This is a genomic window from Burkholderia stagnalis (assembly GCF_902830275.1).
Lineage (GTDB): Bacteria > Pseudomonadota > Gammaproteobacteria > Burkholderiales > Burkholderiaceae > Burkholderia > Burkholderia stagnalis.
In genome coordinates this window covers 1-115,343 of record NZ_CADESW010000010.1, presented here as the reverse complement: position 1 = coordinate 115,343, position 115,343 = coordinate 1, and the positions used below count along the sequence as shown (strand labels likewise).

The window sequence follows — 115,343 nt, the reverse complement described above, 5'->3', positions numbered from 1 at the left end:
CAAAGAGTCTAAGAGGTGGATTTCCGAGCCGTGCTACGAGACCGGTCGTAATGTTTGGCACCGGATCGGCCTGGCCGACTGGCAGCCGTACTGCGTCGCGGGAATCTGGCGACGCTACGAGGGCGATGACGGGCGCACGCTCATCGGGATGAGCATGCTCACCGTGAATGCCGACGGGCATGGCGTGATGGGGCGCATGCGCAAGCCGGGCGATGAGAAGCGGTCCGTGGTGATCTTGCGGCCGGCCGACTATGACGAATGGCTGCGCACGAAGGATCTCGAGGCCGCGCGTGCGATCCTGCAATTGTTTCCAGCGGGTGAAATGTCCGCGCGCCCGACATAGTGCCACGGGGCTCGAAAATTATCGTTTCGCAGTGCACCTCGCGTGCATGAAATCTTTGACGAGACCAATAAAAGGACCTATGATTTGGTCATTCAGTCGGTCTCGTCGGGATGGCCGCTGCCGACCACTTGAGGTCAAACCCTATTTATCTTGGAGGAGCGTGAATCGATGACCTAAGACAGGTCATATTGGTGACCGGGCTGGATGACTGTATCCCAGCTCTTAATACGGCGCAGTACTTTATAAGGAGGGCCGTAGTTAGACGACCGACGCTACTGGTTTGGACGGGTGATCGCTGGCCCGACCGACCTAGGTCAAAGTTACTTTGTCATTGGATAGGAGGCTTGAATTTTAGCGACCTACGTTGCTGGTCTGGACGGGATCTCGCTGCCCCGGCCCACCAAGGTCAAAATTATTTTTTATAGTATTGGAGGTACATCAACAATTAAGCGAATCGGATCGTTACCCTGTCCCTTGGCGGCATGACCATTTTTTACGAGGTCTCCGAACACACATGTTGTATATCTCCGCGCCCGGCGCGGAAGGTGATTTGATGGAAAGCATTCTTGCCCGCGCTTCGATCGGAATTAGCGAACTCAAGATCAACCCGACCGCTGCAATTGAGCGAGCTGATGGTCCGGTCGCGGTGCTTAATAGAAACAAGCCCGTGGCGTATCTGATTCCTGCGGAAGAGTGGGAGGCGATTTGCGACAGACTTGAAGACATCGAGCTGGCAAAAATCGTGATGGAGCGACGCGGGGAAAAATCCGTGAGCGTAAACCTTGAAGATTTATGAGCTTAAGTTTAACGAAAGTGCGTTAAAAGAGTGGAAAAAGTTGGACGCGCCAATCCGCGAACAACTGAAGAAGAAGCTTGCGGAGAGGCTGAACAATCCGCACGTCGAATCTGCGCAATTGTCCGATTTGCCCGGCTGTTATAAAATAAAGCTGCGATCGTCGGGATATCGGCTGGTATATGAAGTGAACGACCACTCTATCACGGTGACGGTCGTTTCCGTTGGAAAGCGTGAAGGTAATCGCGCGTATGCGAAAGCCAAAAAGCGATTGAGCGATCGTTGAGTTGCTCATAATTCTACTGAAAGCAAAAGCCCTTTCGCGATATTTCGAAGGGGCTTTTTGTTTTGGTGACTGTATTAACTGTTCGTAGTGTCCGCGAAGGTTGCGTTGATTTCTTCGGCAGCGTGCCATCCTCCCGTCTTGCGATCGATGTTCAGCAGCCGAGTTGTGCCGCGTTTCGCGATGAGAAGCAGGCCGATAGATTCGTCGTCAACATCCGGACGGAATCCGGACTGATAAACGACAATACGCGAAAACGTGTCGACGACAAGCTGGCGCGCCATCATGCGCGCGTCATAGTCGAGCTGCTCGACGCCGTTCACCAGATCTCGCCATGCGTCGGCGGCGGCCGGTGCAACTGCCGAGGCGGACGCGGCGAGGTGATGCTCGAAAGAGTCGACTTCGCGGCGTTCGCCGGCGAGCTGGCTTTCCAGTTCTCGCAGGCGTTTCAACACGGCGGCCGGCGCTTCGCCATCGTCGAACAGCAACGCGTCCGTGACGCGGCGAACCTGCGCTTCGAGCTCGGCGACGCGTTGGCGCGCGCTCGCCAGTTGAGCGCTCACCGACGCCGTGCCCGCGTCGCCCTCAAGCAGCCGCGTCAAATTCATCTGGTCTGAGCAATACAGCATCAGGGCGCGCTCGACCGGCACGACGCTGCAGCTTCCGCTGATCTTGCAGCCGGCGCCCTGGCTGTAGGTGACGCAGTGCAGTCGTCGGTGGCCGGGGTAAGGGCGACCGTCCGGCAGGCGCTTTCTGCCCATCAGGTTCTGCGCGACGATCGCGGCGCCGCAGTATCCGCAGTAGGTGATCCCGAGGCCAGTCACGACGCCGGGAATCTCGCCCTTGCCCTTACGCCGTCCGCGCTGCTCGGCCAGGTATCGCAAATCCGCGAACTCGGCGGGCGTCAGCAGGGCAGGATAGTAGCCTTCGAGACGGAACGTCTCGCCTTCGACGTCCACCGTCTTTTCGCCGATCAACATCCGATTGGCGAGGATCTTGTAAATGTTCGAGGAGTGGGTGCGCCCGGTTTCGCTGATCTTCAGCCCGCGCTCGGCAAGCTCTCGCACGACCTGAACCGCGCCGTGCCCCTGTTTGAACATCTGAACGACGAGCTGGACGGCCGAAGCTCGATCGGAGATCGGCTCGAATCCTCCGCCCTCGATTTCGCGAACCCAATGCGGATCTCTGCCGACACGGATGGGCGCGCGCCAGGTGTCTGCGATCCAGCCCTGGCACTGCAGGCGTATCGCCGCCTTGACGCGCTTGCTCTTCGTGTCCGATTCCTCGTGAGCTCGGATCATCACCAGCAGGCTGTATACGAGATCCATCGGTTGAGCCTTGAGGCGCTCGCGGTTGTACTCGCGGCCGTCGCTGGCCGTGACAACCGTGATGCCGGCGTTTACGATCTGCGCGAGCTGCGCCTGGGCCTGCAGCGGCTCGGCGCGGCTTAGGCGGTCCAGACCTTCGACGATCAGAACGGAGCCGGTTGGCACCTGGCCGTCCTCGATGGCACGTAGGAAAACGCCGAGCGCACCTTGCCGGACATGGCGCTGGTGGTAGGCCGACAGCCCCTCGTCCCGCAGTGATAGGGACGCATCAAGCTCCATCTCTTGGTCCGCCGCCCATCCGGCGGTATATCCGAGCCGCCACCCCCTCGCCACTGCCCCCTCGCCGCCGCCCGCTAGTTTTGCCTCGCCGAACCCTAAATGGCTGTAAACTCTCGTTTTTGCCGCCACGCCCCAACATTCCAGATGTCCCAATCCCCCAAAGTAGGGTTCGTATCCCTCGGGTGCCCGAAAGCCCTCGTCGACTCCGAACAAATCATCACCCAGCTGCGCGCCGAAGGCTATGAAATCTCCGGCACCTACGACGGCGCCGACCTCGTCGTCGTCAACACCTGCGGCTTCATCGACGAAGCCGTGCAGGAGAGCCTCGACGCGATCGGCGAGGCGCTGACCGAGAACGGCAAGGTGATCGTCACCGGCTGCCTCGGCGCGAAGAAAAGCGCAAGCGGCTCCGGCCTGATCGAGGAAGTGCATCCGAAGGTGCTCGCCGTCACCGGCCCGCACGCGGTCGGCGAGGTGATGCAGGCCGTCCATTCGCACCTGCCGAAGCCGCACGATCCGTTCGTCGATCTCGTGCCCGCGGCCGGCATCAAGCTCACGCCGCGCCACTACGCATACCTGAAGATTTCCGAAGGCTGCAACCACCGCTGCACGTTCTGCATCATCCCGTCGATGCGCGGCGACCTCGTGTCGCGCCCGGTCGCCGAGGTGATGCTCGAGGCGGAAAACCTGTTCAAGTCCGGTGTGAAGGAACTGCTCGTGATCTCGCAGGACACGAGCGCGTACGGCGTCGACGTCAAGTACCGCACGGGCTTCTGGAACGGCAAGCCGATCAAGACGCGCATGACCGACCTGGTCGCCGCGCTCGGCGAGCTCGCGGCGCAGTACGGCGCATGGGTGCGCCTGCACTACGTGTATCCGTATCCGAGCGTCGACGAAGTCATTCCGCTGATGGCAGAAGGCCCGTTCAAGGGCCACGTGCTGCCGTATCTCGACGTGCCGTTCCAGCACGCGCACCCCGAAGTGCTGAAGCGCATGAAGCGCCCGGCGAATGCCGAGAAGGTGCTCGAGCGCGTGCAGAAGTGGCGCGAGATCTGCCCGGACCTGACGATCCGCAGCACGTTCATCGCGGGCTTCCCCGGCGAGACGGAAGAACAGTTCGAGACGCTGCTCGACTTCATCCGCGAAGCGGAACTCGACCGCGTCGGCTGCTTCGCGTATTCGCCGGTCGAAGGCGCAACCGCGAACGAGCTCGACGGCGCGCTGCCCGACGAAGTCCGCGAGGCGCGCCGCGCGCGCTTCATGGAAGTCGCCGAGGAAGTGTCGGCGAAGCGCATCGAGCGCAAGGTCGGCAAGACGCTCAAGGTGCTGATCGACGAAGTGAGCGACGAAGGCGGCATCGGCCGCACGGCCGCCGATGCGCCCGAAATCGACGGCGTCGTCTACGTCGAGCCCGCGCAGAAGGCGTCGAAGCGCTACAAGGTCGGCGATTTCGTCTCCGTGAAGATCACGGGCGCGGACGGTCACGACCTGTGGGGCGAGGTGTAAGCGATGGCCGCGCCGTTTCCCGACATCCTCGCGCTCGGCGAGGCGATGATCGAATTCAACCAGTCCCTGCCGGCGCGCCCCGAATTCCTGCAGGGCTTCGGCGGCGACACGTCGAACTTCTGCATCGCGGCCGCGCGCCAGGGCGCGTCGGCCGGCTTCGTGTCGGCGGTCGGCGACGATCATTTCGGCCGGCTGCTGAACGGCCTGTGGCGCACCGAAGGCGTCGACACGACGTATGTGCGCGTCGACCGTTCGGCGCCGACCGGCGTCTACTTCGTCACGCACGGCCCGAGCGGCCACCAGTTCGACTACCTGCGCGCGGGGTCGGCGGCGAGCCGCTACGCGCCCGGCGACCTGCCGCTCGACGCGCTGGCCGCCGCGAAGGCGGTGCACCTGTCGGGCATCAGCCTCGCGATCGGCACGGCCGCGTGCGACGCCGCGTTCGCGGCGATCGAGCACGCGCGCCAGCACGGCGCGAAGGTCAGCTTCGATACGAACCTGCGCCTGAAGCTGTGGCCGCTGCCGCGCGCCCGCGCGGTGATGCGCGAAGCGCTGCGCCAGACGGACATCTGCCTGCCGAGCTGGGACGACGTCACCGCGCTCACGGGCGCGGATGATCGCGATGCGATCGTCGACGCGATGCTCGAGCTCGGCCCGCAGGTCGTCGCGCTGAAGCTCGGCAAGGAAGGCGCGTACGTCGCGACGCCGCACGAGCGGCGCGTGGTGCCGGGTTTCGTGGTCGAGGCGATCGATGCGACGGGCGCGGGCGACTGCTTCGGCGGCGCGTTCGTCGCGCGGATCGTCGCCGGCGACGATCCGTTCGCGGCGGCGCGCTACGCGAACGCGGCGGCGGCGCTGTCGACGGCGGGCTACGGCGCGGTCGCGCCGATCCCGCACCGCGATGCCGTGGAGCGATTCATGCAGGGCTGACCCGCGGATGCCGCACGTCGGCCAGGCCACACCATGTGTCCATTCCGAACGAGGATGAGGAGGCAACATGCAGCGCGAAGTGGTGGTGGTGAGCGGGGTGCGGACCGCGATCGGCGATTTCGGCGGCAGCCTGAAGGACTTTCCGCCGACCGAGCTCGGCGCGAAGGTCGTGCGGGAAGTGTTGCAGCGCGCGCAGGTATCGGGCGACGAGGTCGGCCACGTGGTGTTCGGCAACGTCGTGCACACCGAGCCGAAGGACATGTACCTTGCGCGCGTCGCGGCGATCGACGGCGGCGTCGCGCAGCATGCGCCCGCGCTCACCGTCAACCGGCTGTGCGGGTCGGGCCTGCAGGCGATCGTGTCGGCCGCGCAGGGCGTGCTGCTCGGCGACGCGGACGTCGCGATCGCCGGCGGCGCGGAAAACATGAGCCGCGCGCCGTACTCGATGCCGGCCGCGCGGTTCGGCCAGCGGATGGGCGACATGCGGGCGGTCGACATGATGGTCGGCGCGCTGAACGATCCGTTCCAGTCGATCCACATGGGCGTGACGGCCGAGAACGTCGCGGCGAAGTACGGCATCTCGCGCGACGCGCAGGACGCGCTGGCGCTCGAATCGCATCGCCGCGCGTCGCATGCGGCGCAGGCCGGCTACTTCAAGGATCAGATCCTGCCGGTCGAGCTGATCGGCTCGAAGAAGGGCACGCCGGTGCTGTTCGCTCGCGACGAGCACGTGCGCGACGACGCGAGCGCCGACGATTTCACGAAGCTGCGCCCGGTGTTCGTCAAGGAAAACGGCACGGTGACGGCCGGCAACGCGTCGGGCATCAACGACGCGGCGGCGGCGGTGCTGCTGATGGAGCGCCGCACGGCCGAGCAGCGCGGCGCGAAGCCGCTCGCGCGCCTCGTCGCGTATGCGCACGCGGGCGTCGATCCGGCCTACATGGGGATCGGCCCGGTGCCGGCCACGCGCAAGGCGCTCGAGCGCGCGGGGCTGACGGTGGCCGATCTCGACGTGATCGAGGCGAACGAGGCATTCGCCGCGCAGGCCTGCGCGGTGACGAAGGAGCTGGGTCTCGACCCGGCGAAGGTGAATCCGAACGGGTCGGGCATTTCGCTCGGCCACCCGATCGGCGCGACGGGCGCGCTGATCACGGTCAAGGCGCTGTACGAGCTGCAGCGCATCGGCGGCCGTTACGCGCTCGTGACGATGTGCATCGGCGGCGGGCAGGGCATCGCCGCGATTTTCGAGCGAATCTGAAACAGGGAGTACACGTTGGTGGGTCGATATTCTGGATGGCAACGGGCGTTGGTCGTTGCATGGGCGCTGGCGGCGGGGGCGGCGACGCAAGGCGCGTATGCGGCGCAGGTCGTCGCGCCGGACGCGCAGCAGGACGACAGCGCGCCCGCGCGGCCGCTCAGGCCGAACCCCGAATTCGCCCGCCTGCCGCGCTATGAAGGCACGCTCGGCGGCCGGCCGATCGTCGTGCATCTCGGTCCGAAGGAGGACGAAGCGGGTATGCACGGCGAGTACCAGTTCGCGGACACCGGCGAGGTGATCCTGCTGGCCGGCGACCGCGACGGCGACACGCTCGAGGTCGAGGAATCGAACGACGGCACCAACATCACGGGCGTGTGGATCGGCCGCTTCGACGCGTCGGGCGGCCTCAAGGCCGACCGGATGAACTCGGACGAATCGGATCCGCAGCCGATCGTGCTGCGGCCCGCTCGCGGCGCGCGCACCGCGCTGCAGGTGCGCGACGGCCGCGTTCAGGAAATCGAGACGGTGGGCGGCGTCGTCAACCTGCGCGCCGGCGACTGAGCGGCCGCGCTGGCTCGGTGCGCGCGGCGCGCATTGTACCGTGCCAAGCGTGCCGGTTTTGGCTAAGCTAGGCGCTTCATCCTGCAACCGTTCAGCTGTTTTTCCTGCCTTTTGTCATGACTGCATCCACTCACAAGCGCGGCCTGCAAACCCGCATCGTTCAACCCGACGACGTCATTCCGGAAGGCTTCCGCTCGTTCGTGCCGCCGGTCTCGCGCGCCTCGACGGTCGTGTTTCCCGATCTCGCGACGATGCGCAGTATCGACTGGCGTCAGGACGGCCAGTGGCGCTACGGGCTGCATGCGACGCCGACGTCGCTCGCGCTTGCGCAGCGGCTTGCCGAGATCGAGGGCGGCGCGCACGCGCTGCTGCAGCCGTCGGGCCTCGCGTCGATCATGAACGTCTACTTCGGCTTCGTGAAGGCGGGCGACGACGTGCTGATCCCGCACAACGTCTACGGCCCGAACGCCGATTTCGGCAACTGGCTCGCGAAGGATTTCGGCATCACCGCGCGCTTCTACGATCCGCTCGTCGGCGCCGGCATCGCCGACCTGATCCAGCCGAACACGCGCCTGATCTGGATCGAGGCGCCCGGCTCGGTGACGATGGAAGTGCCCGACGTGCAGGCGATCACGGCGGTCGCGAAGCAGCGCGGCGTCGTCACCGCGATCGACAACACCTATTCGGCCGGGCTCGCGTTCAAGCCGTTCGAGCATGGCGTCGACATCTCGGTGCAGGCGCTCACGAAGTATCAGTCGGGGGGCAGCGACCTGCTGATGGGCGCGACGATCACGGCCGATCCGGCTCTGCATGCGCACCTGAAGCTCGCGCGGATGCGCTGCGGGATCGGCGTGTCGGTCGACGACTGCTCGCTGGTGCTGCGCAGCCTGCCGAGCATGCAGGCGCGTTTCGACGTGCACAGCAGGAGCGCGCTCGCGCTCGCGCACTGGCTGAAGGCGCGGCCGGAAATCGCGGCCGTGCTGCATCCGCAACTGCCCGATTGCCCGGGCCACGCGTCGTTCGTGCGCGATTTCACGGGGGCGGGCGGCCTGTTCTCGGTGATCTTCGACGAACGCTACAGCGCGGAGCAGGTCGACCGCTTCGTCGAGGCGCTGGAATTGTTTGCAATCGGCTGGAGCTGGGGCGGCGCGTGCAGTCTCGCAATGCCGTACGACGTTGCGTCGATGCGCCCGGAATGGCCGCATCGCGGCACGCTGGTGCGGTTCTACGTCGGCCTCGAGGATGAAGCCGACCTGCGCGCGGACATCGAGCGCGCGCTGCACGCAACGCTCGGCTGAGCGGCGCCCGGGCAAGCAATACGCCTGCGAAACGCCTGCGCGACCTTGGGGCGCGCAGGCGTTGTCGTTTCAGAACAGGCGCAGCAGGCCGTCGAGGCCGACGTGATCGAACGCGACCGTCGCGGCTTCGCGCACCACCGGCTTCGCGTGGAACGCCACCGACAGGCCGGCCTCCGCCATCATCTTCAGGTCGTTGGAGCCGTCGCCCATCGCGATCGCGCGGCTCGGCGCGATGCCGAGCGCCGCGCACGTATCGCGCAGCAGGCGCGCCTTCACGTCGGCGTTGACGATCTCGCCGAGCACTTTCCCGGTCAGCTTGCCGTCGACGATCTCGAGCGTGTTCGCGTGCGCGAAATCGAGGCCGAGGCGCGCCTTCAGGCGCTCGGTGAAGAACGTGAAGCCGCCCGACACGAGCAGCGTCTTCAGGCCGGCCGCCTTCGCGCCGGCGAGCATCGATTCCGCGCCCGGCGACAGCCGCAGCCGTTCCTCGTACACGCGTTCGAGCGCCTGCGCGTCGAGGCCGGCGAGCAGCGCGACGCGGCGCGTCAGGCTTTCGTTGAAATCGCGAATCTCGCCGCGCATCGACGCCTCGGTGATCGCCGCGACTTCGGCCTTCAGCCCGCAGAAATCGGCGATCTCGTCGATGCACTCGATCGTGATCAGCGTCGAATCCATGTCCATCACGACGAGCCCGAAATCGCCGAGCGTGCGGCCCGCGTCGACGAACGCGAAGTCGAGCGCATGCGTGCCGCAGTACGCGTCGATGTCGGGCCGCTGCGCCGGGTTGGCATCCTCGATGCGCAGCGCGTGCGCATCGATCGGCACGACGCGGGCGCCGCGCGCGAGTGCGAGCAGCGGTTTGTAATGCGCGTCCGACAGCGGCGCGAGGCTCTGGATGACGAGATTCTGGGTCATGGCGGATTGGTTGGAATGCAAACGGAATGCGTGGGCGGCCGGCAGCGGCGCGAACGCGACATTGTAGCCGGTTGGTATCCGGCGGAGACCGGATCGGCATCCGCCGGGCGACGCCGGCCCGCGTGCTATGCCGCGCCGCGCTGATCCCCGCGCTGGTCCCAATACGGCGGGTCGCCGAAATGCTCGGCGAGGAACGCGATGAACGCGAGCGTCTTCAGCGGCACATGCGCGCGGCTCGGATAGACGGCCCAGATCGCGACTTCGTCGGCGAGCGGGTAATCGTCGAGCACGCTGACGAGCGCGCCGCTCGCCAGATGGGGCGCGACATCCCAGGTCGACTTGATCGCGATTCCGAAGCCGTCGACGAGCGCCTCGCGGATCGCCTCGCCGTTGCTCGCGACGAGGCGGCCGCCGACGCGCACGGTCAGCGGCCCCTGCGGCGTCACGAACGACCAGTCGCGCTGGTCGCCGAGGATCACGCATTCGTGCCGAGAGAGGTCCGCCGGATGGCGCGGCGCGCCATGTTCGGCGAGATAGGCGGGCGAGCAGCACACGACGCGGCGGTTCGCGGCGAGCTTGCGCGCGACCAGCGTCGAATCCTTCAGCGCGCCGAGACGGATCGCGACGTCGAAGCCCTCGTCGACCAGATCGACGATTTCGTCCGACAGCCGCAGGTCGAGCGACACCGACGGATAGCGGCGCAGGAAGGCCGGAATCACCGGCGCGACGTGCTGGCGGCCGAACGACGACGACATCGACACCTTGAGCCGTCCGTACGGCTCGGTGCGGCCATGGCCGACCGACGCGCGCGCGGCGTCGGCGGCCGTCAGCAGCGCCTCGGCGCGCGCCATGAAGATCTCGCCGTCCTGCGTGAGGCTGATGCGGCGCGTGGTGCGGTGCAGCAGGCGCGCGCCGAGCTGGCGCTCGAGCTGCGCGATGCGGGCGCTTGCGACCGCCGCGGACACGCCGAATTCGCGGCCGGCGGCCGTCACGTTGGCCAGCAGCGCGGCGCGCACGAACAGGCCGACGTCGAGCAGGTCGAGCGGTTTGTCGGGGCCGGGAACCGGAGCGACGGGGACGGAAGGCATTCTTCGGAAAATCAGGAAAATGTTTCAGGAAATATAGCGGTTTTCTCGAAAGATCGGGCGGCCTACGATGCGGTGTCCCAGGGCTGCCGCCGCGGCCCGCCCGAACCCTGCAAGGAGCCGAACGATGAAAGCCGTTGGATTGACCCGTTACCTGCCGATCGACGATCCGCACGCATTGCTCGACGTCGAGCTGCCGCAGCCCGTGCCGGGCCCGCGCGACCTGCTGGTCAAGGTCGAGGCGATTTCCGTGAACCCGGTCGATACCAAGGTGCGCGCGCCGAAGCCGCAGGTCGAGGACGCGCCGCGCGTGCTCGGCTGGGACGCGGCCGGCACGGTCGTCGCGGTGGGCGCCGACGTCACGCTGTTCCGGCCCGGCGACGAGGTGTTCTACGCGGGCAGCATCACGCGGCCGGGCGCGAACAGCGAGTATCACGCGGTCGACGAGCGCATCGTCGCGCTGAAGCCGCGCACGCTTGATTTCGCGGCCGCCGCCGCGCTGCCGCTCACCGCGCTCACCGCGTGGGAAGCGCTGTTCGACCGGCTGCGCGTGTCGCCGCAGGGCGCGGATGCCGGCAAGTCGGTGCTGATCGTCGGCGGCGCGGGCGGCGTCGGCTCGATCGCGATCCAGCTCGCGAAGACGCTCGGCAAGCTGCACGTGATCGCGACCGCGTCGCGGCCGGCATCGGCGCAGTGGGTGCGCACGCTCGGCGCCGACCAGGTGGTCGACCACTTCGGCGATCTGCCGGCGCAGCTGCGCGACGCGGGCCATGCGCAGGTCGACTACGTGCTGATCTTCAACGACACCGACCGCCATTTCCCGGCGGCGGCGGAAGTGATCCGGCCGCAGGGCGGCATCTGCACGATCGTCGAGAACGAGAAGCCCGTGCCCGTCGAGCTGCTGAAGGCGAAGAGCGCCGCGTTTCACTGGGAGTTCATGTTCACGCGCGCGATGTTCGAGACGCCGGACATGATCGAGCAGCACAAGCTGCTGACCGAAGTCGCGCGGCTCGTCGACGGCGGCGTGCTGCGCACGACGCTCGGCGAGCACGTCGGCGCGATCAACGCGGCCAACGTGCGGCACGCGCACCGGCTGCTCGAAGCGGGGCGGGCGATCGGCAAGCTGGTGCTGGGCGGTTTCTGAACGCGCACGGCATGCGCCGCGCGTCGAGCGCAAGCGGGGTAACACCCGATGCGATCGCGGCGCATGGCGGCCCGCTTGGCGGTAGACTGGCAACGCGTCATGCATCGAAAAAACTGCGCGGGGCGCGCGAGCGCCGCCGCATGACAAGGAGGTCAGCATGAGCCAACGCAGCTTGTCGGTCGCCGCATCGTGGTCGGCCGTGTTCGTCGCGGCAGCGTGCGTCAGCGCGAGCGTGCACGCGGCGCCGCCGGTCAAGGGCAGCCTGAAGGGCGGCGGCACGGGGCAGCTCGAATACACCGTCAAGGTCGATTCGAAAACCTTCGGCAGTGCGCAGGAGACGCGCAAGATCCGCTCCGGCGAGACGGACGACTTCAACTGGAAGTCGGTGCCGCCCGACGGCGCGGTGGCGATGCCGGACGGCTGTCCGAACGCCGACAACCTGCCGCGCGACGCGAACGGCGCGATGGTCCGGCAGACGCAGGTCCGGCTCGCGCCGTCGATCGACGCGAAGGGGATGGCGAACGTGCAGATGAGCTTCCAGGCGGCCGCGCCGAAAGGCACGCGCAGCGTGACGGCAGGCGGCAAGCCGCTGCAATGCCCGAACGTCGTGTCGGTGAGCCAGGTGAAGTGGCTGACGATCTCGTCCAACGGCGGCTCGAAAACCGTCACGATGAGCGACGGCACGAAGGTGTCGGTGTCGATCAAGCGCTAGCGGCGCTTGCCTCGCCCTCATGATGCCGGCCGTCGGCGTGCGCCGGCGGCGGCGTCGCAGCCGTTGCTCGTCCACATCCGGCGGTGTGCAGCCGCTTGCGTGACGTCATGCCGACGTCACGCTATCCTTTCCGGCACCTTTCCCAAGTCCCCAACGGAATCCTGATGAAAAACCGCATGCGCGCGTTGTTGTCCGCCGCAGCGCTCGTTGCCGCGCACGCGCAGGCGGCCGACGATTGCAGCTTCGTGAAGAAGGTCGACCTGCCGTCGCGGCAGCAGACGGCCGTCGTGTCGAGCGGCGCGCTCGAACCGTGCTCGACCGGCAGCTATGCGGTGCGCGTGTATTCGACCGCGCACGCGGCACCCGGCTTCGATACGGACGACTACGTGACGGGCGTGCTGCATGCGCGCGACGGCACCGTTGCCGATGTGTTCACGGCCGATCTCGGCGCGCGGGCGCCGCAGGCGCTCGTCGTGACGACGCGCTCGGCCGGCAGCGGCGGCTATGTCGGCGCGCAGGCGTATGTGACGACGGCACGCGCGGTGCGGCTCGTCGCGTCGGTCGACGGGCTTGCGCCCGACGCGAACGTGACGGCTGCGCTGCGGCAGGCGATCGGCAAGCGCCGCGCCGCGCGTTGACCGCGGCGCGCCGGGCGGCCGCGCCGGGCGTCAATGCGCGCGCTCTTCGAGCCGCGCGGCCAGGAAGCGGTGATCGGCGGAGAACAGCCTGCGGTAGGTGAGCAGCACGGCGCCGACCGTGCCGAGCGCCGACGCCGCGGCGATCAGGAACATGATCACGATCTGGTAGCGCACCGCCTGCAGCGGCGACTGGCCGGCCAGCACCTGGCCGGTCATCATGCCCGGCAGGCTGACGACGCCGACCACGGCCATCTGGTTGAGCGTCGGCAGCATGCCGGCGCGCACGGCCTGGCGCGCCGCGTCCTGCGCCGCTTCCCAGCGCGTCGCGCCGAGCGCGAGCGCGGTCTCGACGCGGTCGCGCCGCGCGGTGAGTTCCTCGGTCATCCGCTCGACGCCGAGCGACACGCCGGTCAGCGTGTTGCCGAGGATCATGCCGAGGATCGGGATCGCATACTGCGGCGCGTACCACGGATGGATGCGGATCACGACGAACAGGCCGATCGCCGCGACGAACCAGCTGCTGAACCAGATCGACACGATGCTGTCGGCGCGCTGCCCGCGATAGGTGCGCTTGCCGCGCCCGGCGCCCGCGAAGCCGGCGATCAGCGTCATCAGCGCGGTGAGCGGCAGCACGACGTACCAGTGCGCGTGGCCGAACACCCAGCCGAGCACGTAGCCGATCGCGAGCAACTGCACGACGGTGCGCACCGCCGCGAGCGCGAGCGTGCGGCCGAGCCCGAGCGACAGCGCGGCCGAGATCGCGCCGTTGACCGCGACGAGCGCCGCCGCGATGCCGACGTCGACGAGGCTGAGATCCTGCAGCACCCCGTTCATCGTGTGACCTCCACGGCGGGCGCGGTGCTCAGCACGCCGGCCTGCATCGTCATCCGCGACGTGCCGATCCGCGCCGCCTGCGCCGGATCGTGCGAGATCCACATCGATGCGCGCGCATCGGGCGCCGCGTCGAACCATGCGCCGACGAGCGCTTCGATCGCGCGCGTCGAATCGGGGTCGAGCGCGGAGGTCGGTTCGTCGAGCAGCAGCACGTCGGGATCGAGCTGCAACACGCGCAGCAGCGCCGCGATCTGCGCTTCGCCGCCCGACAGCTCGCTCGCGCGCTTGTCGAGGAAGTCGGCGCCACGGCCCGCGCGCGCGGCCAGTTGCTCGGCGCGCGCGCGATCGAACCGCAAGTCGCGGTAGACCGCGAGCGAATACGGATAGCGCAGTTGCGATTCGACCGTGCCGTCCGTCTGCGCGGGACGCTGGCGCAGATACGCGACGCTGCGCCGGTAGCGCGGAATCGCGCTGCGGCGGATCGGCTTGCCGCGCCACAGCACGCGGCCGCCGTCGAGCGGGTCGAGCAGCGCGAGCGCGCGCAGCAGCACGCTTTTTCCCGACCCCGAAGGCCCGGTGATCGCAACGCGCGCACCCGCGGGCAGGCTGAAATCGGTGGGGGCGAGCAGAACCTTGCCGCTTCTGGCGTCCCGCCGGGTCACACCCCGCGCGTCGATGAGGCCGGTGGTAGCTGTCATGTCACAAATGAAAAAAAGCGTTAATGGCGCCGAAGCGGCGCGCAAGCGTGCGTCATAATACCCAGCGAAAAGCTCGCGCGGGTGTCGTGCGCCGTTCGTCCACGCAACACGCAAGCGGCCCGGCATGGCGCGACATGCATCGAGAACAACAACGGAACCGCCATGACGCTTACTCGAGCCATCGGCAAATCGGCTGCATGGATCGTCGGCTTCGTCGCGGTCGTGATCGCGGCGGCCGGTATCTTTCTCTTCACGTTCGACTGGAACCATGTGAAACCGCGGGTCAACGAACAGGTGAGCGCGGCGCTCGGCCGCCCGTTCGCGATCAACGGCGACCTCAAGGTCGGCTGGCGCCGCCCCGACGGCGAAACCGGCTGGCGCGCATGGGTGCCGTGGCCGAGCCTCTCCGCCACGCAGATCGAAATCGGCAACCCCGACTGGGCAAAGGCGCCGAAGTTCGTCACGCTCGACGCCGCGCACTTCGATCTCGCGATCCTGCCGCTGCTCGCGCATGAAATCGTCATTCCGTCGATCGACGTTGTCAATCCCGCGGTGGATCTCGAACGGCTCGCCGACGGCCGCAATACGTGGACGTTCCAGTTCAGGCAGTCGAACCAGCCGTCGCCGTGGAAGGTGCGGCTCGACAGCTTCGGCTTCGCGAAGGGCACGGTCACGTATCGCGACGCCATCACGAAGGCCGACCTGACGATCGCGATCGATACGCTCGGCCAGCCGATCCCGCTCGGCGACGTAATGAAGCAGCAGGAGGAAACGTCGCGGGCCGCGTCGGCGCAGCGCGTCGGCAAGCATGGGGCTGCGCAGCTCAGCGCGAAGGCGAATGCCGAGGCGGCGTCGGGCGCGTCCGCTTCGTCTGCATCGCAGGCCGCTTCCGCCGCGACGGCGTCGCCGTCCGGCGCGAGCGCCGCCGTGGCAGCCGCCGCAACATCCGCCGCGAAGCCGGCCGGCCCCGCGTACGCATTCGGCGTGAAGGTCGACGGCCGCTACAAGAACGTGCCGATCACCGGCACCGGCAAGCTCGGCGGCGTGCTCGCGCTCGCGGACGCCGCGCGGCCGTTCCCGCTGCAGGCCGACGTGAAGGCGGGCGATACGCGGCTCGCGATCGTCGGCACGCTGACCGACCCGCGCGCGCTCGCCGCGCTCGACCTGCGGCTGTGGCTGCAGGGCACGACGATGTCGCACCTGTACGCGCTGACCGGCATCACGCTGCCCGACACGCCGCCGTATGCGACCGAAGGGCGGCTGATCGGCAACTTCAAGCCGCACGCGAGCACGTTCCGCTACGAGAATTTCGACGGCCGGGTCGGCGGCAGCGACCTGAGCGGCACGCTCGCGTATGCGCAGCGCGCGCCGCGTCCGCTGCTGTCGGGCGAACTGGTGTCGAACCTGCTGCGCTTCGCCGATCTCGCGCCGGTGATCGGCGCGGATACCGCCGCGAGCAAGGCCCAGCGCGGCGACACGACGCGCCAGCCGCCGGGCCGCGTGCTGCCGGTCGAGACTTTCCGCACCGACCGCTGGCGCGCGCTCGACGCGGACGTCAAGTTCACCGGCCGCAAGCTGGTCAAGAGCGCGGACCTGCCGATCACCGACCTGTACACGCACATCGTGCTGCAGGACGGCGTGCTGTCGCTCGAGCCGCTGAAGTTCGGCGTCGCGGGCGGCTCGCTCGCGACCACCGCGCGCCTCGACGGCAGCGCCGCGCCGCTCAGGGGCCGCTTCACGGTCGCCGCGCGGCACCTGAAGCTCAGGCAGTTGTTCGCGACGCAGCAGGTGATGCAGTCCGCGCTCGGCGAGATCAACGGCGACGCGTCGCTGTCGGCGACCGGCAACTCGCCGGCCGCGCTCGCCGCGACCGCGAACGGCGAAGTGAAGGCGCTCGTGACGGACGGGCGGATCAGCCGCCTGCTGATGGAAGCGGCGGGCCTGAATGTCGCGAACGTCGTCTACGAGAAGATGTTCGGCAACCGCGACGTGAAGATCAACTGCGCGGCGGTCGATTTCCAGGCGACCAACGGCGTGCTCGACACGAAGGTGTTCGCGCTCGACACCGACGACGCGCTGATCAACGTCGACGGGCCGATCAGCCTGCGCGACGAATCGATGAACCTGAGGGTCCATCCGCATACGAAGGGCTTCCGGGTGTTCTCGCTGCGCTCGCCGCTGTACGTGAAGGGTACCTTCAAGAATCCGGACGTCGGCGTCGATGCGGGCGCGCTCGCGCTGCGCGCCGGCGCGATGGTCGGGCTCGGCCTGATCAATCCGCTGGCCGCGCTGATCCCGCTGATCGCGCCGAGCAACAACAAGGACGTGCCGTGCGCGGCGCTGTTCGCGCAGCTGAAGGCGCCGGCGAAGGGCTCGGCCAAGGTATCGGCGAACGCCGGCAAGTGAGGTGCGAGGCGCGCGCGTGACGGCGCGATGTGCCCCCGTTTACAGGGCGGCCGAATGCCGCGTGCCCCAGCGATTCACCGACACCTGTTAAAATAGCCGGTTTTCCGTCGATCTATCTCCTAACGGGATCTGCCGTGCTTTCTACTGCCAACATCACGATGCAATTCGGGCCGAAGCCCCTGTTCGAGAACATCTCGGTCAAATTCGGCGAGGGCAACCGCTATGGTCTGATTGGCGCGAACGGCTGCGGCAAGTCGACGTTCATGAAGATCCTGGGCGGCGACCTCGAGCCGAGCGGCGGCAACGTCGCGCTCGAGCCGAACATCCGCCTCGGCAAGCTGCGCCAGGACCAGTTCGCGTACGAAGACGTGCGCGTGCTCGACGTCGTCATGATGGGCCACACCGAGATGTGGGCCGCGATGACCGAGCGCGACGCGATCTACGCGAACCCCGAAGCGACCGATGACGACTACATGCACGCCGCCGAGCTCGAGGCGAAGTTCGCCGAGTACGGCGGCTACGACGCCGAGGCGCGCGCGGGCGCGCTGCTGCTCGGCATCGGCATCGACGAGAAATTCCACACCGGCCCCATGAGCGACGTCGCGCCGGGCTGGAAGCTGCGCGTGCTGCTCGCTCAGGCGCTGTTCTCGAAGCCGGACGTGCTGCTGCTCGACGAGCCGACCAACAACCTCGACATCAACTCGATCCGTTGGCTCGAAGAAACGCTGAACGGCTACAACTCGACGATGATCATCATCTCGCACGATCGTCACTTCCTGAACTCCGTGTGCACGCACATGGCCGACATGGACTACGGCACGCTGAAGGTCTGGCCGGGCAACTACGACGACTACATGCTCGCGTCCGCGCAGGCGCGCGAGCGCCAGGCCGCCGCGAACGCGCGCGCGAAGGAGCGCGTGGCCGAGCTGCAGGACTTCGTGCGCCGCTTCTCGGCGAACAAGTCGAAGGCCCGCCAGGCGACCAGCCGCGCGAAGCAGATCGACAAGATCAAGATCGAGGAATTCAAGCCGTCGTCGCGGCAGAACCCGTTTATCCGCTTCGAGTTCGAGAAGAAGCTGCACAACATCGCCGTGGTCGCCGACACGATCACGAAGAAGTACGAGCGCACGATCTTCCAGAACTTCAACCTGTCGGTGCAGCCGGGCGAGCGCATCGCGATCATCGGCGAGAACGGCGCGGGCAAGACGACGCTGCTGCGTGCGCTGCTGGGCAACCTGACGCTCGATCACGGCACGGTGAAGTGGTCGGAGAACGCGAACGTCGGCTACATGCCGCAGGACACCTACGAGGAGTTCCCGAACGACATCGCGCTGATGGACTGGATCGACCAGTACCGCAAGGACGGCGACGACGAGACGATGGTGCGCGGCACGCTCGGCCGCCTGCTGTTCTCGGCTGACGACATCAAGAAGTCGGTGAAGGTGCTGTCGGGCGGCGAGAAGGGCCGCATGATCTGGGGCAAGCTGATGCTTGGCCGCCACAACGTGCTGCTGATGGACGAGCCGACCAACCACATGGACATGGAGTCGATCGAGTCGCTGCAGATCGCGCTCGAGAAGTTCGAAGGCACGCTGATCTTCGTGTCGCACGACCGTGAATTCGTCAGCGGGCTGGCCAACCGGATCATCGAAGTGACCACGCATGGCACGCTGACCGACTTCGGCGGGAATTACGAGGACTTCCTCGCGAGCCAGGGGCAGGCGTAAGGTCTGCGGGCCGCCGTTCCGGGCCCGCGTATCGAAAAAAGCCCATCCGGGGTGTCCTCGGATGGGCTTTTTGTCGTATTGGGCCGCGAGGGCGGCCGCAGAATCACGCCTTGACCGCTTGTTCCACCGGCTTCCGATACGCGTCGAGCAGGCGCGCCCGCTTGCTCGCGACCACCGCGACATTCCTTTCCTTCACGTGGCCGAACCCGCGGATCTCGTCAGGCAGACCTGCCAACTGCACAGCCGCAGGCAGGCGTTCGGCATCGAGCGTCGCGCAGAACTCGTCAACCAGCGCGACATAATCGGCGATCATCTGCCGCTCGCCGCGCCGTTCCGCCGTCTTGCCGAACAGGTCCAGCGACGTGCCGCGCAGCCCCTTCAGGCGGGCGAGCATCCGGAACGCCGGCAGCACCCACGGGCCGAAGCGTGCCTTGCGCAGATGGCCGTGTTCGTCGCGCTTCGCGAACATCGGCGGCGCGAGATGGAAGCTCAGCGTGTAGTCGCGCCCCGGTTCGCCTTCGAACTGCTGCCGCAGCTTGTCGAGATAGGCCGGATCCGCATACAGGCGGGCGACTTCGTATTCGTCCTTGTACGCCATCAGCTTCGCGAGGTTCGCGGCGACCGCGCGCGTCAGCGGCAGCGCCGGATCTCCGGCGAGCTGCGCCTCCTTCGCGCGAATCCGGTCAACGGTGCGTCGATAGGCCTGCGCGTAGCCCGCGTTCTGATAGGCAGTCAGCAGCGCTTCCCGCGTGGCGATCAGCGTGTCGAGCGATTCGGCAACCGGCGCGGCTGCTGCCTGCGGTGCGGCAGCGGGCCGGGCGAATGCCTGAACCGACGCGGCGCCGTGATGCGCGACATGGCGGCCCCAATGGAACGCGAGCCGGTTCTTGTCGACGGATACGCCATTGAGCTCGATCGCGCGCAGCAGCGCCGGCAGCCCGAGCGGCAGCCAGCCTTTCTGCCACGCGAAGCCGAGCAGCAGCGGGTTGCTGTAGATCGTGTCGCCGAGCAGCGCGAGCGCCAGCGCATTGGCGTCGATGAACGCACAGCCGTCACCGATGCTGTCGAGCAGCGCGGCTTCCGTCTGCACGCCCGGGAACGTCCATTTCGGATTCTTGACGAACTCCGCGGTGGGCGTCTCGCCGCTGTTGATCGCGGCCACCGTCACGCCGTGCTGCGTGCGCGACAGCACGTCGGCGGACGCCGACACGATCGCGTCGCAGCCGATCACGAGCCGCGCTTCGCCGGTCGCGATGCGGGTCGCATGCAGCGCGTCGGGCGCGGCGGCGATCTGCACGTGGCTCAGCACGGCGCCGCCTTTCTGCGCGAGGCCCGCCATGTCGAGCACGGTCACGCCCTTGCGCTCGAGGTGCGCGGCCATCCCGATCAGGCCGCCGATCGTCACGACGCCCGTGCCGCCGACGCCCGTGACGAGCACGCCATACGGCTTCGCGATATCGGGCAGCGCCGGCATCGGCAGCCCGTCGACATCCGGCCCGCTCGAGCCGGCGGCGTGCGCGGCTTGCGGCTTGCGAAGCTGCGCGCCTTCAGCGATCACGAAACTCGGGCAGAAGCCGTTCACGCACGAGAAGTCCTTGTTGCAGGACGACTGGTTGATCTTGCGCTTGGTGCCGAGCGGCGTCGGCAGCGGCTCCACGGACAGGCAGTTCGACTGCACCGAGCAATCGCCGCAGCCTTCGCACACCGCGTCGTTTATGAACGCGCGCCGCGCCGGGTCGGGATAGGTGCCGCGCTTGCGGCGGCGGCGCTTCTCGGTCGCGCAGGTCTGGTCGTAGATCAGGATGGTCGTGCCCGGCGTGTCGCGCAGCTTGCGCTGGATCGCATCCAGCTCGTCGCGATGATGAACCTCGACGCCTGCCGGCAGCACGACGCCCGCCGCGTATTTCTGCGGCTCGTCCGTCACGATGACGATCTGCTTCGCGCCTTCCGCGTGGACCTGGTGGGCGATCTGCGGGACGGTCAGCACGCCGTCGACGGGCTGGCCGCCCGTCATCGCGACGGCGTCGTTATAGAGGATCTTGTACGTGATGGTCGCGTTCGCGGCGATCGCCGCGCGGATCGCGAGCAGCCCGGAGTGAAAGTAGGTGCCGTCGCCGAGATTGACGAAGATGTGCCGGTCGCCGGAGAAGCGCATCTGGCCGATCCACGCGACGCCTTCGCCGCCCATCTGGCTGAAAGTCTCGGTGTTGCGGTCCATCCACATCGACATGTAGTGGCAGCCGATGCCGGCCAGCGCCCGCGAGCCTTCCGGCACGCGGGTGGACGTGTTGTGCGGGCAGCCCGAGCAGAACCACGGCTTGCGCTCGACCGACACGCGCGGCTTCGCCGCTTCCCGTTCCTTCGCCTCGATCACGGCGACCCGCGCGAGCATGCGCGCCCGCACGTCCGCGGGCAGGTCGGCGCGCATCAGGCGCCGCGCGATCGCTTTCGCGATCAGCGCGGGCGACAGCTCGTAATGCGCGGGCAGCAGCCAGTTGCCGCGCGGCACCGACCATTCGCCGCCTTCGCCGCCTTCGTTCTCGCGCTCGTCGAACTTGCCGTAGATCTTCGGGCGCACGTCCTCGCGCCAGTTGTACAGCTCTTCCTTCAGCGCATATTCGAGAATCTGCCGCTTTTCCTCGACGACCAGGATCTCCTCGAGGCCGGTCGCGAACGCGCGCGCATCCTGTGCGTCCAGCGGCCATACACAGCCCACTTTGAGCACGCGCACGCCGATTTGCGCGCAGACCTCGTCGTCGAGGCCCAGGTCGCTGAGCGCCTGGCGCACGTCGAGGTAGGCCTTGCCCGCCGTCATGATGCCGAAGCGCGGCGTCGGCGAATCGACGACGACGCGGTTCAGCTTGTTGGCACGCACGTAGGCGAGCGCCGCATACCATTTCTCGTCGAGCAGCCGCGCTTCCTGCGCGAGCGGCGAGTCGGGCCAGCGGATGTTGAGGCCGCCCGGCGGCAGCGCATGGTCGGCGGGCGTGACGATCTGCACCCGGTCCGGATCGAGGTCGACCGACGCGGTCGATTCGATCACGTCGGTCACGCACTTCATCGCGACCCACAGGCCCGAGTAGCGGCTCATCGCCCAGCCGTGCAGCCCGTAGTCGAGGTATTCCTGCACGTTCGCCGGATACAGCACGGGCATGCCGGCCGCGATGAACGCATGCTCGGACTGGTGCGCGACCGACGACGATTTGGCCGCGTGGTCGTCGCCGGCGAGGACGAGCACGCCGCCGCGCGCGTCGCTGCCCGCGGAGTTCGCGTGCTTGAACACGTCGCCGGTGCGGTCGACGCCCGGCCCCTTGCCGTACCACATGCCGAACACGCCGTCGCGCGTGGCGCCCGGCCACAGGTTGATCTGCTGCGTGCCCCAGACGGCCGTCGCGGCCAGATCCTCGTTGACGCCGGGCTGGAACACGATGTCGTTCGACTCGAGGTGCTGCTTCGCCTTCCATAGCGACTGGTCGAGCGCGCCCAGCGGGGAGCCGCGGTAGCCGGAAATGAACCCGGCGGTGTTGAGCCCGGCGTTGCGGTCGCGCGCCTTCTGCAGCATCGGCAGCCGCACGAGGGCCTGCGTGCCGCTGATGTAGACGCGGCCTTTTTCCAGCGTGTACTTGTCGTCGAGGGTGACGGCGGCGTCGTGCGGCTCGGCAGCGACGCTCGGGGCGGGGGCGTTCATGGCGATCTGTCTCCGGTGTACTGTCTTTTTTGCCGAGTATAGGAAGCCGATTTGCTATCGTAAAATCACAAATAGCAAACTCTGGTATGCGAAAAACAGATGGCATTCGATCTCACGCTCCGGCAGTTGCGGTACTTCGTGGCCGCTGCTCAAACCGGGCAATTCTCGATGGCGGCTGCCAACGAGCATGTATCGCAGTCGGCGATCACGAACGCGGTGTTGGCGCTGGAAAACGGGCTCGGCATGCGGTTGTTCGAGCGTTTGCCGCAAGGCGTCGCGCTGACGCCGGACGGCCAGGATTTCTACAACCACGCGCGGCGCGTGCTGGATGCCGCGCGCGATGCCGTGCACAAGCCGCCGTTCCGCTCGCACGACCTGCGCGGCACGGTGCGGATCGCGGCGTCGTACACGGTGCTCGGCTATTTCCTGCCGGAGCTGCTCGCGCGCTTTCGGACGACCTATCCGTACATCGAGTTCGACCTGCGCGACATGGAACGGGCGGACATCGAGGCGGCGGTGCTCGACGGCGAGATCGACATGGGGGTCGTGCTGCTGTCGAACGTGGCGCGGCCGGCCCGGTTCGACAGCCAGGTGCTGATCCGGTCGCGGCGGCAGTTGTGGGTCGCGCCGTCGCATCCGCTCGCGCAGCTGCGCGCGCCGTCGCTCGCGGATATCGCCGGCTATCCGTACATCCTGATCACCGTCGACGAAGGCGAGCAGTCGACGCTACGGTACTGGCGCGAGGTGGGCGTCACGCCGAACATCGCGTTTCGCACGTCGTCGATGGAGGCGCTGCGCGGGCTCGTCGCGCACGGCTTCGGCGTGACGATCCTGTCAGACATGGTGTTTCGCCCGTGGTCGCTCGAAGGCAAGCGCATCGAGGCGCGGCCGGTGCACGACGCGATCCCGCAAATGGACGCGGGCATGATCTGGCGGAAGAAGGGCACGCTAGCCGGGCCGGCGCTGGCGCTGCAGCAGTTCCTGATCCACGCGTGCGGCACCTGACGCGCGGCGGCCCGTGGCGTCAGTCAATCGGCGAGCCGCTGGTCCGCGAGCGCCTTGCAGCAGTCTTCGTACACCCATTGCACGAGCCGCGCCTGATAGTTCAGGTCGTCGGTGTCGACGATCTCCTCGACCGCGTCGCGCGCCCAGGCCGCGTCGACGAAGCCGGCATGGCGCTTCGCGATGTCCTGCGCGAGCGCGGACAGCTTCGCGATCGACAGCCAGTCGGCCGCGCGGTGGTGGCGATCGAGCCAGCGATGCGCGGCCTGCACCTGGAACGCGGCGTCCGGCCAGGTCTCGTTCAGGTAGTACGCGCCGAGATTGCCGCAGGTGAGCCAGCAGAGCAGCTCCAGGCGGTCGTGGGAGCCGAGGGTGGGGCAGGCGTCGGTCATGGCAGCGCTCGCGAAATGCATCGATTCCGGATGGCGGCCGGGCGCAAGGACCCGGTGCCGATAGTAAAAACATAGCACGATGCAGGCCCGGTCGCGCACCCGGGCCGATGCGGGGATGAAAGGAGCGGCAGGCCGCACCGGGGCTTTCGGCGTGTCGTGCGCGTCGTGGCGCTCAAGACGTTCCTTTTTGTATGATCAATGCGGTGCCCGAGGCTGGTTTGCTTTCGAATGGCTGTCAATCGCCGCGCCGGCGAAGCTTGCGCGGCGCGTCACTTCGCGTGCGGCCCGGCGCCATGCCGGGCGGGCACGACACTCGCTAGAATGTTCGCTTCCATGGAGACGGAACACGACGATGAAAACCTACGACAAGTTCTATATCGACGGCGCCTGGCGCGAGCCGACGGGCGACGGCATGATCGACGTGATCGACTCGGGCACCGAGGCCGTGATCGGCCGGATTCCGGAGGGCCAGCCGGCCGATGCGCAAGCGGCCGTGCGCGCCGCGCGCGCCGCGTTCGACGGCTGGGCGGCCACCCCGCCCGCGACGCGCGCCGCCTACCTGCGCAAGATTGCCGAGCGCCTGCAGGCACGCGGCGAGGAACTCGCTCAATCGATCACGGGCGAGGTCGGCATGCCGATCAAGCTGTCGCGCGCGATTCAGGTGGGCGGCCCGATCTACAACTGGAACGCGTACGCGAAGCTCGCCGCGTCGTTCGAATTCGAGGCGCGGGTCGACAACTCGCTCGTCGTGCGCGAACCGGTCGGCGTCGTCGCGGCGATCACGCCGTGGAACTACCCGCTCAACCAGGTCACGCTGAAAGTCGCGCCGGCGCTGGCCGCCGGCTGCACGGTAGTCCTCAAGCCGTCGGAGATCGCGCCGCTCAACGCGTTCATGCTCGCCGAGGCGATTCATGAAGCGGGGCTGCCGGCCGGCGTGTTCAACCTCGTGTGCGGCTACGGGCCGGTGGTCGGGGAAGTGCTCGCGACCGATCCCGACATCGACATGGTGTCGTTCACCGGCTCGACCCGCGCCGGCAAGCGCGTGGCCGAGCTGGCCGCCGCGAGCGTCAAGCGCGTCGCGCTCGAGCTGGGCGGCAAGTCGGCGTCGGTGATCCTCGACGATGCCGATTTCACGGCGGCGGTGAAGGGCACGGTCAACGCGTGCTACCTGAACGCCGGCCAGACCTGTTCCGCGCACACCCGGATGCTCGTGCCGGAAGCCCGCTACGACGAAGCGCGCGCGCTCGCGAAGACCGCGGCCGAAGCGTACGTCGCGGGCGACCCGCGGCAGGATGCGACGCGTCTCGGCGCGCTCGCGTCGGCGGCGCAGCAGCAGCGCGTGCAGTCGTACATCCAGCGCGGCATCGACGAAGGCGCGGAGCTCGTGACGGGCGGCGTCGGCCTGCCGGACGGCATCGACAAGGGCTTCTTCGTGAAGCCGACCGTGTTCGGGCGCGTCGACCCGAAATCGACGATCGCGCAGGAGGAGATCTTCGGGCCGGTGCTGTCGATCATCACCTATCGCGACGAGGACGAAGCGGTGCGCATCGCGAACGACTCGCCGTACGGCCTCGGCGGCGCGGTGTGGGCCGGCAGCGACGAGCACGCGATGCGCGTCGCGCGGCGCATTCGCACCGGGCAGGTCGACATCAACGGCGGCACGTGGAACATGGCCGCGCCGTTCGGCGGCTTCAAGCAGTCGGGCCACGGCCGCGAGAACGGCGTGTACGGGCTCGAGGAATACCTCGAATACAAGTCGATGCAGCTCAAGCCGCAGAAGACGGCCTGAGCGGCGGCAACGCGCGCTACACGAAACGGCACGCCTTGCGCGTGCCGTTTTTCTTGATGCCGCGCAAGGCGCGCGCCGGCCAATCGTCGATCATCGCAGCTTCCGATGGTTCGACGAGGTCCCCGATGTCTGCCCGCACTTCCTTCCCGCCGCTCGTGATTCGCGGCCGTTCATTGCTGCCGGTCGTGCAGGGCGGCATGGGCGTCGGGGTCTCTGCGCACCGGCTGGCCGGCAGCGTCGCGCGCGAAGGCGCGCTCGGCACGATCGCGAGCATCGACCTGCGCCATCACCATGCGGACCTGCTCGAACGCTGCCGTGCGCAGCCGGTGCGCGCCACGCTCGAGGCCGCGAATCTCGACGCGCTCGCGCGCGAGATCCGTCTTGCGAAGACCTACAGCGACGGGCGCGGAATGATCGCCGTCAACGTGATGAAGGCGGTCAGCGCGCACGCGGACTACGTGCGTGTCGCATGCGAGCACGGCGCGGACGCGATCGTGATGGGCGCGGGCCTGCCGCTCGACCTGCCGGACCTGACGCACGGCCATGACATCGCATTGATCCCGATCCTGTCGGACAGCCGCGGCATCGCGCTCGTGCTGAAGAAATGGATGAAGAAGGGCCGGCTGCCGGACGCGATCGTGATCGAGCATCCCGCGCATGCGGGCGGCCATCTCGGCGTCACGCAGCTCGACGACATGCACGACCCACGCTTCGACTTCGCGCGCGTGCTCGACGAGAGTGCGCAGGTGATCGCGTCGCTCGGCCTCGCGCGCGAGCGAATACCGCTGATCGTCGCGGGCGGCATCAACAGTCACGCGGCGGTGCGCGACGCGCTCGCCGCCGGCGCGAACGCCGTGCAGGTCGGCACGCCGTTCGCGGTCACCGAGGAGGGCGACGCGCATCCGAACTTCAAGCGCGTGCTCGCCGATGCGGGCCCCGACGACATCGTCGAGTTCGTCAGCGTGACGGGCCTGCCGGCGCGCGCGGTGAAGACGCCGTGGCTCGATCGTTACCTGCGCAACGAGACGCGCATCCGCAACAAGCTCGGCGCGCTGAAGCAGCGCTGTCCGACCGCGCTCGAATGCCTGAGCGTATGCGGCTTGCGCGACGGCATCGAGAAGTTCGGCCACTTCTGCATCGATACGCGCCTCGCCGCCGCGTTGCGCGGCGACGTCGCGAACGGCCTGTTCTTCCGCGGCCGCGAGGCGCTGCCGTTCGGCCGCGCGATCCGCAGCGTGCGGGATTTGCTCGACCTGCTGCTCACGGGCCGTGCGACCGACGCTGCGACAAACCGCCCCACGTTTACGCTGGCTTGACGAATATCAAGATGAGGGAAAGACCCTGCCGACAGAATGGAGGCCGTTCCTAGGGGGTTCGTAAGATGATGCACAAGACGATTCGAAACTGTATGACTGCCGCGGCATGTGCCGCGAGCCTCGCCGCGATGCCGACACTGTCGCACGCCGCTTCGCAGGGCGATGGCATTTACCAGGGCGACTTTCTGGCCCGGCTGCGCGCGATCAGCATCCAGCCGAACGAGCGCGGCAGCGACACGCTGGGCGCGATCAACGTCGGCGTGAAGAACGCGATCGTGCCCGAGCTCGATTTCACGTACATGATTCGCGACTATCTCGGCGTCGAGCTGATCCTCGGCACGTCGCGGCACCAGGCGACGTCGAGCCTCGGCGACCTCGGCGGCGTGAACGTGCTGCCGCCGACGCTGCTGCTGCAGTACCACTTCAACCATGCCGGCAAGGTGCGTCCGTACGTGGGCGCGGGCCTGAACTACACGTACTTCTACAACAACGGGCTCAACGTCGGCGGGCAGGGCGTGTCGATCGAGAAGAGCAGCTTCGGGCCCGCGCTGCAGTTCGGCGTCGACGTGCAGGTGACGAAGAAGGTGTTCGTCAACGTCGACGTGAAGAAGATCTGGATGAGTACCGATGCGACGCTCGGCGACAAGTCGATCGGCACGCTGCACATCGATCCGCTGATCGTCGGCGTGGGCGTCGGGATGAAGTTCTGAACGCGTAAAAGAACAGAGTTGGGGTTGGCGGCACGGCGGTATGCGTGCCGCTTTTTTTATGTGCTGCCCGTGGCGGGATCGGGCGATGACGCGCAGCGCGCGTCGGCCCGTTCGTAGTAGCGCGTCGCGACGGGCGGCACGTCCGGCAGCGCGAACGTCAGGCGGCAGCGCTTCCCGTTCGGTAATGCGATTCGCAGCGGCTTGGTCAGTTGGGCGCCCGTGAGCAGCAGCTTGCCTTCGCCGCCGCTGACGGTCACGAACCGGTCGCCGTCGTCGATGACGGTCGACAGCGTCGGCAGCAACGCGCCGTTCGCTTGCGTCACGGTCAGCAGCACGCGTCGCGTTTGCTCGACGGCAAATTCGACGCGGCTGACCGAGCCGCGTCCGGCTTCGACGGTCTGCAGCCCATTCTTCAGGTCGAGGTTGCGCGGCAGGCTTTTCGTGTTGACCCGAATGAACGTCTGCGCGTATGCGGGCAGCGATGCGATGACGGCTCGGCCGCGCCGATCGGTCCAGACCGGGCCGGACGGCGTCGCGAGTTCGATGCCGGCGCGATCGCCGACGCTGGCGAGCGCAAACGTGTCGCGAATCTCGTACGGCGACAGCATGCCGACGCCATCGAGCAGGGCGACCGCGCCGCGCAGATTGACACCGATTGTCGAACGGCCGGCGCCGTAGAGGCTGGCGTTCACGGTCGCACGCGTATGGCCTGGCGTGGCGCTGACAGTCGCGCGTATCGACGGCGAACGGTTCGCGGTGTCGTAGTCGGCCGCGACGCTGTAGCTGCCGGTGCGGCCGAACGTGTCGGAATAGCGGGCGCCGGAGCGCAGCGAGTCGCCCGTGACGTTCGCGTATGCGCCGACGCTGCGCTGGCCGATCGGCACGGCCACGCTGACGTAGACCTGGGTGCCGCCCGCGCCGCGGGTGCCGAGCGTACGGCTTACGTTCAGCGAAAGCGATCCGCGCCCGAACGGACGGGTCCACATGCCGGCGATGCGTTGCATGTCGGGGCCGTCGAATACCCCGACACACGTGTAGTCGAGCGACAGCATGCCGAGCGCGCGATCGTGCCAGCCGAGCGCGGCGGCGAATTGCGTGTGCGAGGGCGGCGTGAATGCGTCCGTCGAGAGGACGGCATCGGTCAACTCCCGGTATCCGGACGTGCGCCGTGCATACGACGCGCTGGCGCTCAGCGCCGTGTCGCGGTTGCTCGCCACGGTGACACGGGCCTGGGTGCCGCGTCGACCGGCGGTACGGCTGATGTCGATGCCGACGGCCGCATCGACGCCGGCAAGCGGGACGAATTCGACGCTCGCAGCGCCCGACTGCAACGGCGACGACACCAGGATGCCGGCGTTCAGCCGGGCGCGTTGCCGGATCTGCCAGCCGTGGGTGGCGGTCGCGAGCCACGGGGCCTGCGCGTATCCGTCGTTCTGCAGGCGGCCGACCGCGATCGCCAGCCCTTGCGCGGCGGCGAGCCCGGCGCCGGACAGGGACGATCCCGGCACGACGAAATGCTGCGCGTCGCCCGTGGCCTCGACGATCGTCACGTCAATATCCGCAGTGCCGCTGACGAGCGGCAGATCGCCCAGCGCAAAAGGGCCGGGCGGCAACTGCGACGTGTGAATCAGCACGCCGAGCTGGCGCACCTCGACGCGCGCCTGCGTGCGCGCGATCCCGGTCACCCGCGCAGCCGTCCCGGGCGCGACGGCAAGCGCTTCGTCGGGAAACGCCTGCAGGCCGAACATCCGGCCGGTCGCGAACAGCGTCGAGCGCGGGACGATCTGCCCCGCCTGCAACGTCGTGCCGAGCGACGCGAACGTGCGCTGCGCGTAGGCCGCCTGATGGTTGACGTCGACGTGCCCGTCCACGGCCGTGACGATCTGGCTGCTGCGGACGATCCAGTCCGACGCGTTGAACCCGGCTTCGGTCGTGGCCTGCCAGTATTGCGATGTGCCGGCGGGGGTGCGCGTCGTCGTCGCGAGCAGGTCGTAGTTGACGAGCCCGGCGAAGCCGCCGCGCTCGAACGCGCCGGGCGTGCGCCGGGTCGCAGCGAGCGCGTCGGCTGGCACGACGAGGTCGATGGCGCCGTCGGCCGGGCGCAGCGTGACGATCGTCTGCGGATAGAAGCGCCGGTAGTCGTGGCATGGGGCCGCGTCGGGACGCGCGGCCGGCGCGACCGCAGCGCGGAACGCATCGGGGACGACGAGGCCGGCCGCATGCAGCAGGGCGGGCGTGGCACACAGGTTTCCGTTGTCGTCGAACCGCGCATCGGCGCGACCGGCGCGCCTGCCGTTGACCGTCAGCCTGACGGGCGCGGTGCCGGGCGCGAAGCGTGGCGCGTGCTCGAAGTAGCGGGCGGCCGCGGCGTCGATGCCTTGCTCACGCAGCGCGCCCGTGTCGAATTCGAGCGCATCGGGCGGGGCGCCGCCGGCGCCGGAGGTGGCGGCGCATGGTGTGCTGCCTGCGGCGATGGACAGCCCGAACGCGAGCAGTACGTCCCGGTTACGGGCGGCACCCGCCGTTGCAGGTCCGGAAACGGCCGCACGGCGCTTACCGGCGCGTGACCGCACCGGCCGTGCCGAGGTCGAGCGGCGCGTCGTAGTGATCGACCGAGTAGCCATAGACCGTGGCGGGAAACAGGCGGACGCGCTCGGGCATGGCGGCAGCGCCGCTGGACAACGCGATCCGGCGCGCCTGTCCGGCCAGCACGTAAGGCGCCGGCAGCGACACGATCTGCTGCGTCGGCAGCAACTGCACTTTCTGTTCGAGGCGCACCACGTAGCGGCTGTCGTTGCGCACGACCAGTTCGCCGCCGTCGATCGACCACTTCAGCAGCGCCCACGGCGCATCGTTGCGCTCGAGGTCGCGCGGCTGGACCAGGACGGGCAGGTTCTGGCGAAGGATCGTCCGGATCTCGTTCCGGCCCTGGCGCTTCGGTGGAATGCCGGAGAACGTCACGCGGGCGAGGCGCTGCGTTGCGAGCGGTTCGTTTCCGGCGAGTACGAACCGGACGAGTTGCGCAGCGCCGCCTTCGACCCGCGCGACCGGGGGCGTCGCGATGACGAGCTCGGCCGGGTCTTCGGGAATGGGCTCGATCGTCGTATGAAGGAGCGTCGGCTGGTCGTCGGTGTTTCTGACCGAGATCGTTCCTTCGCCATCGGCCTCGTCGACGATCACCACGGACGTATCGGGCACGACGCCCATTGCATGTACGGCGTTCGCGCCGATCAGGCCACCGAGGAGAGGGACGAACAACGACAACCGCAGGGAATGGATCGCAGGGAATTTCATGGAATCGGCTACCTGTTGGCGCAAGCGTGCGTTGTGCCGCCGCTTCGCCGAAGCGGCGGCACAGTCGACGCCTGTCAGGCGATAAAGACAATCGACGGAAAGGGGCGTACCGGAATTACAGGTACACGAGCGAGACGGTCGCGAGGCCGTCGAGATTGATTTCCTGGCTCACGTCGAGATTCGACGTCTTGTCGATGGCGGCCTGCACGTCGAGCGTGCCGGTGAAAACCTTCGCCGCGACCGGCACCAACTTGCCTTTCGCTGCCCAGGACTCGTAGCCTCCGGTCCTTTCGGCGATTCCGTCGGACGTGATCCAGGTGGCGCCGCTGGTTTTCGAATAAATCGAATCGACAGCCACGCCATCTGCCTGGAACGAGTTTTTTCTGAACCGAAATGCAAAGGCGCCGATATTCTTGCCGCCGGCCGTGCCGAGACCGAATTGCGTGATGGTTGAGTTGGGCATGCCGAAGAAATTGATATTGCCGGAGAATGCGCCAGTGCCGGCACGATTGTCCTGCGCCGTCAGTGCGACGCGGGCGGCGGCGTCGCAGGTGATCGTGATCGAATCCGAATGGATCGTGAGCAGCGTGGGCTCGGTGGGGCTGAGTTCAGCCGTGCCGATGAGTCCGTAATCGAACGTGCCGCCGCCGGCGAGCGTCGGCGTGCAGGCGCCGGGCTTGATCTTGCCGGTGACCTTGACTTCGAACGACTCGGCGAACGCGGATGCGCTGCACATCGCGAGCAGGCCCGCAGTCACGAGGCCGGACATCTTGTTCGTCATCTTAATGAATTTCATTTGAAGGGGTTCCAGGTAATAAGCCGGAATTCCGAATTTGATTCGGGGGATCCGGATTTTTGACTAATGGAGAGAAATTCACCCGCCGATATTTCCGGTGAGCGAGGTGGAATTTATCAATTGGATTCTGAAATTGAAATCGGACATGTACAAATTTTCACGATTGTTTTTATGGAATCTGAAATTTCTATTCGTGAAAATAATCGGGTTTGTCTCGGAGTAACTGGTGTTTTGATCGTTACGAATGTCAAATGAAATACTTTTCAGCTTCAATAAAGATGAAGCGGTATCGATTCGATCTCGGCGGATGATTTCGAAGATCGGGCATGACGCGGCCTTGACACGTCAGTCGGCAATCGCCGGTCGGGATTGCCGGCGCACGGCGTCATGCCGGCCATGGCGCTTGCCGGCGGCGGGAAGGATGAAGGGAAACGAATGTCGCGGTGTTTGTCGCGTTGGGGCGCGGGGGGCGACGCAGGCAGGGAACCAGGCGGGGCGCGCGGCCAACGCCGCGGCTGCGCGCGATACGCAGCGTTCGTTCGGCCGACGAGCGGCTCGCACGCGCGCAGGCGGGAGCCCGGCCGTGTGCATCGCGTCGGCATGCGCCGGCGCGAGAGGAATAATTACAGCTTGTCGTACTGGAAGCGCATCGCCGTGCCTTCGCGCGTGATGCGTTCCCACACCGCGTGTTTTTCGTCGTCGCTCAGGAACACCCAGTTCGAGACTTCGGCGGCTGTGCGGCCGCAGCCCTTGCAGACGTCGTCGAAGAGGGTCGAACACACGCCGATGCAGGGGCTGTCGGGCAGGTCGTGGAGATTGGAGGCCATCGGAGGGGGCGCAGTGGAATCGTCGGGTCGTCATTTTAGTGCATCGGAGCCGGGTGGCCTGGCGGGTGCGGCCGGCATGCTGTCCCGGTACGTCGTCGTGACAGTACGGCCAAGCGGCCGATGATGGCCGCGGCCAACAGCGGGCCGGCCCTGGCGGCTGGGGCCGGGCGCGCGAGGCGCGTCGCGATTTCACCGGTGAAACGGCAGCATGCGCCGCGCTGCCGGGCAAGCCGCTCGTCCGGCGCTCGACGGCGGTTTCGCCACCGCCTGTTTTTCCAGGTGGACAGCCGCCGATTACCCGATAGAATTTCCCCCGGAATGCTCCGCCGCACGGGCGGCCGGATCGGCCGGCGGCGGGAATCTGTTCCGTTTGCGCGACACCGGCATGATTTTTTTGTGACGGAGCGCGAATGATGGTAGTTTTCGGGGTTTTCGAGGGGCGGAGCGCCAGAATGCGCCGCCATGACGAGGCAGCCGGGCGAACGGTCCGGCCGGAGGGAGAACGGGATGAAAGCAAAGGTAGTGGGCCGGTTCGCGGCGCTCGCGCTGTGCGTGGGCGCATCGGCGGCGGCGGCGAAGGATACGCAGCTCAATGTCTACAACTGGTCGGACTACATTGCGAAGGACACGATCCCGAACTTCGAGAAGCAGAGCGGCGTCAAGGTCCGCTATGACAACTACGACAGCGACGACACGCTGCAGGCGAAGCTCCTGACGGGCAGCTCGGGCTACGACATCGTCGTGCCGACCAGCAACTACGCGGGCAAGCAGATCGCCGCCGGCATCTTCGCGCCGCTCGACAAGTCGAAGCTGCCGAACCTCAAGTATCTCGATCCGCAACTGATGGCGCTCGTCGCCGGCGCCGATCCGGGCAACAAATATGCGGTGCCCTGGGCGTACGGCACGACCGGCCTTGCGTACAACGTGAACAAGGCCCAGCAGATCCTCGGCAAGGTGCCGCTCGACAACTGGGACATCCTGTTCAAGCCGGAGAACATCTCGAAGCTGAAGGCGTGCGGCGTGTCGGTGCTCGACGCGCCGGACCAGATGTTCGCGGCGACGCTGCACTACATCGGCAAGGACCCGATGAGCACGAACCCGGCCGACTACAAGGCCGCGATGGACGTGCTGAAGAAGATCCGTCCGTACATCACGCAGTTCAACTCGTCGGGCTACATCAACGACCTGGTCGGCGGCGACCTGTGCTTCGCGTTCGGCTGGTCGGGCGACGTCGTGATCGCGAAGCATCGCGCGATGGAAGCGAAGAAGCCGTACAAGGTCGAGTACTACATCCCGAAGGGCGGCGCACCGGTCTGGTTCGACGTGATGGCGATCCCGAAGGACGCGAAGAACAAGGACGCCGCGCTGCAGTGGATCAACTACATCGAGGATCCGAAGGTTCACGCGGCGATCACGAACGCGGTCTACTACCCGAGCGCGAACGCCGAGGCACGCAAGTACGTGCGGCCTGACGTCGCGAACGACCCGGCCGTCTACCCGCCGGCCGACGTCGTGAAGACGCTGTTCCTGCTCAAGCCGCTGCCGCCGGAGATCCAGCGCCTGCAGACGCGTCTGTGGACCGAGCTGAAGTCGGGACGCTGACGCGAGCCGGAGCATCGCATGCAGTCATGAAGCCCCTGGTACCCCCGGGGGCTTTGTTCGTCAAAACGCAGGAGAGAAGCAGCACATCATGAATAGCCAGTCGAGTGCGCCGGTTGCGGGCGCGCCGTCCTTCATTCCTTCGTCCGGCGCCGACACGCGCGCCGAGAATTTTGTCCAGATCATCGACGTCGTCAAGAAATTCGGCGAGACCGAAGCGGTGCGCAGCGTCAACCTGACGGTGCGCAAGGGCGAACTGTTCGCGCTGCTCGGCAGCTCGGGCTGCGGCAAGTCGACGCTGTTGCGGATGCTCGCGGGCCTCGAGACGGTCACGTCGGGCAAGATCCTGATCGACGGCGAGGATCTCGCGCAGATGCCGCCGTACAAGCGGCCCGTGAACATGATGTTCCAGTCGTATGCGCTGTTCCCGCACATGTCGGTCGAATCGAACGTCGCGTTCGGCCTCAAGCAGGAAGGCGTGCCGAAGGCCGAGCTGAAGGAGCGCGTGCATGCGGCGCTCGAGCTCGTGCAGATGGGCAAGTACGCGAAGCGCAAGCCGCACCAGCTGTCGGGCGGCCAGCAGCAGCGCGTCGCGCTCGCGCGCTCGCTCGTCAAGCGCCCGAAGCTGCTGCTGCTCGACGAGCCGATGTCCGCGCTCGACAAGCAGATCCGCCAGCGCACGCAGATCGAGCTCGTCAACATCCTGAACAAGGTCGGCGTCACCTGCATCATGGTCACGCACGACCAGGAAGAGGCGATGACGATGGCGAACCGGCTCGCGGTGATGAGCGAAGGGCAGATCGTGCAGATCGGCTCGCCGAACGAGGTCTACGAGTATCCGAACACCCGCTTCTCGGCCGAGTTCATCGGCTCGACCAACCTGTTCGACGGCGTCACCGTCGAGGACGAGCCCGATCACGTGTTCATCGAGTCGCCGGACCTGTCGAGCCGGCTGTACGTGAACCACGGCATCACCGGGCCGCTCGGCATGCCGGTCACGGTGTCGGTGCGCCCCGAGCGCATCGCGCTCACGCGCAAGCCGCCCGAGGGCGCGTTCAACTGGGCGCACGGCCGGATCACCAACGTCGCGTACATGGGCGGCTATTCGCTGTACCACGTGAAGCTCGACGCGGGCAAGACGGTGATCGCGAACGTGTCGAGCCTCGCGATCTCCGAGCTGGAGACGCCCGCGCTCGGCGACGAGATCTACGTGCGCTGGAGCGCGTCGGCGGGGGTGGTGCTGACGTCATGACCGCGTTCAAGTCCCTGCTCAACTGGCCGGTGCGGCGCTTCAACCTGACCGGCCGCACCGCGGTCGTCGCCGGGCCGTTCACGTGGCTCGTGCTGTTCTTCCTCGTGCCGTTCGTGCTGGTCGTCAAGATCAGCTTCGCCGAGCTGCAGCTCGGCATCCCGCCGTATTCGGAACTCGCGACCTATGCGGACGGCGTCGTGCACGTCGCGCTGAACCTGTCGCACTACGCGTTCCTGCTGACCGACAGCCTGTACTTCGCGACCTACGTGAACTCGGTGCTGGTCGCGGCCGTCACGACGGTGCTGTGCCTGCTGATCGGCTATCCGATGGCGTACTACATCGCGCGCTCGAACCCGGCGACCCGCAACATCCTGATGATGGGCGTGATGCTGCCGTTCTGGACGTCGTTCCTGATCCGCGTGTACGCGTGGATCGGCATCCTGAAGAACAACGGCCTGCTGAACGACTTCCTGATGTGGATCGGCCTGATCCATACGCCGATCGAGCTGTACCGCACGAACTACGCGGTCTACATCGGGATGGTCTATTCGTACCTGCCGTTCCTCGTGATGCCGCTGTACGCGCACCTCGTGAAGATGGACCTGCGCCTGCTCGAAGCCGCGTACGACCTCGGCGCGAAGCCGTGGAAGGCGTTCGTGCAGATCACGCTGCCGCTGTCGAAGAACGGCATCATCGCGGGCTGCCTGCTGGTGTTCATCCCGGCGGTGGGCGAGTACGTGATTCCGGAACTGCTCGGCGGCGCGAACACGCTGATGATCGGCCGCGTGATGTGGAATGAATTCTTCAACAACGCCGACTGGCCGATGGCGTCCGCCGTGACCTGCGCGATGGTGCTGCTGCTGCTCGTGCCGATGGCGATGTTCCAGCACTTCCAGGCGAAGGAGCAGGAGGGCCGCCGTTCATGAAGCCGAATCGTTACCTGCAGTTCGCGGCGCTCGCCGCCGGCTTCGCGTTCCTGTACATCCCGATCCTGAGCCTGATCGTCTACTCGTTCAACGAGTCGAAGCTCGTGACGGTGTGGTCGGGCTTCTCGTTCCGCTGGTACTCGGCGCTCGTCGACGACGACGAGCTGCTGACCGCCGCATGGCTGTCGCTGAAGATCGGCCTGATGACCGCCACCGCGTCGGTCGCGATCGGCACGTGGGCCGGTTTCGTGCTCGCGCGGATGGGGCGTTTTCGCGGTTTCGCGCTGTTCAGCGGGATGATCAACGCGCCGCTCGTGATTCCCGAGGTGATCCAGGGCATCTCGCTGCTGCTGCTGTTCATCGAGCTCGGCAAGTGGATCGGCTGGCCGGCCGAGCGCGGCATCTTCACGATCTGGCTCGGCCACGTGATGCTGTGCATCTCGTACGTCGCGATCATCGTGCAGTCGCGCGTGCGCGAGCTGGACCCGTCGCTCGAGGAGGCCGCGCTCGACCTCGGCGCGACGCCGCTCAAGGTGTTCTTCGCGGTCACGCTGCCGTTGATCTCGCAGGCGCTGATCGCGGGCTGGCTGCTGTCGTTCACGCTGTCGATCGACGACCTGGTGCTGTCGGCGTTCCTGTCGGGCCCCGGCTCGACGACGCTGCCGCTCGTGGTGTTCTCGCGCGTGCGGCTCGGCCTGAATCCGGAGATGAACGCGCTCGCGACGCTGCTCATCTTCGCGGTGACGGCCGGCGTCGTGATCGCGAACGTCGTGATGCTGCGGCAGGAGCGGCGCAGGATGGCGGCGCTGGCCTGACGCGCGGCTGCGCTGAATACGACCGTGAGAACGGGCGGCCTCTCCGACGGGGCCGCCCGTTTTGTTTTTGTTTTTGACAGTGACGTGCCGGCGCGCAATTTCTTTTGGTGTGGGTCCGGCGGCAGCACGGCGGCGTATTTTTGCCGCCTATGTACCAGGGAAGCGGGGACGGGGCTGGCGGACAGGCGGCCTGGATTGCCGGCTGCGGCGGCGCAAGACTACGTCGGCGCAGTGGCGCGAAGGGATTGATCGACGATGTGCCCGGCGCCGATAGCGGGTCGCCGGGCGTCATGCCGTTCACACCCCGAACACCGCCTTCACCATCAACCCGATCGCGACACACACGAGCGCGCCCGCGAACCCGATCTGCACATGCCGCGCAGACAGCCGCCGCGACACGCCACGCCCGGCCGCCATCCCCAGCGCGGTGGTCGCGGTAAACCACAGCGTCACGTCGAGCGGCGCATGCGTGCCCGCCATGAGCGTCGCGAACACGCCGCCCGTGCCGACCAGCGCGATCACCATCAGCGACGTCGCGACGATCCCGTGCATCGACACGTCGGTGAACTTGCGCAGCATCGGCACGATCACGAAGCCGCCGCCGACGCCGAGCAGGCCCGTCATCAGGCCCGTCACCGCGCCGGTCGACGCGAGCGCGAGGCCGGCGGGCCACGACCAGACGAGCCGGCCGGTATCGGGATTCACACGGCCGACGCACAGCGGCGACGCCTGCGCGGCCCCGTGCGGCGTGCGCAGCGCCTGCCGCAGCAGGCGGCCGGCGACGACCAGCATCGTCGTCGCGAACAGCGCGAGCAGCACGCGCTGCGGCAGCATGTGGGCGAGCCGCACGCCGAGCGTGGTGAGCGGCACGCCGGCCGCGGCCATCAGCAGCGCCGCGCGGTAGCGCACGAGCCCCCGGCGAAAGCCTTCGAGCGCGCCGAGCGCGGCGCTGCCGGCCACCGCGACGAGCGCGACGGGCGTGGCCTGCTGCATCGGCCAGCCCATCCCGACGACGAGCGCCGGCACCGCGAGAATTCCGCCGCCTGCGCCGGTCAGCCCGAGCACCGCGCCGACGATGCCGCCGAGCACGAGAGAAATCAGCATGGTGTGCTCCGGTCGGGCGGGGTCAACGGGCGATCGGCGGCTTGGCGAGCCATTCGCGGCCCTTCAGCATCGCCTTCCAGTACAGCGGCGGCAGCAGCCGCTCCTTCAGCAGCCATGCAAGCCGCGACGGCCGCCGGCCGTCGATCAGCCAGGCGGGGAAGGTCGGCGCGACCTTGCCGCCGTACAGGAATTCGGCGAGCACGATCCGGCCGCGTTCGACGGTCAGCGGGCACGAGCCGTAGCCGTCGTAGGCGGCCTCTCCTTGAACCTTGCCGAGCGCCGCGAGCACGTTGTGCGCGACGACCGGCGCCTGCTTGCGCGCGGCGGCGGCGGTTTTCGCGTTGGTCGTGTTGGTGGCGTCGCCAAGCGCGAACACGTTCGCGAAGCGCTTGTGCCGCAGCGTCGCGGGGTCGACGTCGATCCAGCCGGCCGCGTCGGCGAGCGGGCTCGCGCGCACGAAGTCGGGCGCGCGCTGCGGCGGCACCACGTGGATCATGTCGAAGTCGCGCACGACGGTTTCCGCGTTGCCATCCGGCAGCGCGCGCCGGAACGTCGCGCGGCGCGCGGGGCCGTCGATCGCGACGAGGTTGTGGCCGAACTGCAGCGCGATGTCGTAGCGCTTCACGTATTCCATCAGCGCGGGCACGTAGTCGGCCACGCCGAACAGCGCGGCGCCCGCGTTCAGGAACTCGACGTTCGCGGCGTCGAGGCGGCCCGAGCGCCGCCAGTGGTCGCAGGCCAGATACATGGCCTTCTGCGGCGCGCCCGCGCACTTGATCGGCATCGGCGGCTGCGTGAACAGCGCGCGGCCGCCGCTGAAATCGCGCACGAGCTGCCACGTGTACGGCGCGAGATCGTAGCGGTAGTTCGACGTGACGCCGTTGCGGCCGAGCGTGTCGGCGAGCCCGTCGATCGCGTGCCAGTCGAGCTTGAGCCCCGGGCAGACGATCAGTTGCCGGTAGCGGATCCGGCGGCAGCCGTCGAGCACCACCGCATGCGCGTCCGGCTCGAAGCCGGCGACCGCGGCCTGGATCCAGCGCACGCCGCGCGGCAGCACGGCGGACATCCGGCGCGCGGTGGTTTCCGGCCGGAACACGCCCGCGCCGACCATCGTCCAGCCCGGCTGATAGTAATGCACGTCGGCCGGGTCGATCACCGCGATGTCGAGCGAGCGGTCGCGCGCGAGCAGGCTCGACGCGACCGCGAGGCCGGCCGCGCCCGCGCCGACGATCACGATGTCGTGCTGCGCATCCACCGGCGGCGCCGCGCGTTCGCCGCGCGGGGCGAGGCGCGGCGCGAGCGCGGACAGGTCATAGCCGGCGGCGGCGGCCGTCGCGACGATGTCGCCCGGCGGCTGCAGGCCGGCCTGCGACAGCGCCCACAGCGTCGCCGAGCGCGTGCCGGTGCGGCAGTACGCGAGCACCGGCGCGTGGCGCGCATTCAGCGACGCGATGAGCGCGCCGAACCGCGCGGCCTGCTCGTCGGTGACCTTGCCGGAATCGACCGGCAGGTCGTGCACGTCGAGGCCGAGCGGCGCGGCGGCCGCGCGCAGCTCGGCGACGGTCGGCTGGTCCGGGCCTTCGCCGTCCGGGCGGTTGCAGACGATCGCGCGAAAGCCCGCGTCGCGCAGCGCGGGCAGGTCGGCGGCCGTGATCTGGGGCGAGACCGACAGCGTGTCGGTCAGCGTGCGGATGGTCATGTTCTGGAATTCTCCGGTCGGGGCGGGATGGCGGGGGAGGCTCAGATCGCGTCGAGCGGGATCTTCAGGTAGCGCACGCCGTTGTCTTCGGCCGCCGGCAGATGGCCGGCGCGCATGTTGACCTGCACCGACGGCAGCATCAGCACCGGCATGTCGAGCGTCGCGTCGCGCGCGGTGCGCATCGCGGCGAAGTCGTCCTCGGTCACGCCGTCGCGCACGTGCACGTTCGCGCGCCGCTGGTCGGCGACGGTGCTCACGTACTGCAGGTCGCGGCCGCCGGGCTGGTAGTCGTGGCACATGTAGAGGCGCGTGTCGGGCGGCAGGCTCAGCACGCGCGCGATCGACCGGTACAGCGCACGCGCGTCGCCGCCCGGGAAATCGCAGCGCGCGGTGCCGTAGTCGGGCATGAACAGCGTGTCGCCGACGAATGCGGCGCGCTGCGCGCCGTCGTCGACGCAATAGGTCAGGCAGGCCGGCGTGTGGCCGGGCGTGTGCAGCGCGCGGATCGACAGCGCGCCGAGCGGCAGCACGTCGCCGTCGTCGAGCAGCCGGTCGAACTGGCTGCCGTCGGCCGCGAAGCCGGGGCCCGCGTTGAACAGCTGGCCGAACACGTGCTGCACGCGGCGCACCTGCGCGCCGATCGCGATCTCGCCGCCGACGCGCGCTTTCAGGTACGGCGCCGCGGACAGGTGGTCGGCGTGCACGTGCGTTTCCAGCAGCCAGTGCACCGTCGCGCCGAGTTCGGCCACGCGCGCGATCAGCCGGTCGGCGCTGGCGGTGCGCGTGCGGCCCGATTTCGGGTCGTAGTCGAGCACGCTGTCGATCAGCGCGCACGCGCGGCTCGCGGGTTCGAGCAGCAGGTAACTGATGGTGCTGGTCGCCGGGTCGAAGAAGCCTTCGACCGACATGGCGGGGGCGTTGCTCACGGGGATGTCCTCGATCAGGTTCGGCAATCGGCCTTCATGTGTACAAAATCCGTGCCAGCCGGCTCCGTCGCGCCGGCGCACACGCCAGTGGCTTGATTCGTCTCGTGTTTTTGCCCGCGGATGTGCGCCGGGCGGGGCCGCGCCGGGACGTGCGGCGCAGTGGCACTGCCAGTTTCGGCAGCGGGATGGCAGAATTGGCAGTCTCCGTGGCAGCCATCCCGAATTCGCCCCATGCACCCGCACGACATCATCCCGATCGTTCCCGCGCCGACGCGCGGCGCCGCGCCCGACGTGGACGCGCTCGTCTCCTATCTCGAGCAGGATCCGCAGCCGATGATCGTCGTCGATCCGGAGTACCGGATCCTCGCGGCCAACGGCGCGTACCGGCGCCAGTTCGGCGTGGCGGGCGTCGAGCACGTGGGCCGGCATTGCTACCGCGTGTCGCATCACTACGACGTGCCGTGCGACCAGGCCGGCGAGCATTGCCCGATGAAGCAGGCGCTCGAGTCGCGCGGCGTCAATCGCGTGCTGCACATCCATCACACGCCGCGCGGCCCCGAGCACGTCGACGTCGAGCTACGCCCGATCTTCGATGCGGCGGGTGGCGTTATCGCGTACGTCGAGCGGCTGACGACGGTCCGCAGCGCGTCCGCGCAGCCGAGCGCGGACGGGCTCGTCGGCGGCTCGGATGCGTTCAACACGGCGCTCGGCTCGCTGCAGCGGGTCGCGCCGTCGATGCTGCCGGTGCTGCTGCTCGGCGAATCGGGCACCGGCAAGGAACTGTTCGCGCGGGCGCTGCACGAGGCGAGCGCGCGGGCGCAGGGGCCGTTCGTCGTCGTCGATTGCTCGGGGATCGCCGAGACGCTGTTCGAAAGCGAGCTGTTCGGCTACGAGAAGGGGGCGTTCACGGGGGCGGCGGCGCGCAAGCCGGGCCTCGTCGAAACCGCGCAGGGCGGCACGCTGTTCCTCGACGAGATCGGCGACGTGCCGCTGCCGATGCAGGTGAAGCTGCTGCGGCTGATCGAGTCGGGCACGTTCCGGCGGGTCGGCGGCGTCGAGGCGCTGCGCGCGGATTTCCGGCTGGTCGCCGCGACGCACAAGCCGCTGCGCGCGATGGTCGACGACGGCCGGTTCCGCCAGGATCTCTACTACCGGATCAGCGCGTTTCCGATTCCGCTGCCCGCGCTGCGCGAGCGGCACGGCGATATCGCGCTGCTGGCCGCGTCGATCCTGCGGCGCATCGCGAACGCGCGCGCCGGGGCGCGCGACACGTCGTTCACGCTGACCGACGCGGCGCGCGCGTGCCTCGAAGCGTACGCATGGCCCGGCAACATCCGCGAGCTGCGCAACGTGCTGGAGCGCGCGTGCCTGTTCGCGGACGACGGTGCGATCCGCGTCGAGCACCTGCCCGACGAGGTCGCGCAGGCGGGCGACCCCGCGCGGCAGCCGGACGCGGCGCGCACGCTGTCCGACGACGAACTCGTGCGGATCGCGCGCACGTTCCACGGCACGCGCCGGGCGCTGGCCGAGCACGTCGGGCTCAGCGAGCGCACGCTGTACCGGCGGCTGCGCGCGCTCGGGGTCGCGACGCGGGACGCGTGAGCGCGCCGGCGAGGCGCGACAAAAATCAACATTCTGCGATCATTAATTATCGTTTTACGATAATTTTGTCGGTAGAATCGATGGCTGGATCTCCACCCGTCGAGGACATCACATGCATTCCGATCGCGTTGCCCGCCTCAGCCAGCGGATGGCTGCCGTCACCCTGGGGTTCATCGTTGGCATGCTGCTGCTCAACGCCGCGTGCTGGGCCTTTCCGTCGCTGACGTCGATCGACGCCGGCGCCGGCTTCGGGTTCGGCCTGACCGATTCGCTGATCGCCGGGCTCGGCGTGGACGTCGCCGCGATGCCGTGGTGGCAGAAGGTGGGCGGCATCGTGCTGTCGAGCGTGCCGCTCGCCGCGCTCGCAATCGGCCTGCATCATCTGCGCCTGCTGTTCCGCACCTATGCGCGCCGCGACTATTTCTCCGCGCAGGCGGCCGGCCATCTCGGCAGGATGGGGCGCGCGATCGGCCTGTGGGTCGTGCTGAGCGTGCTGTGCGAACCGCTGCTGAGCATGTGGGCGACGATGCGCGAACCGGCCGGGCGCCATGTCGTGTCGGTCAGCGTCGGCCTGCCTTACGTCGTCGCGCTGTTCACCGCGGGCTGCATCCTCGTGATCGCGCACATCCTGCGGCAGGCGAGCGAGCTCGACGCCGAGCATCGGCAATTCGTGTGAGGCGCGCGCAATGCCGATCGTCATCAAGCTCGACGTGATGCTCGCGACCCGCAAGGTCCGCTCGAAGGATCTGGCGGCGGCCGTCGGCATCACCGAACAGAACCTGTCGCTGCTCAAGCAAGGGAAGGTCAAGGGCATCCGCTTCGCGACGCTCGAGGCGATCTGCCGCTATCTCGATTGCCAGCCCGGCGACCTGCTCGCGTTCGACGACGACGGCAGCGATAGCGTCGATGCGGAATGACGGCGCGCGCGTGGCCCGGCGCGGGCGGCCGCCGGCCACGGCTGGGCGTCGGCGCGGTGGCGTGCGTCGTCGCGGTGGCCGTTCATGTGGCGGGCTGGCTTGCGCTCAAGTCGATGCCGACGACGGGCCGCGCGGTGCAACCGCAGGCAGCGGAGACGGCGAGGCGGGCGCTGATCGTCGAATGGATTGCGCAGCAGCCGGCGGCAGACGCACGCAGCGGCGCGCGCTTGCCGCGTCGTCATGAGCCAAACGTCGCCGCTGTGCGCAGGCCGGCGCCGTCGACAGGCGCGCAGAACCGATCGCCGAACCCGGAGGCCGTCACGAAGGCGGATGCGGCCGCGAATCGCGTCGAAGCCGTCAGGCCGAATGAGCCAGCCGCCGGCGTCGACTGGCGTCATGACCTCGATGCGATCGGCACACCACGGTCGGTCGGGCGCAGTCCTGCTGCCGCCGCGATCGGCGCGCTCGGCGCATCGTCGGGCGGAATCGCGCAGCGGCGCGACACGGTGGATGCAACATTGGCGCGTGGCGTGTCGGAAGCCCGTCGCGCAGATTGCCGGAACGCGTACGCGGGGATGGGCCTGCTGGCGATCCCCGCGCTTGCGCTCGACACGGTGCGCGACGCCGGCTGCAAGTGGTGACCGGCGCGGGTGACCGACGCCACCGGATGGCGACGGCACATGCATTTCAGGATAATGGCGCGCTCATTCCGAAGGCCACCAAAACGATGAAAAAACGATTTCCATGCGCCGGCCCCGCGATCGCGGCCCTGCTGTTCAGCTGCGCGGCCCATGCCGCCGACTACACGTGGACCGACGCGGCCGGCGCCCATGCGGTCACGTTCACGCGCACCGGGCAGGACGACGGCGTGAAGCTTCGGGTCGTCGGCACGCTGAACGGGCAGCCTGAATGGACCGTGCGCGACGACGTGACCGCATGCGGCGAGGACAAGATCCTCGACGTCGTGCCGGCGTCGGTCGAAATGCGCGACCTGCTCGGCAACGACCGCAAGCAGTTCCTGTTCGCGTACAAGATCGCCTGTACCGGTGACATCAGCCCGAACGGGGTCAAGTATTTCCTGATCGACCAGGGCAGGAAGTACGTGCTGCGCGGCGAGGAAGTGATCGTGATGGGCAAGAAGGTGACGGACGGCGGCAGCCCGCCCGTGCCGAGCGCGGACCTGAAGGCGAACCCGCTGTTTCTCGGCTACATGATGAAGCGCTGGCGCCGCCTCAGCGAGCGGCGCTATCCGTAACCGGGCGTGACGGGCGGCCCGCCGCCCGGTCACCTCCCGTTCAGCGTTGCGGCGCCAACTGCGCCATCGCTGCGCGCATGAAGCCGAGCAGCGAGTCGTCGACCCACGCGTCCTTCGTCAGCGCCGGCTCGGTCTGCATCGCGCGGCGGAATTTCGCGTGCGTCGCCGGGTCGTCGCCCGCGTAGCTGCGGAACAGGTCGAGCCAGCGCACCGCAAGCGCGCGGGCCTCGGGCGAATCGGGCCGCACGCCCGCTTCGAGCGCATCGCGCACGTCGGCCATCAGCTGCGGCCATTCCATTGCGCGTTCGCCGTAATGCGCGCGCATGAAGCGGATTTCGTCGGGCTCGAGGTAGCGCTCGAAAATGCGCATCTTCGTCTCCGCAACCGCTTGCAGCACGTAGTCGCGCAGCGCGGTCGAGATGCCGATCTGCGCCTGCATCGACGGCTCGCGTTCGTGCATCCGATTCAGTTTCGCCAGCAGGCGCGGGTCGTTGTTCGTGTCGCGCACGAGCAGGGCCATCCAGCGCGCGGCAAGCGTACGCGCCTGTTCGTCCTCGGGCGGCACGCCCGCGTCGTACAGCGCGCGCACGTCGCCGACGAGGGCGATCCATTCCGCGTCGCCCGTCTGGCTCTTGCGGTACATCGGCAGGCGCGCGAGTTCTTCCTCTGAGAAATAGTTGTCGTACACGGTCATCAACTCCAGTGTGGTGAGCCAATCGGCCAGTTCCGGCTCCGTGCCCGCGGCGAGCTGCGCGTGCAGGCCGACGAGCCGCTCGCGCAGCCGCGCGGCCTGCGCGATCTGGCGCTCGAGCAGCGTGATCTGCTTCGCGACGAGGTCGACGAGCGGGGCGCCGGGCTGGTTCAGGTAATCGCCGATTTCGGCGAGCGACAGTCCGAAGCGACGCAGGGCCTGGATCTGGTGGAGCCGGGCGATGTCGTCGCGGTCGTACAGCCGGTAGCCGTTGTCGGCGCGCGCCGACGGCGTGAGGAGACCGATCGCGTGATAGTGATGAAGCGTGCGGACGGTGAGCCCGCTGCGTTTCGCCAGTTCCCCCACTTTCAGTCGCATTTGTTCCTCCGTTCGGTGCGCACACGGGAGTCTCGAACGTTACGCTACGTGAGGGTCAAGCGGGAAGAGGAAAGCGGGCGCGCGCGGACGATCGGCCCGCGCGCGCCCGTGGGGTGCCCGCCGATTACTGTGCGGCGGGCGAGACGGCAGAATCCGCGCCGGCGGCGCGCGCCTGCGCGCCCGGTCGGGCCTCGCCGCCGGGCGGCGTGCCCATCGCCTGGTACAGCCGCGCGGTATCCGCGAGCCGCGCGCCGGTCGCGCGGATCTCGTCGAGCCGCGCATTGCGGTACTGCAGCTCGCTCGCCCGCGACGCGGACGGCGGCAGCGCGCCGAGCCGCACGCGCGCGGCGGTGTCGTCGTATGCGCCGCGCGCGGCGAGTGCCGCGCGGCCCGATGCGTCGAGCGCCTGCGCGTCGTGCTCGAGCGCCGCGAGCGAATCGGCGACGTTCTGGAACGCGCCGAGCACCGCCTGCTTGTACTGGTCGACGGCGGCCTCGTAGCTCGCCTTCGCCGCGCGGCGCTGCGCGAGCAGCGCGCCGCCGTGGAAGATCGGCTGGCTGAGCGACGCGCCGACGCTCCAGATCGCGCCCGCGCCGGACAGCATCGCCGGCCAGCTGAAGCCGCCTTTGCCCATCGACGCCGACAGCGACAACTGCGGGAACAGCTGCGCGGTCGCCACGCCCACTTCGGCCGCGGCGGCCTGCAGCGCCGCGTCGGCGGCGCGGATGTCGGGCCGGCTCTGCAGCAGGTCGGACGGCACCACGACGGGCACCTGCTCGGGCAGATGGAGATCGTCGAGCGTGAGGTCGGCGGGCGGCTGGTCGGGCGTGCGGCCGATCAGCACCGCGAGCGCATGGCGTGCCGAATCGCGCTGCTGGCGCAGCGCGGGCAGGCTCGCCGCGAAGGTCTCCGCGCTTTGCCGCGCGTTCAGCGCATCGCTGCGCGACGCGGCGCCGAGCGCATGGCGGCGCTCGGCGTCGTGCGCCTGCGCGTCGGCGAGCGCGACGAGCCGCTCGGTCGTGTCGATCTGCGCGTTGAGCACCGACGCCGTGATCGACGCGGTGACGATGTTCGCGGCGAGTGCGCGGCGCGCGGACTCGAGCTGGAACGCGCTGATGTCGACGCGTTTGGCGAGCGCGCGGTTCGCGAAGCGCGCGGCGCCGAACAGGTCGATCGTGTAGTTCGCCTGAATCTGCCCGACGAACGTGTTGTACAGCAGCGTCGGCTCGCCGAGCGCGGGGATCGGCACGCCGAGCGCGCGCTGGCGCGTCGCCTGGCCGCCCGCGTCGATCGACGGGAGCATCGAGCTGCCGATCTGCGCGCGCAGCTGTTCGCGCGCCGCGGCGAGGCTGTGCTCGGCCGCGCCGAGCGTCGGGCTGTTGCGCAGCCCTTCGTCGACCACCGCGTTCAGTGCGTCGGAGCGGAATTGCCGCCACCAGTCGGGCACCGGCTGCGCGCCGATTTCGAACTGCTGCGCGACGCCTTGCGCGGCGACGGTCTGCGCGGCCTGCGGCGCCGCGCCGTAGTGCGCGGGCGACGGCATCGCGGGCGGCTCGCCGCTCGGCGCGAACCACGCGCAGCCGGCCAGCGACGCGACGCCCGCGGCCGCGAGCGCGCGCGCGGTTTTCGTCATCAGGTTCATCGACAACTCCATGATCAGGCTCCCGACGGCGTGGCGGGCGGCGTGCTGCCGCCGGACGGGCCGACAGACGGGCCGCCCGGCGGATCGCGCTCGTCGTTCTTCACGCGGAACCACGCGGCGTACAGCGCCGGCAGGTAGAACAGGGTCAGCATGGTCGCGCTGGTGATGCCGCCCATCAGCGCGGTGGCCATCGGCCCGAAGAAGTTCGAGCGCAGCAGCGGGATCAGCGCGAGCACCGCGGCGGCGGCCGTCAGCGCGATCGGCCGGAAGCGCCGCACGGTCGCGCCGACGATCGCGTCGAAGCGGCCGTGGCCGGCCGCGATGTCCTGCTCGATCTGGTCGACGAGGATCACCGAGTTGCGCATGATGATCCCGAACATCGCGATCACGCCGAGCATCGCGACGAAGCCGAACGGCTGGCCGAACAGCAGCAGCGTCGACACCACGCCGATTAGCCCGAGCGGCGCGGTCAGCACGACCATCAGCACGCGCGAGAAGCTCTGCAGCTGGATCATCAGCAGCGTGAACACCGCGATCGCCATCAGCGGCATCTGCGCGTTGATCGACTTCTGCGCCTTCGCGCTTTCCTCGACCGAGCCGCCGATGTTGATCTGGTAGCCGACCGGCAACTGCGCGCGCAGCGCATTCAGCTTGCCGTCGATCGTGTGCGTGACGTCGATGCCCTGCGCGCCGGCGTGCACGTCCGACTGCACGGTGATGGTGGGCTGGCGGTCGCGATCCCAGATCACGCCGTATTCGAGCGCCGGCGTGAAGCGGCCGAGCGAGCCGAGCGGCACGGGGCCGTTCGGCGTCGGCAGCGCGAGGCCCGCGAGCTTCGCCGGATCGACGCGGTCGGCCTGCGGCGCGCGCAGGTCGACCGCGATCAGCTTGTCGCGCTCGCGGTATTGCGTGACCGTCGTGCCCGTCAGCGTCATCGCGAGGAAGCTCGACACGTCCTGCGACGTGACGTTCAGCGCGCGCGCCTTCTTCTGGTCGAGCTCGAAGCGCACCGAGCGCTCGGCCGGCTCGTCCCAGTCGAACTGCACGTTCACCGTGCGCGCGTCGCCGCGCACCGTCGCCGCGACCTTCTCGGCGATGCCGCGCACGGTCGCGATGTCGTCGCCGCTGACGCGGAACTGCACCGGATAGCCGACCGGCGGCCCGTTCTCGAGCCGCGACAGCCGCCAGCGCACGGCCGGGAAGCGGTCGCGCAGCGCGGTTTCGAGCCAGCGCGCGAGCTTCTCGCGATCCTCGACCGATTTCGCGGTGATCACGAACTGCGCGAAGTTCGGCAGCTGCAGCTGCTGGTCGAGCGGCAGGTAGAAGCGCGGCGCGCCGCTGCCGACGAAATTGACCGCGTGGTCGATCTCGGGGCGGTTCGCGATCGCCTGCTCGAGGCGCTCGGTCTCGCGCAGCGTCGCCGCGAACGACGCGCCTTCGGGCAGGCGCAGGTCGACCAGCAGCTCGGGGCGGTCGGAGCTCGGGAAGAACTGCTGCGGCACGAGCGAGAAGCCCATCAGCGACACGACGAACAGCGCGCCGGTGATCGCCAGCACGACGAAGCGCCGCTCGATGCACCAGTGGATCCAGCCGCGCAGCCGCGTGTAGAAGCGGGTGTCGTAGATGTCGTGCTCGTGGTCGTCGGGCAGGTGCGCCTCATGCGCGGCACGCTTGCGCTCCGGCAGCATGTGGAAGCCGAGCAGCGGGATCAGCACGACGGCCGCGAACCACGACGCGATCAGCGCGATCGCCGACACCTCGAAGATCGAGCGCGTGTACTCGCCGGTGCTCGATTTCGCGAGCGCGATCGGCAGGAAGCCGGACACCGTGACGAGCGTGCCGGTCAGCATCGGGAATGCGGTGCTGGTGTATGCGAATGCGGCGGCGCGCGCGCGGCTGAAGCCCTGTTCGAGCTTCACGGCCATCATCTCGACCGCGATGATCGCGTCGTCGACGAGCAGGCCGAGCGCGAGCACCAGCGTGCCGAGCGACACCTTGTGCAGGCCGATGCCGAACAGGTACATGAAGAGGGCGGTGACGGCGAGCACGACCGGGATCGAGATCACGACGACCATCCCGGTGCGCAGGCCGAGCGACACGAGGCTGACGACCAGCACGATCGCCACCGCTTCGGCGACCGCCTCGAGGAAGTCGTCGACCGAATGCGCCACCGCGTCCGGCATGCTCGACACCTCGGTCAGCTTCAGGCCGGCGGGCAACTGCGCCTGCAGCGCCGCCGACTGCGCGTCGAGCGCCTTGCCGAGCCGGATCACGTCGCCGCCGGGCTGCATCGTGATGCCGATGCCGAGCACGGCCTTGCTGGGCGGAGCCTTGCCGGCGGCGTTCCGGCCGTCCGCGCCTGCGCCGGCCGCGCCGATGCCGACCGTACGCATCTGGGTCACGGCCGGATCGTCGTAGCCGCGCCGGACCGTCGCCAGATCGCCGAGCCGGAACGTGCGGCCATTGATGCGCAGCAGCGTGTCGGCGATCGCGTCGACCTTGTCGAACTGGCCGCTCGGCCGCACGAACACGCGGTCGTCGAGGGTCGTCAGCACGCCGGCGGATGCCACACTGTTCTGCTCGTTCAGCGCCTGGCCGAGCTGCTGCGGCGAAATGCCGAGCCGCGTGAGCTGCGCGTTGTTGACCTCGATGAAGATCCGCTGCGTCGGATCGCCGAAATAGTCGACCTTGCCGACGCCCGGCACGCGCAGCAGCACGGTGCGCAGCTGGTCCGCATAGTCGTGCAGCTGCGCGGGCGAGAAGCCGTCGCCTTCGAGCGTGTAGATGTTGGTGTAGACGTCGCCGAACTCGTCGTTGAAGAACGGGCCCTGCACGCCGGGCGGCAGCGTGTAGCCGATGTCGCCGACCTTCTTGCGGATCTGGTACCACGTCTCGGGCACGTCCCGGACGGGCGCCGAATCCTTCATCGTGAAGAAAATCAGCGATTCGCCGGGGCGCGAGTAGCTGCGCAGGTAGTCGATCGCAGGGGTTTCCTGCAGCTTGCGGCCGATCCGGTCGGTGACCTGCTCCTGAACCTGGCGCGCGGTCGCGCCGGGCCACAGCGTGCGGATCACCATCACGCGGAACGTGAACGGCGGATCCTCGGATTGCGCGAGGCGGGTGTAAGCGAGGATGCCCGCGAGCGTCGCGAGCGCGATCAGGTAGACGACGAGCGCCTGGTGGCGCAGCGCCCATGCGGACAGGTTGAAGCGGCCTTCTTCGCGAAACGAACTCATGACGCGAAGTCCTCCGGATGCAGCGGCGCGATCGCGCGGACCTTCTCGCCCGCGCTGACCGTGTGCACGCCCTGCAGCACGACGCGCTCGCCCGGCTGCAGCCCGTGCGACACGGTGACGGTGCGCTCGTTGAAGCGCGCGACGTCGACGCGGCGCAGCTCGAGCGTGTCGTCCTTCGCGCGCACGACCCACACGGCCGGGTGCTGGCCGTCGTGGAACAGCGCGGTCGCGGGCAGCGTGATGATTGCGGCGGCGGCAGCGGCGTCCGCGGCCGGCGCGCCGTCGAACGCGACGTCGGCGGTCATGCCGAGCCGGATCGACGGATCGGGCCGCACGAGCGACAGCTTCACGCGGTAGGTGCGGCTTTGCGGATCGGCGGCCGGCGCGATCTCGCGCACCTTCGCGGCGAATTGCCGGCCCGGCAGCGACGGCAGCGTGACGCTCGCCGCGTGGCCCGGCGCGAGCGACGCGAGCGCGGCCTCGGGCACGTCGCTGACGACGTCGACGTCGCCCGCCCACGCGAGCTGGTAGACGGGCTGGCCGGCGGACACGTTCTGGCCCGTGTCGGCCTGTTCGGCGGTGATGGTGCCGTCGTGATCGGCGACGAGCGTCGCGTAGCGGAGCTGGTTCTTCGCGAGCGCGAGCTGCTGCTGCGCCTGGTCGCGCTGCGCGAGCGCGGATGCGTAGCCATCCTCGGTCTGTTCGAGCTGCGCGGCGGCGATCAGGTTCTCGCGGGCCTGCGCGCGGTCGCGCTCGAGCTGCTGCTTCGCGAACGCGAGGCGGTGCGATGCGGCGTCGAGCTGCGCCTGTGCGCTCGCGGCATTCTTCTCGACGTCGGACGGGTCGAGCAGCGCGACGACCTGGCCGTTCTTCACGGTATCGCCGAGCCGCACCTTGCGCTCGACGATCTTGCCGGCGATGCGGAACGACAGCGGCGTCGCGTAGCGCGGCTGGATCTCGCCGGGCAGCGTGCGGGACACCGCGGCGCCGTCGGCGCGGGCCGGCTGCGCGACCACGGGGCGCGGCGCGGGTGGCGCGGATTCTTTCGGATGACAGGCGGCGAGGACGAGCGCGGCGCCGAGCAGCAGCGCGGCGCGGGAACCGGAGCGATTCACGAAACCCCCAGAGGCGATAACAGCGGAACGAAACCGGCAAGCGGCGGGCGCTTGCCTCGAACAGCGCGCGGCGGCGCGCGGGCGGACACGATCTTTCTGAAACAGTGGCGCATTCTAATACACGCCTGTATCTGAATGCAAAGATGAATTTGAAAGGTGAAAAGTGCTAGACTTCGCGCCATGAAACCACAGCGCTTGACCCGGGAGCAGAGCAAGGACCAGACGCGCGAGCGTCTGCTGAGTGCTGCGCAGGACATTTTTCTGAAGAAAGGCTTCGTCGCCGCGAGCGTCGAGGACATCACGGCCGCGGCCGGCTATACGCGCGGCGCGTTCTATTCGAATTTCCGCAGCAAGGCGGAGCTGTTGTTCGAGCTGCTCGCGCGGGATCACGCGTCGATGCAGGCGGAGTTGCGGCAGATCTTCCAGGGCGGCGGCACGCGCGAGCACATGGAGGCGACCGCGCTGGCCTATTACCGGCGGATGCATATCGACGACCGGTGCCACCTGCTGTGGGTCGAGGCGAAGCTGCAGGCGGCGCGCGACGCGAAGTTCCGCGTGCGGTTCAACCAGTTCCTGCAGGAATCGCGCACGCAGATGGCCGACATCATCCGCGCGTTCGCGGAGCATTCGGGCACGCCGCTGCGGCTGCCGGCCGAGACGCTCGCGCTCGGGCTGATGAGCCTGTGCGACGGCGTGCAGTCGTACTACACGGCCGATCCGCAGCAGGTGTCGGCCGAGGCGGCCGAGGCGGTGCTCGCGGGGTTCTTCTCGTGGGCGGTGCTGGGGCGCGCGCCGGACTGAATCAGCGCTCGCCCGTCATCCTGCGGTACGCATCGAGCAGCGACGTCTTGTAGACGACGCCCGCGAGCGTCGGCTCCGCGACGCTCTCGATCACCGGCAGGCGCTCGCCCTGGAAGCACATGAAGTGCTCGAGCGCGGTGCCGAGCGGCATGTCGGGGGTTAGCAGCGGGAACGGCGTGTGCACGTAGTGCGCGGCCGTCTTGTCGGTCGTGTCCCGCTTGTCGAGCAGGTCGGACGTGATGTCCTTCAGCGCGACCGCGCCGCGGAAGCGCCCGGCCTCGTCGGTCACGTACAGGTATTTCACCGGATATTCGAGGAACACGCGGGTCATGTCGGCGACGCTCGCGGTGAGCGGCACGACCGTCTGCGCGGGCTGGATCAGCTCGCGCATCTGCGTGGTGCGCAGCCGCAGGCGCTCCAGCGCGTCCTGGTGGTGATGCAGCGTGATCTCGTACATCGACGTCGTGCCGGTCGCGCGCGCGACGAAGTAGGCGACCACGCACGACACCATCAGCGGCAGCACGACCTGGTAGCTCAGCGTCATCTCGAAGATCATCAGGATCGCCATCAGCGGCGCCTGCGTCGCGCCCGCCATGAACGCGCCCATCCCGACCATCGCGTACGCGAAGTACGCGGACGTGTGCCCCGGCCACAGCGCTTGCATCCCGAGCCCGAACAGCGAGCCGAACACCGCGCCGACGAACAGCGTCGGCGTGAAGACCCCGCCGATCGCGCCGGAGCCTGCCGTCGCGGCGGTCGCGAGCACCTTGAACACCAGCACCGCGACGAGCGCCTGCCAGGTCCACGGCGAATGCAGGATCTGGTTCACGACGCTGTAGCCGTTGCCCCACACGGCCGGCACCCAGATCGAGATCACGCCGACGACCAGGCCGCCGAGCGCGAGCCGCACCGGCAGCGGCACGGGCAGCCGCCTGAACTGGTGCTTCGACGCGTCGAGCAGGTGCAGGAACTGCGGCGCGAGCACGCCGCACAGCAGGCCGAGCACGACGAACAGCAGCACCTCGGGGCCCGTGACGGCCGGGAACACGGGCATCTCGTACGGCGGCCGGTAGCCGGCGAACTCGCGCATCACGATGTTCGCGACGACCGACGCGACCACCATCGGCCCGAAGCTTTCCATCGCGATCGCGCCGAGCACGATTTCGGACACGAAGAACGCGCCGGCGATCGGCGCGTTGTACGCGGACGTGATGCCGGCCGCCGCGCCGCACGCGACGAGCAGGCGCAGGCGCGGCGGGTCGAAGTGCGCGAAGCGGCCGACCAGCGACGCGGCGAGCGCGGCGAGCTGCACCATCGGGCCTTCGCGGCCGATCGAGCCGCCGGTGCCGATCGTCAGCAGCGACGACACGCTGCGCCACAGGCTCTGCCGCACCGGCACGACGCCGTTGCCGAGCGCGACCGCTTCCATGTAGTCGGTCTTGCTCGTCTTCGATTCGCCGCGGTTCGCGAACAGCAGCACGCAGCCGGCCAGGAAGCCGCCCGCGGCGGGCAGCCAGAAGCGCACGTACCACGGCAGCCGCTTCGCCATCTCGACGAAGCTGCCGCTGTGGCCCGAGATCGCGCGCTGCATCAGTTCGATGCCCTCGCGGAACGCGATCGTGGCGAAAGCGCCGCCGATCCCGACGATCACCGACCAGATCAGCATCGTGTGAGCGTCCGACAGGCGGAACAGCGTCTGGGCGCGGGTGCGCAGCTTCAGCAGGAAAGAAAGCACGACTGAGCGAGGACCGTGGAAAACGACGCGAAGCATAGCACTGCGCCGCGCCCGCGGGACCTTCCCGGCGGGCGCGGCGCGCGAGGCGGCACGGGCGCGCGGCTCAGCCAAGCCAGCGCTGCACGGCCCAGGTGATGCCGTAGCCGCCGGCGATCAGCCACACGTACAGGATCAGGCCGGTGGTCAGCGCGCGGGGGCCGGCTTCGCGGATCTGCGACACGCGGGTCTCGATGCCGAGCGCCGTCATCGCCATCGTCAGCGCGAACGTGTCGAGCACGTTGAGCGTGTGCGTGAGCTCGCCCGGCAGCACGTTCAGCGAGTTGACGATCACGAAGCCGAGGAAGCCGAGCGCGAACCACGGCACCGCGATCCTGCGCTTGCCGTGCGCGCCGCCGGCCGTCGCCGTGGCCTTCGCCGAGCGGGCGAGCCACCAGCCGAGCGCGAGCAGCACCGGTACCAGCAGCATCACGCGGGTCATCTTGACGATCGTCGCGATATGCGCGACCTGCGGGCTCACGTCGCTCGCCGCGCCGACCACCTGCGCCACCTCGTGGATCGTCCCGCCGAAGAACAGGCCGAGGCCGGCCGCGTCGAGGTTCAGCCAGCCGGCGTGGTAGGCGAGCGGGTACAGGAACATCGACAGCGTGCCGAACAGCACGACGCTGCCCACCGCCATCGCGCTCTGGTGCGGCTTCGACTGCAGCGTCGATTCGAACGCGAGCACGGCGGCCGCGCCGCAGATCGCGCTGCCGGCGGCGGTCAGCAGCGCCGAATCGCGGTCGAGCTTCATCAGCTTCATGCCGGCCCAGGTGCCGATCGCGAGCGTGCTGACGACGATCAGCACCGACACCGTCAGCCCCGGCAGGCCGACCTGCGCGATTTCCTGCAGGCTCACGCGCAGCCCGAAGAACGCGACCGCGATGCGCAGCAGCTTGCGCGCCGAGAAATTCACGCCGGCAGCCCAGCTGGCCGGCATGCCGTCGCGCAGCGCATTGCCGTACAACGCGCCTGCGACGATGCCGACGATCAGCGGGGACAGGCCGAGCCCGGCGATCGCGGGCAATTCGGACAGGCTCGTCACGGCCGCGGCGAACAGCGCGACGAACAGGATGCCGTTCAACTGGCCGCGCATCGACGGCGCGGCGTGATTCAGATGAGGGGCGGGAGCAGTGGACATATGGAACCCGGATCGGATCGTCATTTCAATGCCCTAATGCTAGTTTCGTTATATCGATATGAAAAATTGTGATTTGTGACATAAACTATCCGGAAAGCCGATAATTCATCGCCATGACCCCGGATCAACTGATAACTTTCGCGGCCGTCGCCGAGCACCTGAACATCAGCCGCGCCGCGCTGGCGCTGCACCTGTCGCAGCCGGCGGTATCCGGCCAGCTGCGCCTGCTGCAGGACGAGTTCGGCGAGCCGCTGTACCAGCGCGACGGCCGCGGCATCCGCCTGACGCCGATCGGCGAGCAGCTGTCGCATTACGCGACTTCGCTGCGCGACACGTATGCGCAGGCGCGCGCGTTCCGCGATGCGGTGCGCGGGCTGGAGGCCGGCACGCTGCGGATCGGCGCGAGCACGACGCCGGCGAGCTACCTGCTGCCGTACCTGATCGCCGCGTTCCAGCCGACGGCGCCGCGCGTCGCGATCCAGACGATGAGCGGCAACACCGCCGAGGTGGTCGCCGCGCTGCCGTCGCTCGACATCGCGCTGATCGAGGGGCCGCCGGGCGAGGCGCTGCCGCCCGGCACGGCCGCGCATCGCTGGCACGAGGACGAGATCGTCGCGATCATGCCGGCCGGGCACCCGCTGGCGGCGCGCGCGGGCGGTGGCGGCCAAGGCGGCGATGGGGGCGGCGTAACGCTCGATGCGCTCGCCGCGCATCCGCTGGTGCTGCGCGAGGCCGGCTCGGGCGTGCGCCAGCTCGTCGAGCGCGCGTTCGCGAGCGCGGGCGCGCCGATGCGCGTCGCGCTCGAGATCGCGGGCGTCGAGGCGGTGAAGGAAGCGGTGCGCGCGGGCATGGGCGTCGGCTTCGTGTCGGCGATGTCGCTGCGGCACGACGATGCGGCGCTCGCGATGCGCTCGCTCGCGCCCGCGCCGCTCACGCGGCACTTCTCGATCCTCGTGCCGCACGGCGCCGCGCCGTCGCGGCTCGCCGCGCAGTTTCTGGCGATGAGCCTCGCGCAGACGCTCGGGTGACGGGCGGGGCGCCCGCCGTCACGCCCGCCGTCAAGCGTGCGCGAGCACCAGCGCGGCGCCTTTCTCGCCGATCATCAGCGCCGGCCCCTGCGTGTGCCCGGACGTGATGCGCGGCATGATCGACGCGTCGACCACCCGCAGCCCCTCGACCCCGCGCACGCGCAGCTGCGGATCGACCACCGCGTCGTGGCCGACGCCCATCCGGCAGGTGCCGACCGGGTGGCTCAGCGAGCCGGCGTTTTTCAGGATCCAGTTGCGGATCTCGCCGGGCGTGCGTACCGACGGGCCGGGCGCCTGTTCTTCGCCGCGCCACGCCGACAGCCCCGGCGCGTTGCCGAGCGAGCGCATCAGCTCGAAGCCCTGCACGCACTGCTCGAAGTCGCCCGGCGCCGACAGGAAGTTCATGTCGATCAGCGGCGCGACGGCCGGATCGGCCGAGCGCAGCGCGACGCGGCCCCGGCTCTGCAGCCGCATCATGTCGCCCGTCACCGAATAGAAGCTGCGCAGCTCGTGCTCCGACTGTCCGCACGTATAGCGCCCGCGCATCATCTCGGCCGCATTGGCGGGCTGGCCGTCGGCGTTCGCGTTTGCCCAGACGATCGCGTAACCCTCGTTGACGGGCTGGTCGAGGATCGGCTGCTTCGACGTCCAGATGCCCTGGAAGATCAGCGCATCCATCAGGTTCGCGCCGACGCCCGGCAGGTCCGCCTGCACGGGGATGCCGAGCCGCCGCAGCTGCGCGGCGTCGCCGATGCCGGAGCGCATCAGGATCTGCGGCGAGTTGATGGCGCCGGCGCACAGCACGATTTCCCGGCTGGCCGCCGCGCGCACGCGCTCGCCGCCGCGGATGTAGTACACGGCAGCCGCGCGCCGCGTGCTGCTGAATTCGATCCGCTCGACGAGCGATTCGTCGGCCAGCGTCAGGTTCGTCTGCCGCGCGAGCAGCGGCTCGACGTAGCGCTGGTAGCTCGTGACGCGCTCGAAGCGCGCGTCGATCGTCGAGCGCAGCGGCGACACGCCGGCCATCGGGCGCCCGTCGTTGTAGTTCGGGTTGAAGCGGTGGCCGAGCTGCTCGCACGCGCTCACGAACGCCTGGCCGAATGCGTTGCGCGTGGTGGTGGTCGGCTGCAGCATGCTTTCGACCTGCTCGAAGTGCGGCGCGACATCCTGGTAGCGCCAGCCGACGCAGCCGTACTGGCTCGCCCACTGGTCGAAGTCGGCGGGGGCGCCGCGCACGTAGACCATGTCGTTGTGCGCGGTGCAGCCGCCCGTCACCTTCGCGCGCCAGACGTCCATCACGCGATCGTTCATGCGCGTCTGCGGCACGCTTTTGTAGCCCCAGTGAATCGCTTCGATGCCGTACAGGCAGTTGATCTGGTTCGGGTCGCGGATCGCCGGGTAATGCGACGCGAGCGGCCCGGCCTCGAGCAGCAGCACCTTGATCGACGGATGAGCGGCGAGCCGCCCGGCGACGATGCTGCCCGCCGAACCGGAGCCGATGACGATGTAGTCGTAGTGTGCGTTCATGGGGTCCTCCTCGTGCACGTGAAGCGGCCGGGCGCCGTCAGCCGCGCGGGTCGAGCAGCCGGCCGTACGGGCCGTGCAGCACGAGCGTGGATTGCGCGCCGTAGAACCCGGCGATGCCGCTCCATGCGCGATGGTTCAGCTCGAGCAGGAACAGGATGCGGCGCATCGCGAGCGCCTGCCGTGCCGGGCCGATCGCGGCGATCCGCTCGAACATGTCGCGCGAGATGCTGTTGTGGTTCAGCGATTCGTTCAACTCCTCGTGATCGCCGGACACGCTGTGGAACGCGTCGTTGTCCTTGACCGCGGCCATCAGGCGCAGCGACATCTTCGGCGGCTCGCCGAAGATCCCCTCGACGACCATGATCGCGGCGAACGACGACACCGGGTCGGCATCGGCGAGCAGCGTGAGCGCGTCGACGAACGCGAAGTGCAGCGGCAGCGGCACGATCCGCGCGAGCTGGCCGGGCGCGACGCCGAGAGCCTCGCAGGTCGTGCTTTCGAGCGCCTCGTGGCCGTATTCCTCGCCGTAGTAGCGGAACATCATCGCGCGCAGCGGGATGCTGAGCCGCATGCTCAGCAGCGGCGCGATGATCTCGACGAAGCGCCGCGTCACGTGGTACTGCTCGATGAACGGGCCCGCGACGAGCGGCGCGTAGCCGCCGTTCAGCGCATCGACCGCGCTCACGTACGGATTCTCGCCCCAGCGGTTCAGCGTCTCGCGCGTGATCAGCTCGGTCTGCCGCATGAACTCGAGCCCGTTCGACAGCGACACGGGCGGCAGGTCCGCGCACGGCAGCCGCTGCGCGTCGTCGCCGCTCGCGGCGACGAGGCTCGACGCGACGAGCCACAGGTGCGACATCAGGTCGTGCTCGTCGTACAGCCCGGCCGTGTCGAACCGCGCATCGTGCGCCGCGCTTGCGCGGGGCGCGCCGGAGAACGCGTCGAGCATCAGGTCGACGGCCGCCAGCGTGAGCGGCACCGCGCGGCGGAAGTATTCGAACTCGATGCGCAGCAGCGCGAGATGGAAGTTGGGTTCGGCCTGCGCGTCGAACGGGTCGTCGTCCGCGTCGAACAGCGTGGGCCCGGATGCGGGCCGTTCGAGGTGCAGCCGCAGCGACGCGGCGTCGCGCGCGATCGCGTCGCGCCGCGCGGAGTCGAGCCCCGCGAGGCTCGCGGCGACCGTCTGCGCGATGCATGTGTCGATGCGCGCCGCCTGTGCCGCGAGCGCATCGGTGGCCGCGTCGCCGGCCTCGCCGATCAGCGAATGCGTATCGAGAAACGTGCCGAGCGCATGCCAGCCGGAGTCGGGCTCGCTGTCGCGCAGCGTCGACCACAGCGGCGATGCGGCGTCGGTCAGGTCGTCGAGCTGCGCGGCGATCTGATCGGCGGCGTCGGTGGCGTCGAACGCCAGCCGGTATTCGTGCGCGCCCGCGCGCAGGCTGACGAGCGCCGAGCCCGGTTCGTGGTGGATCGCGTCGACGAACAGGCGCGGCGACCGATAACGCTGAAACGTCCAGAGTTCCATGTGGCGACCCTCAATGGAAGATGCGCGGCAGCGGCGCGCTGTCGTCGGCGTAGTAGGCGAGGATGGCGTGCTCCTGGCGCACCAGCGTCTCGACCATCAGCGAGACGTTGCGTTTCGTGACCGTGCACGCCTCGGGATCGATCGCGGCGTCGAGCGCCATCAGCTGCCGCGAGATGTCCTCGTGGCGGTACGTGTCGTTCAGGTCGGCGTGCGCGCGCAGCGGCCGGTAGAACGCTTCGGGCAGGCCGAGCGCGACGCAGCGCGCGTCGAACGCGTCGATGAACGCGGGCTGCGCGCGTTCGAACAGGAACAGGCTCGCCTTGAACGACAGCGGATGCTGGCGCGCGTGCACGCCGAGCGCGGCCGCGAGCGAAAAGGTGGCGGGCAGCGGCTGGTGCTGCTCGATGACGGCCTCCGCGAGTCCCACCGCCTTCAGCGACGCCGCGAGAAACCGGTCGTGCCCGAGCTCCGATTTCAGGAAATCCTGCAGCAGCGCGCGCTCTTCGGCGCTGGCGGCCCAGCCGAGCGCGGGGCCGATCAGCCCCGGCGCCGCGCGCACGATCCAGTAATACTCGAGCGCATAGCCGATCAGTTGCCGGCGCGTCGCCTGCTGCTCGACCAGCGCGCGCAGGAACGCCGAGCGCGCGCTGCGCGCGGCCGTGCGATCCGCGATCCGGCGGATGTCGCGGTAGAGCTGCGCGCCGCTCGTCGCGGCGGCGGCGCGGCGCGGGTCCGATTCGATCAGCAGGCGCAGCGCGTTGAAATCGGCGAGCAGCGGCGGAATCTTGTCGGCGATGCGGCGCGAGCGCGCCGCCAGTTCCTGCGGCGTCAGGCCGCCCACGTGCAGGTCGCCGATCAGCCGCGCGACGTCGTTCGCCTCGTCCGGCGCGAACTGGAACGCGCACTGCCGGCCGCCGGCGCTCAGCACGGCGCCGGTATCCGTGACCTGCGAGGTGACGATGCCGCGGAATTTCGGCATCGCGGGAGCCGCTAGCGTGCTGTCCATGATGGTCGCCTCACAGGTCGGACACGCGCCGCAGCAGCGGCGCATCGGAGGTGTAGTAGCGCCAGACGGCCGTGTAGAAATCGTCGTAGAGCTCGACGAACAGCCGCAGCTGGGCCTTCACGCGCGCGACGGTGGCGGCGTCGAGCACCGGGATGTCCTGGAAGATCGCGCGCGTCAGGCTGCCGTGCGCGGCGTTGAGGTTGATGTTCGCGTGCGTCTTGAGCGGGCCGACGAGCCCGTCGGGGAGTTGCGCGCGCTCGCACGCCTGGATGAAGCTGTCGTGCTGCAGGCCCTGGCCTTCGAGCAGGCCGAGCGTGGTGAAGAAGAACAGCGGATCGCTGTGCGACCAGTACGCGAGCGCGTTGCACAGCCCCATCGTCTCGGGCAGCGGGATCGCATCGAGCATGTCGGCGCGGGTGAGCCCCGCGAAATTCAGCGCGCGCAGCAGGATCTCGTCGTGCCCGTACTCCTCGGAAAAGAAGCGGTTGAGCGTGAGCCGCACCGGCGTGCTCGGCACGTAGGACAGCACGGGCGCATCGAAATAGCTTTCGCGGAACAGGAAGTGCCAGTTCTCGATCACCATGCCGATCGCGAGCCGTTCGGGCAGGTCGCCCGGCGCCCGCGTGTCGAGGCACGCGCGCCAGAACGGATTGCGGTACAGCGTCTGCTCGGCGTACTGCTCGACGAGATCCTCGATCTCGAGGATCACTTCCGAGCCGGGGCGGCTCGCGACCGGCGCGTCGTCGTCGATCAGGCCGGCCTCGTCGAGCGAGCCGACCAGTTCGTCGAGCAGCGCGCGCGGCAGGTCGGGCTCGTCGCGCGCGATCTCGTCGAGATCGTGGCGGCCGTCGAACTGGTCGAGCGTGCGCGCGAGCGCGACGGCGGCGTGCGGGCTGCCGGGCAGCGCGTCGACGTGCCGCAGCGCGACGGGCGCCACCAGCCGCGGGCGTGGCGCCGGCGATTCGATCCGTTCCATGATGACACTCCCGAAGAGGGCGCGCGGGGCGGGCGCGCGGCTCGCCCCGCAACAGGCTGAACCGGTGCCGCGGCGATTACAGGTGGATCGCGATCAGCGTCGGCGTGCCGTCGGGCTTGTTCACGGTGACAAGATAGTGCTTGCCGCCGAGCGTGCCCGTATTGATGTAGAGATCCACCTTGTGGCCGTCGAACACGTTCTTGCCCGTTTCGGCGTTTTTCACTTCATGAACCGTTGCCTGCTGCGTATTTGCCATGTCGATCACCGTTTTGAAAATGAAAGGGCGTCCGGCCTGATTCGAATAATCGGGCTGGGGGATTTGCGGAGAAATCTGGAACGAAATAAAAATGTCGGTCTTGTTTCCTTTTATCCGTTGTGCGGATGATTCATGGGCGGATATTCACCCGCACATGGTCATGAACGCGGCGCGGGCGGAAAGCGGCAGGCCGTCCGCCTGCTTCGCGATCGCCACCTTCAGATCGGCGCCGCCGACGATCAGCGCGTGGCGATCGGCGCCGGCGCGCGGGTCGACGGTGTGCAGCGCGTCGACTTCCTTGACGGCGACCTTGGTGCCTCGCGGCACGATGACAGTAAGCGGTTCACTCATAGCAACCTCCGACGATGGAAAAGGGCGCAAGCGCCCGGCCGCCATTAGCGCGGCACGCAGCCATGCCGCGGCCATGCGGCACCGGAGCGGCGGCATCTCCGATCTTCAAATGCGGTGGAGTGATTCGATGGAATGGAGCCCCGATTTATTTTCTTGGAAAAGAGAACGTTATTTTAAGCATTTGCGGATTTCTTGAATTACAGGAATCCTGGGGATAATCTAGTACAACGTTTGCGCGATTCAAGATCGATTTAATGGCATGTGCGATTGTTTTCCGTGGATCACCGCGCGCGGCGATCGTTTCGGAAAACGAATCGGTGGACGCTCGAAAGAACCAGGAGACGGGGACATGGGCGAGACGACGGAAACCGGCGAGCGGCCGCGGCTGCGGCATTGCACGCTCGTGGCGCTGGCCGGCGAGCGGCTGGCGATGATCGTGGGCGACGAGCGCTTCGAGCTCGAGCAGGTGCAGGGCACGCGCGACGCGTTTCTGCGCATGAAGCGCTACCTGGACGGGCGGCACACGCTCGAGGACATCGCGCAGCGCTCGGACGTGTCGTATGGCAGCGTACGGACGATCGTCGGGCAACTGGGCGAGCTCGGCCTGCTGCGCCGCGAACGGCCGGCCGCGACGATTGCCGTGGCGGATTTCCTCGAGCGGGTGAACCGCAGCACCCGGATGTGGCGCGCGCAGATCGGCTATCACCGGCTGTTCGGCATGCTCGAGCGCGGCGAGGCCAGCCGCGACCTGATCGCCGGCCTGCTGCTCGAGACGTATCACTTCGTGCGGCTCGCGCCGCGCCACATCGGCGCCGCGATAGCGCACTGCCGCGAGCAGGCGACGGCCGAGCTGCTGTGCGGCTACCTGGCCGACGAGTATGCGCATCACGGGCTGATCGCCGCGTCGGTCGAGAAGCTCGGCATCCCGCGCGAGCAGATCCGCGACGCGCATCCCGTGATCGGCACGCTGTCGCTCGTCAACATGCTGTGCGAGGTCGGCCGCGCGTCGTCGCTCGGCTACCTGTGCTGCCTGAAGCTGATCGAGGCGAGCCCGGACGAGGAGGCCGGCGCGCGCGGCGCGTGGCGCGAGATCGCGCGCACGGCCGGGCTCGACGCGGACGTGTTCGACGGGCTGATGCGCCACATGCGGATCGACGTCGGCGCCGGCCATGCGGGCCTGCTGGAGCAGGCGCTCGCGCGCACGCAACACGTGCCGGCCGACGCCGCGCACCTGGCGATCAACCATATGCACGACGTCAAGCACGCGTTCGACCAGTTCCACGACCAGGTGATCCAGTACTACACGGACATGTCGAATTACGTGCCGCGGCTGAAGGTCGACTTCTTCTCGCTATGAGCAGAGCCGACGCGGCAAGGCCGGGCGCCGGCGAGCGGTTCGTCTACCTCGACTTCAATGCGCGCACGCCGGTCGCGCCGGAAGTGATCGACGCGATGGCGCCTTACTGGCGCGACGTGTACGGCAATCCGTCGGCATCGCACCGGCAGGGGCGGCTCGCGCGCGACGCGCTCGACGGTGCGCGGGCGGCCGTCGCGGCGCTGGTCGGCGTCACGCCCGAGTGGATCGTGTTCACGAGCGGCGCGACCGAAGCGAACAACCTGGCGCTCGCCGGCTTCGCGTGGTCGGACGCCGCGCGCGCGGGGCCCGCGCGGCGGATGATCGTGAGCGCGGTCGAGCATCCGTCGATCCAGTACGCGGCGGCCGCGTTGCGCACGCACGGGTGGGACGTCGCGACCGTGCCGGTGGACGGGTACGGCACGCTGCGCATCGACGCGTTCGATGCATGCCTGACGCCGCAGACGCGGCTCGTGTCGCTCGCGCACGCGAACAACGAAACGGGCGTCGTGCAGCCGCTGGGCGTGTTCGCCGCGCGCAGCCGCGCATGCGGCGCGCGGGTGCATACCGACGCGTCGCAAAGCATCGGCAAGGTGCCGGTCGACGTGCACGCGCTCGGCGTCGACATGCTGACGCTGTCGGGGCACAAGTTCTACGGCCCGCCCGGCGTCGGCGCGCTGGTGCGCGATCCGGCGCTGCCGCTCGTGCCGCTGCTGCACGGCGTGCCGAAGGAGTTCGGGCTGCGCCCCGGCACGGAAAGCGTGCCGCTGATCGTCGGCCTCGGCGCGGCGGCGCGGCTCGCGGATACGCAATTGTCGCGGCGCGCGCAGGCGATGCGCGCGGCGCGCGACCGCCTGGCGCGCGCGCTGTTCGAGTGCGTGCCGGGCCTGCTGCTGAACGGCTCGCCGGACGCGCGCCTGCCGAACACCCTGAACGTGTCCTTTCCCGGCTGCAACGCGCGCGCGTTGCTGGCCGCGCTCGACGACCGGCTCGCCGCGTCGGCCGGGCCCGCGCGCGTCGTCGGCGGCATGGCGGGCGAGAGCGCCGTCGCGGCGATGGGGGGCGATGCCGCGCGTGTCGCCGGCGCGGTGCGGCTGTCGGTCGGCGTCGAGACGACCGACGACGACATCGACTGGGCAGTGCGGTGCCTGCACGGCGCGTGGCTCGACGAGATCGGCCGCCACGCGTCCTGATGCAGCCCGGTTGCCTCGCGGCGAACCCTGGCCGGCCGATTCCTAGGGATTTCCACTATGGCGCCGGCCCACCCCGAGGCGCACCATCCGTCTCACATTGATGGAACCGGTTCCAATTCCGGCAATAGAAGGGCAAACATGGCAGACATCGTGATCGTGGCGAGCGCATTCGGGATGGACCGGGTGCGACAGGAGGGCCACCGGGCATTCGTCGCGACCGCCGCGCAGGCGGGCGCAGCCGGCTTCGAGGTGCGGCGCGAGCTGTTCGCGTCCGACGCGGACGCGGCACGCGACGCGCTGGCCGCACTGGGCGCGCACCTGGCGGCGCACGGCATCTGGTCGGTGTATTCGACGCCCGCGACGCTGTACACCGAAACCGGCGCGCTCGACGCCGACGCGCTGCGCGACGCGCTCGCCGAAGCCGACGCGCTCGGCGCGCGCTTCGTGAAATTCCAGCTCGGCGGCTTTGCCGGCGACGCGCATGCGGCCGACATCGTCGCGCTGTCCCGCGACGCCCGCGCCCGCGTGGTGGTCGAGAACGGCCAACTGGCGGTGGGCGGCGCGTTCGCGCAGTTCCGCGACCTGTTCGCGGCGCTCGCCGCGGCCGGCGCGCCGCGCGCGCTCGGCATGACGTTCGACATCGGCAACTGGCAATGGCCGGGCGAAGCGCCGCTCGCGTGCGCGCAGGCACTTGCGCCGCATGTCGAATACATTCATTGCAAGGCCGTCGAAGGCGAGGGCGCGCGCCGTTTCGCGGCCGCGCCGGCGCCGCACGACCCGCTCGTCGCCGCGGTGCTGGCGGCGCTGCCGCGGGACGTGCCGCGCGGCATCGAGTTTCCGTTCGATGCCGCCGATCTGGCCGGCGATGCGCGTCGGCGCGTGGCGTGGCTCGAGGCCGCATAACGCACGAACGGCCGTACGCAAGAAGGATCCGGAGGAAACCACCCATGCAGCAACCCCTCGATGTCGTCACCTACGGCGAAGCGATGGCGATGTTCGTCGCCGCCGAGCCCGGCCACCTCGCGCATGCGTCGCAATTCACGAAGCGGATCGCGGGCGCCGACCTGAACGTCGCGATCGGCCTGTCCCGGCTCGGCTTTCGGGTCGGCTACCTGAGCCGCGTCGGCCGCGATTCGTTCGGCGGCTACGTGCTCGACACACTGGCGCGCGAAGGCATCGACGCGTCGTGCGTGACGGTAGACGAACGTTATCCGACCGGCTTCCAGCTGAAGTCGCGCAGCGACGACGGCAGCGATCCGACCGTCGAGTATTTCCGCAAGGGCTCGGCGGCAAGCCACCTGTCGTGCGCCGATTACGTGGCCGACTACGTGCTCGGCGCGCGCCACCTGCACCTGACGGGCGTTGCGCCGGCGATTTCCGCGTCGTCGTGCGAGCTCGCGTTTCACCTGGCCCGGGAAATGCGCGCGGCCGGCAAGACGATTTCGTTCGATCCGAACCTGCGCCCGACGCTGTGGCCGTCCGCCGACGCGATGGCGAGCACGCTGAACGCGCTCGCCGCGCTCGCCGACTGGGTGCTGCCGGGCCTGGCCGAAGGCCGGCAGCTGACCGGTCGCGACGCGCCGGCCGACATCGCGCGCTTTTATCTGGACCAGGGCGCGCGCGGCGTCGTGATCAAGCTCGGCGCGCAGGGCGCGTATTACCGGTGCGCCGACGGCCGTGAAGGCACGGTCGACGGCGAGCGTGTCGCGCGCGTCGTCGACACGGTCGGCGCCGGCGACGGCTTCGCGGTCGGCGTCGTGAGCGCGCTGCTCGAAGGCAGGCCGATGGAGCAGGCGGTCGCGCGCGGCAACCGGATCGGCGCGCTGGCGATCCAGGTGATCGGCGACTCGGAAGGCCTGCCGACGCGCACGGAGCTCGATCGTATCGAAACCGTCAGCAATCGGCCCGATCGTCTAGAGGAAACCTTCGCGGCGCAATGAGATGCCGTCCACGGCACAATCGCGAACTCATTTCGATCATTACGCACTGTTTTGCGTGGGACCGGGGCAAGCGCTAAAGCGCCAACTTCGGTCGATCGCATAGCATGGGACTGGAGTAAGTGCTAAAGCGCCAACTTCGGTCGATCGCAAAGCATGGGACCGGAGTAAGCGCTGAAGCGCCAACTTCGGTCGACCGCATAGCATGGGACTGGAGTAAGCGCTGAAGCGCCAACTCCGGTCGACCGCAAAGCATGGGACCGGAGTAAGCGCTAAAGCGCTAACTCCGGTCGACACAGGAGACACACCCATGACTGCCAATCTCGCCGCACGTCGCTGGTGGACGATCATGCCGATCGTCTTCATCACCTACAGCCTCGCCTATCTCGACCGCGCGAACTACGGGTTCGCGGCGGCGGCGGGCATCAACCAGGATCTCGGCATCAGCAAGGGCCTGTCGTCGCTGATCGGCGCGCTGTTCTTCCTCGGCTACTTCTTCTTCCAGATCCCCGGCGCGATCTACGCGGAACGGCGCAGCGTCAAGAAGCTGGTGTTCGTCAGCCTCATCCTGTGGGGCGCATGCGCGGCGCTCACGGGCGTGGTCAGCAACATCCCTTCGCTGATGGCGATCCGCTTCGTGCTAGGCGTCGTCGAGGCGGCCGTGATGCCGGCGATGCTGATCTACATCAGCAACTGGTTCACGAAGAACGAGCGCTCGCGCGCGAACACGTTCCTGATCCTCGGCAACCCGGTCACGGTGCTGTGGATGTCGGTCGTGTCGGGCTACCTGGTGCATGAATTCGGCTGGCGCCACATGTTCGTCGCCGAGGGCGTGCCGGCGATCCTGTGGGCCGTGTGCTGGTGGTTCCTGGTGCAGGACAAGCCCGCGCAGGCCACCTGGCTCACCGCGCAGGAAAAGCGCGACCTCGACGCGGCGCTCGCGGCCGAGCAGGCGGCGATCAAGCCGATGCGCAACTACGGCGAGGCGTTCCGCTCGCCGGCCGTGATCAAGCTGTGCGCGCAGTACTTCTGCTGGAGCATCGGCGTGTACGGCTTCGTGCTGTGGCTGCCGTCGATCGTGAAGAACGGCTCCGCGCTCGGCATGGTCGCGACCGGCTGGCTGTCCGCGCTGCCGTACCTGGCCGCGACGATCGCGATGCTCGCCGCGTCGTGGGCGTCCGACAAGGTCGGCTCGCGCCGCGGCTTCGTGTGGCCGTTCCTGCTGATCGGCGCGGCCGCGTTCGCGGCGTCGTATGCGCTCGGCTCGAGCCACTTCTGGATCTCGTATGCGCTGCTGGTGGTCGCAGGCGCCGCGATGTACGCGCCGTACGGGCCGTTCTTCGCGATCGTTCCGGAACTGCTGCCGAAGAACGTCGCCGGCGGCGCGATGGCGCTGATCAACAGCATGGGCGCGCTCGGCTCGTTCGTCGGCTCGTATTTCGTCGGCTACCTGAACGGCGCGACCGGCTCGCCCGTCGCGTCGTACGCGTTCATGAGCGCCGCGCTGGTCGCCGCGGTGATCCTCACGCTGTCCGTCAAACCCCAGGCGCGCGATGCACACCCGCTCGCCGCGCCGCTGCAAGGAAAATGAATCGATGAAGCCCCGTATCGTCGCCTACAAGCCGCTGCCCGATGACGTGCTCGCCTACCTGCGCGAGCATGCGGAGGTGGTGCAGGCCGACGGCGCCGCGGCGCTGGCCGACGCGCTCGCGCAGGCCGACGGCGCGATCGGCGCGAGCCTGAAGATCACGCCGGCGATGCTCGACGGCGCGCCGCGGCTGAGGGCCTGGTCGACGATCTCGGTCGGCTACGACAACTTCGACGTGGCGGACCTGACCCGGCGCGGCATCGTGCTCGCGCACACGCCGGACGTGCTGACCGAATCGACGGCCGACACGGTGTTCTCGCTGATCCTCGCGTCGGCGCGGCGCGTCGTCGAACTGGCGGAGTGGGTGAAGGCCGGCCGCTGGCAGCGCAGCATCGGCCCGGACCTGTACGGCACCGACGTGCAGGGCAAGACGATCGGCATCGTCGGGCTCGGGCGGATCGGCGCGGCGGTCGCGCGGCGCGCGGCGCTCGGGTTCCGGATGCGGGTGCTGTACACGAACCGCTCCGCGCAGCCGGACGCCGAGGCGCAGTTCGGCGCGCAGCGCGTCGCGCTCGACCAGCTGCTCGCCGAAGCCGATTTCGTCTGCCTGCAGGTGCCGCTGGCGCCGGAAACGCGCCACCTGATCGGCGCGGCCGAACTCGCCAAAATGAAGCGCGGCGCGATCCTGATCAATGCGTCGCGCGGCCCGGTGGTGGACGAGGCGGCGCTGATCGACGCGCTGCGCGTGGGCACGATCCGCGGCGCGGGCCTCGACGTGTTCGAGCAGGAACCGCTCGCGGCCGATTCGCCGCTGCTGCGGATGAGCAACGTGGTCGCGCTGCCGCACATCGGCTCGGCGACGCACGAAACGCGCCACGCGATGGCCCGCTGCGCGGCGGAGAACCTGGTCGGCGCGCTGGCCGGCACGCTGCGCGCGAACCTGGTCAATCCGGACGCGCTTGCGCCCGCGCGCGCGGGCTGATTGCACCGGCGGGCGAGGTGCGGCCCGGCGTCTGCGCGGAAACCGCACGGCGCCCGCCCATGGGTTAGAGTCGATGATCTTGGTGCGGGGCCATCGGCTGCGTTATGATCGCCCGCTCGTCGCGTCGAAAGCGGGGCCGTAGCCCCCCGCGTCGCGCGGCCCGAGTCCGTGCGGGGGCCGGCGCCGAAGCGCCTGCCCCGATCGACAGGAGAGTCCGCCAGTTGGCTTTCGTATCCAACAACAAACGTCCGCCCGTGCGCATCGCGGCGCGGATTGCACGTCGCGAGGCACGACAGTGACCGATTCGCAACCCACCAGCCCGCGTCCCGCGACGATCAGCGACGTCGCCCGCGAGGCCGGTACCGGCAAGACCAGCGTATCGCGCTATCTCAACGGCGAGACGAACGTGTTGTCCGCGGATCTGCGCCAGCGGATCGAAGCGGCCATCGCGCGGCTGAACTACCGGCCGAACCAGATGGCGCGCGGCCTCAAGCGCGGCCGCAACCGGCTGCTCGGCATGCTCGCGGCCGACCTGACCAATCCCTATACCGTCGAGGTGCTGCAGGGCGTCGAGGCCGCGTGCCACGCGCTCGGCTACATGCCGCTCATCTGCCACGCGGCCAACGAGGTCGAGATGGAGCGCCGCTTCCTGCAGCTGCTCACCACGTACCGCGTCGAAGGGCTGATCGTCAACGCGCTCGGCGCCGAGGAGGACGTGCTGCGCCCGCTGCGCGGCGGCGGGATTCCGGCGGTGCTGGTCGACCGGACGGTCGAGGGCTTCGACGCCGACCTGATCGGCCTCGACAACGGCAACGCGGTCGAGACGGTCGTGCGGCACCTGATCGAACGCGGCTTCGACGCGATCCATTTCGTCGTGCAGCCGTTCGAGCGCGTCAGCTCGCGGCGCCAGCGCGAGGCGGCGTTCCGCGCGACGCTGGCGGCGCACGGGCGGCAGGCGCCGCCTGCCGTCGTGCTCGACCTGAATGCGGCCGATGCGGTGGCCGCCGCGCTTGCCGAGCTCGATACGCGCATCGACGCGGCCGCGCTGCGCGGCACGCGCGCGGCGCTGTTCGCGGCGAACGCGCCGGTCGCGCTCGCGATCGCGCGGCACCTGCGCGCGCGTTTCGGCGCGGCGTGGCAGGCGCACGCCGCGCTCGTGTCGATCGACGATCCGGAGTGGGCCGAGCTGATCGGCATCACCGCGATCCGCCAGCCGACCTACGAAATCGGCTACAAGGCCGTCGAATTCGTCCACGAGCGGATCGACGGCGCGGCGGGCGACGTGCGCGTCGCGCTGCTGCCGGGCGAGCTGATCGCGCGCGCATCGACCGCAAGCTGAGTATCATTCGGGGCACGCAGCGCGTCAGGTGCGCTGCCCCGAACAAGGACTTACATGATCGTTGCTCCCATCACGCTGGCGGTGCTGATCGCCGCCACGCTGATCATCGCGCTGCTGCCGCTCGCCCTTTACCGCTACCTGCGCAAGCCGCTTTCCCTCGACCGCCGCGATTCGATCGTCGGCATCGCCGTTTTCGCGCTGTTCGCGATGGTGCTCCAGCGCGCGTTTCACGGCGTGGTGCTGGGCCAGGTGTCGCCCGGCGGCTGGTTGACGCAGCCGCTCGCGTTCGTCGCGTACGGCGCGCTGTCGGCCGGCGTGTTCGAGGAGATCGGGCGCTATCTCGGGATGCGCTTGCTGAAGCGCCGCTACGGCGCATCGGCCGGCGACGGCCGCGGGATCGGCAACGGCATCGGCCACGGCGGCGCGCAGGCCTGGTTTGCCGGCGTGCTCGTGTGGGGCCAGTGGTCGTATCTCGCGTGGCTCGCGAACCACGGCCAGCTCGACGCGCAGCTCGCGGGGCTGCCGGGCGATGCCGTGCTGCGCCTGCATGTGCTGCTGTCGGCGCTGTCGGTGCAGTCCATCGCGCTGCTGCTGATCGAGCGCGGCGCGGCGTTCGCGCTGCAGGTCGCGCTGTCGGTGCTGATGTGGCGCGGCGTGCGTGCCGGCTCGCGCGGCGTGCTGCCGCTCGCGATCGCGCTGCATGCGCTCGCCGACGTGCCGGGGATGCTCTACCAGGTCCGCATGCTGCCGGGCGCGTGGGTCGAGGCGATCTATTTCGTGCTGGGCGCGGCGCTGATCGGCGTGCTGGTGAAGACCTGCCTGCCCGCGCGCGCGGCGGCCTGACGGGAGGACGGAGATGGAAGACTATCTGATCGAATGCCCGAGCGCCGAATTCGATGCGCTCGCACGCGTGATCTGCGACCTGTTCCCGGAGCAGACCCGCTTCGTCGAAAGCAGCGACGAGCGCGGCCGTTTCCTGTCCGTGCAGTGGGTCGCGATGCGCTTCGGCTCGACGCCGAAACGGATGACGCTCGACGTGCGCATCGCGCCGGCCGCGTTCGCGCGCTATCTCGCGCTGAAGCCGATGCAGCGCGCGCGCAGCCACGCGGTGCTGCATGCATATGTGGAAGCGACGCTGGGGTCGCTGGAGGAGCGTCACGCGGCGGGCGAAGCGGTGCCGCGCGACGAGGTGCTGATGCTGGACGAGGAATTCGCGTAAGCGGCTTTGCGTTGGCGCAGCCGCTGGAGCGACGCGCCGTCAGCCGGCGTCGCGGTAGACCTGCGCGAAGCGCTGCGCCTGCACGACGCCGTAGTCGCCGGGCGCGTACTGCATCACCCAGTCGCCCGCGACGCCGCGCAGCGTGTCGCCGTTCGCGGAGCGTGCGATCGTGAACGGTTCGTCCATCCGCCGGGCGAGCACCACCGCCGGCCGGTTCCGGTATGCGCCCGGCTCGCCGTGCGTGAGCGCCGGATCGGCGGGCAGGTATTTCGCGTCGAAGCGCGCGCGCGACACGACCCAGCGGTCGCCGGTCGAGCCGGTGATCAGCGCGTCGCCGGCCACGTAGCGGTTCGGGCCTTCGAGGCTCATCAGTTCGCCGTCCCCGGCCGCGAAGGCGACCGCGACGGTCTCGTCCTTGACGACGCGCCGGGCTTGCGGATCGGTGCTGAGATCGAGTTGCTTGAGTTCTAGCATGGCGAAGAAATGCGGGAAAAGCGTGGAGCTTATCCCGAAAACGGCGCGCTGGGAAATCGGCGCCGTCCGCCGGCGGGAGGCGCGCAGCCGGCCGGCGTAGGGCGGGCCGGCTGCGCGTGATGCGTCAGGGCTTCGCGGGTGCGCTCGCGGCCGCGCCCGGCGCGGCGTTGCCCTTGGCGCGGCGTTCGCCGCCGTGATGCAGCCAGCTGCGGAACGTCGTGTCGGCGAGCGCCTTCTGGTCGGCCGGGAAGCTCGCATAGAGCGGCGCGAACGCGTCGGCCAGCTTTTTCGCGCCGTCGGCATTCGACTGTGCGAGTTCCGCATACTGCTTCATGTCGTCGACCGCGGTTGCGCTGCGGGTTTCCATTCGCTGGCGATACAGGCGGCCCATCGTGTTGGCGTTGTCGCGCATCGTGTCGGCAAAGGTCTTCCATTGCGGTTCCTGCGCCGGCGTGATCTTCAGCTGGTTGTGCAGGTACGTGATGCGTTGCTCGATGCGCGCTTCGTGGCGGGCCGCGTGCTGCGCGGCGCTCGGCGCCGACGCCGCGGCAGCGGCCGGCTGCGCGGGCGGCTGCGGCTGCGCCTGGGGTTGCGTCTGCGCGAACGCGCCGGCCGCAACGGTCAGGGCAGCGAGGGTGAGCGAAATTTTCTTCATGGTGGCTCTCCGGGGTGATGTCGTACGAGCGGGCGCGGCGCTTCTGCGGCGCACGCGCGACTCGCGTCGCAACGTATTAGTAGCATGCGGCGCGTCGCGCGGGCGCCGATGCGACACTTGCTTACATCCGATACGAAACGACATCGATGCGGATACATTTGTGCACACCGGTCGACACCGCCCGCCGCCGCGATGCATGCACCGATTGGGCCGGTGCGCGTTCGGCGCTATCATCGCGTCACGTTCAATTCCGGCTGCGCTGCGCGCGCCCATTCGAAGCCTCATGCGTCCACCCCGTCTCGACCAGCTCGACGATCTCGACCGGCAGCTCGTCGCGCTGCTGCAAGCCAATGCGCGCGCCAGCGTCGCGGATCTCGCGCGCCAGCTCGACGTCGCGCGCACGACGGTGATCGCGCGCATTGCGCGTCTCGAGCGCACCAACGTGATCGCCGGCTACAGCGTGCGGCTCGGCCAGGACGTGCTCGACGCGAGCATCTACGCATACGTGGGCATCATCCTCGCGCCGAAGTACGGCAAGGACGTGCTGAAGAAGCTCGACCGGATGCCCGAAGTGCAGCTGCTGTGCGCGGTGAGCGGCGAATACGACTACGTTGCGTGGCTGCGCGCCGATTCGCCGGAACGGCTCAACGACCTGCTCGACCAGATCGGCGCGCTCGAAGGCGTCGAGCGCACGACGACGTCGATCATCCTCGCGCGCAAGATCGATCGCGGGACGGTGGGCGGGTAACGCGCCGCGCGCGTATTTCGCATGTCCTTGGAATGAGTGGGGCGTCTCCCGGCCCCTGACTCGCGTCCGAGGTGCGTTCGCCGGCTGACTGACGCCGCCGCCGAATCCTTCGCTTCAGCCGTCACGCGCCGCATCCGGCGCATCCTTCTTTCCTTCCTCACCGATCTTCGAAACCCGATGCGCCAATGCCCAGCCCAGGCAGGCGCACGGGCCATTTCCACGTCATTTCGTCATTTCGACGAAAAACATCGTCATAACGTCGACAATCACCGTCGTTTCGCATCATTCTTGGTCTTGGAACTGATTTTGCGCGTCCCTAAACTGTGTTCATGGCTCGACGCCGTACACAACACCAACCCATCATCAGGAGATAAGCGCATGAAAATCGCCATCGTCGGCGCAGGTCTGATCGGCCACACCATTGCTCACATGCTGCGTGAAACGGGCGACTACGAAGTCGTCGCCTTCGATCGCGACGCGGACGCGCTTGCGAAGCTGTCGCGCGAAGGCATTGCGACGCAACGTGTCGATTCGGCCGATGCGAACGCGATCCGCGAAGCGGTCAAGGGTTTCGATGCGCTCGTCAACGCGCTGCCGTACTACCTCGCCGTGAACGTCGCCGCCGCCGCGAAGGCCGCGGGCGTCCATTACTTCGACCTGACCGAAGACGTGCGAGCGACGCACGCGATCCGCGAACTGGCCGACGGCTCCGACCGCGCGTTCATGCCGCAGTGCGGCCTCGCGCCGGGCTTCATCGGCATCGCCGCGCACGAACTCGTGAACGGCTTCACCGAAGTGCGCGACGTGAAGATGCGCGTCGGCGCGCTGCCCGAGTATCCGACCAACGCGCTGAAGTACAACCTGACGTGGAGCGTCGACGGCCTGATCAACGAATACTGCCAGCCGTGCGAAGCGATCCGCGACGGCCGCAAGCAGTGGGTGCAGCCGCTCGAAGGCCTCGAGCACTTCTCGCTCGACGGCACCGAATACGAAGCGTTCAACACGTCGGGCGGCCTCGGCACGCTGTGCGAGACGCTGTCGGGCAAGGTCGAGACGCTCGACTACAAGTCGGTGCGCTACCCGGGCCACCGCGATCTCGTGCAGTTCCTGCTGGAAGACCTGCGCCTGTCGACCGACCGCGACACGCTGAAGTCGATCATGCGCCGCGCGGTGCCGTCGACCAAGCAGGACGTCGTGCTGGTGTTCGTCACGGTGACGGGCGTGAAGGACGGCCAGCTCGTGCAGGACGTGTTCACGCGCAAGATCTTCGCGAAGGAAGTGTGCGGGATGCCGATGAGCGCGATCCAGATCACGACCGCGGGCGCGATGTGCGCGGTGCTGGACCTGTTCCGCGAGAAGAAGCTGCCGCAGAACGGCTTCATCCCGCAGGAAAAGGTGTCGCTGAAGGCATTCCTCGCGAACCGCTTCGGCAAGCTGTACGACGGCGGCACGATGGAGCGCGTGCACGCGGTGGCCTGATCGCCGTCACGGCCACGCACGAGGCCCGAAGCAACGCCGGGGGCGCACGACGCCGCCCGGCGTTGTCGCATTCGGGCGGCGCGATGCTCAGGCGGGCAGCGGCGGGACGATCGGGGTGGGCGGGGCGGGCGGCGGCGGCACGATCCGCGCGAGCAGCGCGTCGATCTCCGCCTCGCCCGGCGCGGTGTTGTCGAACAGCACGAGGCCTTCGCATTCGGCGCCGGTCGGCGCGAAGCGGCGCTGCCGGTATTCGTCCCAGTGCGAGAGCTTGTACGCGTCGTTCGGGTTGCCGCGCGTGACAATGCGCTGGTGCGCGACGTCTTCGGGCACATGGACCCAGATGACCGTCAGCGTGACCTCGGGGCCGATGCCGAGCCACGCGCGATCGAAGATGCGCCGGTCGCGCACCTCGCGCGACAGCGGGCCGACCACGATCGCGCTGATGCCGAGCGCGAGGTTTTCGCGCGCGGTGTCGAGCAGCCCGTGGTATTCGGGATCGCGCAGGTGCTTCAGGTAGAGCGGGCTGTCGCGGTCGTTCGGGTCGTGCGTGAGGGCGCCCATCGCCGCCGAGCTGTAGCGGCCGTACAGCGTGTCCTTGTCGAGCAGGCAGAAGGCCTCGCCGGTCGCGCGCATCAGCGGCCCGATGAGCCGCTTTGCGAGCGTGGTCTTGCCGGTGCCGGCGTGACCGCAGAAAAACACCAGATGCGTCACGAATGCGTGCTCCCCGATCCGGCCGGGGCCGCGTCCGCGCGTTTCGCGTTATTCGGGAACACCTCCGCCTCGAGCCACATCGCGTTGATGATGCCGAAACCGAGCGCGACGCCGATGCCGAGAATCCACGAGAAATACCACATGGGTCTGCCTCCTAGACGGTGATGCCGCGCGGCCGGGCCGCGGGCGTGCGTGTGGGTGCGTCCGCCGCGCGGCTGGCCGCGCATGCTGCGGCGCACGCAGCCCGATCATGACCAATTACCGCGCGGGGCGCAAGCCGCGCCGAGACGGGGCCGTCCGTGCAACAAAGCGGTAAACTGGTGTGCTATCTGCAACACGACGAACACCATGCTGATCAACTGCGCTGCATACCAGGACGGCCGCAAGCTGGCCGACATCGACGTCGACGCCATCAGTGACTATGTGTCGAAGCCCGAATGCTTCGTGTGGGTCGCGCTGAAGGACCCGACGCCCGCGGAGCTCGAGCTGATGGGCGAGGAATTCGGGCTGCACGAGTTGGCGCTGGAAGATGCCTGCAAGGGGCATCAGCGGCCGAAGATCGAGGAATACGGCGATGCGCTGTTCGCGGTCCTGCACACGGTCGAACTCGACGCGGTCGAGGAATTCCAGATCGGCGAGCTGAACGTGTTCGTCGGCCCGAACTACGTGCTGTCGGTGCGCAACCATACCGAGCAGGATTTCCGCGCGGTACGCGCGCGCTGCGAACGCGAGCCGCACCTGCTGCGCGAAGGCTCCGCGTTCGTGTTCTATGCGCTGATGGATCAGGTCGTCGACCGCTATTTCCCGATCCTCGAAGGGCTCGGCGCCGAGCTCGAGGCGCTCGAGGACCGCATCTTCACGAAGGCCACGCCGGCGTCGTCGCGCGCCATCATCGAGGATCTCTATTCGCTGAAGCGCCGGCTCGTGTTGCTGTACCAGCACACGGCGCCGCTGCTCGAGCCGCTCGCGAAACTGACCGGCGGGCGCATCCCGCAGGTCTGCAGCGGGATGGAGCACTACTTCCGCGACGTGTACGACCATCTGCAGCGGATCGTGAAGACGATCGAGGGGCGGCGCGAGATGGTCGTGACCGCGATCCAGGTCAATCTCGGGATGATCTCGCTCGCCGAGAACGAGGTGACCAAGCGGCTCGGGTCGTTCGCCGCGCTGTTCGCGATCCCGACGATGATCGCCGGCATCTACGGGATGAATTTCAACAACATCCCCGAGCTGCACTGGAAATACGGCTACTACGGCTGTATCGCCACGATGGCCGTGGTCGACCTGCTGCTGTGGTGGCGCTTCAAGCGGGCAGGGTGGCTGTAGCCCGAGGCGGCGCGCGCCGGCGCTAGCGCGGCGCGTGCTTGCCGACCACCACGCGCCACGGCCGCACCCGCCACGACTTGACGAGGCCGTTCTGCACGTACGGATCGGCGCGCGCAAACGATTCGGCCACCTCGGGCGAGTCGCCCTCGAACACGAGCACGGCCTGGTCGGCCGGATCCGCGAACGCGCCCGCGAGCATCAGCTCGCCGCGTTCGGTGGCCGCGTGCGCGAGCGCCAGGTGCTCGGCGCGGAACGGTTCGCGTCGCGTCAGGTAGTCGTCGACGAGTTCGTAGATCAGCTGGTAGTGCATGCATCGCTCCCGGAAGAATCGAAGGGGCCGCGACCGCGACGCCGGCGCGGCCGTCAGCCTGTTGCGGGCAGTATAGGGCAGGCGTGCGGGCGTGGTGCGTGCGGATCGCGAGCCTCGTTTCCTTGCTCTATCGCAACTAACGGTCAAGCGTTTTCCCGCCGCCGAATCCTGACGACACATCGCGCCGCTCGCGCAGCCGGGTCTACAGGCAAGGGCGGCGGCCCGCATTTACGCCTTGTAGCCGATCGTCCTCAGCAGTTCCTTGCGCCACTGCACGTCGTCGTCGTTCTCGACGCCGAGAGGCGGAAAACCGTCGACCACGCCGACGATGCCGCGCCCTTGCCCGGTTTCGGCGACGATCACCTCGGTCGGGTTCGCGGTCGCGCAGTAGATCCGGCACACCTCGGGCACCGCCTTGATCGCGTTCAGCACGTTGACCGGATAGAAGCCGTCGCCGAGGAACACGATGAACGCGTGGCCGGCGCCGATCTTGGCGGCATTGCGGCACGCGAGCTCGACCAGTTCCGGATCGGTGCCGGAGCGTCGCACGAGCCGCTTGCCCGACGCCTCGCAGAACGCGAGCCCGAAGCGGATGCCGGGCACGGTGCCGACGAGCGCCTCGTGGAGGTCCTCGACGGACTTGATGAAATGCGTCTGGCCGAGAATGAAGTTCACCGTCTCGGGCTTGTCGACGGCCACGGTGTGCAGTTGCAGCATGTCGGACCTCTTGTGGCGATGCGGCGCTGGCGTCGCGAATGGGCTCTCCAAGCTTAGTACGCGGCGGCCGGCGTCGAAAGCCGCGGCGCCGTCCTATCCTTCGTTGTGTGTGGCGCGCGCGATGCGGCGCGCGACGGAGGCGGACATGGACGTGCGACAAGGTTTCGTCGACTGCGTGGGGCGTACGCCGCTGATCCGGCTGGCGGCGCTCAGCGCGCAGACGGGCTGCGAGATCCTGGCCAAGGCGGAATTCATGAACCCGGGAGGCTCGGTGAAGGACCGCGCGGCGCTGTACATCATCCGCGACGCCGAGCGGCGCGGCACGCTGAAGCCGGGCGGCACCGTCGTCGAGGGCACGGCCGGCAACACCGGCATCGGCCTTGCGCACATCTGCGCGGCGCGCGGCTATCGCTGCGTGATCGTGATCCCGGACACGCAATCGCCGGACAAGATGGCGATCCTGCGCACGCTCGGCGCCGAGGTGCGCGCGGTGCCGGCGGCGCCGTACCGCGACCCGAACAATTATCAGAAGATTGCCGGGCGGCTCGCAGGCGAACTCGACAACGCGATCTGGGCCAACCAGTTCGACAACCCGGTCAACCGGCAGGCGCACTACGAGACGACCGGGCCGGAGATCTGGCGCGACACCGCGGGCACGGTCGATGCGTTCGTGTGCGCGACCGGCACGGGCGGCACGCTGGCCGGCGTGAGCCGCTACCTGAAGGAGCAGAACCCGGCGATCCGGATCGTGCTCGCCGATCCGCAGGGTAGCGGCCTCTACAGCCACGTGAAGACCGGCGAGATCAAGGCCGAGGGCAGCTCGATCACCGAAGGCATCGGCTCGACGCGCGTCACCGCGAATCTCGAAGGCACGGCGATCGACGACGCGGTGCGCATCGACGATCCGCAGTGCGTGGCGATGGTGTACCGGCTGCTGCGCGAGGAAGGGCTGTACGTGGGCGGCTCGAGCGGCATCAACGTCGCGGCGGCGGTGTGGCTCGCGCGGCAGATGGGCCCGGGGCATACGATCGTGACGCTGCTGTGCGACCGCGGCGACATCTATCGCGCCCGGCTGTTCAACCCCGAATGGCTGCGCGAGAAGGGGCTGGCGCCCGCGTGACAGGCGTGCGCGGCGAACGGTGCAACGAGGGTGCAACGGGATTTTCCATCCGCGCAAATGCGACCTATGCTGAACGAACCCGGTGCGAACGCCGTTCGCCCGATATGTTCAGACGAGGTGTGCCATGTCGATGTCTGCGACCCTGCAGGATTGCCTGCGCCAGAAGTCCTCGCGGTATGAAGTCGTGTACCACCCCTATAGCCATACGAGCATGGAGACCGCCGCGGCCGCGCATATCCCCGGCGATCGGCTCGCGAAAACCGTGCTGCTCGAAGACGACGGCGGCTACGTCGCGGCCGTGCTGCCGACGACGCACGCGGTGCGCCTGTCGGATCTCTGGGCGAAGACCGGCCGTCATCTCGTGCTCGCGAAGGAAGTCGAGCTGCGCGAACTGTTCAAGGACTGCGATGCGGGCGCGCTGCCGCCGGTCTGCATGGCCTACGGGATGCAGACCTTCCTCGAAGAGCATCTGGCGACGCAGCCGGAAGTCTATTTCGAGGCAGGCGATCACGAGGCGCTGATCCACATGACGCAGGACGAGTTCCTGTCGCTGATGGAAACCGCCGAACGCGCGCATTTCTCGCACAAGATGCAGGGCATGGCGTCCTGAGCGATGCCGGCCGGCGCGCGGACGGGCGCCGGCCGGCATGAAGTGCTGCGGTAGCCGCGGCGCGTGATGCACCGATTCAGGCCGTGCGCCTGAGGGGCGCGTGCGCGCGCCGCCGCCTGCTTGCCCAATCCAGTCAATCCAGTCATCTGCCCTCGCAGTGACCTTGCTCGCCCGATGTCGGCCCGCAGCATCCGTCCTCCCTTTCCTTACAGAATTCGTAAGACATACAGTTGCCCCGGTCCGTTACGGATTGCCGAAACTGTACTCTTGCGGGCACGATGAATGTGTGTGCCTGCGGGTGACTGTTCTCCTCGTACTCTTCCATTACCAAAAGCACAGCGCCGCAAATCCCGGATCCCGGGTATGCGGATGCATCTACATGAGAGCCACGGCGATGGAAAAGGCAAAACCGGAGGGAATTATCGCGACGAACCACGACCCGACCGCTGCGCGGAGCACCCGCACACGCGGCGCACCGGCGGGAGGCGCGCGATGAAACTGTATGAAAAACTTGCGGACGACATCGAGCGCCTGATCCGCCAGGGCGTGTACCGGCACGGCGACCGGATTCCGTCGGTGCGGCAGGCGAGCCAGCAGCACCGGCTCAGCATCACGACGGTCCTGCACGCGTACCTGCTGCTCGAAAGCCGCGGCCTGCTGGAGAGCCGCCCGCAATCCGGCTACTTCGTGAACCTGCGCCGCGACGACGGCAACGGGCAGGTGCGCGACCTGCGGCCGTCGAAGCCGATCGCGATTTCGTCGTCGGTCGACGTGAGCCGGCTCGTGCTGTCGACGCTGCGCTCGATCGGCGCGGACGACGCGGTGCCGCTCGGCTCGCCGTATCCGGACCCGAGCCTGTTTCCATTCGAGAAGCTGAACCGCTACGCGTACGCGGCCGGCCGCGACAAGACGCTGTGGGGCGTGACCGACGGGCTGCCGCCCGGCAGCCCGCGCCTCGTGCGGCAGATCGCGCGCCGCTACCTGGAGAACGGCATGTCGGTCGATCCGAACGAGATCATCGTGACGGTCGGCGCGACGGAGGCGATCAACCTGTGCCTGCAGGCCGTCGCGAAGCCCGGCGACGTGATCGCGGTCGAGTCGCCCACGTTCTACGCGATGCTGCACGCGATCGAGCGGATGGGGATGAAGGCGATCGAGGTGTCGACGCATCCGGAATACGGGATCGACATCGCGGCGCTCGCGGCGATCATGAAGTCGCAGCCGGTGGCCGCCTGCATGGTGATGCCGAACTTCCAGAATCCGCTCGGCTTCCAGATGCCGGACGAGCGCAAGCGCGAGCTGGTCGAGTTCGCGGCGAAGGCCGACATGCCGATCATCGAGAACGGCGTGTACAACGAGCTGTATTTCGGCGAGTCGCACCCGAGCACGCTGAAATCGTACGACCGCAAGGGGCTCGTGCTGCACTGTTCGTCGTTCTCGAAGAGCCTGACGGCCGCGTACCGGATCGGCTGGGCGCTGCCGGGCCGCTATCGCGATCAGGTCGAGAAGCTGAAGTTCCTGAACACGCTGGCGACCCCGCTGCTGCCGCAGCTCGCGATCGCGGAATTCCTCGAGCGCGACGGCTACGAGCATCACCTGCGGCGGATCCGCAAGGCGTATGCGCAGCAGGCGAACCTGATGCGCGCGATGGTGTCGCGGTTCTTTCCGGAGGGCACGCGCATCTCGAGCCCGGCAGGCGGCTACGTGCTGTGGGTCGAGCTGCCCGCAAAGGTCGATGCGATGCGGCTGTATCAGCTCGCGCTCGAGCAGGGGATCACGATCGGCCCCGGCTACATGTTCTCGATTTCGGACAGCTATCGGAACTTCATCCGGCTGAACTACAGCAGCCCGTGGTCGAGCCAGATCGAACAGGCGGTGATCACCGTCGGCAAGCTCGCGGCGCTCTGCGCGCGCTGACGGGCCGGCGTGCGGCGCGCTTTGCAACCGCGCCGCACGCGCTATGTCATCCGCCCGTCACCGGCGGGAAAAACGCAATCTCGCTGTCTTCACGCACGACGAAACCGCCGTTCACCATCTCGTGGTTGACCGCGATGCGCACCGGGCGATCGTCGCGCAGCGCATGCGCGGCGCGTTCGTCGCGCGACGCGAGCGTGCTGCGCAGCGCGTCGACGGTAAGTTCGGGCGCATCGATCTCGACGATTTCCTCGTCGATGCGCAGTTGTTCGCGAATGCTCGCAAAGTATTTGATCGTCAGTCTCATGGTCGGGTCTTGCCGGGAAGGGGGACGTCGGCGGGCGCTCAGCCCCACCGTTTCATTGCCTGGTCGTCGAGCGCCTTGGCCTCGACCCATTCGGCCGCGCCGTCTTGCCGGATCTCCTTCTTCCAGAACGGCGCATGGGTCTTCAGGAAATCCATCAGGAACTCGCATGCGTCGAACGCGGCCCCGCGATGCGGCGCGGCTACGACCACCAGCACGACCGGGTGGCCGAGCGCGATGCGGCCGATCCGGTGGACGATCCTGACCGACTCGAGCGTCCAGCGCGCGGACGCCTCCTCGACGATGCTCCATAGCGCGCGCTCGGTCATGCCCGGGTAGTGCTCGATCTCGAGCGCGACGACGTCGTCGAAGTCGCCGCTCTGGCGCACCACGCCGAGGAAATTCACGACCGCCCCGACGCGCGGGTTGCGCACGATCGGCGTGATTTCCGCATCGACGTCGATCGGCTCGTACTGCACGCGCACCTCGAAGCCCGCGGAGATCGCGGGCGGCGAATGGGCGGGCGGGGCCGCGGCGTCGTCGCCGGGGGGGCGGTCGGAATGGGCCGGGTCGTCCGGCTCGGCGTGCGGGTCGATGAGTGACGTCATGACTGTTCTCCAGGGGGCGGGTCGTCTCGCATCGCGCTGCCGGGCATCAGCCGCCGACGAGCGACATGCGGACCGTCGGATACGTCTTGCCGGTCCGCCGCGCACGGTGCGCCGAGCGCAGCTCGGAGTAGCGATCGTCGCGGCGCAGCCAGCGGTCGCGGATCGTATCGGTCAGCGGCGCGAGCGGCGCCGCGGCGTCGAGCCATGGCCGCAGATCGGTGCCGTGCGTCGCGAACAGGCAGGTGTACAGCTGGCCGTCGGCGGACACGCGCGCGCGCGTGCAGGTGCCGCAGAACGGATGCGAGACGCTTGCGATGAAACCGACATCGCCGCCGCCGTCGGCGTGGCGATAGTGGATGGCGGTGCCGGCGTGCGCATTCGCGTCGTCGCCGCACGGCAGCAGCGGAAATTCCGATTCGATGATCGCGCGCATCTGCGCCGCGGTCACGACCTTGTCGGTCGCCCAGTACTGCGCGCCGCCGACATCCATGTATTCGATGAAGCGCACCGCGACACCGGTGTGGCGGAACGCGCGCACGAGCGGCAGCAGCTGGCTGTCGTTGACGCCGCGCTCGATCACCGCATTGACCTTGACGGGCGCGAGCCCGACGGCCTGTGCCGCTTCGATGCCGTCGAGGATGCGCGCGACCGGCAGGTCGACGTCGCTCATCCGGCGGAACACGGTGTCGTCGATCGCATCGAGGCTCACCGTCACGCGGCCGAGGCCCGCGTCGCGCAGCGCGCGCGCCTTCGCGGCGAGCAGCGAGCCGTTGGTCGTCAGCGCGATCTCGACCGGCTTGCCGTCGACGGTCGTCAGCGACGCGAGCGATTCGACCAGTGTTTCGAGGCCGCGCCGCAGCAGCGGCTCGCCGCCCGTCAGGCGGATCTTCTCGACGCCGAGCGCGACGAACGCGCGCGCGATGCGGGTCAACTGGTCGAACGACAGGCGCTCGGACGACGGCATGAACGCGTAGCCGGCGTCGAAGCTTTCACGCGGCATGCAGTACGTGCAGCGGAAATTGCATTGATCGATGACCGACAGCCGCAGGTCGCGCAGCGGGCGCTCGAGCGTGTCGACGGTGCCGGGGGATTCGCTGGCCGACGCGCCGCGGCTCGCCGCGGGGTGGGTCGGCATGACGGAGTCGATGACGTTCACGATCTGTCCGTTGGCCTGCGCAGGGTGGGAGAAGCGGGGCCGCCGACGCTGCGCATGCCGCGCCGCAACAGCGGCGCCGCAGCCGTGACAGGCTCCATGCCGGAGGATAGTCCGCCGCAATCGCGCGGCCGAGACACAATCCCGGCCGAATTGCAGGAATACAGTTCGGCGCGCAGAGCACAGCGGGCGTGCGCCGCGCCGCGCTGCGACATGAACGGACGGGCTGGCGTCACGCGAGCCATTGCGCGAAGTCGTAGTACGCAACCGCGTCGCCGCATGCTACCGCGCGGCCGGCGGGCAGCCGCGCGACGCCGCCGGCCTGCGTGAGCGACTGCAGCGTGCCGGCGCCTTGCTGGCGCAGCGCGTCGAGCACGGGCGAGCCGTTCGGCGCGATGTCGCAGCGCACCCGGATGAAGCGCTCGCGCGCGCCGTCCGCTTCGACGTCGGCGTCGAGCGGCAGCCACGGGGGCGCCGGCAGGCGGTCTTCACGGCCCTGCAGGCAGCGGATCAGCGGCGTCACGAACAGCGCGAAGGTGGTCAGCGCCGCGCCCGGGTTGCCGGGCAGCAGCACCACCGGCATGCCGTCGAGCCGCGCGAGCGCGACCGGCTTGCCGGGCTTCATGCGCACGCCGGACAGCACGAACGACGCGCCGAGCGCGCTCAGCGCGGGGCGCACCAGATCCCTGTCGCCGACCGATGCGCCGCCGACGCAGACGAGCAGGTCGCACTGCGCGCGCATGTCGCGCAGCGCGGCGTCGATCGCGGCCGGCGTGTCGCGCGCATGCACGCTGCGGCTGACGAGCGCGCCGGTGCCCGCGACCAGCGCGGCCAGCATCGGCGCGTTGCTGTTGTAGATCTGCTGCGGCAGCCGCGCGTCGCCGCACGCGACGAGTTCGTCGCCGGTCGTCAGGATGCCGACGCGCGGCACCGGATACACGTCGACGGACGCCATCCCCTGCGACGCGATCATCCCGACGTGCGCGGCCTGCAGGCGCACCCCCGCGGGGATCAGCACCTGGCCCGCGCGCCATTCCTCGCCGCGGCGGCGGATGTGCGTGCCGGCCCGCGCGCTGTCGTCGAAGCTCACGTGGCCGTCCTGCTCGTGCGCGCTTTCCTGCATGAGCACGGTGTCCGCGCCGGGCGGAATCAGGCTGCCGGTGAAGATGCGTGCGGCGGTGCGCGCTGCGAGCGGCTGCGGCGCATCGCCCGCATAACAGCGCTGCGCGACGGGCAGCGGCTCGCCATGTGCGAGATCCGCGTAGCGCACTGCGTAACCATCCATCGCGCTCTGGTCGGCGCTCGGCTGGTCGAGCACGGCGGCGAGCGGCGCGGCCAGCACGCGGCCCGCCGCTTCCGCGAGCGGCACGGACGTGCGGGCGAGCGGCCGCGCGAACGTATGTGCGAAGTGCTGCTGGGCGGTATCGAAATCGATCGGTCGGGTCATGTCGGCGTCACAAGTCACAGGTCACAGGTCAGGCGCTTCAAGCGAAACGGGGGCGTCGGCCGGCGCGGCGTATTCGACGAAGCCGTCGCCGCGGCAGAAGCCGAGCAGCCGGATGCCGGCCTCGTGCGCGACGTCGATCGCGAGCGAGGTCGGCGCGGAGATCGTCGCGACCATCGGAATGTCGAGGCGCGCGGCCTTGCGGACCAGCTCGTAGCTCGCGCGGCTCGACAGGAACACGAAGCCGTCGCGCGTGTCCGCGCGGCGCTGCGCGAGCCGGCCGATCAGCTTGTCGAGCGCGTTGTGGCGGCCCACGTCCTCGAACACGTCGACGACTTCGCCGTCGCGGCTGCACCACGCGGCCGCATGGATGCCGCCGGTGTCGCGCATCAGCACCTGGTGCGCGGGCAGTGCGCGCGCGGCGCGCTCAAGCGCATCGGTGCCGATGCCGGCCGCCGCGCCCGCATGGCGGATGCGCGGCGGATGCAGGTCGAGCTGCGCGATGCTCTCGATCCCGCATACGCCGCAGCCGGTGCGGCCGGCCAGCGCGCGCCGGCGCTCCTTCAGCGCCATGAACGCGCGCTGCGACACGGTGAGGCGCACCACGGCGCTCGCCGCCGTGCATTCGCTCTCGATGTCGAACACGTCCGACGCGCGCTCGACGATGCCTTCGCTGAGCGCGAAGCCGAGGCCGAACACGTCGAGGTCGATCGGCGTGGCCATCATCACCGCGTGCGAGATGTCGTTGAACACGAGCGCGACCGGGCGCTCCTCGACCACGCGGTCGGCGACGCGCACGAGCTCGCCGCGGCGATGGCGCGTCACGTCGCGCGCCACGCTGCCGGTCGGTTCGACGGGGAGGGCGCAGGGCTGCATGAAGGAATCCTCTCGACGGCGCCGGCCGCGGCGATCGTCCTGTCGGACGCACGCCGGGCCGGCGGATGATGGTGGATGCCGTGGCGGTCGTCGCGTGGGCGTTCGAGCGCCGGGCATCCGGACTGAGACCAAGCTTACGAGGGTTCGGCCGCGCCGCGCGTGTACAGCCTCGCGGCCGGAAAAGCAGTACAGCTGGCGGGCGCGATGCGACGTGTGTGTGTTTTACATGTACACATCGAAAGGGAGGCAACGAGCACAGTTCGCCGGCGCGCACGATTGATTGCGGGCGCCATTCGAAACGCGATATCGTCGTTTCGCTTCGTTGTCGGTGCGATGCGATACACATGTGATCGCTGGGTCGGCACGCAGGTGCGGCGGCCGGGCCGTCGCAGGGTTGCCTGCTTCGGGCGGACGTCTTTACAACCACGAGCACACTACGGTCATGGAAATCTTCGATGCCTTCCACCTGGCGCGACTCCAGTTCGCGTTCACGGTGTCCTTTCATATCGTGTTCCCCGCAATCAGCATCGGCATGGCGAGTTTTCTCGCGGTGCTCGAATGGCGCTGGCTGGCAACGGGGGACGCCGCGTACAAATCGATGTTCCAGTTCTGGTCGAAGATCTTCGCGGTCGGCTTCGGCATGGGCGTCGTGTCCGGCGTCGTGATGGCCTACGAGTTCGGCACGAACTGGAGCGGGTTTTCCCGCATCGCCGGCAACATCACCGGGCCGCTGCTGACGTATGAAGTATTGACGGCGTTCTTCCTCGAGGCCGGCTTCCTCGGCGTGATGCTGTTCGGCTGGAACCGCGTGAGCCCGCGTGCGCATTTCTTCGCGACGCTGATGGTCGCGATCGGCACGCTGATCTCGACGTTCTGGATTCTGTCGTCGAACAGCTTCATGCAGACGCCGCAGGGCTATGCGATCCAGGACGGCATCGTCGTGCCGGTCGACTGGCTCAAGATCGTGTTCAACCCGTCGTTCCCGTACCGCCTGCTGCACATGACGATCGCGGCGTTCATCGTCGCGGGCTTCATCGTCGCCGCGTGCGGTGCATGGCACCTGTTGAAGGGCCGCCGCGACGAGCCGGTCAAGCGCAGCTTCTCGATGGCGCTGTGGATCCTGCTGTTGCTGGCGCCGGTGCAGATCGTCATCGGCGACGCGCACGGCCTCAACACGCGCCAGTACCAGCCGGCGAAGATCGCGGCGATCGAAGGGCTGTGGGAAACCGAGAAGGGCGGCACCGCGCTGAACCTGTTCGGCATTCCGGACATGAAGGCGGAAGTCACGCGCTACGCGGTGCAGGTGCCGCACCTCGGCAGCCTGATCCTCACGCACAGCTGGGACGGCGAGATCCGCGGGCTGAAGGAGTTCCCGCCGCAGGACCGCCCGAACTCGACGATCATCTTCTGGACGTTCCGGATCATGGCGGGCCTCGGCATGCTGATGCTGCTCACCGCGCTGCTCGGCCTGCTGCTGAGAAAGGGCGGGCGGCTCTATGAAACGCGCTGGTTCCAGTGGTTCGTGCTGTGCATGGGGCCGTCGGGGATCCTCGCGCTGCTCGCCGGCTGGATCACGACCGAGGTCGGCCGGCAGCCGTGGACGGTCTACGGCGTGCTGCGCACGATCGATTCGGTCGCGCCGCTCGATGCGCAGCAGGTGGGCGTATCGCTGCTGATCTTCGTGGTGGTGTATTTCCTCGTATTCGGGACAGGTGTGTACTACATGTTGAAACTGATGAACCGCGGGCCGGCGGCGAACGCCGGGTACATCGAACTGCACCGGCATCCGGGGCTGCGCAAGAGCGCGCTGTCCACGCCGCTGGACGTCACCGAAGCGGAATAAGGAGCCCGCCATGCATATCGATCTTCCTGTCGTCTGGGCCGCGATCATCGGGCTCGGGGTGTTCATCTACGTCGCGCTGGACGGCTTCGACCTCGGCATCGGCCTGCTGTTTCCGTTCTTCGACGCGAAAGTCGAGCGGCAGGTGATGCTCGACACCGTCGCGCCGGTGTGGGACGGCAACGAGACGTTCCTCGTGCTCGGCGGAGCGGGGCTGTACGGCGCGTTCCCGGTCGTGTATTCGACGCTGCTGCCGGCGAACTACCTGCCGCTGATCCTGATGGTGGTCGGGCTGATCTTCCGCGGCGCGGCGTTCGAGTTGCGCGCGAAGGCGAATCGCACGCAGCACCTGTGGGATCTCGCGTTCATCGGCGGCTCCGCGCTCGCGGCGTTCTGCCAGGGCATCGTGCTCGGCTCGCTGCTGCAGGGCATCAAGATCGCCGACGGCCGCTTCGTCGGCGGGGCGTTCGACTGGCTGTCGCCGTTCAGCCTGTTCTGCGGGCTCGGCGTGCTCGTCACCTATGCGGCGCTCGGCTGCGGCTGGCTGATCCTGAAGGTCGACGGCGAGCTGCAGCGCAAGATGCGCCTGCTGATGAAGCCGCTGACCGGCGTGCTGCTCGGCGCGATCGTGATCGTCAGCCTGTGGACGGTGGTCGGCCTGCCGGCGGTCGCGCACCGCTGGTTCGGCAGCGGCGACCTGATCTGGTTCGCGCCGGTGCCGGTGCTGGTGCTCGCCTGCGTGTGGGGCATCCTCCACACCGTGCGCCACAAGCACGAGGCGACGCCGTTCCTGCTCACGCTCGCGATCTGCTTCCTCGGCTACACGGGCCTCATCATCAGCATCTGGCCGAACATCGTGCCGCCGTCGCTGACGATCTGGGACGCATCGTCGAGCCATTCGAGCCAGCTGTTCGCGCTGGTCGGCACAGTGATCGTGCTGCCGATCATCCTCGTCTACAACGCGATGCAGTACCGGGTGTTCCGCGGCAAGGTGCGCGAAGGGGACGGCTACCACCACTGATGCCTGCGGGCGCAGGCTATGCCAACGGGCTTCGCGACGCCCGCACTCCGGCCCCGCCTCGCGGGGCCGTTTTCGTTACGCAGGGGCCACGCGGCCGTGCCGCGGCCCGCAGAGAATCATCATGATCGTCAGACCGAGACAAAACTGGTTGCAGATGCTGTTCGTATGGAACGGCTCGGTATTGCAATCGATCATTCCGCAGCTCGTCTTCATGGCGATCGTCAGCACGCTGGCGGTCTTCACGAACGGCCGCATCTTCGGCGAGAAGATTCCGCTCAACACGGCGCCGTTCACGCTGTTCGGCCTCGCGCTCGCGATCTTCCTCGCGTTTCGCAACAACGCGAGCTTCGAGCGCTTCAAGGAGGCGCGCCATCTGTGGGGCAACGTGCTGATCGCGTCGCGCGCGCTGACGTCGCAGATGCGCCGCTACCTGCCCGAGCACGTCGACGCGGCCGAGCGCAACCAGACGACCGACTTGCTGATCGCATTCGTCTACGCATTGAAGCATCAGCTGCGCCGCACCGATCCGGGCGAGGACCTGACGCGCATCCTCGGGCGCGAGCGCATCGATGCGCTGAGCGGCAAGGTCTACAAGCCGGTTGCGCTGCTCGACGAGATACGGGGCAACCTGTTGCGGATGCAGGGCCGTGCCGCCGCCGGGCCCGACGTCACGACCTGGATGTTCGACGCGCAGCTCAATCATCTCGGCGATGCCGTGGGCGGCTGCGAGCGGATCGCGTCGACGCCGATCCCGTTCGCGTACAGCGTGCTGCTGCATCGCACCGTCTATGCGTACTGCGTGCTGCTGCCGTTCGGGCTCGTCGATTCGACGGAGTTCTTCACGCCGCTCATCTGTGTGTTCATCTCGTATACGCTGATCGCGCTCGAAGCGATCGCCAATGAAGTGGCCGAGCCGTTCAGCACGGCGCCCAATGCGCTGGCGCTCGATGCGATGGCCCGGACGATCGAGCGGTCGGTGCTGGAGCTTTGTGGGGCTGAATTGCCGAAGGAGGTTGCGCCGACGGAGACGTATCAGTTGACGTGAATTGCCGCGCCGCAGCGCGGTACGAAAAAAGGCGAAAAAATGGCGCGTCATCGACGCGCCATTTTCACGTGGACGGCACGGCTACGAATCCGTGCCTTCCATCGTCACACGGTAGCCGACCTCACCACCCGCACCGGCACCGACTTATACGACGGCGTACCGCTTTCCTTGTCGATATAGTCAAGCGGCACCAGCACGTTCGCTTCCGGATAATACGCACCCACCGACCCCGGCGCGATGTCGTACTCGATCGCGGTGATCTTCTCGAGACGCAGCGGCCGGCCCGACGGCGCGACCGTCTCGATGTCGACCAGATCGCCATGCTCGAGCCCGTACTTCGCGAGATCCGCCGGGTTCATGAACAGCACGTCGCGACGCCCGAACACGCCGCGATAGCGGTCGTCGAGCCCGTAGATCGTCGTGTTGTACTGGTCGTGGCTGCGCAGCGTGATCAGGCGCAGCACGTGCTCGGCGCCGAGCACGTCCGCGTCTTCCTTCACGCCCTTGTAGACCGAGAACATCGCCTTGCCGGTCTCCGTCGGCCATACGCGCTCGGTCGGCGGCAGCGGCAGGCGGAACCCGCCCGGCGTGCGGATGCGCGCGTTGAACGCCTCGAAGCCGGGAATCGTCTTGTCGATCAGGTCGCGGATCCGGTCGTAGTCGGCGATCAGGTCGAGCCACTGCACCTTGCTGTTCGGCAGCGTCGCATGCGCCATGCCGGCAACGATCGCGGGCTCGGAGCGCAGGTGCTCGGACGCCGGCTTCAGCTTGCCGGCCGACGCGTGCACCATCGACATCGAATCCTCGACCGTCACCGACTGCGTGCCGCCCGCCTGGACGTCGAGCTCGGTGCGGCCGAGGCACGGGAACACGTAGGTTTCCTTCGCGACCAGCAGGTGCGAGCGATTGAGCTTGGTGCCGATGTGCACGCTCAGGTCGAGCTTGCCCATCGCCGGGAACGACTGCTCGGGATCGGGCAGCGCCACCGCGAAGTTGCCGCCGAGGCAGATCAGCGCCTTCGAGGTGCCGGCGACCATCGACTGCATCGTCTGCACCGCGTCGTGGCCGTGATGCGCCGGCGGGGTGAAGCCGAGCACGTCCTCGATCTTCTTCAGGAAGTCGGCGGACGGCTTCTCGGTGATGCCGACCGTGCGGTTGCCCTGCACGTTCGAGTGGCCGCGCAGCGGACAGATGCCGGCGCCGGGCTTGCCGAAGTTGCCGCGCAGCAGCAACAGGTCGGCGATCAGGCGCACGGTGGCGGTGCCCTTGTTGTGCTGCGTGACGCCCATCCCGTAGGTGACGATCGTCGCGTTCGATTTCGCGTACGCGAGCGCGACCTGTTCGAGCTGCGCCTGGCTCAGGCCGCTCGCGCGCTCGATGTCGTCCCACGTCGTCGCCTCGAGGTCGGCCGCGAACGCGTCGAACCCGCTGGTGTGCTCGGCGATGAACGCACGGTCCAGCACGTTGCCCTGTTCGGCCTCGAGCGCGAACAGCGCCTTCATGATGCCTTTCAGCGCGGCCGCGTCGCCGCCCGCGTCGACCTGGAAGTACGTCGATGCGATGCGCGTCGAGCCGAACGACGCCATCTCGATCATGTCCTGCGGATCCGCGAAACGTTCGAGCGCGCGCTCGCGCAGCGGATTGAAGACGATGATCGGCACGTTGCGCCGCGAGCATTCGTGCAGCGTGCCCATCATCCGGGGGTGGTTCGTGCCGGGATTGTGGCCGATCGAGATGATCAGGTCGCAATGATCGAAATCCTCGAGCGACACCGTGCCCTTGCCGATCCCGATCGATTGCGGCAGGCCGACGCTGGTCGGCTCGTGGCACATGTTCGAGCAGTCGGGGAAGTTGTTGGTGCCGAACTCGCGCGCGAACAACTGGTACAGGTACGCGGCTTCGTTCGACGCGCGGCCGGACGTGTAGAACTCGACCTGTTCGGGCGGCAGGCCGCGCAGCACCTCGCCGATGCGCGCGAACGCGTCGTCCCATTCGACCGCGCGGAACGTGTCGCTCGCGCGATCGTAGACGAGCGGATGCGTGAGCCGGCCCATGTTCTCCAGTTCGTAATCCGACATGCGCAACAGCGACGACACGGTGTTCGCCGCGAAGAACTCGGGCGTCACGCGCTTGCTCGTCGCTTCCCACGTGACGGCCTTCGCGCCGTTCTCGCAGAACTGGAACGTGGACTTGTGCTCCTTGTCGGGCCATGCGCAGCCGGGGCAATCGAAGCCGTCTGGCTGGTTGGTCCGCATCAGGATGATCGGCGCCTCGATGGCGTCCATCTGCGTCCGTACGGCATCGGCCGTGGCGCGAAGCGCGCCCCAACCGCCGGCGGGCCCGTCGTACTTCCTGATACCTGGCACTTCGCGTCGATTTGTCATGTGAATGCTCCGTGAGCCGTTCCGGCGACGCCGGATCGCGACTCGGGTTAGGCCGCGTGGCGGCCGGGTTCGGCGCCGCCGCGCGAGGGCGGGGCGGCGCCAGCGGCGCGTGCGGGGGCGCGCGCCGCTCGATCGGGGTGCGGCGGCTGCGCTAGCGGGTTTCCTTCTGGTCGGCCGGCGGCAGCTTGTTGAACGTCACGTCGCCGCTGTCCTTGTCGTAGTCGATCTCGACGCGGTCGCCCGATTTCAGCGTGTCGCCGAGGATCTCCTTCGCGAGCCGCGTCTCGATGATCTGGCGAATCTGCCGCTTCAGTTCGCGCGCGCCGAATTCCGGCTGGTAGCCGACTTCGGACAGGTGCGCGACGAGCGACTCGCCGATCACGAGCGCGATGTCCTGCGCGGCCGCGGTGCGCACCACGCGATCGAGCTGGATCTGCACGATCGCGCGGATGTTGTCCTTCGTCAGCGCGTCGAACACGATGATCTCGTCGATCCGGTTCAGGAACTCGGGGCGGAAGTGCCCCTTGAGCACCTGCATCAGCTCGTCCTTGATCGCCTTGTCGGTCTTGCGTGCGGCGTCCGGCTGCGTGAGGTTGTCCATGATGATCGCGGCGCCGAGGTTGCTGGTCGCGATCAGGATCGTGTTGCTGAAGTCGACCACGCGGCCCTTGCCGTCGGTCAGGCGGCCGTCGTCGAACACCTGCAGCAGCACGTTGTAGACGTCCGGGTGCGCCTTCTCGATCTCGTCGAGCAGGATCACGCTGTACGGGCGACGCCGCACGCGCTCGGTGAGCTGGCCGCCTTCGTCGTAGCCGACGTAGCCCGGCGGCGCACCGATCAGCCGCGCCACCGCGTGACGCTCCATGTATTCGGACATGTCGATGCGGATGATCGCCTGCTCGTCGCCGAACACGGTTTCGGCCAGCGCCTTCGCGAGCTCGGTCTTGCCGACGCCGGTCGGGCCGAGGAACAGGAACGTCGCGATCGGCCGGTGCGTCTGGCCGAGGCCCGCGCGCGACAGCCGCACCGCGTCGCTCACCGCGACCACCGCATCGTGCTGGCCGACGACGCGCTCGCGCAGCCGTTCTTCCATCTGCAGCAGCTTCTGGCGCTCTTCCTGCGTGAGCTCGGCGACCGGGATGCCGGTCATGCGCGACACCACCTCCGCGACCGACGCGACCGTCACCTCGAGCGTCTCCGAGCCCGTCTTGCGCTGCCAGGCTTCCATGCGCGCGTCGAGCTGCTGCTGCTTGTCGGCGATGCGTTCCTCGAAGCCTTTCGCCTCGTCGAAGCGCTTGCGCGACGACGCGTAGTCCTGCTCGCGCTTGAGCTGCGCGACCTCGGCTTCCAGTTCCTGGATGTCCGCCGGCCGCGACGTCGAGCCGATCCGCACGCGGGCCGCGGCCTGGTCGATCAGGTCGATCGCCTTGTCGGGCAGGAAGCGCGACGTGATGTAGCGGTCGGCGAATTCGGCGGCCGCGACGAACGCGTCGTCCGCGAACGTGACCTGGTGGTGCGCCTCGAGCTTGTCGCGCAGGCCGCGCAGGATCACGATGGTCTGCTCGACGCTCGGCTCGGGCACGAGCACCGGCTGGAAGCGCCGCTCGAGCGCCGCATCCTTCTCGATGTACTTCTGGTATTCGTTGAGCGTGGTCGCGCCGATCAGGCTCAGCTCGCCGCGCGCGAGCGCCGGCTTCAGCACGTTCGCGATGTCGAGGCCGCCTTCGCCGCCGCCCTGGCCCGCGCCGACGATCGTATGCAGCTCGTCGATGAACAGGATCAGCTCGTCCTGCTTCGCGGTGACTTCGTCGATCAGCTGCTTCGCGCGCTCCTCGAATTCGCCGCGATATTTCGCGCCCGCGACCATCGAGTTGATGTTGACTTCGACCAGCCGCTTGTCGCGCAGCACTTCCGGCACGTCGCCGTTGACGATCCGCTGCGCGAGGCCTTCGACGATCGCGGTCTTGCCGACGCCCGGCTCGCCGATCAGCACCGGGTTGTTCTTCTTGCGCCGCGCGAGCACCTCGATCGTGCTCTCGATTTCCTGCGCGCGGCCGAGCACGGGGTCGAGCTTGCCCTGGCGGGCGAGGGCGGTGAGGTCGCGGCCGAACTTGTCGAGGTTCGGCGTGCCGGTCGGCGTGTCGACGCGGCCATCCTCGGCGCCCTTGCCGACCACCTTCACGACCTTCTGGCGCAGCGCCTCGGGCGTCACGCCGTATTTCTTCAGCAGCGCGCCGGCGATGCTGTCCGGCACGGCCGCGAGGCCGATCAGCAGATGCTCGGGCCCGATATAGGAGTGGCCGAGATCGCGCGACGCCTGGAACGCGAACTGGATCGCTTTCTTCATGCGCGGCGAGATCGACATCCGGTCGATCGACGCGTCGGGATCGGCGCTGCCGGTCTGCGCGTGCTCGTCGATGTAGCCCTTGATGTCCTGCGGCGACAGCTTCAGTTCCTTCAGCAGCGCCGTGCCGACATCGGTATCCGCGAGCACGTACAGCAGGTGTTCGGTATCGAGTTCGTTGCGGCGCAACTCGTGGGCCTTCTCCGCCGCGCGCTGCAGCAACTCGAGGGTCTGTTCGCTGAACGCGTCGGTCGGGTCGACCGACTCGCGCGGGATCTCGGCGGCCAGCGGCTCGTCGACGTCGCCGAACATCGGCGACAGGCCGCCGCCGCCAAGCAGCGAATCGAACGGGTTCGACATGCTCTGATGCCGCATCAGCTGGCGGAAGTGATAGTCGCAGATCGAGATCGACTTGCGTTCACCGTTCTGCATCACGGTGGCGCGCGCGACCGCGGGCCGGGCGTGACAGATATCGCAAAGGGCGGGCATGGCGGGGCGGCTCCTGTCGGTGGAAGGGGTCGATTGGGCTATGGCGGATGCGGTGCGCGTGGTGCGCGCCGACGGCGGGAACGCGCGTGCTTCATGACGCCCGCAGCGTCACCGCGACTACGTGCAAAAAATAGCGGATCGACGGGTGCCATCCAAGGCACAGTTCGGCCTGTCGTGGCGGGTGAATTGCACCCTTGTGCGCGCGCCTGTGCGCGGTGTGCGTGCCGGAATGGAGTACAGACGAATGCGCGTGCGTCGCGTTTCGTCGTGCGAATGCCGCGCGCGGTATCGGGCGCGATGCGGTATCCGCGCGAAGGAGGGCTGTCGGGGAAGGGCGGAGGGAGGGCCGCGGCGACACGGACGATCGTGCGTCCGCGTCGCCGGGAAAGCGTTACGCCGCCGGCGGTTGCGGCGCCACCGCGACCGATGCTTCGCTCGTCAGCATCAGGAAGGTGAACGTTTCGCGCAGGTACAGGCGCACGACGTCGTCGTTGTGGCTGCGATAGCCGATCGACACGTCTTCGCCGAGATGCAGCGCAAAATCGCCGCCGCGCGTCGACAGCACGCAGCCGCCGGTGATCGCGGGCGCCCAGATGATCTCGCCGCTGACGATCCGCTTGATGTGATCGATGACCGGATAGCCGTGCTCGCGCGCTTCGCCGAGCGCCGTGTACGCATCCGCGCCGAGCAGCACGGAATAGGGGCCGTCGACGCCCGCGAGCCGCAGCGCTTCGAGCGCCTCGCCGATCGCGGCCGGATAATCGCGCACGTCGGCCGGCAGCGTGAGTGCGCGGTTCGACGATGCCTGGCGGATGCCGGCGATGCCCGCGGCCGTGTAGCCGTCGAAGATCGCGCTGTCCTCGACGTAGGCGAGGCGCTGCGCCGCGTCCTTCGCGGGCTGCCAGTCGGCGTCGCGCGCGCCGCGTGCGACGCTGTCGATCGCGTCGCGCGCGAGTTCGAACGGCACGGTCAGCTCGACGAGCGCCTTCACCTCGCGCAGCCTGGCGCCGACCTGGTCGCGCGGCGCGTCGAGGTCGAGCAGGTGGCCGGTGCCGACGGCCGACAGTTCGGTGCCGCCGGGGCCTTCGACGTCGACCACGCGCCGGCCCGCCACCGAGCGCTTGAAGGTGCGGGCCACTTCCTCCTCGATTTGCGACCAGGCGGCCGACGAGATCGGGGCGAGTTCGCGGTGCAGGTTATTCATACGGGTGGGCTCCTTTCAGCGATCCGATGTTCAGCGAGCCGTTGGACGGCGGCTCGGTCGATGGGGATGGGGGCGGCTCGTCGGCGCCGGCGGCCGGCGCGGCGCGCGTCGCGAGCGCGTCGAGCAGGTCGGCCGCCGGCACGAAGAACAGCGAGCCCGTCACCGCGCGGCTGTAATCGAGCAGCCGGTCGTAGTTGCCGGGCGGCCGGCCGACGAACATGTTCTCGAGCATCTGTTCGATCGGCGCGGGCGAGCGCGCGTAGCCTATGAAGTAGGTGCCGAACTCGCCCGCGCCGGGGCGGCCGAACGGCATGTTGTCGCGCAGGATCTTCACTTCCTCGCCGTTTTCGACCAGCGTCGTCAGCGAGCTGTGCGACGACGACGGCTTGACCGCGGCGTCGAGCTCGATGTCGGACAGCTTGGTGCGGCCGATGATGCGCTCCTGCGTCTCGACCGGCAGTGCGTTCCATCCGGCCATGTCGTGCAGGTATTTCTGCACGATCACATAGCTGCCGCCCGCGAATTCGGCATCTTCGTCGCCGATCACCGTGAAGTCGACGGCTTCGCCACCGGTCGGATTCTCGGTGCCGTCGACGAAGCCGATTATTGCGCGCTGGTCGAAATAGCGGAAGCCATGTACTTCGTCGACGATCTTCACCGCGTCGCCGAGGCGCCCGACCAGTTGCGTCGCCAGCTCGAAGCACAGATCCATCGCGTCGGCCCGGATGTGCAGCAGGATGTCGCCGGGTGTCGCCACCGCGACGCGCTGCCCCGCGCCGAACTCGCGAAACGGGTGCAATTCCGCCGGCCGTGGCGCGCCGAACAGCGCATCCCATGCATCGGCGCCGAAGCCGCATACGCAGGACAGGTTGCCGGACGGCACGCGCTTGCCGACCGAGCGGACGAGGGCGGCGATATCGCCGCACCACGCGCGGACCGTGTCCGCGTGGTCGGCGCCCGGGTTGACGGTCGCAACGAGGAAGATCGCGTTGCGGGTCGGCGGGCTGTGGACGTTCTGGGAGGAGGGGGGATGTATCTGCATCGGAGCGTGCCTCAGTGATGCCGATACGATACGCGGATCGGCGAATCGATGCAGCGCGGTTGCAAAACGGCGAAGTGTGTCATGCGTCTGTGTTCTCTTTTGTGACAGGCGTAATCATGCGGCGGGGAGGCGCGCCATTTTGTCGCGCGTTCGCCGAACGCCGGCGGCCCTCGCTCGGCGCGGCGCATGCCGCAGAACATTGATGCGCAAGCAATCTATCAGCTTCGGTGCGTATTTGGAACCCGGATCGCCGATCTGTTATTCGAATGCTTGATTCATTGCCGGGGCGGCATGCGGAGCGGGGGCAGCTGTGCTCTTGATGCCACCGCGCCGCGTGCAGTAGATTAGGGCGGCTTGATCGGCGACATGCGCAATGGCGCCGGCACGGCGCTTCATCCATGCCATCCGCTGGCGATCGGCGAAGCGCGGATCGATTCGCCGCGTATTGATATGGATAACGAATCGACAGCGAATGCGTTTCCGATCGACATTCGATCCAATTTTTGGCTGCCTATCATCTTGAACACGCTGAACACTTCCCGTCCGCTGCCGACCGCGGCAGACCGCATTCGCCGGCGCTTCGACCGCTTTCTCCACGCGGCCGAACTCGCCGGGCTCGTCCTGATCGGTCTGGCGACGTCGTTTGCGATGGGGCAGGAAGCGTGGAAGGTCGTCATGGCGGGCGGGGTTTCGCTGACGGACCTGCTGCTGATGTTCCTGTACCTCGAGGTGCTCGCGATGACCGTCCGCTACCTGCGCCTCGGGCGGCTGCCGGTGCGTTTTCCGCTCTATATCGCGATGACGTCGCTCGCGCGGGACTTGATCCTGCGCGGCGTGACGGACAGCCCGGAACACATGCTGATGACGACGCTCGGTATCGTGCTGCTTGCGGTGGGCGTGCTGACTCTGCGGTTTGGGCAGCATCGGTTTCCGGCCGAGGCGGATGAGACTGATGACTGGCCGGGTGGCCGGTAATCGGATTGAGAACAAACGCTTCAACAGCGACGCGTTGCCCGGGCAGGTCGGGCGACGCTGTCGCGGTGCTCGCAGGCAATCAAGGTTGGAAAGGTGTCCATGCGGTGAGTCGATAACTTGGGGCACAACGTCGATTTCGACCGGATACGCTGACGGTCGAAGGCCGGCGCGTTCGCCCCCCGCGAACAGCCGGACTCACGACATACATCCTTCAAGCCACGGTCTTGCGCCTCACGCGTACCCGTGTGTCCAAGGCCTGATGAGACAACGAGGAGTGTGCTTGGCGTCGGTGAGCGTTCTCGTGAAATTTGATGGAGATACGATGGAGGCGAGATAAGGAATGGAGAGACATACCCGTGATCTGCCAGTCGAGAAGGAACGCGTACAGGCACGCATGGTTTTGTGTTCCGGACGCGGAGCGCGATTGGTTCTGATGTGAGACGGATGCCGGGAACAGGGATGCTTTGATTACCCGTCCGTTTGAGCAATATTGTTCCTGCTGGTTTTGCTCGGATCGGGCGTTTGACCGATTCATCCGAACCGCTCGCCCTCGCCAGCATGCGCCGCGGCCTCGGAATGAAACGCGGATTCCTCCCGCGTTTTCAGCGACTCGACGAGCACCTCGATTCCCTCGAAATCCAGCGCATCGATGCGCGCCTGCACTTCGCGGAGCAAGCCCGCGTGACCGGAATCGGGCGCATGTCTTTCGATCCATGCTTCCACGTCGGTCAGGCGGCCGTTCCTTGCGAATCGGGCCAGTTCATCGAGGGCCTTCACGGATGGCGCGCGGTAAAGGTTCGGCACCGGGGCGTGCGTTGCATCGACCTGCGGCGAAGACAGGCGGGCGAGATCCGACGGCGCCACGAGCGTGTGCCCGACCGCACGCGCGACGATCTGGAATGAAAACGACGTGCCGACACCCGGTTTGCTGGATACGGCCAGTTCGCCCCCCATGGCCTTGACGATGCGCTGGGCGATGAACAAGCCAAGCCCGGTTCCGCCGTCGACGGCATGCACTTGCTGGTACGCGCGGAAGATGTCGGACTTGCCGTTCACGTCGATGCCGATGCCGGTGTCGGCAACCTCGATGCCGATGCGGTACCCGTCGGATTCCCGGCGCGCGTCGACGGCGAGCGTGACGACGCCGTTGCGCGTGAATTTCGACGCGTTGGACAGCAGGTTGAGCAACACCTGCTGGAGACGAATTCCGTCGATCACCAGCGTCCGCGGCAGCGACGCGAGCGGCCGATAGACGAACCGGTTGTCCTGCTGCGCGCACAGTGCAACGGCATAGCTGCCGATATCGTCCAGCAGGCCGGGCAGGTCCGTGGCATCGGGCGCGACGCTGAGCGGCTGCAGTTCGGCCTTCGTGAACTCCAGCAATTCGTCGATCAGGGTCAGCTGATACCGGATGCTTCGATCAATGGACTGGATCAGCCGGGTCTGCTTCTGCGTGGCGCCTTGCAGCAGGAGTTTCGAGTAACCGTTGATCGTGGACAGCGGCGCGCGCAGATCGTGGCTCACGTAGCCGAGGGTCTCGATCTTCTGCTGCATGTTGGTGTTCGCCTGATGAAGCGCGTCATTGAGCGCGAGCGTCCGTTTGGCGACTTCCTCCCGCAGCCGCTCCTGCTCCGTCAGTTGCCAGTGTTCCAGCCGCTGCCGCGCTTCGGTGCGTTGCCGGCCCACATGGTTGATCCACGCGGCCAGGACCACGAGATGCGTGGCGAGGCCGATGATCGCGATGACGGGGTTGGGATAGATATCGGACTTCAACCATGAGAGCGCCGGCAGGGCCGCATCGAGTTCGCCGATCGTCCGTACCAGGAAATTGAACAACCCGAAGCTGACCGTGACCAGCATCAGGCGGCCGGTCGGGGTTCGGCGCCTGGCAAGCAGCAGCACGATGCAGATATTCAAGATGCCGAACCCGGCGTTCAGGCGCGCGCAGAATTGCACGAAGAAATGGAGATCGCCGAACGCGGTGCCCACCATGCCGACGCATTCGAGGGCGAATACGACCAGGTAGGCGATGCGCACCGGCAACCGGACCTGTTCGCCGCGTGCGATCTTCAGGACGAACACGATGAAGCATGCGATGGCGAGATACGCGAACAGGGTTTCGCTGCGGGCCGACCATTCGGGCGAATCGGGCCACAGATACGTTCGCGTATAGCCGCGGACGCCCGCCTCGAACAACGCCGTGCAGAGGGTCAGCGCCGCCAGCAGATAGAACGCGCCGCTGCGGGAAAAGAACCCGATCAGCAACGCAGACCACGCGAGCGCCAGCAGTCCGCCGAGCAGCCCGCAGTCCCACATGGCAGCGCGCAGCTCGTTTGCTTGCCACGCCTGCCGGGTCATGATCGTGGGTTCGAGGCGCATCGCCTTGCGGGAGGTGACACGCACCAGGACGGGAAGCGCTTCGCCCGGCGGGAGCGTGATGTCGAGCACCGGGTACCGGGCTCGTGCCGCAAATGCGTCGACGCCGGCTGGAGGGAACACGGCTTCCGGTGTCCATCGGCCGTTCCGGAGTGTGTAGAAATCGACGCGATCGACACGCGCATCACGGAGCGCCAGCGTGAGCGCGCGCGCCGCGCCGGCGCGATTCACCACAGTGAGATGAAGCCACCACGCCGACCGTGAAAATCCCGGGGCGAGCCGCTCCTTGGTCGCGGGCAGGAAGCTGCCTGGCGCATGCGTGAAACGCGCGAGTACCTCGTCGACGGTCAGCGCGGCCGTGGCGTCTTCGAATGCCGAGACGTGTTCCAGCAGCGCGGCAGGTTCGGTCGTCGCCGCCCGCGCGGCCGAATGGGAGAGACACGCGAGCAGCAAGCCGAACAGCAGCGCTCGGTACCCCGACGCCCATGCGACGTGGAGCCTACGCATCGGGCTGCGGTTCGTCGCCAGAGTCGTCGGCGTGGATCTGGCCGCGCTGCCGTCGCCAATCGGACGGCGTCATGTCGAAGCGTTCGCGGAACGCGGTGGCGAAATTGCCCGCGGTGGAAAAACCGATCTCTTCGGCGATATCCCCGATGCCCATCGACGTATCGGCAAGAAAGCGCTGGGCGGTGCGCAATCGCGTATCGCGCAGATATTCGAACACCGTCTGCCCGAGCGTGTCCCGGAACACGCGGGACAGGCGCTTCTCGTGCGTGCCGACTCGCTTGGCGAGCGCCTCGAGCGTCGGTGGATTGCGCAGGTCACGCAGCAGGATCTCGCTGGCCGCCCGGACGAGCGAAGCATCCGGATTGTCGGGAAGCGCGGGCAGGTGTTCGTCGACGCGTTTGCGCAGCACCTTCTTCAAATGATTCCGGATGCGCGCGATCACTTCCGCCGGTTCGAATGGCTTGACGATGTAGTCCATGGCACCGGTCTCGAGCCCTTCGATGCGACGATCGAGATCGCCCTCGGCGGTCAGGATGATGATCGGGATGGCCTGCGTGGCGGGGGTGGCGGTCAGCAACCTGCATGCGGCGAAGCCGTCCATGCGGGGCATGCGCACATCCATCAGGATCAGGTCCGGGGCGATCGCCTGGGCACGGTGGTACGCCTGCAAGCCATCGAATGCGACGCTGATCCGGCATCGCGCGATACGCAGTATCTCGATCAGCAACTGAAGCTCGTTCGGCCGGTCATCCACGACCAGGATATGGGCGCCGGAGATATCCGGCGCGGCCTGCAGCGACGTCGAACCAGGCAAGCGAGATGACATGACGACGAACGAGTGGGAGGTAAACAGGACGGACGACATCGCGACCCGCGGACGCGCTATCTCAAAATTATAAACGGGCAGAAACAATGGCGGGGAATATTGCGCGATCCGGGCGTCATGGTGTTGCAACATGCCTGCCCCGGAGCGGCTTGCCGCGCGTCGGCGTCCCGAATAGTGGGAGGCGAGGCGGGGCGCGATTTCGAAGAAAATCCGGAAATATTTTCCTGGTTATTTTCGGCATTATTTGCCGGTTATGCGTGTATCGAAAATGGCCGGCAATGCGTGCGCGACGAGCAGGTTTTCCGCTCGCTAAAACAATTCGTCCGCTCGAAAAAATACACGGCCGGCCGGATCGCGACACACTGCTCGGTACGTCCTCGCCGTCGGCGCAGGAGCAGGCGGGATGGCCCGGACGGCCGGCTCGCTTGCACCGGCGAGTGGGAAAATGAAATAAATAAAACGCTTTATCGGTTTGCAAAATATTTAAATAAATAAGTATTCGGGTGGGGCGCGGAATAGAAAAAGGTGCATTGCCGCGCGCAGGTTTCCCCCGAAATCAACAGGGCACAGAGTGATGAGCATTGTGGGCACGGTGGCACGGGGGATCGGTTCGTCGGCGCGGAGGTCCGCTGTCGACGCATATTCGGCCGCGGCATTCCATTCGAGCGCGGGCGCCGCACGGGGCCACGCGCCCCCCTGATCGACACCTCGTCGGCTGCCTGACGGTTCAGGCAGGCGGGCGCGCCCGCCCTGTCGACGACGATCCTTCTTTCCAGTCAGAAAATTCCCGCCGCATCGGGACGGTGGCTTGCGCTCGTGCGTCTCTACTTTTCATGAGCAAGGAAAGAGGATTTTCAATTCTGTATTTAGTGATCCGAATATTTTTTGGAAAAGACCGCGGTGAACGATGGACGAGACAAGCGGGACGTCTTCGCTCGCCGATGCGTTGGCGATTGCGTCATCAGGCACGTAGATAACAAGTGGAGAAAAGATGAACAAGTCATTCAAAACCGTCTGGAACGAAGCATTGGGGGCTTGGGTTGCGGCGTCGGAGCTCGACCGTGCGTGCGGCAAGCGCGTTGTGTCGTCGAGCAGCGCGGCGAAACGTACCGCGATCGGGGGCCCGTCGACACACGCGGGAATGCCTGCCACTCCGTCGCTACGGCGGCTGGCCGTGCTGATGGCATCGGCGTATCTCGGCTTGTTCCATGTTGCTGCGCATGCGCAGTACTCGGCGGGTGGCGGGGCGGCAACTGGCGGCGCCAGTTCGATAGCGATCGGTAACGGTTCGGCCGCAACGCAGGTGAATTCCACCGCATTCGGCAACCTGTCGACGGCGACGGGCGTTTCAGCCACGGCGATTGGCCCGGGCGCGCATGCGACGGCCGACGGTGCGACGACCGTCGGCATCAACTCGCAGGCGACCGGCGTCAGCAGCTCGGCGCTCGGCGTGCAGGCGATCGGTTCGGGTAACTATTCGGTTGCCGTCGGCAATCTGTCGAGCGCGACCCAAAGCGGTGCGGTGGCGATCGGCAGTGGCGCAGCCGCGACCGGCGTTTCGGCCGTCGGGCTCGGCAACAATGCGCTGGCGTCGGGCCAGTATGCGGTCGCGCTCGGTCTCGGGTCGAGCGCGGTGGGGACTCAAAGCGTCGCGTTCGGTTTTGCGTCGCACGCCACCGATACGGGCACGGTCGCGATCGGCAACCAGTCGACGAGTTCGGGCGCGGCCGCCGTTGCGGTGGGTAGCGGCGCGCTGGCGAGCGGCAGTTCCGGCATTGCGATGGGCGTCAACAGCGGTGCGAAGGGCGGTACGTCGATCGCGATCGGCTGGGGCGGCACGGCCGGCGTGCCCGGATCGGGCACGCAGTCGCTCGGCACGAGTTCGATCGCGCTGGGTTCGAACACGACGGCCGGTGCCAACCAGTCGATGGCGCTCGGCCTGAGCGCCAATGCGTCGGGCGTCAGTTCGGTCGCGATGGGCGTGCAGGCGACCGCGACGCAGCAGTTCGCGGTCGCGCTCGGCAATCTTGCGCTCGGAAGCGGCATATCGGCGACGGCATTGGGCGCCGGTGCGACGGCGTCGGCCATCAATTCGACCGCAATCGGCATCAACAGCGTTGCGGCTGCGGGATCCACCGTCGCGATCGGCGACACCAACTCGGTCGCTGCCGCTGCGGGCGCGGGCTCGATCGCCGGCGGCAACAACTCGAAGGTGCTGGCGGGTACCGGCGCCGTCGCGCTCGGCCAGGGCCAGACGGTCAGCGGCAACGGCGCGGTGGCGATCGGCGACCCGAGCACCGCGATCGGCACCGGCGCGGTCACGGCCGGCTCGAACAACACGGCGAACGGCGACGGCGCAGTCGCGATCGGTAATTCGAACATCGCGCAGGGCACGGGCTCGCTCGCGCTCGGCAATACGTCGACGGCGGCCGCCGCCGGCGCGGTCGCGTTCGGCTCTTCCGCGTTCGCCAGCAATGCGGGCGACGTCGCGCTGGGTTCCGGCTCGGTGACGGCCGCGCCGAATCCCACGGCGAGCGCGACGATCGGTGGCACGACGTACAGCTTTCAGGGGACGAACCCAACCAGCGTCGTGAGCGTTGGCGCTGCGGGCAGCGAGCGTCAGATCACCAATGTGGCGGCGGGGCGAATCAGCGGGTCGAGCACCGATGCGATCAACGGCTCGCAATTGAATGCGACAAATCTGGCGGTCGCCTCGCTGTCGACGTCCGCCTCGACCGGTCTCTCGTCGGCAACCAGCGCGATTGCATCGCTTTCCACGTCGACTTTCACCGGCATCGGTTCGCTTTCGACCGGCCTGAGCGCGACCAACAGCTCGGTCGCCTCGCTGTCGACGTCTGCCTCGACCGGCATCAGCAGCGCGAACAGCGCGATCGCGTCGCTCTCCACGTCAACCTCCACCGGCATCGGCTCGCTGTCGACGAGCATCGTCACGGTCGCCGGCACCGTCACCAACCTGGGCAACAGCACCGCCACGGCGCTCGGCGGCGGCGCCACCTACAACACGTCGACGGGCACGATCTCCGCGCCGACCTACACGACGTACAACGCAGACGGCTCCACCACGATCAACCACAACGTTGGCTCGGTCGTCGACAACATCAATGCGCAAGGCATCAAGTACTTCCACGCGAATTCCACCGCCGCGGACAGCCAGGCGCTCGGCGCCGACAGCGTCGCGATCGGCCCGCAAGCCGTCGCAAGCGGCGCGGGCAGCCTGGCCGCGGGCAACGGCGCCCACGCACAAGCGGCGAACGGCCTGGCGCTCGGCACGCAGTCGAACGTGTCGGTGGCGGGGGGCGTCGCGCTTGGTTCGGGCTCGGTATCGGATCGCGCCGTGCTGTCCGGCGCGGGCTCGGTGACGATCGGCAGCCGGGCGATTCCGTTCAATACGTCGGACCGGACCTTGCTCGGCGCCGTTTCGCTCGGTGATTCGAGCGGCAATACCTATCGGCAACTGACCAACGTGGCCGACGGCACGCAAGCGCAGGACGCGGTGACCGTGCGGCAGCTCGCCGGCGCGCTGGCGTCGTTTGCGGTGACGGGCCAGAAGTACTTCCACGCGAATTCGACGCAAACGGATTCGCTCGCGGTCGGCACGGAGTCGGTGGCGGTCGGCCCGACGACCGTCGTGAACGGCGACAACGGCGTGGGCATCGGCAACGGCGCCATCGTCGATTCGACCGCGCCCGGCGGCGTGGCGATCGGCCAGGGTGCGAGCTCGGCGCAGGCCGACGCGATCGCGCTCGGCAGCGGCGCGACGGCGGCCGGCGCGCAGTCGGTCGCACAAGGCGCGAATGCAGTTGCGCTGAACGCAGGCGGCGTGGCGCTCGGCTCGGGCGCGCGAAGCAGCGCGATCAATGCGCTGGCGCTGGGTGCCGGTGCCAGCGCCACGCTCGCGAACAGCGTCGCGCTCGGCGCCGGCAGCGCGGCAGCGGCCCCGAACACGGGCACGACGGCGCTGTACGGCGGCACCGCGGCGGGCCCGGCGAGCGCGGCCAACGGCGTCGTGTCGATCGGCGCCGCCGGCCGGGAGCGGCAACTGCAGAACGTCGCGGCCGGCGTGATCGCGTCGACGAGCACCGACGCGATCAACGGCTCGCAGCTGTTCTCGGTGGCCGCAGGCGTCAATACGCTGGGCAACAGCGTCGCATCGAGTCTCGGCGGCGGCAGCACCTACGACAGCTCGACCGGCGCGGTGACGACGAGCCTGAACTATGCGGGAAATTCGTACAACTCCGTGCAGAACGTCTTGAACGCGATCGGCGGCGGCGGTACGACCGCGGGCGTCAAGTATTTCCACGCGAATTCGACGGCGCCCGACAGCCAGGCGCTCGGCGCCGACAGCGTCGCGATCGGCCCGAACGCCGTCGCCGGCCATGCGGGCGACGTCGCGTTGGGCGCGAATTCGACGACCACGGCGGTGGTGCCGACACCCGGTACGACGATCGGCGGCACCAGCTACAGCTTCGCGGGCGCGAATCCGGCGAGCGCGGTGAGCGTGGGCGCCTCCGGCGCATCGCGGCAGATCCAGAACGTCGCGGCCGGACAGTTGAACGGCGGCAGTACCGATGCCGTCAACGGCTCCCAGCTCTTTGCCACGAACCAGCAGGTCACCGCGAATACCACGGCCATCGCGAACATGACCAACGGCGGCGGCATCAAATACTTCCACGCCAATTCGACGGCGGCGGACAGCCAGGCGACGGGGGCCGACAGCGTCGCGATCGGCGGCAACGCGCAGGCGACCACCGCGAACTCGGTGGCGCTCGGCGCAAATGCGACGACCACGGCGAACCTCGGTCTCGCGGCATACAACCCCGGCACCGGCGCGCTGGCCGGCGCTGCGCCCGTGGGTGAAGTGTCGGTGGGCTCGGCGGGCGCCGAGCGGCGCATCACCAACGTGGCGGCCGGCGCGGCGCCGACCGATGCGGTGAACGTCAGCCAGTTGCAGGCGGTCAGCTCGCAACTGAACCAGGTGCAGAACGACGCGCTGTTGTGGGATCCGGCGGCGAACGGCGGCACTGGCGCGTTCAGTGCCGCGCATGGCGGCAGCGGCCAGAACACGATCACGAACGTCGCGGCCGGCGCATTGAGCCCGACGAGCACCGACGCGGTCAACGGCTCGCAACTGTATGCGACGAACCAGAACGTGACCAACGTCGCGAATGCTGTCAATACCATCCAGAACGGCGGGGGCATCAAGTACTTCCGCGCGAATTCGACCGCCGCCGACAGCCAGGCGCTCGGCGCCGACAGCGTCGCGATCGGCCCGCAGGCCATCGCGAGCGGCATGAGCAGCCTGGCCGCGGGCAACGGCGCCCACGCGCAAGCGGCGAACGGCCTCGCACTCGGCACGCAGTCGACCGTGTCGGTCGCGGGCGGCATCGCGCTCGGCGCGGGCTCGGTGTCGGACCGGGCCGTCCTGTCGGGTGTCGGCTCGATTGCGAACGGGAGTCATTCGATTCCGTTCAATACGTCGGACCGCAGCCTGCTCGGCGCCGTTTCGCTCGGCGATGCGACGACGAACACCTACCGCCAATTGACCAACGTCGCCGACGGCACGCAGTCGCAGGACGCGGTCACGGTCCGGCAACTGGCGGGCGCGCTGTCGTCGTTCGCCGTCACCGGGCAGATGTACTTCCATGCGAACTCGACGCGCGCCGATTCGCTCGCGGTCGGCGCCGAATCGGTGGCGGTCGGCCCGACGACGGTCGTGAACGGCGATAACGGCGTGGGCATCGGCAACGGCGCGATCGTCGATGCGACCGCGCCCGGCGGGGTGGCGATCGGCCAGCGCGCGAGCTCGGCACAGGCTGACGCGCTCGCGTTCGGCAGCGGGGCGACGGCAGCCGGCGCGCAGTCGATCGCGCAGGGCGCGAATGCGAGCGCGCTGAATGCCGGCGGTGTTGCGTTCGGCTCGGGCGCGAAGAGCGGCGCAGTCGATGCGGTCGCGCTCGGCTCCGGGGCGAGCGCCACGTTCGCGAACAGCGTGGCGCTCGGCGCGGGCTCGCTGACGACGATCGGCGCGCTGAACAACTATGTCGCGTACGGGTTGAGCTCGCCGCAATCGTCCGCGGGCGAAGTGAACGTCGGCAACCGGCAGATCACCGGGTTGGCCGCGGGCCGTATCGGATCCGATGCCGTCAACGTGTCGCAGCTCGACGCGGTCGCCAATCGCTTGTCCACGCTGATCGATCAGCGGACCAGCAACACCGGCGGATCGTTTACGTCCAGCCCGACCGGCGGGAACGGCGCGCCGGCGCCGACCGGCTCGAACGCGTCCGCGGGCGGACTGGGGGCGGTGGCATCCGGCGCGAGCAGCACGGCGGTCGGCAACAGTTCGCAGGCGACGGGCAATGGCTCGACCGCGATCGGCGTCGGCGCGACGTCGAGCGGCACCGGCTCGGTGGCGCTCGGCACCGGCAGCAGCGACGGCGGGCGCTCGGGCGTGCTGTCGGTCGGCTCCGCCACGTCGACGAGGCAAGTCGTGAATGTCGCGGCGGGTACGGAAGGCACCGACGCGGTCAACGTCAACCAGCTGAATGCCGTGTCGAGCGCGTTGTCGACGTCGGTGAACAACCTGGGCAACCAGGTCAGCCAGATGCAGCAGCAGATCCAGCAAACGGACTCGATGGCGCGCGAAGGCATCGCCGCGACCGCCGCGATGGCGTCGATCCCGCACATGGATCGGGACTCCAACTTCGCGATGGGCGTCGGCACGGCGACGTTCGCCGGGCAGAAGGCGATGGCGGTCGGCATGCAGGCCCGCATCTCCGAGAACCTGAAGGCGACGCTGAACGGCGGCTTCAGCGGAAGCCAGCGCGTCGTGGGCGCCGGCATGCTGTATCAGTGGAAGTAACGGCGCAACCGGGCATGCCGCGCGCATGCCCGGCTGCGCGTCGAGAAACAGGCGCGAATCCATCCGCGTTACCGCGTGATTTCGCTTTTGCACACAGATATTCCGGAGCGCTACAGTGAAAAATCTCCATCTCGCACTCATCCTGCCCGCGCTGTGCCTTGCTGCCTGCTCCAGCGCGTCGGGCCCGACGTTCAGCGCCTATGAACTGCAGCCGAGGGACGGCGTGCGGACGTTTCAGGTCGACTGTCACGGCATCTTCTCCAGCCAGGCGACCTGCATGAAGGTTGCCGCGCGCATGTGCGGCAACGAACCGGTGAGAACCGTCGACTCGACCCGGCCGTTCCGCGGTGGCGCCGATCCCGGCACGCTCGTGTTCCAATGCGGCGCGCCTCCCGCATCGACGCCCGCACCCGCGGCGGCGGAGCCTGCGCCAGCCGAACACGTGAACCTGTCGGGCGATGCGTTGTTCGCATCGGGTTCGGCAACCCTGACGCCGGTGGCCCGAGCGACGCTCGATTCGCTGTTGGGCCAGCAGGGCGGCAAGCATTTCTCCCGCGTAACCGTCATGGGCTACACGGATGCGATCGGCTCGGATGCGTCGAATCTCCAGCTTTCGCAGCGACGCGCGGACGCTGTCGCCGGCCACCTGCGCGAGCATGGGCTTCAGGCCGACTCCTTCACAGCGACCGGACGCGGCAAGGCCGACCCCGTTGCGCCCAACACGACAGCCGAAGGGCGGGCAAGCAACCGGCGCGTCGAGATATCGCTGCAACGCTGAATACGCATTTACTTTTGGATCACTAAAAAAATTTCCGCTCCGGAAAAAGAATTGGCCGGTCCAGAAAACGCGTATGCGATTAACGCTGACGACAATGTGTTTCGACATCGCACCGGCAAGTCGCCCTGCGCGCCTGCCTCGTAGCCGGCGAACGTCGAACGGATTCCGTGCCGCCTTTGAGAGCGCGGTCAGTCAGTGATTGAACAATCGAGAAGAGGAAGGAAGTCATGAACGAAAAGCATAATCGGCACGCCCGGAATCGTCGGATCGACACCGTCGTTGCGGCGGCGGGCACTCACGCCGGCGTGCAGCGCGAAGATGAAGCCGGACGATCGCCGCGCCGGTCGAAGCCGTCGCTGGCCGTGCTGGCGGCGCTGATGCTGTTGCCGATTGCACAGGCGCATGCGGACAATTTTGCATTCGGCGGCGAAAGCGGCGCGACGAGCGCGACGATCGGCGGCGCCGCATCGGCGCCGACGGCCAACACGGGCGGCGTCAACCCGGCAATCGCCGGTGCCGACGGGACGAGCCAGAACGAGGCATTCGGCATCAACGTCAGCGCCAACGGCGGCGCTGCGGTGGCGGTGGGCGACACGGTCACGGCAAACGGCAGGAATGCGACTTCGGTCGGCAGCAATTCCTCGGCCATCGGTGCCAGTGCGGTGGCGTATGGCGGTGCGTCGAAGGCCAATGGCGCGTGGGCGACCGCGGTGGGCGCGCAATCGACGGCGAATCAGAATTTCGCGACCGCGCTGGGCAGCGGCAGTCAGGCGACCGGCGCGGCCGCTACCGCAATGGGCTTCCAGGCCATCGCGTCGGGGACCAATTCGGTGGCGGTCGGCACGGATTCGGCGGCCACCGGGGACGCCACGATCGCCATCGGCCGAAACAGCTCGGCATCGGGCACCGGTGCGATTGCCCAAGGCTTCAATGCGGTCGCCAACGGCGGATCCACCGGTTCGGTCGCGATCGCGATCGGCAGCGGGGCGACCGCGACGGCGTCGAACGCGTCGCCGATTGCGATCGGGGTCGGCGCCAAGGCGCTCGACGGCGAAGCGACCGCGATGGGCAATACCGCGTTTGCGCAGGGCGACGGTTCGGCCGCGTACGGGCAGAACGCCACGGCATCGGGTGTCGGTTCGGTCGCACTGGGCGGGCACGTCAATGCGACGGGACAAAACTCCGTGGCGATCGGCCTCAATGCGTCGGCCGCGGACGCCAATTCGGTCGCCCTGGGCGCGGGTTCGTCCACGTCGGCAGCGAACCCCGTGTCGAGCGCGACGGTCGGCAATACGACGTACTCGTCGTTCGCCGGCACGAATCCGGTCGGTGTGGTCAGCGTCGGGGCGGTCGGCAGCGAGCGGCAGATCACGAACGTCGCCGCCGGCCAGATCTCCGCCGCCAGCACGGACGCCGTCAATGGCAGCCAGTTGTATGCCGTCGCCAAGCAGGTGGACACGCTGGCGACCGGCCTGTCGTCGGCCAACCAGAAGATCGGCTCGCTGTCGACCGGCCTGTCGACCGTGAATCAGCAGGTGGCGTCGCTGGCTAGTTCGCTGCAGACGCCCTCCGGCACGGCGACCGGCGTCCGCAGCGTCGCGGTGGGCGCGGGGTCGACGGCAAGCGGAACGAACTCCGTCGCGCTCGGCGCGAACTCGACGGACGAGGGGCGCAGCAACGTGGTGTCCATCGGCAGCCCGACGCAGGCACGCCAGCTCACGAACATGGCGGCCGGCACGGCGCCGACCGACGGCGTCAACGTCCAGCAGCTGAACGACTCGATCGCGCAGGGCGTGGGCCAGGCGAACGGCTACACCGACCGGCAGATCCAGGGCGTGAACAACCGGATCGATTCGATTCGCCGGGATTCGGATGGCGGGGTGGCCGCCGCGATGGCGGTTGCGGGCTTGCCGCAGCCGACCCAGCCCGGGATGAGCATGGTGGCGGTGGCCGGCAGCGTGTATCGCGGGCAATCCGGCCAGGCGATCGGGGTATCGCATGTCACCGGCAGCAACCGCTGGGTCTACAAGGCCGCCGTGTCGTCCAACACGCGCGGGACGTACGGTGCGGTCGTGAGCGGCGGATACCAGTGGTAAGGTCGGCCGCATGACGGACCGGCGAGGGCGTGCCATCCTCGCCGGTTTGTCCGTTTGATGAATCCGTCGGTTGACCGCGTTGAAACCGACTCGATGACGTTCGACGCTCGTCGGCCCGGGAAGTGTCGAGGGCAGGAATGCCGAGGGGCATTCCTGCGCGGCCTCGCGCTGACCGGCGTTCGCCGGTGCACCTACGACGGAAGTATCGTGCCGACGCGGCGAAGCGCTGCCGTCGGCACGATCACGTCTTCAATTCGGCTGAGAGCGCGACGCTCGTTCATGCGTCGATTGCCATGCCGATCCAGTCCTTTGGGGCGTCGAGCGAAAGGAGAACAGATGTCACGCGATCCGTTGCCGGAACTGCTCGCTCGGCGGGCCGAACTGGACGCCCAGATCGAGGCGCAGCGCGAGGCGCGCCGCGAGGACGTTTTGGAACAAATCGTCAAGCTGATTCGCGAGTACGAGATCGATTTGCGGGTGGTGGAGGTGAGGTTGTCGAACCTCGCACCGACCGGCATGTCCCGCCGCAAGCAGGTGGAACCGCGCTACGTCGATCCGGTGAGCGGCGCGACGTGGGCGGGCCGCGGCAAGCGGCCGCGATGGATGCAAGGACGCAATCCGGAAGAGTTCAGGATCGCGTCGCCCGGCAAGCGGGCACGCGAGTCGTGATGCGCCTGTCGCCTGATCACTGATCCTGCATGAACGTTCCGACATCCTTCGCATCCCGTTCCTGCCGGCCAGCATGGGCGGCAGGCGCCGCCCGACAAGCTGCCCTCAAGAATGTGTCACGCTCGGCCGATATCATCGAAGGTCGCATCGATAATGCGGTGGCGCAAGAACCATCGCGGCAATGTGCGGAATCGACGGAACGCGGAGCGGGTGGCGGCCGGATGGCTGTCGCGCCTTGACACACAAACGGCTCGGCTGACGGGGCAGCCGGGATGGCGGAGCAACAGCGGATGGGGCGGGAAGCGGGTACAGGGCTGCATGCGGCCATGGTCGCTGCGATGGCGATACTTTGCGAGGCTGCGGCCGGTCATGCCTGCGCGCAAGCGACGGCGCCGACCAGCGGAACACGCGCAAACGGCGTAGCGATACCGGCCGACGACCCGCGCGGCGTCACGCTGCCGAACATCACGGTGCAAGGATCGGCGCACGCGGAACCGGCCGGCCTGGTTGCTCGACACGCGATGACCGGCATGAAGGTCGATACGCCGATCGCCGAGATTCCGCAGACGGTCAACGTCGTCACCGCGCAGCAGATCGAGATGACCGGCGCGACCGATCTCAATCAGGCGCTGCGCTACACGCCCGGCTTCTCGTCGTTCGTCTCCAACAACCGCACCGACTGGTATGCAGCGCTGCGCGGCTTTACGCCCATGCTGTTCATCGACGGACTGCAGGCGCCGAATACGACGGCCCTGGCGGGCTGGCGCGTCGATCCTTACATGGTCGATAGCGTCGCCGTGCTGCGCGGGCCGGCGTCGGTACTGTATGGCGCAGGCGATCCGGGCGCGATCGTCGACGTGCAGACGAAGCATGCCGACGGCGAGCGCGTGAGGGAGGCCGGCGTGCAGATCGGCAACCATGCGCGCAAGCAGGCGATGTTCGACCTCGGCGATGCGCTCGACGCCGACGGCAAGTACGCGTATCGCCTGGTCGGGGTCGCGCGCGACGGCAATGCGCTGACCGGCCCGAAGGCCGACCAGCGCGTGGCGCTTGCGCCGTCGTTCCGCTGGCGGCCGAACGCGGATACGTCGCTCACCGTGTCGGCGACCTACCTGCAGGACTGGGGCGACATCTCATACAACTTCCTTCCGGCGCGGGGCACGGTTCTGCCGAACCCGAACGGGCCGTTGTCGCCAGGCATCTACATGGGCGACCCGAGCTTCGACCACTACCGCAAGAAGCAGTGGTCGCTCGGCTATCAGTTTGAACACAAGCTGAATTCGGTCTGGACGTTGCGGCAGAATCTGCGCTGGATGCACCTGTCGCTCGATGATGCGACGGTCTTCGGCGCGGGCCTTGCTCCGGGCAGCACGCGAGCCATGACGCGCGTCGCGGGGCTGTTCCAGCTGAACTACAGCCGCTTCGACGTCGACAACCACGCCGAAGCGCGCTTCGGCACGGGGCCGCTCGAGCACACGCTGCTGCTCGGCTTCCAGTACAACCGGCAGACGTCGACCGATAGCGAGTGGCTCGCCCAGGCACCTTATCTGGACCTTTATCATCCGGTCTACACGCCCGTCACGACGGAAATTTTCTCCGGCCGGACGTCGTTCGGCCACAGTGACCCGTACACCGCCATCGATACGGTCGGCATGTACGCGCAGGAGCGCGTGAAATGGAACCGCTGGACGCTGACGCTCGGCGGCCGCGAGGACTGGGCGAACCTGCGCCTGGATGACCGTCCTGCCGGCGCGCAGCCGAAACAGGACGTCAGTGCGTTCTCGGGCCGCGCCGGCATCACGTACCAGGGCGACTTCGGACTGGCGCCGTACATCGGCTATTCGACATCGTTTGATCCGGTCATCGGCGTCAGGATGGTTGGCGGCGGGCTGCCGCGGCCGACGCGCGGCAGGCAGATCGAGGCGGGCCTGCGTTGGCAGCCGCCCGGCAAGAACCTGATGCTGAGCGCGGCGATCTACCAGATCAACCAGACCGACGTCGTGACGCCGGCGCCGCTACGCCTCGATCCGACTGGCAGGACGTCGGTACAGACGGGCGAGGTGCGTTCGCGCGGCATCGAGCTGAGCGCGGTCGGGCAGGTGACGCGCGCGTTGTCGGTCATCGCGTCGTACGCCTACCAGGACGTGGAGAACGTGAAGGCGAACGATGCATCGCTGAACCACTGGCCGGTCGACATCCCGCGGCCGCGCCAGATGGCGTCGCTGTGGGCCGACTGGACGTGGCACACGGGGCCGCTCGCGGGCTTCGGCCTCGGCGGCGGCGTGCGCTACCAGAGCGCGTCGGCCGGTGCGCCGGACAATTCGCTGACGGTCGCGAGCTATACGCTGTACGATGCGGCGCTGCACTACGGCACGCGCGACTGGCGTTTTGCGCTGAACGTGACGAATCTGTTCGACCGGCGCTACGTCAGCGGTTGCCAATCGTATTCGGTTTGCGTATTCGGCAGCGAGCGCACGGTGGTGGCCAGCGCAAAATACAACTGGTGATCATGCGTCGATTTTCGGAGTGGATGGGGGTAACGCTTCCTTGGTTATTTAATTGACATAATCTCAATTATCACCAGAAAAGCTGTAGTAGCTTTTTAGAAATGTCGTGTTCTAGCCATTTAGAAATGTCGTGTTTTGACCTCGGTATGCTGGCCGGTTCCTTGCGGGACCACGGAGCCGGCCATGTATCCAGGTGCACTGGTGACAC

The 115,343-nt window shown here is 68.2% G+C and carries 95 protein-coding genes and 2 pseudogenes; 54 read left to right on the top strand and 43 right to left on the bottom strand.

Going from position 1 to position 115,343, the window contains the following annotated elements; all coding sequences use genetic code 11:
- Nucleotides 1-13 precede the first annotated feature (13 nt).
- From HWY45_RS18830 to HWY45_RS18820, 3 genes and pseudogenes are all read left to right on the top strand, one after another.
- Nucleotides 14-343 (top strand): annotated as a pseudogene (locus HWY45_RS18830) (SOS response-associated peptidase family protein); the annotation flags it as partial.
- Nucleotides 344-857: 514 nt separating this feature from the next.
- The gene (locus HWY45_RS18825; protein WP_254598636.1) at nt 858-1,139 is read left to right on the top strand and encodes a type II toxin-antitoxin system Phd/YefM family antitoxin; all 282 of its coding nucleotides are present in this window, start codon (nt 858-860) and stop codon (nt 1,137-1,139) included.
- A complete protein-coding gene (locus tag HWY45_RS18820; RefSeq protein ID WP_081069761.1) occupies nt 1,126-1,422 on the top strand; it encodes a type II toxin-antitoxin system RelE family toxin in 297 nt (98 codons plus the stop codon). The genes HWY45_RS18825 and HWY45_RS18820 overlap by 14 nt, the downstream gene beginning before the upstream one ends.
- A gap of 74 nt (nt 1,423-1,496) precedes the next feature.
- On the opposite strand, the gene HWY45_RS18815 is transcribed toward HWY45_RS18820, so the two are convergent.
- Nucleotides 1,497-3,026 carry a recombinase family protein gene (locus tag HWY45_RS18815; protein WP_230946903.1) on the bottom strand — a complete coding sequence of 510 codons (1,530 nt, stop codon included), beginning with the start codon at nt 3,024-3,026 and terminating at the stop codon, nt 1,497-1,499.
- A gap of 144 nt (nt 3,027-3,170) precedes the next feature.
- Between HWY45_RS18815 and rimO the strand changes: the two genes are divergently transcribed.
- The 5 genes from rimO (at nt 3,171) to HWY45_RS18790 (ending at nt 8,579) form a co-directional block, all read left to right on the top strand.
- On the top strand, nt 3,171-4,532 hold the full coding sequence (rimO, locus tag HWY45_RS18810) for a 30S ribosomal protein S12 methylthiotransferase RimO (protein ID WP_059881765.1): 1,362 nt from the start codon (nt 3,171-3,173) through the stop codon (nt 4,530-4,532).
- 3 nt (nt 4,533-4,535) lie between these two features.
- The gene (locus HWY45_RS18805; protein WP_059881766.1) at nt 4,536-5,462 is read left to right on the top strand and encodes a sugar kinase; all 927 of its coding nucleotides are present in this window, start codon (nt 4,536-4,538) and stop codon (nt 5,460-5,462) included.
- Between the two features lie 67 nt (nt 5,463-5,529).
- On the top strand, nt 5,530-6,720 hold the full coding sequence (bktB, locus tag HWY45_RS18800) for a beta-ketothiolase BktB (protein WP_059881768.1): 1,191 nt from the start codon (nt 5,530-5,532) through the stop codon (nt 6,718-6,720).
- A gap of 18 nt (nt 6,721-6,738) precedes the next feature.
- Nucleotides 6,739-7,281: a hypothetical protein gene (locus HWY45_RS18795; protein WP_059881770.1), complete on the top strand. Its 543-nt coding sequence runs from the start codon at nt 6,739-6,741 to the stop codon at nt 7,279-7,281.
- A gap of 116 nt (nt 7,282-7,397) precedes the next feature.
- The gene (locus HWY45_RS18790) at nt 7,398-8,579 is read left to right on the top strand and encodes a cystathionine beta-lyase (protein ID WP_059561998.1); all 1,182 of its coding nucleotides are present in this window, start codon (nt 7,398-7,400) and stop codon (nt 8,577-8,579) included.
- Between the two features lie 69 nt (nt 8,580-8,648).
- On the opposite strand, the gene serB is transcribed toward HWY45_RS18790, so the two are convergent.
- Nucleotides 8,649-9,494 carry a phosphoserine phosphatase SerB gene (gene serB / locus HWY45_RS18785; RefSeq protein WP_059561994.1) on the bottom strand — a complete coding sequence of 282 codons (846 nt, stop codon included), beginning with the start codon at nt 9,492-9,494 and terminating at the stop codon, nt 8,649-8,651.
- A 125-nt stretch (nt 9,495-9,619) separates the two neighbouring features.
- A complete protein-coding gene (locus HWY45_RS18780) occupies nt 9,620-10,582 on the bottom strand; it encodes a LysR family transcriptional regulator (RefSeq protein ID WP_059881772.1) in 963 nt (320 codons plus the stop codon).
- A 124-nt stretch (nt 10,583-10,706) separates the two neighbouring features.
- Between HWY45_RS18780 and HWY45_RS18775 the strand changes: the two genes are divergently transcribed.
- The 3 genes from HWY45_RS18775 to HWY45_RS18765 all read left to right on the top strand — a co-directional run bounded on the left by HWY45_RS18775 (nt 10,707) and on the right by HWY45_RS18765 (nt 13,073).
- Nucleotides 10,707-11,723 (top strand): zinc-binding alcohol dehydrogenase family protein, encoded by a 1,017-nt coding sequence (locus HWY45_RS18775; protein ID WP_059881773.1) that lies wholly within the window; start codon nt 10,707-10,709, stop codon nt 11,721-11,723.
- Between the two features lie 157 nt (nt 11,724-11,880).
- Nucleotides 11,881-12,435, top strand: a complete 555-nt coding sequence (locus HWY45_RS18770; protein ID WP_059561986.1) for a DUF6013 family protein — start codon at nt 11,881-11,883, stop codon at nt 12,433-12,435.
- 164 nt (nt 12,436-12,599) lie between these two features.
- Nucleotides 12,600-13,073, top strand: a complete 474-nt coding sequence (locus HWY45_RS18765; RefSeq protein WP_059801418.1) for a PliI family lysozyme inhibitor of I-type lysozyme — start codon at nt 12,600-12,602, stop codon at nt 13,071-13,073.
- A 30-nt stretch (nt 13,074-13,103) separates the two neighbouring features.
- Here the strand turns inward: HWY45_RS18765 and HWY45_RS18760 are convergent, their stop codons facing one another.
- Both HWY45_RS18760 and HWY45_RS18755 read right to left on the bottom strand, forming a co-directional pair.
- Entirely contained in the window at nt 13,104-13,907 is an 804-nt protein-coding gene (locus HWY45_RS18760) for an ABC transporter permease (protein ID WP_059561979.1), read from the bottom strand.
- Nucleotides 13,904-14,605, bottom strand: a complete 702-nt coding sequence (locus tag HWY45_RS18755; protein ID WP_059881776.1) for an ABC transporter ATP-binding protein — start codon at nt 14,603-14,605, stop codon at nt 13,904-13,906. The genes HWY45_RS18760 and HWY45_RS18755 overlap by 4 nt, the downstream gene beginning before the upstream one ends.
- A gap of 162 nt (nt 14,606-14,767) precedes the next feature.
- Here HWY45_RS18755 and HWY45_RS18750 point away from each other — a divergent pair, with 162 nt between their 5' ends.
- Together HWY45_RS18750 and HWY45_RS18745 are read left to right on the top strand one after the other, a co-directional pair.
- Entirely contained in the window at nt 14,768-17,011 is a 2,244-nt protein-coding gene (locus HWY45_RS18750; RefSeq protein ID WP_059881778.1) for an AsmA family protein, read from the top strand.
- A 134-nt stretch (nt 17,012-17,145) separates the two neighbouring features.
- On the top strand, nt 17,146-18,738 hold the full coding sequence (locus HWY45_RS18745) for an ABC-F family ATPase (protein WP_059881780.1): 1,593 nt from the start codon (nt 17,146-17,148) through the stop codon (nt 18,736-18,738).
- A 103-nt stretch (nt 18,739-18,841) separates the two neighbouring features.
- On the opposite strand, the gene HWY45_RS18740 is transcribed toward HWY45_RS18745, so the two are convergent.
- A complete protein-coding gene (locus HWY45_RS18740; RefSeq protein ID WP_059881782.1) occupies nt 18,842-22,426 on the bottom strand; it encodes an indolepyruvate ferredoxin oxidoreductase family protein in 3,585 nt (1,194 codons plus the stop codon).
- Between the two features lie 99 nt (nt 22,427-22,525).
- On the opposite strand from HWY45_RS18740, the gene HWY45_RS18735 reads away from it, so the two are divergent.
- Nucleotides 22,526-23,431, top strand: coding sequence for a LysR family transcriptional regulator (locus HWY45_RS18735; protein ID WP_059801428.1), 906 nt, complete (start codon nt 22,526-22,528; stop codon nt 23,429-23,431).
- 23 nt (nt 23,432-23,454) lie between these two features.
- On the opposite strand, the gene HWY45_RS18730 is transcribed toward HWY45_RS18735, so the two are convergent.
- Nucleotides 23,455-23,820: a hypothetical protein gene (locus HWY45_RS18730; protein WP_059881783.1), complete on the bottom strand. Its 366-nt coding sequence runs from the start codon at nt 23,818-23,820 to the stop codon at nt 23,455-23,457.
- A gap of 352 nt (nt 23,821-24,172) precedes the next feature.
- On the opposite strand from HWY45_RS18730, the gene HWY45_RS18725 reads away from it, so the two are divergent.
- From HWY45_RS18725 to HWY45_RS18715, 3 genes are all read left to right on the top strand, one after another.
- Nucleotides 24,173-25,609, top strand: a complete 1,437-nt coding sequence (locus HWY45_RS18725; RefSeq protein ID WP_059881785.1) for an aldehyde dehydrogenase family protein — start codon at nt 24,173-24,175, stop codon at nt 25,607-25,609.
- Between the two features lie 125 nt (nt 25,610-25,734).
- Complete coding sequence (locus HWY45_RS18720) at nt 25,735-26,925, top strand: NAD(P)H-dependent flavin oxidoreductase (RefSeq protein WP_059881787.1); 1,191 nt, start codon at nt 25,735-25,737, stop codon at nt 26,923-26,925.
- A 65-nt stretch (nt 26,926-26,990) separates the two neighbouring features.
- The gene (locus tag HWY45_RS18715) at nt 26,991-27,635 is read left to right on the top strand and encodes an OmpW/AlkL family protein (RefSeq protein ID WP_124483256.1); all 645 of its coding nucleotides are present in this window, start codon (nt 26,991-26,993) and stop codon (nt 27,633-27,635) included.
- 56 nt (nt 27,636-27,691) lie between these two features.
- Here HWY45_RS18715 and HWY45_RS18710 read toward each other — a convergent pair whose 3' ends face one another.
- The 3 genes from HWY45_RS18710 to HWY45_RS18700 all read right to left on the bottom strand — a co-directional run bounded on the left by HWY45_RS18710 (nt 27,692) and on the right by HWY45_RS18700 (nt 31,710).
- Nucleotides 27,692-30,208, bottom strand: coding sequence for a fimbria/pilus outer membrane usher protein (locus HWY45_RS18710; protein ID WP_059881789.1), 2,517 nt, complete (start codon nt 30,206-30,208; stop codon nt 27,692-27,694).
- On the bottom strand, nt 30,189-30,929 hold the full coding sequence (locus HWY45_RS18705) for a fimbria/pilus chaperone family protein (RefSeq protein ID WP_059881791.1): 741 nt from the start codon (nt 30,927-30,929) through the stop codon (nt 30,189-30,191). Before HWY45_RS18705 ends, HWY45_RS18710 begins: the two co-directional genes overlap by 20 nt.
- Nucleotides 30,930-31,044: 115 nt before the next feature.
- Nucleotides 31,045-31,710, bottom strand: coding sequence for a DUF1120 domain-containing protein (locus HWY45_RS18700; protein ID WP_230942381.1), 666 nt, complete (start codon nt 31,708-31,710; stop codon nt 31,045-31,047).
- An 81-nt stretch (nt 31,711-31,791) separates the two neighbouring features.
- Here HWY45_RS18700 and HWY45_RS18695 point away from each other — a divergent pair, with 81 nt between their 5' ends.
- Nucleotides 31,792-31,980 (top strand): hypothetical protein, encoded by a 189-nt coding sequence (locus tag HWY45_RS18695; RefSeq protein WP_124483251.1) that lies wholly within the window; start codon nt 31,792-31,794, stop codon nt 31,978-31,980.
- A 368-nt stretch (nt 31,981-32,348) separates the two neighbouring features.
- On the opposite strand, the gene HWY45_RS18690 is transcribed toward HWY45_RS18695, so the two are convergent.
- Complete coding sequence (locus HWY45_RS18690) at nt 32,349-32,552, bottom strand: DUF1289 domain-containing protein (protein WP_059561951.1); 204 nt, start codon at nt 32,550-32,552, stop codon at nt 32,349-32,351.
- A 507-nt stretch (nt 32,553-33,059) separates the two neighbouring features.
- On the opposite strand from HWY45_RS18690, the gene HWY45_RS18685 reads away from it, so the two are divergent.
- The 4 genes from HWY45_RS18685 (at nt 33,060) to HWY45_RS18670 (ending at nt 37,144) form a co-directional block, all read left to right on the top strand.
- Nucleotides 33,060-34,154, top strand: coding sequence for a polyamine ABC transporter substrate-binding protein (locus HWY45_RS18685; protein WP_059881873.1), 1,095 nt, complete (start codon nt 33,060-33,062; stop codon nt 34,152-34,154).
- Nucleotides 34,155-34,242: 88 nt separating this feature from the next.
- Nucleotides 34,243-35,403, top strand: a complete 1,161-nt coding sequence (locus HWY45_RS18680; RefSeq protein WP_059801434.1) for an ABC transporter ATP-binding protein — start codon at nt 34,243-34,245, stop codon at nt 35,401-35,403.
- Nucleotides 35,400-36,329, top strand: a complete 930-nt coding sequence (locus HWY45_RS18675; RefSeq protein WP_059561946.1) for an ABC transporter permease subunit — start codon at nt 35,400-35,402, stop codon at nt 36,327-36,329. The genes HWY45_RS18680 and HWY45_RS18675 overlap by 4 nt, the downstream gene beginning before the upstream one ends.
- A complete protein-coding gene (locus HWY45_RS18670; RefSeq protein ID WP_059561943.1) occupies nt 36,326-37,144 on the top strand; it encodes an ABC transporter permease subunit in 819 nt (272 codons plus the stop codon). The genes HWY45_RS18675 and HWY45_RS18670 overlap by 4 nt, the downstream gene beginning before the upstream one ends.
- A gap of 297 nt (nt 37,145-37,441) precedes the next feature.
- Here HWY45_RS18670 and HWY45_RS18665 read toward each other — a convergent pair whose 3' ends face one another.
- The 3 genes from HWY45_RS18665 to HWY45_RS18655 are packed head-to-tail and all read right to left on the bottom strand — an operon-like array spanning nt 37,442 to nt 40,855.
- Nucleotides 37,442-38,248, bottom strand: coding sequence for a sulfite exporter TauE/SafE family protein (locus tag HWY45_RS18665; RefSeq protein ID WP_059561939.1), 807 nt, complete (start codon nt 38,246-38,248; stop codon nt 37,442-37,444).
- A 22-nt stretch (nt 38,249-38,270) separates the two neighbouring features.
- Nucleotides 38,271-39,947, bottom strand: coding sequence for a bifunctional protein tyrosine phosphatase family protein/NAD(P)/FAD-dependent oxidoreductase (locus HWY45_RS18660; protein WP_059881795.1), 1,677 nt, complete (start codon nt 39,945-39,947; stop codon nt 38,271-38,273).
- Between the two features lie 41 nt (nt 39,948-39,988).
- Nucleotides 39,989-40,855, bottom strand: a complete 867-nt coding sequence (locus HWY45_RS18655; protein ID WP_375782250.1) for an MBL fold metallo-hydrolase — start codon at nt 40,853-40,855, stop codon at nt 39,989-39,991.
- Nucleotides 40,856-41,104: 249 nt separating this feature from the next.
- On the opposite strand from HWY45_RS18655, the gene HWY45_RS18650 reads away from it, so the two are divergent.
- From HWY45_RS18650 to HWY45_RS18630, 5 genes are all read left to right on the top strand, one after another.
- On the top strand, nt 41,105-42,475 hold the full coding sequence (locus HWY45_RS18650; RefSeq protein ID WP_059881797.1) for a sigma-54 interaction domain-containing protein: 1,371 nt from the start codon (nt 41,105-41,107) through the stop codon (nt 42,473-42,475).
- 112 nt (nt 42,476-42,587) lie between these two features.
- Complete coding sequence (locus HWY45_RS18645) at nt 42,588-43,151, top strand: DUF2975 domain-containing protein (RefSeq protein WP_059881801.1); 564 nt, start codon at nt 42,588-42,590, stop codon at nt 43,149-43,151.
- Between the two features lie 10 nt (nt 43,152-43,161).
- Nucleotides 43,162-43,392, top strand: a complete 231-nt coding sequence (locus HWY45_RS18640) for a helix-turn-helix domain-containing protein (RefSeq protein WP_059561927.1) — start codon at nt 43,162-43,164, stop codon at nt 43,390-43,392.
- On the top strand, nt 43,389-44,033 hold the full coding sequence (locus HWY45_RS18635; protein ID WP_059881803.1) for a hypothetical protein: 645 nt from the start codon (nt 43,389-43,391) through the stop codon (nt 44,031-44,033). Before HWY45_RS18640 ends, HWY45_RS18635 begins: the two co-directional genes overlap by 4 nt.
- 86 nt (nt 44,034-44,119) lie before the next feature.
- Complete coding sequence (locus HWY45_RS18630; protein ID WP_059881805.1) at nt 44,120-44,647, top strand: DUF4124 domain-containing protein; 528 nt, start codon at nt 44,120-44,122, stop codon at nt 44,645-44,647.
- A 40-nt stretch (nt 44,648-44,687) separates the two neighbouring features.
- Here HWY45_RS18630 and HWY45_RS18625 read toward each other — a convergent pair whose 3' ends face one another.
- From HWY45_RS18625 to HWY45_RS18610, 4 genes are all read right to left on the bottom strand, one after another.
- Nucleotides 44,688-45,716 (bottom strand): MerR family transcriptional regulator, encoded by a 1,029-nt coding sequence (locus HWY45_RS18625; protein WP_059881807.1) that lies wholly within the window; start codon nt 45,714-45,716, stop codon nt 44,688-44,690.
- Nucleotides 45,717-45,840: 124 nt separating this feature from the next.
- Nucleotides 45,841-47,370 carry an efflux transporter outer membrane subunit gene (locus tag HWY45_RS18620; protein ID WP_059881809.1) on the bottom strand — a complete coding sequence of 510 codons (1,530 nt, stop codon included), beginning with the start codon at nt 47,368-47,370 and terminating at the stop codon, nt 45,841-45,843.
- A 2-nt stretch (nt 47,371-47,372) separates the two neighbouring features.
- Complete coding sequence (locus HWY45_RS18615; RefSeq protein ID WP_059881811.1) at nt 47,373-50,594, bottom strand: efflux RND transporter permease subunit; 3,222 nt, start codon at nt 50,592-50,594, stop codon at nt 47,373-47,375.
- Nucleotides 50,591-51,709, bottom strand: coding sequence for an efflux RND transporter periplasmic adaptor subunit (locus tag HWY45_RS18610; protein WP_059801448.1), 1,119 nt, complete (start codon nt 51,707-51,709; stop codon nt 50,591-50,593). Before HWY45_RS18610 ends, HWY45_RS18615 begins: the two co-directional genes overlap by 4 nt.
- A 180-nt stretch (nt 51,710-51,889) precedes the next feature.
- On the opposite strand from HWY45_RS18610, the gene HWY45_RS18605 reads away from it, so the two are divergent.
- Nucleotides 51,890-52,510, top strand: a complete 621-nt coding sequence (locus HWY45_RS18605; protein WP_059801450.1) for a TetR/AcrR family transcriptional regulator — start codon at nt 51,890-51,892, stop codon at nt 52,508-52,510.
- 1 nt (nt 52,511) lies between these two features.
- Here HWY45_RS18605 and HWY45_RS18600 read toward each other — a convergent pair whose 3' ends face one another.
- Together HWY45_RS18600 and HWY45_RS18595 are read right to left on the bottom strand one after the other, a co-directional pair.
- Complete coding sequence (locus tag HWY45_RS18600; RefSeq protein ID WP_196481497.1) at nt 52,512-54,245, bottom strand: ClcB-like voltage-gated chloride channel protein; 1,734 nt, start codon at nt 54,243-54,245, stop codon at nt 52,512-52,514.
- A gap of 103 nt (nt 54,246-54,348) precedes the next feature.
- On the bottom strand, nt 54,349-55,422 hold the full coding sequence (locus HWY45_RS18595) for a YeiH family protein (RefSeq protein ID WP_081063315.1): 1,074 nt from the start codon (nt 55,420-55,422) through the stop codon (nt 54,349-54,351).
- 113 nt (nt 55,423-55,535) lie between these two features.
- Here HWY45_RS18595 and HWY45_RS18590 point away from each other — a divergent pair, with 113 nt between their 5' ends.
- Entirely contained in the window at nt 55,536-56,450 is a 915-nt protein-coding gene (locus tag HWY45_RS18590) for a LysR family transcriptional regulator (protein ID WP_059801455.1), read from the top strand.
- A 30-nt stretch (nt 56,451-56,480) separates the two neighbouring features.
- Here the strand turns inward: HWY45_RS18590 and HWY45_RS18585 are convergent, their stop codons facing one another.
- From HWY45_RS18585 to HWY45_RS18560, 6 genes are all read right to left on the bottom strand, one after another.
- Nucleotides 56,481-57,977: a GMC family oxidoreductase gene (locus HWY45_RS18585; protein ID WP_059881817.1), complete on the bottom strand. Its 1,497-nt coding sequence runs from the start codon at nt 57,975-57,977 to the stop codon at nt 56,481-56,483.
- A gap of 37 nt (nt 57,978-58,014) precedes the next feature.
- A complete protein-coding gene (locus tag HWY45_RS18580; protein ID WP_059881819.1) occupies nt 58,015-59,502 on the bottom strand; it encodes a hypothetical protein in 1,488 nt (495 codons plus the stop codon).
- A 10-nt stretch (nt 59,503-59,512) separates the two neighbouring features.
- Nucleotides 59,513-60,508 (bottom strand): TenA family protein, encoded by a 996-nt coding sequence (locus tag HWY45_RS18575; RefSeq protein WP_230942059.1) that lies wholly within the window; start codon nt 60,506-60,508, stop codon nt 59,513-59,515.
- 10 nt (nt 60,509-60,518) lie between these two features.
- Complete coding sequence (locus tag HWY45_RS18570; protein WP_059881820.1) at nt 60,519-61,484, bottom strand: heme oxygenase-like domain-containing protein; 966 nt, start codon at nt 61,482-61,484, stop codon at nt 60,519-60,521.
- A 76-nt stretch (nt 61,485-61,560) separates the two neighbouring features.
- Nucleotides 61,561-61,740, bottom strand: coding sequence for a hypothetical protein (locus tag HWY45_RS18565; protein ID WP_017332138.1), 180 nt, complete (start codon nt 61,738-61,740; stop codon nt 61,561-61,563).
- A gap of 144 nt (nt 61,741-61,884) precedes the next feature.
- Nucleotides 61,885-62,091 (bottom strand): hypothetical protein, encoded by a 207-nt coding sequence (locus HWY45_RS18560; RefSeq protein WP_124483233.1) that lies wholly within the window; start codon nt 62,089-62,091, stop codon nt 61,885-61,887.
- Nucleotides 62,092-62,440: 349 nt separating this feature from the next.
- Between HWY45_RS18560 and HWY45_RS18555 the strand changes: the two genes are divergently transcribed.
- The 9 genes from HWY45_RS18555 (at nt 62,441) to HWY45_RS18515 (ending at nt 71,703) form a co-directional block, all read left to right on the top strand.
- Nucleotides 62,441-63,448, top strand: coding sequence for an iron-containing redox enzyme family protein (locus HWY45_RS18555; RefSeq protein ID WP_059881823.1), 1,008 nt, complete (start codon nt 62,441-62,443; stop codon nt 63,446-63,448).
- A complete protein-coding gene (locus HWY45_RS18550; RefSeq protein WP_059881825.1) occupies nt 63,445-64,638 on the top strand; it encodes a cysteine desulfurase family protein in 1,194 nt (397 codons plus the stop codon). The genes HWY45_RS18555 and HWY45_RS18550 overlap by 4 nt, the downstream gene beginning before the upstream one ends.
- A gap of 138 nt (nt 64,639-64,776) precedes the next feature.
- Entirely contained in the window at nt 64,777-65,541 is a 765-nt protein-coding gene (locus HWY45_RS18545; RefSeq protein WP_059561877.1) for a TIM barrel protein, read from the top strand.
- A gap of 44 nt (nt 65,542-65,585) precedes the next feature.
- A complete protein-coding gene (locus tag HWY45_RS18540) occupies nt 65,586-66,578 on the top strand; it encodes a sugar kinase (RefSeq protein WP_059881827.1) in 993 nt (330 codons plus the stop codon).
- Nucleotides 66,579-66,885: 307 nt separating this feature from the next.
- On the top strand, nt 66,886-68,166 hold the full coding sequence (locus tag HWY45_RS18535) for an MFS transporter (protein ID WP_059801471.1): 1,281 nt from the start codon (nt 66,886-66,888) through the stop codon (nt 68,164-68,166).
- A gap of 4 nt (nt 68,167-68,170) precedes the next feature.
- A complete protein-coding gene (locus tag HWY45_RS18530) occupies nt 68,171-69,145 on the top strand; it encodes an NAD(P)-dependent oxidoreductase (protein WP_059881875.1) in 975 nt (324 codons plus the stop codon).
- 295 nt (nt 69,146-69,440) lie between these two features.
- Nucleotides 69,441-70,484, top strand: a complete 1,044-nt coding sequence (locus HWY45_RS18525; protein ID WP_059881829.1) for a LacI family DNA-binding transcriptional regulator — start codon at nt 69,441-69,443, stop codon at nt 70,482-70,484.
- A 54-nt stretch (nt 70,485-70,538) separates the two neighbouring features.
- Nucleotides 70,539-71,327, top strand: a complete 789-nt coding sequence (locus HWY45_RS18520; protein WP_059881831.1) for a YhfC family glutamic-type intramembrane protease — start codon at nt 70,539-70,541, stop codon at nt 71,325-71,327.
- 13 nt (nt 71,328-71,340) lie between these two features.
- Nucleotides 71,341-71,703 (top strand): DUF3022 domain-containing protein, encoded by a 363-nt coding sequence (locus tag HWY45_RS18515; protein WP_059561860.1) that lies wholly within the window; start codon nt 71,341-71,343, stop codon nt 71,701-71,703.
- Between the two features lie 39 nt (nt 71,704-71,742).
- On the opposite strand, the gene HWY45_RS18510 is transcribed toward HWY45_RS18515, so the two are convergent.
- Entirely contained in the window at nt 71,743-72,177 is a 435-nt protein-coding gene (locus tag HWY45_RS18510) for a PGDYG domain-containing protein (RefSeq protein WP_059561855.1), read from the bottom strand.
- Between the two features lie 124 nt (nt 72,178-72,301).
- Entirely contained in the window at nt 72,302-72,832 is a 531-nt protein-coding gene (locus HWY45_RS18505; RefSeq protein WP_059881834.1) for a Spy/CpxP family protein refolding chaperone, read from the bottom strand.
- Between the two features lie 283 nt (nt 72,833-73,115).
- On the opposite strand from HWY45_RS18505, the gene HWY45_RS18500 reads away from it, so the two are divergent.
- Both HWY45_RS18500 and HWY45_RS18495 read left to right on the top strand, forming a co-directional pair.
- Nucleotides 73,116-73,580 (top strand): Lrp/AsnC family transcriptional regulator, encoded by a 465-nt coding sequence (locus HWY45_RS18500; RefSeq protein WP_059561847.1) that lies wholly within the window; start codon nt 73,116-73,118, stop codon nt 73,578-73,580.
- Nucleotides 73,581-73,958: 378 nt separating this feature from the next.
- On the top strand, nt 73,959-75,059 hold the full coding sequence (locus HWY45_RS18495; protein WP_017332120.1) for a saccharopine dehydrogenase family protein: 1,101 nt from the start codon (nt 73,959-73,961) through the stop codon (nt 75,057-75,059).
- Between the two features lie 87 nt (nt 75,060-75,146).
- On the opposite strand, the gene HWY45_RS18490 is transcribed toward HWY45_RS18495, so the two are convergent.
- The gene (locus HWY45_RS18490; RefSeq protein WP_059561842.1) at nt 75,147-75,770 is read right to left on the bottom strand and encodes a P-loop nucleotide/nucleoside kinase family protein; all 624 of its coding nucleotides are present in this window, start codon (nt 75,768-75,770) and stop codon (nt 75,147-75,149) included.
- The gene (gene cydX, locus HWY45_RS18485; RefSeq protein WP_063888782.1) at nt 75,767-75,913 is read right to left on the bottom strand and encodes a cytochrome bd-I oxidase subunit CydX; all 147 of its coding nucleotides are present in this window, start codon (nt 75,911-75,913) and stop codon (nt 75,767-75,769) included. The genes HWY45_RS18490 and cydX overlap by 4 nt, the downstream gene beginning before the upstream one ends.
- A gap of 205 nt (nt 75,914-76,118) precedes the next feature.
- Here cydX and corA point away from each other — a divergent pair, with 205 nt between their 5' ends.
- Nucleotides 76,119-77,096 carry a magnesium/cobalt transporter CorA gene (gene corA / locus HWY45_RS18480; protein ID WP_059801476.1) on the top strand — a complete coding sequence of 326 codons (978 nt, stop codon included), beginning with the start codon at nt 76,119-76,121 and terminating at the stop codon, nt 77,094-77,096.
- A gap of 22 nt (nt 77,097-77,118) precedes the next feature.
- On the opposite strand, the gene HWY45_RS18475 is transcribed toward corA, so the two are convergent.
- Together HWY45_RS18475 and HWY45_RS18470 are read right to left on the bottom strand one after the other, a co-directional pair.
- Complete coding sequence (locus HWY45_RS18475) at nt 77,119-77,406, bottom strand: YciI-like protein (protein WP_017332116.1); 288 nt, start codon at nt 77,404-77,406, stop codon at nt 77,119-77,121.
- Between the two features lie 228 nt (nt 77,407-77,634).
- Complete coding sequence (locus tag HWY45_RS18470; protein ID WP_124489997.1) at nt 77,635-78,123, bottom strand: adenosine-specific kinase; 489 nt, start codon at nt 78,121-78,123, stop codon at nt 77,635-77,637.
- A gap of 145 nt (nt 78,124-78,268) precedes the next feature.
- On the opposite strand from HWY45_RS18470, the gene HWY45_RS18465 reads away from it, so the two are divergent.
- The 3 genes from HWY45_RS18465 to HWY45_RS18455 all read left to right on the top strand — a co-directional run bounded on the left by HWY45_RS18465 (nt 78,269) and on the right by HWY45_RS18455 (nt 81,770).
- Nucleotides 78,269-79,243 (top strand): cysteine synthase A, encoded by a 975-nt coding sequence (locus tag HWY45_RS18465; RefSeq protein ID WP_059801528.1) that lies wholly within the window; start codon nt 78,269-78,271, stop codon nt 79,241-79,243.
- A gap of 124 nt (nt 79,244-79,367) precedes the next feature.
- Nucleotides 79,368-79,853, top strand: coding sequence for an aminoacyl-tRNA deacylase (locus HWY45_RS18460; RefSeq protein ID WP_026044677.1), 486 nt, complete (start codon nt 79,368-79,370; stop codon nt 79,851-79,853).
- A gap of 492 nt (nt 79,854-80,345) precedes the next feature.
- Nucleotides 80,346-81,770, top strand: a complete 1,425-nt coding sequence (locus HWY45_RS18455; RefSeq protein ID WP_059562041.1) for an aminotransferase-like domain-containing protein — start codon at nt 80,346-80,348, stop codon at nt 81,768-81,770.
- A gap of 46 nt (nt 81,771-81,816) precedes the next feature.
- On the opposite strand, the gene moaD is transcribed toward HWY45_RS18455, so the two are convergent.
- The 5 genes from moaD to fdhD form a co-directional block, all read right to left on the bottom strand.
- A complete protein-coding gene (gene moaD / locus HWY45_RS18450) occupies nt 81,817-82,074 on the bottom strand; it encodes a molybdopterin converting factor subunit 1 (RefSeq protein WP_059881836.1) in 258 nt (85 codons plus the stop codon).
- Nucleotides 82,075-82,112: 38 nt separating this feature from the next.
- Entirely contained in the window at nt 82,113-82,679 is a 567-nt protein-coding gene (locus HWY45_RS18445) for a molybdenum cofactor biosynthesis protein MoaE (protein ID WP_059881838.1), read from the bottom strand.
- Between the two features lie 46 nt (nt 82,680-82,725).
- Nucleotides 82,726-83,814, bottom strand: coding sequence for a GTP 3',8-cyclase MoaA (moaA, locus tag HWY45_RS18440; RefSeq protein ID WP_217468947.1), 1,089 nt, complete (start codon nt 83,812-83,814; stop codon nt 82,726-82,728).
- 250 nt (nt 83,815-84,064) lie between these two features.
- Nucleotides 84,065-85,279, bottom strand: a complete 1,215-nt coding sequence (locus tag HWY45_RS18435; RefSeq protein WP_059801530.1) for a molybdopterin molybdotransferase MoeA — start codon at nt 85,277-85,279, stop codon at nt 84,065-84,067.
- A 21-nt stretch (nt 85,280-85,300) separates the two neighbouring features.
- Nucleotides 85,301-86,152 (bottom strand): formate dehydrogenase accessory sulfurtransferase FdhD, encoded by an 852-nt coding sequence (gene fdhD / locus HWY45_RS18430; protein ID WP_059881842.1) that lies wholly within the window; start codon nt 86,150-86,152, stop codon nt 85,301-85,303.
- Between the two features lie 442 nt (nt 86,153-86,594).
- On the opposite strand from fdhD, the gene HWY45_RS18425 reads away from it, so the two are divergent.
- The 3 genes from HWY45_RS18425 to HWY45_RS18415 all read left to right on the top strand — a co-directional run bounded on the left by HWY45_RS18425 (nt 86,595) and on the right by HWY45_RS18415 (nt 90,058).
- Nucleotides 86,595-87,995 (top strand): cytochrome ubiquinol oxidase subunit I, encoded by a 1,401-nt coding sequence (locus HWY45_RS18425; protein WP_059881843.1) that lies wholly within the window; start codon nt 86,595-86,597, stop codon nt 87,993-87,995.
- A gap of 10 nt (nt 87,996-88,005) precedes the next feature.
- Nucleotides 88,006-89,013 (top strand): cytochrome d ubiquinol oxidase subunit II, encoded by a 1,008-nt coding sequence (gene cydB, locus HWY45_RS18420; protein WP_059561811.1) that lies wholly within the window; start codon nt 88,006-88,008, stop codon nt 89,011-89,013.
- A 121-nt stretch (nt 89,014-89,134) separates the two neighbouring features.
- Nucleotides 89,135-90,058, top strand: a complete 924-nt coding sequence (locus HWY45_RS18415) for a bestrophin family protein (protein WP_059881845.1) — start codon at nt 89,135-89,137, stop codon at nt 90,056-90,058.
- 104 nt (nt 90,059-90,162) lie between these two features.
- On the opposite strand, the gene HWY45_RS18410 is transcribed toward HWY45_RS18415, so the two are convergent.
- From HWY45_RS18410 to HWY45_RS18395, 4 genes and pseudogenes are all read right to left on the bottom strand, one after another.
- Nucleotides 90,163-92,442, bottom strand: coding sequence for an FdhF/YdeP family oxidoreductase (locus HWY45_RS18410; protein WP_059881847.1), 2,280 nt, complete (start codon nt 92,440-92,442; stop codon nt 90,163-90,165).
- A gap of 154 nt (nt 92,443-92,596) precedes the next feature.
- Nucleotides 92,597-95,275, bottom strand: a pseudogene (locus HWY45_RS18405) (ATP-dependent Clp protease ATP-binding subunit); the annotation flags it as partial.
- Nucleotides 95,276-95,666: 391 nt separating this feature from the next.
- The gene (locus HWY45_RS18400; protein ID WP_059881849.1) at nt 95,667-96,479 is read right to left on the bottom strand and encodes a family 1 encapsulin nanocompartment shell protein; all 813 of its coding nucleotides are present in this window, start codon (nt 96,477-96,479) and stop codon (nt 95,667-95,669) included.
- The gene (locus tag HWY45_RS18395; RefSeq protein ID WP_059881851.1) at nt 96,472-97,521 is read right to left on the bottom strand and encodes a Dyp-type peroxidase; all 1,050 of its coding nucleotides are present in this window, start codon (nt 97,519-97,521) and stop codon (nt 96,472-96,474) included. Before HWY45_RS18395 ends, HWY45_RS18400 begins: the two co-directional genes overlap by 8 nt.
- A 528-nt stretch (nt 97,522-98,049) precedes the next feature.
- Between HWY45_RS18395 and HWY45_RS18390 the strand changes: the two genes are divergently transcribed.
- The gene (locus tag HWY45_RS18390; protein WP_059881876.1) at nt 98,050-98,496 is read left to right on the top strand and encodes a phosphate-starvation-inducible protein PsiE; all 447 of its coding nucleotides are present in this window, start codon (nt 98,050-98,052) and stop codon (nt 98,494-98,496) included.
- Nucleotides 98,497-99,027: 531 nt separating this feature from the next.
- On the opposite strand, the gene HWY45_RS18385 is transcribed toward HWY45_RS18390, so the two are convergent.
- Both HWY45_RS18385 and HWY45_RS18380 read right to left on the bottom strand, forming a co-directional pair.
- Nucleotides 99,028-101,379, bottom strand: coding sequence for a sensor histidine kinase (locus HWY45_RS18385; protein ID WP_059881853.1), 2,352 nt, complete (start codon nt 101,377-101,379; stop codon nt 99,028-99,030).
- The gene (locus HWY45_RS18380; RefSeq protein ID WP_059881878.1) at nt 101,372-102,205 is read right to left on the bottom strand and encodes a response regulator transcription factor; all 834 of its coding nucleotides are present in this window, start codon (nt 102,203-102,205) and stop codon (nt 101,372-101,374) included. Before HWY45_RS18380 ends, HWY45_RS18385 begins: the two co-directional genes overlap by 8 nt.
- Before the next feature lie 117 nt (nt 102,206-102,322).
- Between HWY45_RS18380 and HWY45_RS18375 the strand changes: the two genes are divergently transcribed.
- The 6 genes from HWY45_RS18375 to HWY45_RS18350 all read left to right on the top strand — a co-directional run bounded on the left by HWY45_RS18375 (nt 102,323) and on the right by HWY45_RS18350 (nt 115,135).
- Complete coding sequence (locus HWY45_RS18375) at nt 102,323-102,700, top strand: hypothetical protein (RefSeq protein ID WP_124516654.1); 378 nt, start codon at nt 102,323-102,325, stop codon at nt 102,698-102,700.
- Nucleotides 102,701-103,196: 496 nt separating this feature from the next.
- Nucleotides 103,197-109,085: an ESPR-type extended signal peptide-containing protein gene (locus HWY45_RS18370; RefSeq protein WP_081069762.1), complete on the top strand. Its 5,889-nt coding sequence runs from the start codon at nt 103,197-103,199 to the stop codon at nt 109,083-109,085.
- 115 nt (nt 109,086-109,200) lie between these two features.
- Entirely contained in the window at nt 109,201-109,863 is a 663-nt protein-coding gene (locus HWY45_RS18365) for an OmpA family protein (RefSeq protein ID WP_059881855.1), read from the top strand.
- Between the two features lie 227 nt (nt 109,864-110,090).
- Nucleotides 110,091-111,959 (top strand): YadA family autotransporter adhesin, encoded by a 1,869-nt coding sequence (locus HWY45_RS18360; RefSeq protein WP_059881857.1) that lies wholly within the window; start codon nt 110,091-110,093, stop codon nt 111,957-111,959.
- A 336-nt stretch (nt 111,960-112,295) separates the two neighbouring features.
- Nucleotides 112,296-112,628 carry an H-NS histone family protein gene (locus HWY45_RS18355; protein ID WP_059881859.1) on the top strand — a complete coding sequence of 111 codons (333 nt, stop codon included), beginning with the start codon at nt 112,296-112,298 and terminating at the stop codon, nt 112,626-112,628.
- A gap of 290 nt (nt 112,629-112,918) precedes the next feature.
- Entirely contained in the window at nt 112,919-115,135 is a 2,217-nt protein-coding gene (locus HWY45_RS18350; protein ID WP_150998187.1) for a TonB-dependent siderophore receptor, read from the top strand.
- The last annotated feature ends 208 nt before the right edge of the window (nt 115,136-115,343 follow it).

Bases quoted from the DNA above. Each gene is read 5' to 3' on its own strand.
- HWY45_RS18660 (WP_059881795.1), bottom strand. From the start codon at position 39,947: ATGACCATCCGCACGCTGACCGACACGCTGTCGGTCTCGCCCCAGATC.
- corA (WP_059801476.1), top strand. From the start codon at position 76,119: ATGCTGATCAACTGCGCTGCATACCAGGACGGCCGCAAGCTGGCCGAC.
- moaD (WP_059881836.1), bottom strand. From the start codon at position 82,074: ATGAGACTGACGATCAAATACTTTGCGAGCATTCGCGAACAACTGCGC.
- HWY45_RS18790 (WP_059561998.1), top strand. From the start codon at position 7,398: ATGACTGCATCCACTCACAAGCGCGGCCTGCAAACCCGCATCGTTCAA.
- rimO (WP_059881765.1), top strand. From the start codon at position 3,171: ATGTCCCAATCCCCCAAAGTAGGGTTCGTATCCCTCGGGTGCCCGAAA.
- HWY45_RS18515 (WP_059561860.1), top strand. From the start codon at position 71,341: ATGGAAGACTATCTGATCGAATGCCCGAGCGCCGAATTCGATGCGCTC.
- HWY45_RS18460 (WP_026044677.1), top strand. From the start codon at position 79,368: ATGTCGATGTCTGCGACCCTGCAGGATTGCCTGCGCCAGAAGTCCTCG.
- HWY45_RS18545 (WP_059561877.1), top strand. From the start codon at position 64,777: ATGGCAGACATCGTGATCGTGGCGAGCGCATTCGGGATGGACCGGGTG.
- HWY45_RS18620 (WP_059881809.1), bottom strand. From the start codon at position 47,370: ATGGAGTTGTCGATGAACCTGATGACGAAAACCGCGCGCGCGCTCGCG.
- HWY45_RS18640 (WP_059561927.1), top strand. From the start codon at position 43,162: ATGCCGATCGTCATCAAGCTCGACGTGATGCTCGCGACCCGCAAGGTC.
- HWY45_RS18675 (WP_059561946.1), top strand. From the start codon at position 35,400: ATGACCGCGTTCAAGTCCCTGCTCAACTGGCCGGTGCGGCGCTTCAAC.
- HWY45_RS18585 (WP_059881817.1), bottom strand. From the start codon at position 57,977: ATGAACGCACACTACGACTACATCGTCATCGGCTCCGGTTCGGCGGGC.
- HWY45_RS18775 (WP_059881773.1), top strand. From the start codon at position 10,707: ATGAAAGCCGTTGGATTGACCCGTTACCTGCCGATCGACGATCCGCAC.
- HWY45_RS18360 (WP_059881857.1), top strand. From the start codon at position 110,091: ATGAACGAAAAGCATAATCGGCACGCCCGGAATCGTCGGATCGACACC.
- HWY45_RS18455 (WP_059562041.1), top strand. From the start codon at position 80,346: ATGAAACTGTATGAAAAACTTGCGGACGACATCGAGCGCCTGATCCGC.
- HWY45_RS18720 (WP_059881787.1), top strand. From the start codon at position 25,735: ATGTCTGCCCGCACTTCCTTCCCGCCGCTCGTGATTCGCGGCCGTTCA.
- HWY45_RS18645 (WP_059881801.1), top strand. From the start codon at position 42,588: ATGCATTCCGATCGCGTTGCCCGCCTCAGCCAGCGGATGGCTGCCGTC.
- HWY45_RS18695 (WP_124483251.1), top strand. From the start codon at position 31,792: ATGGAGAGAAATTCACCCGCCGATATTTCCGGTGAGCGAGGTGGAATT.
- HWY45_RS18385 (WP_059881853.1), bottom strand. From the start codon at position 101,379: ATGCGTAGGCTCCACGTCGCATGGGCGTCGGGGTACCGAGCGCTGCTG.
- HWY45_RS18510 (WP_059561855.1), bottom strand. From the start codon at position 72,177: ATGCTAGAACTCAAGCAACTCGATCTCAGCACCGATCCGCAAGCCCGG.
- HWY45_RS18445 (WP_059881838.1), bottom strand. From the start codon at position 82,679: ATGACGTCACTCATCGACCCGCACGCCGAGCCGGACGACCCGGCCCAT.
- HWY45_RS18370 (WP_081069762.1), top strand. From the start codon at position 103,197: ATGAACAAGTCATTCAAAACCGTCTGGAACGAAGCATTGGGGGCTTGG.
- HWY45_RS18765 (WP_059801418.1), top strand. From the start codon at position 12,600: ATGAAAAACCGCATGCGCGCGTTGTTGTCCGCCGCAGCGCTCGTTGCC.
- HWY45_RS18590 (WP_059801455.1), top strand. From the start codon at position 55,536: ATGACCCCGGATCAACTGATAACTTTCGCGGCCGTCGCCGAGCACCTG.
- moaA (WP_217468947.1), bottom strand. From the start codon at position 83,814: ATGCCGACCCACCCCGCGGCGAGCCGCGGCGCGTCGGCCAGCGAATCC.
- HWY45_RS18475 (WP_017332116.1), bottom strand. From the start codon at position 77,406: ATGCACTACCAGCTGATCTACGAACTCGTCGACGACTACCTGACGCGA.
- HWY45_RS18630 (WP_059881805.1), top strand. From the start codon at position 44,120: ATGAAAAAACGATTTCCATGCGCCGGCCCCGCGATCGCGGCCCTGCTG.
- HWY45_RS18550 (WP_059881825.1), top strand. From the start codon at position 63,445: ATGAGCAGAGCCGACGCGGCAAGGCCGGGCGCCGGCGAGCGGTTCGTC.
- HWY45_RS18380 (WP_059881878.1), bottom strand. From the start codon at position 102,205: ATGTCATCTCGCTTGCCTGGTTCGACGTCGCTGCAGGCCGCGCCGGAT.
- bktB (WP_059881768.1), top strand. From the start codon at position 5,530: ATGCAGCGCGAAGTGGTGGTGGTGAGCGGGGTGCGGACCGCGATCGGC.
- HWY45_RS18685 (WP_059881873.1), top strand. From the start codon at position 33,060: ATGAAAGCAAAGGTAGTGGGCCGGTTCGCGGCGCTCGCGCTGTGCGTG.
- HWY45_RS18805 (WP_059881766.1), top strand. From the start codon at position 4,536: ATGGCCGCGCCGTTTCCCGACATCCTCGCGCTCGGCGAGGCGATGATC.
- HWY45_RS18740 (WP_059881782.1), bottom strand. From the start codon at position 22,426: ATGAACGCCCCCGCCCCGAGCGTCGCTGCCGAGCCGCACGACGCCGCC.
- HWY45_RS18435 (WP_059801530.1), bottom strand. From the start codon at position 85,279: ATGACCCGACCGATCGATTTCGATACCGCCCAGCAGCACTTCGCACAT.
- HWY45_RS18570 (WP_059881820.1), bottom strand. From the start codon at position 61,484: ATGGAACGGATCGAATCGCCGGCGCCACGCCCGCGGCTGGTGGCGCCC.
- HWY45_RS18505 (WP_059881834.1), bottom strand. From the start codon at position 72,832: ATGAAGAAAATTTCGCTCACCCTCGCTGCCCTGACCGTTGCGGCCGGC.
- HWY45_RS18670 (WP_059561943.1), top strand. From the start codon at position 36,326: ATGAAGCCGAATCGTTACCTGCAGTTCGCGGCGCTCGCCGCCGGCTTC.
- HWY45_RS18825 (WP_254598636.1), top strand. From the start codon at position 858: ATGTTGTATATCTCCGCGCCCGGCGCGGAAGGTGATTTGATGGAAAGC.
- HWY45_RS18500 (WP_059561847.1), top strand. From the start codon at position 73,116: ATGCGTCCACCCCGTCTCGACCAGCTCGACGATCTCGACCGGCAGCTC.
- HWY45_RS18655 (WP_375782250.1), bottom strand. From the start codon at position 40,855: ATGTCGGTCGAAGGCTTCTTCGACCCGGCGACCAGCACCATCAGTTAC.
- HWY45_RS18400 (WP_059881849.1), bottom strand. From the start codon at position 96,479: ATGAATAACCTGCACCGCGAACTCGCCCCGATCTCGTCGGCCGCCTGG.
- HWY45_RS18350 (WP_150998187.1), top strand. From the start codon at position 112,919: ATGGGGCGGGAAGCGGGTACAGGGCTGCATGCGGCCATGGTCGCTGCG.
- HWY45_RS18665 (WP_059561939.1), bottom strand. From the start codon at position 38,248: ATGCTGATTTCTCTCGTGCTCGGCGGCATCGTCGGCGCGGTGCTCGGG.
- HWY45_RS18815 (WP_230946903.1), bottom strand. From the start codon at position 3,026: ATGGAGCTTGATGCGTCCCTATCACTGCGGGACGAGGGGCTGTCGGCC.
- HWY45_RS18465 (WP_059801528.1), top strand. From the start codon at position 78,269: ATGGACGTGCGACAAGGTTTCGTCGACTGCGTGGGGCGTACGCCGCTG.
- HWY45_RS18750 (WP_059881778.1), top strand. From the start codon at position 14,768: ATGACGCTTACTCGAGCCATCGGCAAATCGGCTGCATGGATCGTCGGC.
- cydB (WP_059561811.1), top strand. From the start codon at position 88,006: ATGCATATCGATCTTCCTGTCGTCTGGGCCGCGATCATCGGGCTCGGG.
- HWY45_RS18575 (WP_230942059.1), bottom strand. From the start codon at position 60,508: ATGGACAGCACGCTAGCGGCTCCCGCGATGCCGAAATTCCGCGGCATC.
- HWY45_RS18635 (WP_059881803.1), top strand. From the start codon at position 43,389: ATGACGGCGCGCGCGTGGCCCGGCGCGGGCGGCCGCCGGCCACGGCTG.
- HWY45_RS18520 (WP_059881831.1), top strand. From the start codon at position 70,539: ATGATCGTTGCTCCCATCACGCTGGCGGTGCTGATCGCCGCCACGCTG.
- HWY45_RS18470 (WP_124489997.1), bottom strand. From the start codon at position 78,123: ATGCTGCAACTGCACACCGTGGCCGTCGACAAGCCCGAGACGGTGAAC.
- HWY45_RS18565 (WP_017332138.1), bottom strand. From the start codon at position 61,740: ATGGCAAATACGCAGCAGGCAACGGTTCATGAAGTGAAAAACGCCGAA.
- HWY45_RS18690 (WP_059561951.1), bottom strand. From the start codon at position 32,552: ATGGCCTCCAATCTCCACGACCTGCCCGACAGCCCCTGCATCGGCGTG.
- fdhD (WP_059881842.1), bottom strand. From the start codon at position 86,152: ATGCAGCCCTGCGCCCTCCCCGTCGAACCGACCGGCAGCGTGGCGCGC.
- HWY45_RS18580 (WP_059881819.1), bottom strand. From the start codon at position 59,502: ATGGAACTCTGGACGTTTCAGCGTTATCGGTCGCCGCGCCTGTTCGTC.
- HWY45_RS18555 (WP_059881823.1), top strand. From the start codon at position 62,441: ATGGGCGAGACGACGGAAACCGGCGAGCGGCCGCGGCTGCGGCATTGC.
- HWY45_RS18495 (WP_017332120.1), top strand. From the start codon at position 73,959: ATGAAAATCGCCATCGTCGGCGCAGGTCTGATCGGCCACACCATTGCT.
- HWY45_RS18395 (WP_059881851.1), bottom strand. From the start codon at position 97,521: ATGCAGATACATCCCCCCTCCTCCCAGAACGTCCACAGCCCGCCGACC.
- HWY45_RS18530 (WP_059881875.1), top strand. From the start codon at position 68,171: ATGAAGCCCCGTATCGTCGCCTACAAGCCGCTGCCCGATGACGTGCTC.
- HWY45_RS18415 (WP_059881845.1), top strand. From the start codon at position 89,135: ATGATCGTCAGACCGAGACAAAACTGGTTGCAGATGCTGTTCGTATGG.
- HWY45_RS18535 (WP_059801471.1), top strand. From the start codon at position 66,886: ATGACTGCCAATCTCGCCGCACGTCGCTGGTGGACGATCATGCCGATC.
- HWY45_RS18735 (WP_059801428.1), top strand. From the start codon at position 22,526: ATGGCATTCGATCTCACGCTCCGGCAGTTGCGGTACTTCGTGGCCGCT.
- HWY45_RS18410 (WP_059881847.1), bottom strand. From the start codon at position 92,442: ATGACAAATCGACGCGAAGTGCCAGGTATCAGGAAGTACGACGGGCCC.
- HWY45_RS18615 (WP_059881811.1), bottom strand. From the start codon at position 50,594: ATGAGTTCGTTTCGCGAAGAAGGCCGCTTCAACCTGTCCGCATGGGCG.
- HWY45_RS18650 (WP_059881797.1), top strand. From the start codon at position 41,105: ATGCACCCGCACGACATCATCCCGATCGTTCCCGCGCCGACGCGCGGC.
- HWY45_RS18560 (WP_124483233.1), bottom strand. From the start codon at position 62,091: ATGAGTGAACCGCTTACTGTCATCGTGCCGCGAGGCACCAAGGTCGCC.
- HWY45_RS18540 (WP_059881827.1), top strand. From the start codon at position 65,586: ATGCAGCAACCCCTCGATGTCGTCACCTACGGCGAAGCGATGGCGATG.
- HWY45_RS18780 (WP_059881772.1), bottom strand. From the start codon at position 10,582: ATGCCTTCCGTCCCCGTCGCTCCGGTTCCCGGCCCCGACAAACCGCTC.
- cydX (WP_063888782.1), bottom strand. From the start codon at position 75,913: ATGTGGTATTTCTCGTGGATTCTCGGCATCGGCGTCGCGCTCGGTTTC.
- HWY45_RS18770 (WP_059561986.1), top strand. From the start codon at position 11,881: ATGAGCCAACGCAGCTTGTCGGTCGCCGCATCGTGGTCGGCCGTGTTC.
- HWY45_RS18705 (WP_059881791.1), bottom strand. From the start codon at position 30,929: ATGAAATTCCCTGCGATCCATTCCCTGCGGTTGTCGTTGTTCGTCCCT.
- HWY45_RS18725 (WP_059881785.1), top strand. From the start codon at position 24,173: ATGAAAACCTACGACAAGTTCTATATCGACGGCGCCTGGCGCGAGCCG.
- HWY45_RS18595 (WP_081063315.1), bottom strand. From the start codon at position 55,422: ATGTCCACTGCTCCCGCCCCTCATCTGAATCACGCCGCGCCGTCGATG.
- HWY45_RS18760 (WP_059561979.1), bottom strand. From the start codon at position 13,907: ATGAACGGGGTGCTGCAGGATCTCAGCCTCGTCGACGTCGGCATCGCG.
- HWY45_RS18730 (WP_059881783.1), bottom strand. From the start codon at position 23,820: ATGACCGACGCCTGCCCCACCCTCGGCTCCCACGACCGCCTGGAGCTG.
- HWY45_RS18755 (WP_059881776.1), bottom strand. From the start codon at position 14,605: ATGACAGCTACCACCGGCCTCATCGACGCGCGGGGTGTGACCCGGCGG.
- HWY45_RS18715 (WP_124483256.1), top strand. From the start codon at position 26,991: ATGATGCACAAGACGATTCGAAACTGTATGACTGCCGCGGCATGTGCC.
- HWY45_RS18625 (WP_059881807.1), bottom strand. From the start codon at position 45,716: ATGCGACTGAAAGTGGGGGAACTGGCGAAACGCAGCGGGCTCACCGTC.
- HWY45_RS18605 (WP_059801450.1), top strand. From the start codon at position 51,890: ATGAAACCACAGCGCTTGACCCGGGAGCAGAGCAAGGACCAGACGCGC.
- HWY45_RS18375 (WP_124516654.1), top strand. From the start codon at position 102,323: ATGGTGTTGCAACATGCCTGCCCCGGAGCGGCTTGCCGCGCGTCGGCG.
- HWY45_RS18700 (WP_230942381.1), bottom strand. From the start codon at position 31,710: ATGACGAACAAGATGTCCGGCCTCGTGACTGCGGGCCTGCTCGCGATG.
- HWY45_RS18680 (WP_059801434.1), top strand. From the start codon at position 34,243: ATGAATAGCCAGTCGAGTGCGCCGGTTGCGGGCGCGCCGTCCTTCATT.
- serB (WP_059561994.1), bottom strand. From the start codon at position 9,494: ATGACCCAGAATCTCGTCATCCAGAGCCTCGCGCCGCTGTCGGACGCG.
- HWY45_RS18425 (WP_059881843.1), top strand. From the start codon at position 86,595: ATGGAAATCTTCGATGCCTTCCACCTGGCGCGACTCCAGTTCGCGTTC.
- HWY45_RS18355 (WP_059881859.1), top strand. From the start codon at position 112,296: ATGTCACGCGATCCGTTGCCGGAACTGCTCGCTCGGCGGGCCGAACTG.